The 111,294-nt window shown below is 67.0% G+C and carries 114 protein-coding genes, 3 tRNA genes and 1 pseudogene (2 of these 118 only partly in view); 64 read left to right on the forward strand and 54 right to left on the reverse strand.

Annotated features, from left to right (window positions below):
- Positions 1-508 carry the 5' portion of a LabA-like NYN domain-containing protein gene (locus tag J2S75_RS01205; protein WP_370874065.1) on the reverse strand. The gene continues 110 nt to the left of window position 1, outside the view, so the window shows 508 of its 618 coding nt (coding positions 1-508); the start codon lies at positions 506-508; the stop codon falls past the left edge of the window.
- Positions 509-753: 245 nt separating this feature from the next.
- On the opposite strand from J2S75_RS01205, the gene rpoZ reads away from it, so the two are divergent.
- From rpoZ to parC, 11 genes are all read left to right on the forward strand, one after another.
- Positions 754-1,140 (forward strand): DNA-directed RNA polymerase subunit omega, encoded by a 387-nt coding sequence (rpoZ, locus tag J2S75_RS01210; RefSeq protein WP_244376720.1) that lies wholly within the window; start codon positions 754-756, stop codon positions 1,138-1,140.
- Between the two features lie 168 nt (positions 1,141-1,308).
- Positions 1,309-3,510, forward strand: coding sequence for a RelA/SpoT family protein (locus tag J2S75_RS01215; RefSeq protein ID WP_307017429.1), 2,202 nt, complete (start codon positions 1,309-1,311; stop codon positions 3,508-3,510).
- A gap of 66 nt (positions 3,511-3,576) precedes the next feature.
- Positions 3,577-3,765, forward strand: coding sequence for a CsbD family protein (locus tag J2S75_RS01220; RefSeq protein WP_307017431.1), 189 nt, complete (start codon positions 3,577-3,579; stop codon positions 3,763-3,765).
- A gap of 78 nt (positions 3,766-3,843) precedes the next feature.
- Positions 3,844-4,437 carry an orotate phosphoribosyltransferase gene (pyrE, locus tag J2S75_RS01225; RefSeq protein ID WP_307017432.1) on the forward strand — a complete coding sequence of 198 codons (594 nt, stop codon included), beginning with the start codon at positions 3,844-3,846 and terminating at the stop codon, positions 4,435-4,437.
- Positions 4,434-5,210 carry a pyridoxine 5'-phosphate synthase gene (locus J2S75_RS01230; protein ID WP_307017434.1) on the forward strand — a complete coding sequence of 259 codons (777 nt, stop codon included), beginning with the start codon at positions 4,434-4,436 and terminating at the stop codon, positions 5,208-5,210. The genes pyrE and J2S75_RS01230 overlap by 4 nt, the downstream gene beginning before the upstream one ends.
- Positions 5,211-5,223: 13 nt before the next feature.
- Positions 5,224-5,634, forward strand: a complete 411-nt coding sequence (gene acpS, locus J2S75_RS01235; RefSeq protein ID WP_307017436.1) for a holo-ACP synthase — start codon at positions 5,224-5,226, stop codon at positions 5,632-5,634.
- A gap of 133 nt (positions 5,635-5,767) precedes the next feature.
- Positions 5,768-6,523: a signal peptidase I gene (gene lepB, locus J2S75_RS01240; protein ID WP_244376714.1), complete on the forward strand. Its 756-nt coding sequence runs from the start codon at positions 5,768-5,770 to the stop codon at positions 6,521-6,523.
- Positions 6,520-7,239 carry a ribonuclease III gene (rnc, locus tag J2S75_RS01245; RefSeq protein ID WP_370874078.1) on the forward strand — a complete coding sequence of 240 codons (720 nt, stop codon included), beginning with the start codon at positions 6,520-6,522 and terminating at the stop codon, positions 7,237-7,239. The genes lepB and rnc overlap by 4 nt, the downstream gene beginning before the upstream one ends.
- Positions 7,236-8,171 carry a GTPase Era gene (gene era, locus J2S75_RS01250; protein ID WP_307017440.1) on the forward strand — a complete coding sequence of 312 codons (936 nt, stop codon included), beginning with the start codon at positions 7,236-7,238 and terminating at the stop codon, positions 8,169-8,171. Before rnc ends, era begins: the two co-directional genes overlap by 4 nt.
- Positions 8,172-8,180: 9 nt before the next feature.
- On the forward strand, positions 8,181-8,909 hold the full coding sequence (gene recO / locus J2S75_RS01255) for a DNA repair protein RecO (RefSeq protein WP_307017442.1): 729 nt from the start codon (positions 8,181-8,183) through the stop codon (positions 8,907-8,909).
- 57 nt (positions 8,910-8,966) lie between these two features.
- On the forward strand, positions 8,967-11,201 hold the full coding sequence (gene parC, locus J2S75_RS01260) for a DNA topoisomerase IV subunit A (RefSeq protein WP_307017445.1): 2,235 nt from the start codon (positions 8,967-8,969) through the stop codon (positions 11,199-11,201).
- 103 nt (positions 11,202-11,304) lie between these two features.
- On the opposite strand, the gene J2S75_RS01265 is transcribed toward parC, so the two are convergent.
- The 6 genes from J2S75_RS01265 to hemB all read right to left on the reverse strand — a co-directional run bounded on the left by J2S75_RS01265 (position 11,305) and on the right by hemB (position 18,530).
- A complete protein-coding gene (locus J2S75_RS01265) occupies positions 11,305-13,323 on the reverse strand; it encodes a PhoX family protein (protein WP_307017447.1) in 2,019 nt (672 codons plus the stop codon).
- A 125-nt stretch (positions 13,324-13,448) separates the two neighbouring features.
- On the reverse strand, positions 13,449-14,198 hold the full coding sequence (locus J2S75_RS01270; protein ID WP_307017449.1) for an arginyltransferase: 750 nt from the start codon (positions 14,196-14,198) through the stop codon (positions 13,449-13,451).
- An 83-nt stretch (positions 14,199-14,281) separates the two neighbouring features.
- Positions 14,282-14,797 (reverse strand): RDD family protein, encoded by a 516-nt coding sequence (locus J2S75_RS01275; protein ID WP_307017451.1) that lies wholly within the window; start codon positions 14,795-14,797, stop codon positions 14,282-14,284.
- Between the two features lie 75 nt (positions 14,798-14,872).
- Positions 14,873-16,099 carry a threonine ammonia-lyase gene (locus tag J2S75_RS01280; protein ID WP_307017453.1) on the reverse strand — a complete coding sequence of 409 codons (1,227 nt, stop codon included), beginning with the start codon at positions 16,097-16,099 and terminating at the stop codon, positions 14,873-14,875.
- A gap of 8 nt (positions 16,100-16,107) precedes the next feature.
- Positions 16,108-17,448, reverse strand: coding sequence for a branched-chain amino acid ABC transporter permease (locus J2S75_RS01285; protein ID WP_307017455.1), 1,341 nt, complete (start codon positions 17,446-17,448; stop codon positions 16,108-16,110).
- A 20-nt stretch (positions 17,449-17,468) separates the two neighbouring features.
- The gene (gene hemB / locus J2S75_RS01290; protein ID WP_244376704.1) at positions 17,469-18,530 is read right to left on the reverse strand and encodes a porphobilinogen synthase; all 1,062 of its coding nucleotides are present in this window, start codon (positions 18,528-18,530) and stop codon (positions 17,469-17,471) included.
- 249 nt (positions 18,531-18,779) lie between these two features.
- Between hemB and J2S75_RS01295 the strand changes: the two genes are divergently transcribed.
- From J2S75_RS01295 to ldtR, 3 genes are all read left to right on the forward strand, one after another.
- Complete coding sequence (locus J2S75_RS01295; protein WP_307017458.1) at positions 18,780-19,841, forward strand: enoyl-CoA hydratase/isomerase family protein; 1,062 nt, start codon at positions 18,780-18,782, stop codon at positions 19,839-19,841.
- A gap of 25 nt (positions 19,842-19,866) precedes the next feature.
- Complete coding sequence (locus J2S75_RS01300; protein WP_244376701.1) at positions 19,867-20,298, forward strand: DUF6163 family protein; 432 nt, start codon at positions 19,867-19,869, stop codon at positions 20,296-20,298.
- Between the two features lie 142 nt (positions 20,299-20,440).
- Positions 20,441-20,962, forward strand: coding sequence for a transcriptional regulator LdtR (gene ldtR / locus J2S75_RS01305; protein WP_244376700.1), 522 nt, complete (start codon positions 20,441-20,443; stop codon positions 20,960-20,962).
- A 15-nt stretch (positions 20,963-20,977) separates the two neighbouring features.
- On the opposite strand, the gene J2S75_RS01310 is transcribed toward ldtR, so the two are convergent.
- Complete coding sequence (locus J2S75_RS01310; RefSeq protein WP_307017460.1) at positions 20,978-22,009, reverse strand: histone deacetylase family protein; 1,032 nt, start codon at positions 22,007-22,009, stop codon at positions 20,978-20,980.
- 239 nt (positions 22,010-22,248) lie between these two features.
- Here J2S75_RS01310 and glyA point away from each other — a divergent pair, with 239 nt between their 5' ends.
- From glyA to J2S75_RS01355, 9 genes are all read left to right on the forward strand, one after another.
- Positions 22,249-23,556 (forward strand): serine hydroxymethyltransferase, encoded by a 1,308-nt coding sequence (gene glyA, locus J2S75_RS01315; protein WP_244376698.1) that lies wholly within the window; start codon positions 22,249-22,251, stop codon positions 23,554-23,556.
- Positions 23,557-23,565: 9 nt separating this feature from the next.
- Entirely contained in the window at positions 23,566-24,084 is a 519-nt protein-coding gene (gene nrdR, locus J2S75_RS01320; RefSeq protein WP_307017463.1) for a transcriptional regulator NrdR, read from the forward strand.
- A gap of 31 nt (positions 24,085-24,115) precedes the next feature.
- Positions 24,116-25,228 (forward strand): bifunctional diaminohydroxyphosphoribosylaminopyrimidine deaminase/5-amino-6-(5-phosphoribosylamino)uracil reductase RibD, encoded by a 1,113-nt coding sequence (ribD, locus tag J2S75_RS01325; protein ID WP_370874066.1) that lies wholly within the window; start codon positions 24,116-24,118, stop codon positions 25,226-25,228.
- A 1-nt stretch (position 25,229) separates the two neighbouring features.
- Complete coding sequence (locus tag J2S75_RS01330; RefSeq protein ID WP_307017466.1) at positions 25,230-25,820, forward strand: riboflavin synthase; 591 nt, start codon at positions 25,230-25,232, stop codon at positions 25,818-25,820.
- 42 nt (positions 25,821-25,862) lie between these two features.
- A complete protein-coding gene (gene ribH / locus J2S75_RS01335; RefSeq protein WP_307017468.1) occupies positions 25,863-26,357 on the forward strand; it encodes a 6,7-dimethyl-8-ribityllumazine synthase in 495 nt (164 codons plus the stop codon).
- A gap of 5 nt (positions 26,358-26,362) precedes the next feature.
- Entirely contained in the window at positions 26,363-26,857 is a 495-nt protein-coding gene (gene nusB, locus J2S75_RS01340) for a transcription antitermination factor NusB (protein ID WP_307017470.1), read from the forward strand.
- An 11-nt stretch (positions 26,858-26,868) separates the two neighbouring features.
- A complete protein-coding gene (gene thiL, locus J2S75_RS01345; protein WP_307017472.1) occupies positions 26,869-27,879 on the forward strand; it encodes a thiamine-phosphate kinase in 1,011 nt (336 codons plus the stop codon).
- 108 nt (positions 27,880-27,987) lie between these two features.
- Positions 27,988-28,752, forward strand: a complete 765-nt coding sequence (locus J2S75_RS01350; RefSeq protein ID WP_307017475.1) for an ABC transporter substrate-binding protein — start codon at positions 27,988-27,990, stop codon at positions 28,750-28,752.
- Positions 28,753-28,826: 74 nt separating this feature from the next.
- Positions 28,827-30,068 carry an NAD(P)/FAD-dependent oxidoreductase gene (locus tag J2S75_RS01355; RefSeq protein ID WP_307017477.1) on the forward strand — a complete coding sequence of 414 codons (1,242 nt, stop codon included), beginning with the start codon at positions 28,827-28,829 and terminating at the stop codon, positions 30,066-30,068.
- Positions 30,069-30,086: 18 nt separating this feature from the next.
- Here the strand turns inward: J2S75_RS01355 and J2S75_RS01360 are convergent, their stop codons facing one another.
- A complete protein-coding gene (locus J2S75_RS01360; RefSeq protein WP_307017479.1) occupies positions 30,087-30,623 on the reverse strand; it encodes an outer membrane protein assembly factor BamE in 537 nt (178 codons plus the stop codon).
- Positions 30,624-30,829: 206 nt separating this feature from the next.
- On the opposite strand from J2S75_RS01360, the gene J2S75_RS01365 reads away from it, so the two are divergent.
- From J2S75_RS01365 to J2S75_RS01390, 6 genes and pseudogenes are all read left to right on the forward strand, one after another.
- Complete coding sequence (locus tag J2S75_RS01365) at positions 30,830-31,393, forward strand: ubiquinol-cytochrome C chaperone family protein (RefSeq protein WP_307017481.1); 564 nt, start codon at positions 30,830-30,832, stop codon at positions 31,391-31,393.
- On the forward strand, positions 31,390-31,929 hold the full coding sequence (locus J2S75_RS01370) for a YceD family protein (RefSeq protein ID WP_307017483.1): 540 nt from the start codon (positions 31,390-31,392) through the stop codon (positions 31,927-31,929). The genes J2S75_RS01365 and J2S75_RS01370 overlap by 4 nt, the downstream gene beginning before the upstream one ends.
- A 121-nt stretch (positions 31,930-32,050) precedes the next feature.
- A complete protein-coding gene (plsX, locus tag J2S75_RS01375) occupies positions 32,051-33,130 on the forward strand; it encodes a phosphate acyltransferase PlsX (RefSeq protein ID WP_307017485.1) in 1,080 nt (359 codons plus the stop codon).
- Positions 33,127-34,098, forward strand: coding sequence for a beta-ketoacyl-ACP synthase III (locus J2S75_RS01380; RefSeq protein WP_307017487.1), 972 nt, complete (start codon positions 33,127-33,129; stop codon positions 34,096-34,098). Before plsX ends, J2S75_RS01380 begins: the two co-directional genes overlap by 4 nt.
- A gap of 98 nt (positions 34,099-34,196) precedes the next feature.
- Complete coding sequence (locus J2S75_RS01385) at positions 34,197-34,502, forward strand: integration host factor subunit alpha (RefSeq protein WP_244376685.1); 306 nt, start codon at positions 34,197-34,199, stop codon at positions 34,500-34,502.
- A pseudogene (locus J2S75_RS01390) lies at positions 34,499-34,778 on the forward strand (MerR family transcriptional regulator); the annotation flags it as partial. The gene J2S75_RS01385 and the pseudogene J2S75_RS01390, both read left to right, overlap by 4 nt.
- A 728-nt stretch (positions 34,779-35,506) precedes the next feature.
- Here J2S75_RS01390 and J2S75_RS01395 read toward each other — a convergent pair.
- Positions 35,507-35,881, reverse strand: a complete 375-nt coding sequence (locus tag J2S75_RS01395; RefSeq protein ID WP_244450897.1) for a septal ring lytic transglycosylase RlpA family protein — start codon at positions 35,879-35,881, stop codon at positions 35,507-35,509.
- A gap of 390 nt (positions 35,882-36,271) precedes the next feature.
- Here J2S75_RS01395 and amaB point away from each other — a divergent pair, with 390 nt between their 5' ends.
- A complete protein-coding gene (amaB, locus tag J2S75_RS01400; RefSeq protein ID WP_307017488.1) occupies positions 36,272-37,813 on the forward strand; it encodes an L-piperidine-6-carboxylate dehydrogenase in 1,542 nt (513 codons plus the stop codon).
- Here the strand turns inward: amaB and J2S75_RS01405 are convergent.
- Positions 37,786-38,454, reverse strand: a complete 669-nt coding sequence (locus J2S75_RS01405) for a nitroreductase family protein (protein ID WP_307017490.1) — start codon at positions 38,452-38,454, stop codon at positions 37,786-37,788. The two genes, amaB and J2S75_RS01405, sit on opposite strands and share 28 nt — an antisense overlap.
- 132 nt (positions 38,455-38,586) lie before the next feature.
- Between J2S75_RS01405 and J2S75_RS01410 the strand changes: the two genes are divergently transcribed.
- Positions 38,587-38,664: transfer RNA gene (locus J2S75_RS01410), tRNA-Pro, on the forward strand.
- A gap of 216 nt (positions 38,665-38,880) precedes the next feature.
- Here J2S75_RS01410 and J2S75_RS01415 read toward each other — a convergent pair.
- From J2S75_RS01415 to J2S75_RS01500, 18 genes are all read right to left on the reverse strand, one after another.
- Complete coding sequence (locus tag J2S75_RS01415; RefSeq protein ID WP_307017492.1) at positions 38,881-39,111, reverse strand: hypothetical protein; 231 nt, start codon at positions 39,109-39,111, stop codon at positions 38,881-38,883.
- Between the two features lie 145 nt (positions 39,112-39,256).
- On the reverse strand, positions 39,257-41,641 hold the full coding sequence (locus J2S75_RS01420; RefSeq protein WP_307017494.1) for a phage tail tape measure protein: 2,385 nt from the start codon (positions 41,639-41,641) through the stop codon (positions 39,257-39,259).
- Between the two features lie 138 nt (positions 41,642-41,779).
- Positions 41,780-42,055, reverse strand: a complete 276-nt coding sequence (locus tag J2S75_RS01425; protein WP_307017496.1) for a phage tail assembly protein — start codon at positions 42,053-42,055, stop codon at positions 41,780-41,782.
- A gap of 4 nt (positions 42,056-42,059) precedes the next feature.
- On the reverse strand, positions 42,060-43,817 hold the full coding sequence (locus tag J2S75_RS01430) for a phage terminase large subunit family protein (RefSeq protein WP_307017498.1): 1,758 nt from the start codon (positions 43,815-43,817) through the stop codon (positions 42,060-42,062).
- A complete protein-coding gene (locus J2S75_RS01435) occupies positions 43,801-44,259 on the reverse strand; it encodes a hypothetical protein (protein ID WP_307017500.1) in 459 nt (152 codons plus the stop codon). The genes J2S75_RS01430 and J2S75_RS01435 overlap by 17 nt, the downstream gene beginning before the upstream one ends.
- Before the next feature lie 91 nt (positions 44,260-44,350).
- On the reverse strand, positions 44,351-44,734 hold the full coding sequence (locus J2S75_RS01440; RefSeq protein ID WP_307017502.1) for a hypothetical protein: 384 nt from the start codon (positions 44,732-44,734) through the stop codon (positions 44,351-44,353).
- Positions 44,735-44,737: 3 nt separating this feature from the next.
- Positions 44,738-45,298, reverse strand: coding sequence for a hypothetical protein (locus J2S75_RS01445; RefSeq protein ID WP_307017504.1), 561 nt, complete (start codon positions 45,296-45,298; stop codon positions 44,738-44,740).
- Between the two features lie 46 nt (positions 45,299-45,344).
- The gene (locus J2S75_RS01450; RefSeq protein ID WP_307017506.1) at positions 45,345-45,677 is read right to left on the reverse strand and encodes a DUF2190 family protein; all 333 of its coding nucleotides are present in this window, start codon (positions 45,675-45,677) and stop codon (positions 45,345-45,347) included.
- Entirely contained in the window at positions 45,674-45,892 is a 219-nt protein-coding gene (locus tag J2S75_RS01455; RefSeq protein WP_307017508.1) for a phage head-tail joining protein, read from the reverse strand. The genes J2S75_RS01450 and J2S75_RS01455 overlap by 4 nt, the downstream gene beginning before the upstream one ends.
- Complete coding sequence (locus J2S75_RS01460) at positions 45,892-47,676, reverse strand: prohead protease/major capsid protein fusion protein (RefSeq protein ID WP_307017510.1); 1,785 nt, start codon at positions 47,674-47,676, stop codon at positions 45,892-45,894. Before J2S75_RS01460 ends, J2S75_RS01455 begins: the two co-directional genes overlap by 1 nt.
- Positions 47,673-48,989 carry a phage portal protein gene (locus J2S75_RS01465; protein ID WP_307017513.1) on the reverse strand — a complete coding sequence of 439 codons (1,317 nt, stop codon included), beginning with the start codon at positions 48,987-48,989 and terminating at the stop codon, positions 47,673-47,675. The genes J2S75_RS01460 and J2S75_RS01465 overlap by 4 nt, the downstream gene beginning before the upstream one ends.
- A complete protein-coding gene (locus J2S75_RS01470) occupies positions 48,980-49,429 on the reverse strand; it encodes a hypothetical protein (RefSeq protein WP_307017515.1) in 450 nt (149 codons plus the stop codon). Before J2S75_RS01470 ends, J2S75_RS01465 begins: the two co-directional genes overlap by 10 nt.
- A gap of 116 nt (positions 49,430-49,545) precedes the next feature.
- Positions 49,546-49,779 carry a hypothetical protein gene (locus J2S75_RS01475; RefSeq protein WP_307017517.1) on the reverse strand — a complete coding sequence of 78 codons (234 nt, stop codon included), beginning with the start codon at positions 49,777-49,779 and terminating at the stop codon, positions 49,546-49,548.
- 14 nt (positions 49,780-49,793) lie between these two features.
- Positions 49,794-50,933 carry an AAA family ATPase gene (locus J2S75_RS01480; RefSeq protein WP_307017518.1) on the reverse strand — a complete coding sequence of 380 codons (1,140 nt, stop codon included), beginning with the start codon at positions 50,931-50,933 and terminating at the stop codon, positions 49,794-49,796.
- Between the two features lie 299 nt (positions 50,934-51,232).
- Positions 51,233-51,421, reverse strand: coding sequence for a hypothetical protein (locus J2S75_RS01485; protein WP_307017520.1), 189 nt, complete (start codon positions 51,419-51,421; stop codon positions 51,233-51,235).
- Positions 51,422-51,431: 10 nt separating this feature from the next.
- On the reverse strand, positions 51,432-51,677 hold the full coding sequence (locus J2S75_RS01490; protein WP_307017521.1) for a helix-turn-helix transcriptional regulator: 246 nt from the start codon (positions 51,675-51,677) through the stop codon (positions 51,432-51,434).
- 70 nt (positions 51,678-51,747) lie between these two features.
- A complete protein-coding gene (locus J2S75_RS01495) occupies positions 51,748-52,419 on the reverse strand; it encodes a hypothetical protein (RefSeq protein WP_307017523.1) in 672 nt (223 codons plus the stop codon).
- The gene (locus tag J2S75_RS01500) at positions 52,416-53,753 is read right to left on the reverse strand and encodes a tyrosine-type recombinase/integrase (protein ID WP_307017525.1); all 1,338 of its coding nucleotides are present in this window, start codon (positions 53,751-53,753) and stop codon (positions 52,416-52,418) included. Before J2S75_RS01500 ends, J2S75_RS01495 begins: the two co-directional genes overlap by 4 nt.
- Positions 53,754-54,087: 334 nt before the next feature.
- On the opposite strand from J2S75_RS01500, the gene J2S75_RS01505 reads away from it, so the two are divergent.
- Positions 54,088-55,536 carry a tyrosine-protein kinase family protein gene (locus J2S75_RS01505; protein ID WP_307017526.1) on the forward strand — a complete coding sequence of 483 codons (1,449 nt, stop codon included), beginning with the start codon at positions 54,088-54,090 and terminating at the stop codon, positions 55,534-55,536.
- A 9-nt stretch (positions 55,537-55,545) separates the two neighbouring features.
- Here the strand turns inward: J2S75_RS01505 and J2S75_RS01510 are convergent, their stop codons facing one another.
- Positions 55,546-55,788, reverse strand: a complete 243-nt coding sequence (locus J2S75_RS01510; protein WP_307017528.1) for a DUF2842 domain-containing protein — start codon at positions 55,786-55,788, stop codon at positions 55,546-55,548.
- Positions 55,789-55,941: 153 nt separating this feature from the next.
- Here J2S75_RS01510 and J2S75_RS01515 point away from each other — a divergent pair, with 153 nt between their 5' ends.
- Positions 55,942-57,030 carry a COX15/CtaA family protein gene (locus tag J2S75_RS01515; protein WP_307017530.1) on the forward strand — a complete coding sequence of 363 codons (1,089 nt, stop codon included), beginning with the start codon at positions 55,942-55,944 and terminating at the stop codon, positions 57,028-57,030.
- Between the two features lie 16 nt (positions 57,031-57,046).
- On the opposite strand, the gene J2S75_RS01520 is transcribed toward J2S75_RS01515, so the two are convergent.
- The 3 genes from J2S75_RS01520 to J2S75_RS01530 form a co-directional block, all read right to left on the reverse strand.
- Positions 57,047-57,748: a hypothetical protein gene (locus tag J2S75_RS01520; protein WP_307017531.1), complete on the reverse strand. Its 702-nt coding sequence runs from the start codon at positions 57,746-57,748 to the stop codon at positions 57,047-57,049.
- An 80-nt stretch (positions 57,749-57,828) separates the two neighbouring features.
- Positions 57,829-60,732 (reverse strand): excinuclease ABC subunit UvrA, encoded by a 2,904-nt coding sequence (uvrA, locus tag J2S75_RS01525; protein ID WP_307017533.1) that lies wholly within the window; start codon positions 60,730-60,732, stop codon positions 57,829-57,831.
- Positions 60,733-60,829: 97 nt separating this feature from the next.
- The gene (locus tag J2S75_RS01530) at positions 60,830-60,982 is read right to left on the reverse strand and encodes a hypothetical protein (RefSeq protein WP_307017535.1); all 153 of its coding nucleotides are present in this window, start codon (positions 60,980-60,982) and stop codon (positions 60,830-60,832) included.
- A gap of 273 nt (positions 60,983-61,255) precedes the next feature.
- Here J2S75_RS01530 and ssb point away from each other — a divergent pair, with 273 nt between their 5' ends.
- Positions 61,256-61,819: a single-stranded DNA-binding protein gene (gene ssb, locus J2S75_RS01535; RefSeq protein ID WP_307018469.1), complete on the forward strand. Its 564-nt coding sequence runs from the start codon at positions 61,256-61,258 to the stop codon at positions 61,817-61,819.
- A 148-nt stretch (positions 61,820-61,967) separates the two neighbouring features.
- Here the strand turns inward: ssb and J2S75_RS01540 are convergent, their stop codons facing one another.
- Positions 61,968-62,594, reverse strand: a complete 627-nt coding sequence (locus J2S75_RS01540; protein ID WP_307018471.1) for a MarC family protein — start codon at positions 62,592-62,594, stop codon at positions 61,968-61,970.
- A 276-nt stretch (positions 62,595-62,870) separates the two neighbouring features.
- Here J2S75_RS01540 and gyrA point away from each other — a divergent pair, with 276 nt between their 5' ends.
- The 7 genes from gyrA to tgt all read left to right on the forward strand — a co-directional run bounded on the left by gyrA (position 62,871) and on the right by tgt (position 70,812).
- Positions 62,871-65,654: a DNA gyrase subunit A gene (gene gyrA / locus J2S75_RS01545; protein ID WP_307017537.1), complete on the forward strand. Its 2,784-nt coding sequence runs from the start codon at positions 62,871-62,873 to the stop codon at positions 65,652-65,654.
- Positions 65,655-65,747: 93 nt separating this feature from the next.
- On the forward strand, positions 65,748-66,785 hold the full coding sequence (locus tag J2S75_RS01550) for an alpha/beta hydrolase family protein (RefSeq protein WP_307017539.1): 1,038 nt from the start codon (positions 65,748-65,750) through the stop codon (positions 66,783-66,785).
- A 109-nt stretch (positions 66,786-66,894) separates the two neighbouring features.
- Positions 66,895-67,395, forward strand: coding sequence for a pantetheine-phosphate adenylyltransferase (gene coaD, locus J2S75_RS01555; RefSeq protein WP_307018473.1), 501 nt, complete (start codon positions 66,895-66,897; stop codon positions 67,393-67,395).
- A gap of 41 nt (positions 67,396-67,436) precedes the next feature.
- Entirely contained in the window at positions 67,437-68,003 is a 567-nt protein-coding gene (locus J2S75_RS01560; protein ID WP_370874067.1) for a peptidylprolyl isomerase, read from the forward strand.
- Between the two features lie 31 nt (positions 68,004-68,034).
- Positions 68,035-68,493 (forward strand): peptidylprolyl isomerase, encoded by a 459-nt coding sequence (locus J2S75_RS01565; RefSeq protein WP_244376647.1) that lies wholly within the window; start codon positions 68,035-68,037, stop codon positions 68,491-68,493.
- 82 nt (positions 68,494-68,575) lie between these two features.
- A complete protein-coding gene (gene queA, locus J2S75_RS01570; protein WP_307017545.1) occupies positions 68,576-69,661 on the forward strand; it encodes a tRNA preQ1(34) S-adenosylmethionine ribosyltransferase-isomerase QueA in 1,086 nt (361 codons plus the stop codon).
- Entirely contained in the window at positions 69,658-70,812 is a 1,155-nt protein-coding gene (gene tgt / locus J2S75_RS01575; RefSeq protein WP_307017547.1) for a tRNA guanosine(34) transglycosylase Tgt, read from the forward strand. The genes queA and tgt overlap by 4 nt, the downstream gene beginning before the upstream one ends.
- A 140-nt stretch (positions 70,813-70,952) precedes the next feature.
- Here the strand turns inward: tgt and wrbA are convergent, their stop codons facing one another.
- Entirely contained in the window at positions 70,953-71,549 is a 597-nt protein-coding gene (wrbA, locus tag J2S75_RS01580) for an NAD(P)H:quinone oxidoreductase type IV (RefSeq protein WP_307017549.1), read from the reverse strand.
- Positions 71,550-71,772: 223 nt separating this feature from the next.
- Here wrbA and J2S75_RS01585 point away from each other — a divergent pair.
- A tRNA-Lys gene (locus J2S75_RS01585) sits at positions 71,773-71,849 on the forward strand.
- A gap of 46 nt (positions 71,850-71,895) precedes the next feature.
- Positions 71,896-72,381: a hypothetical protein gene (locus J2S75_RS01590; protein WP_307017551.1), complete on the forward strand. Its 486-nt coding sequence runs from the start codon at positions 71,896-71,898 to the stop codon at positions 72,379-72,381.
- 36 nt (positions 72,382-72,417) lie between these two features.
- Here J2S75_RS01590 and J2S75_RS01595 read toward each other — a convergent pair whose 3' ends face one another.
- Both J2S75_RS01595 and J2S75_RS01600 read right to left on the reverse strand, forming a co-directional pair.
- A complete protein-coding gene (locus tag J2S75_RS01595) occupies positions 72,418-73,056 on the reverse strand; it encodes a thioesterase domain-containing protein (RefSeq protein ID WP_307017553.1) in 639 nt (212 codons plus the stop codon).
- A 29-nt stretch (positions 73,057-73,085) separates the two neighbouring features.
- The gene (locus J2S75_RS01600; protein ID WP_307017555.1) at positions 73,086-73,385 is read right to left on the reverse strand and encodes a sulfurtransferase TusA family protein; all 300 of its coding nucleotides are present in this window, start codon (positions 73,383-73,385) and stop codon (positions 73,086-73,088) included.
- Between the two features lie 125 nt (positions 73,386-73,510).
- Between J2S75_RS01600 and mobB the strand changes: the two genes are divergently transcribed.
- A complete protein-coding gene (mobB, locus tag J2S75_RS01605; RefSeq protein ID WP_307018475.1) occupies positions 73,511-74,071 on the forward strand; it encodes a molybdopterin-guanine dinucleotide biosynthesis protein B in 561 nt (186 codons plus the stop codon).
- Here the strand turns inward: mobB and mobA are convergent.
- From mobA to recG, 3 genes are read right to left on the reverse strand one after another with little or no spacing between them, the layout of a single operon-like run.
- Complete coding sequence (gene mobA, locus J2S75_RS01610; protein ID WP_307017557.1) at positions 74,056-74,676, reverse strand: molybdenum cofactor guanylyltransferase MobA; 621 nt, start codon at positions 74,674-74,676, stop codon at positions 74,056-74,058. The genes mobB and mobA overlap by 16 nt on opposite strands.
- A complete protein-coding gene (locus tag J2S75_RS01615; protein WP_307017559.1) occupies positions 74,673-75,080 on the reverse strand; it encodes a YbaN family protein in 408 nt (135 codons plus the stop codon). Before J2S75_RS01615 ends, mobA begins: the two co-directional genes overlap by 4 nt.
- Positions 75,081-75,113: 33 nt before the next feature.
- Entirely contained in the window at positions 75,114-77,195 is a 2,082-nt protein-coding gene (gene recG, locus J2S75_RS01620; protein WP_307017561.1) for an ATP-dependent DNA helicase RecG, read from the reverse strand.
- A 161-nt stretch (positions 77,196-77,356) separates the two neighbouring features.
- Between recG and J2S75_RS01625 the strand changes: the two genes are divergently transcribed.
- The gene (locus J2S75_RS01625; RefSeq protein ID WP_307017562.1) at positions 77,357-77,653 is read left to right on the forward strand and encodes an FAD assembly factor SdhE; all 297 of its coding nucleotides are present in this window, start codon (positions 77,357-77,359) and stop codon (positions 77,651-77,653) included.
- Positions 77,650-81,162: a transcription-repair coupling factor gene (mfd, locus tag J2S75_RS01630; RefSeq protein WP_307017564.1), complete on the forward strand. Its 3,513-nt coding sequence runs from the start codon at positions 77,650-77,652 to the stop codon at positions 81,160-81,162. Before J2S75_RS01625 ends, mfd begins: the two co-directional genes overlap by 4 nt.
- A gap of 160 nt (positions 81,163-81,322) precedes the next feature.
- Here the strand turns inward: mfd and J2S75_RS01635 are convergent, their stop codons facing one another.
- A complete protein-coding gene (locus J2S75_RS01635) occupies positions 81,323-81,628 on the reverse strand; it encodes a hypothetical protein (protein ID WP_307017565.1) in 306 nt (101 codons plus the stop codon).
- 190 nt (positions 81,629-81,818) lie between these two features.
- On the reverse strand, positions 81,819-83,519 hold the full coding sequence (locus tag J2S75_RS01640) for an extracellular solute-binding protein (RefSeq protein WP_307018477.1): 1,701 nt from the start codon (positions 83,517-83,519) through the stop codon (positions 81,819-81,821).
- A 316-nt stretch (positions 83,520-83,835) separates the two neighbouring features.
- On the opposite strand from J2S75_RS01640, the gene J2S75_RS01645 reads away from it, so the two are divergent.
- Positions 83,836-84,588 (forward strand): invasion associated locus B family protein, encoded by a 753-nt coding sequence (locus J2S75_RS01645; protein WP_307017567.1) that lies wholly within the window; start codon positions 83,836-83,838, stop codon positions 84,586-84,588.
- An 81-nt stretch (positions 84,589-84,669) separates the two neighbouring features.
- Here the strand turns inward: J2S75_RS01645 and hspQ are convergent, their stop codons facing one another.
- The gene (gene hspQ, locus J2S75_RS01650; protein ID WP_307017569.1) at positions 84,670-84,999 is read right to left on the reverse strand and encodes a heat shock protein HspQ; all 330 of its coding nucleotides are present in this window, start codon (positions 84,997-84,999) and stop codon (positions 84,670-84,672) included.
- A 170-nt stretch (positions 85,000-85,169) separates the two neighbouring features.
- Between hspQ and J2S75_RS01655 the strand changes: the two genes are divergently transcribed.
- Complete coding sequence (locus J2S75_RS01655; protein ID WP_307017571.1) at positions 85,170-86,132, forward strand: AEC family transporter; 963 nt, start codon at positions 85,170-85,172, stop codon at positions 86,130-86,132.
- Positions 86,133-86,287: 155 nt separating this feature from the next.
- Here J2S75_RS01655 and J2S75_RS01660 read toward each other — a convergent pair whose 3' ends face one another.
- Positions 86,288-87,499: a UbiH/UbiF family hydroxylase gene (locus J2S75_RS01660; RefSeq protein ID WP_307017573.1), complete on the reverse strand. Its 1,212-nt coding sequence runs from the start codon at positions 87,497-87,499 to the stop codon at positions 86,288-86,290.
- A gap of 172 nt (positions 87,500-87,671) precedes the next feature.
- Here J2S75_RS01660 and J2S75_RS01665 point away from each other — a divergent pair, with 172 nt between their 5' ends.
- The 8 genes from J2S75_RS01665 (at position 87,672) to J2S75_RS01700 (ending at position 96,707) form a co-directional block, all read left to right on the forward strand.
- Entirely contained in the window at positions 87,672-88,403 is a 732-nt protein-coding gene (locus J2S75_RS01665; RefSeq protein WP_307017574.1) for a CDP-alcohol phosphatidyltransferase family protein, read from the forward strand.
- A gap of 44 nt (positions 88,404-88,447) precedes the next feature.
- Entirely contained in the window at positions 88,448-89,425 is a 978-nt protein-coding gene (locus tag J2S75_RS01670) for a quinone oxidoreductase family protein (RefSeq protein WP_307017576.1), read from the forward strand.
- 216 nt (positions 89,426-89,641) lie between these two features.
- Positions 89,642-91,207, forward strand: coding sequence for an ABC transporter ATP-binding protein (locus tag J2S75_RS01675; protein WP_307017578.1), 1,566 nt, complete (start codon positions 89,642-89,644; stop codon positions 91,205-91,207).
- Entirely contained in the window at positions 91,197-92,273 is a 1,077-nt protein-coding gene (locus J2S75_RS01680) for an ABC transporter permease (RefSeq protein WP_307017580.1), read from the forward strand. The genes J2S75_RS01675 and J2S75_RS01680 overlap by 11 nt, the downstream gene beginning before the upstream one ends.
- Entirely contained in the window at positions 92,266-93,189 is a 924-nt protein-coding gene (locus tag J2S75_RS01685) for an ABC transporter permease (RefSeq protein WP_307017582.1), read from the forward strand. The genes J2S75_RS01680 and J2S75_RS01685 overlap by 8 nt, the downstream gene beginning before the upstream one ends.
- A 102-nt stretch (positions 93,190-93,291) precedes the next feature.
- A complete protein-coding gene (locus J2S75_RS01690) occupies positions 93,292-94,374 on the forward strand; it encodes a BMP family ABC transporter substrate-binding protein (RefSeq protein ID WP_307017584.1) in 1,083 nt (360 codons plus the stop codon).
- 335 nt (positions 94,375-94,709) lie between these two features.
- Entirely contained in the window at positions 94,710-95,927 is a 1,218-nt protein-coding gene (locus J2S75_RS01695) for an ArgE/DapE family deacylase (protein WP_370874068.1), read from the forward strand.
- A gap of 15 nt (positions 95,928-95,942) precedes the next feature.
- Positions 95,943-96,707: a bestrophin-like domain gene (locus J2S75_RS01700; RefSeq protein WP_307017587.1), complete on the forward strand. Its 765-nt coding sequence runs from the start codon at positions 95,943-95,945 to the stop codon at positions 96,705-96,707.
- A gap of 24 nt (positions 96,708-96,731) precedes the next feature.
- Here J2S75_RS01700 and rimO read toward each other — a convergent pair whose 3' ends face one another.
- The 3 genes from rimO to J2S75_RS01715 form a co-directional block, all read right to left on the reverse strand.
- Complete coding sequence (gene rimO, locus J2S75_RS01705) at positions 96,732-98,093, reverse strand: 30S ribosomal protein S12 methylthiotransferase RimO (protein WP_307018479.1); 1,362 nt, start codon at positions 98,091-98,093, stop codon at positions 96,732-96,734.
- A gap of 125 nt (positions 98,094-98,218) precedes the next feature.
- The gene (gene hmuQ, locus J2S75_RS01710) at positions 98,219-98,548 is read right to left on the reverse strand and encodes a heme-degrading protein HmuQ (protein ID WP_307017589.1); all 330 of its coding nucleotides are present in this window, start codon (positions 98,546-98,548) and stop codon (positions 98,219-98,221) included.
- 150 nt (positions 98,549-98,698) lie between these two features.
- Positions 98,699-99,268 (reverse strand): hypothetical protein, encoded by a 570-nt coding sequence (locus tag J2S75_RS01715; RefSeq protein WP_307017591.1) that lies wholly within the window; start codon positions 99,266-99,268, stop codon positions 98,699-98,701.
- Between the two features lie 565 nt (positions 99,269-99,833).
- Here J2S75_RS01715 and J2S75_RS01720 point away from each other — a divergent pair.
- Both J2S75_RS01720 and J2S75_RS01725 read left to right on the forward strand, forming a co-directional pair.
- Complete coding sequence (locus J2S75_RS01720) at positions 99,834-100,109, forward strand: hypothetical protein (protein WP_244376620.1); 276 nt, start codon at positions 99,834-99,836, stop codon at positions 100,107-100,109.
- Positions 100,110-100,248: 139 nt separating this feature from the next.
- Positions 100,249-100,998 carry a hypothetical protein gene (locus J2S75_RS01725; RefSeq protein WP_307017594.1) on the forward strand — a complete coding sequence of 250 codons (750 nt, stop codon included), beginning with the start codon at positions 100,249-100,251 and terminating at the stop codon, positions 100,996-100,998.
- Positions 100,999-101,026: 28 nt separating this feature from the next.
- Here J2S75_RS01725 and J2S75_RS01730 read toward each other — a convergent pair whose 3' ends face one another.
- Positions 101,027-101,920: a LysR family transcriptional regulator gene (locus J2S75_RS01730; protein WP_307017596.1), complete on the reverse strand. Its 894-nt coding sequence runs from the start codon at positions 101,918-101,920 to the stop codon at positions 101,027-101,029.
- A 103-nt stretch (positions 101,921-102,023) separates the two neighbouring features.
- Between J2S75_RS01730 and J2S75_RS01735 the strand changes: the two genes are divergently transcribed.
- The 6 genes from J2S75_RS01735 to J2S75_RS01760 all read left to right on the forward strand — a co-directional run bounded on the left by J2S75_RS01735 (position 102,024) and on the right by J2S75_RS01760 (position 108,557).
- Positions 102,024-102,767 (forward strand): SDR family oxidoreductase, encoded by a 744-nt coding sequence (locus J2S75_RS01735; protein WP_307017598.1) that lies wholly within the window; start codon positions 102,024-102,026, stop codon positions 102,765-102,767.
- 92 nt (positions 102,768-102,859) lie between these two features.
- On the forward strand, positions 102,860-103,150 hold the full coding sequence (locus tag J2S75_RS01740) for an Atu4866 domain-containing protein (protein WP_307018481.1): 291 nt from the start codon (positions 102,860-102,862) through the stop codon (positions 103,148-103,150).
- A 356-nt stretch (positions 103,151-103,506) separates the two neighbouring features.
- Positions 103,507-103,596 (forward strand) — tRNA-Ser (locus J2S75_RS01745).
- Positions 103,597-103,757: 161 nt separating this feature from the next.
- Positions 103,758-104,999 (forward strand): tyrosine-type recombinase/integrase, encoded by a 1,242-nt coding sequence (locus J2S75_RS01750; protein WP_307017600.1) that lies wholly within the window; start codon positions 103,758-103,760, stop codon positions 104,997-104,999.
- A gap of 402 nt (positions 105,000-105,401) precedes the next feature.
- Positions 105,402-107,567 carry a KAP family P-loop NTPase fold protein gene (locus tag J2S75_RS01755; RefSeq protein ID WP_307017602.1) on the forward strand — a complete coding sequence of 722 codons (2,166 nt, stop codon included), beginning with the start codon at positions 105,402-105,404 and terminating at the stop codon, positions 107,565-107,567.
- A 21-nt stretch (positions 107,568-107,588) separates the two neighbouring features.
- The gene (locus J2S75_RS01760; protein WP_307017604.1) at positions 107,589-108,557 is read left to right on the forward strand and encodes a DUF2971 domain-containing protein; all 969 of its coding nucleotides are present in this window, start codon (positions 107,589-107,591) and stop codon (positions 108,555-108,557) included.
- 176 nt (positions 108,558-108,733) lie between these two features.
- Here J2S75_RS01760 and J2S75_RS01765 read toward each other — a convergent pair whose 3' ends face one another.
- The 6 genes from J2S75_RS01765 to J2S75_RS01785 all read right to left on the reverse strand — a co-directional run.
- On the reverse strand, positions 108,734-109,135 hold the full coding sequence (locus tag J2S75_RS01765) for a hypothetical protein (RefSeq protein ID WP_307017605.1): 402 nt from the start codon (positions 109,133-109,135) through the stop codon (positions 108,734-108,736).
- On the reverse strand, positions 109,132-109,434 hold the full coding sequence (gene lysC, locus J2S75_RS22535) for an Rz1-like lysis system protein LysC (RefSeq protein WP_442320023.1): 303 nt from the start codon (positions 109,432-109,434) through the stop codon (positions 109,132-109,134). Before lysC ends, J2S75_RS01765 begins: the two co-directional genes overlap by 4 nt.
- Positions 109,331-109,765, reverse strand: coding sequence for a hypothetical protein (locus J2S75_RS01770; protein ID WP_307017607.1), 435 nt, complete (start codon positions 109,763-109,765; stop codon positions 109,331-109,333). The genes lysC and J2S75_RS01770 overlap by 104 nt, the downstream gene beginning before the upstream one ends.
- Positions 109,762-110,058 (reverse strand): hypothetical protein, encoded by a 297-nt coding sequence (locus J2S75_RS01775; protein ID WP_307017610.1) that lies wholly within the window; start codon positions 110,056-110,058, stop codon positions 109,762-109,764. The genes J2S75_RS01770 and J2S75_RS01775 overlap by 4 nt, the downstream gene beginning before the upstream one ends.
- A complete protein-coding gene (locus J2S75_RS01780) occupies positions 110,058-110,858 on the reverse strand; it encodes a M15 family metallopeptidase (RefSeq protein WP_307017612.1) in 801 nt (266 codons plus the stop codon). The genes J2S75_RS01775 and J2S75_RS01780 overlap by 1 nt, the downstream gene beginning before the upstream one ends.
- Before the next feature lie 64 nt (positions 110,859-110,922).
- Positions 110,923-111,294, reverse strand: partial view of a phage late control D family protein gene (locus J2S75_RS01785; RefSeq protein ID WP_307017613.1) — the end only. The gene runs 735 nt beyond the window's last position; the window shows 372 of its 1,107 coding nt (coding positions 736-1,107); the start codon falls outside the window, past its right edge; the stop codon is at positions 110,923-110,925.

The raw sequence follows: 111,294 nt of genomic DNA on the forward strand, positions 1-111,294 counted from the left end.
TGGCCTGCAGGTCCACGAGGTCGAGGAACACGTCGGCCTGACGGCGCAACTCGTCGGCGATCATCGGCGGCTGGGTGTGGATGCTGGACACCACCGTCACCCGCACGCCCTTGCGCTGCACCGCCTCCACCAGCGAGCGGAAATCGCCGTCGCCGGAGAACAGGACGATATGATCGACATGGTCGGCGAGCTCCATGGCGGCGACGGCCAGCTCGATATCCATATTGCCGCGCACCCGGCGCCGGCCCTGGCTGTCGGTGAACTCTCGCGCCGGCTTGGTGACGACCGAGTAGCCATTATAGTCGAGCCAGTCGAGCAGCGGGCGGATCGAGGAATACTCCGTTTCCTCGACGAGCGTGGTGTAATAGAACGCGCGCAGAACATAGCCGCGCCCCTGAAACTCCTTCAAAAGCCGCTTGTAGTCGATATCGAAACCGAGAGACTTGGTGGCGGAGTACAGATTTGCCCCGTCAATGAAGAGGGCGATCTTTTCCATGCCGTTGACCATAATGAGAAAATACCCGGACTGATAAATGTGCGACGACCCACGCCGGCACGCGCCGATGCAGGAAACCGTCCACTCTATAGACATAACCGATTTATGGCGGCGGCGAGACGACGGCGGCGGTTGTCCGCCAATTTTGATCGCGGGAAGGTGAAGGCAGGCCGGTGCATGCGGGCCGGGAGCGCTTGCCCCTTCGGCCGGATTGGTTTAAGGACGCCGCTTCCCTTTCCCGTCAGGAGTGCCGAAGCATGGCTCGCGTCACCGTCGAGGACTGCATCGACAAGGTCGACAATCGCTTCGAGCTGGTCCTTCTTGCCGGCCATCGGGCGCGCGCCATCGCGTCCGGCGCGCCGATCACGGTTGACCGTGACAATGACAAGAACCCGGTCGTCGCCCTGCGCGAGATCGCCGACGAGACCGTCTCGCCGGAAGATCTGCGCGAGGAACTCATCCACTCGCTCCAGAAGTTCACCGAGGTGGACGAGCCGGAGCCCGAGACCGTTCCGATGATCGCCTCCCAGTCGTCGAGCGGCGACGATTCCGATGTCATGCTCGACCGCATGACCGAGGAAGAGCTGCTCGCCGGCCTGCAGGGGCTGGTGCCGCCGGAGCCGAGCGACGACGACGAAGGCTGATACAGCGTTCGGGCGATCGCCCTTGTCCCATCGTCCCGGCCCGGCCCTCCGCCGGGCCGTTTCTGTTTTGCCTGCCATTTCCGCGACATGCGGCTTGCGCTGGCCGGCCTTGCAGATGATATCTAGCAGAGCGGCCGCCCCGGCCGATCCTTCTCGCGAGTCCCTGTCATGATGCGGCAGTACGAGCTCGTCGAGCGCGTACGCCGGTACAATCCCAATACCGACGAAGCGCTGCTTGACCGCGCTTACGTCTATGCGATGCGCGCCCACGGCACGCAGAAGCGCGCCTCCGGCGATCCCTATTTTTCGCACCCGCTCGAAGTCGCCGCCATCCTGACCGACCTCAAGCTCGACGACGCCACCATCGTGGCGGCGCTGCTGCACGACACGATCGAGGATACCGACGCCACCCGCGACGAGATCGACAAGATCTTCGGCCACCAGATCGGCGCGCTGGTCGAGGGCCTGACCAAGATCAAGAAGCTCGACCTCGTGTCCAAGCAGGCGAAGCAGGCGGAGAATCTGCGCAAGTTGCTGCTCGCCATCGCCGACGATGTGCGGGTGCTGCTGGTCAAGCTCGCCGACCGCCTGCACAATATGCGCACGCTTAAATGGGTGCCGGAGGAAAAACGCTCCCGCGTCGCGCAGGAGACGCTGGACATCTATGCGCCGCTCGCAGGGCGGATGGGCATGCACGACATGCGCGAGGAGCTGGAGGACCTCTCCTTCCGCCAGCTCTCGCCCGAGGCCTATGATTCGATCCTCGGCCGGCTGCAGGCGCTTAAGGAAAGCAATGGCGAGCTCGTCGCCGCCATTGAACGCGAGCTTTCCGACGCCATCGCCCAGAAGGGCATCGGGGCGCTCGTCACCGGCCGGCAGAAGCGCCCGCACTCCATCTGGCGCAAGATGGAGCGCAAGTCGGTCGCCTTCGAGCAACTATCCGACATTTACGGCTTCCGCATCATCGTCGACACGGTGGAGGAGTGCTACGCGGCGCTCGGCGTGGTTCATACCAAGTGGCCGCTCGTGCCGGGGCGGTTCAAGGACTATGTCTCGACGCCGAAGCAGAACGATTACCGCTCCATTCACACCACCGTCGTCGGGCCCGGCCGCCAGCGTGTCGAGCTGCAGATCCGCACCCGGCAGATGCATGAGATCGCCGAATACGGCATCGCCGCGCACGCGCTCTACAAGGACACCGGCGGTTCGGATCCGCTGACGCGCGAATCCAGCGCCTATGCCTGGCTGCGCCGCACCATCGAATTGCTGGCGGAGGGGTCGAGCCCCGAAGAGTTCCTGGAGCACACCAAGCTCGAACTGTTCCACGACCAGGTGTTCTGCTTCACCCCCAAGGGGCGGCTGATCACCCTGCCGCGCCGGGCCACCCCGATCGACTTCGCCTATGCCGTGCATACTGGCGTCGGCGACCGGGCGGTGGGGGCGAAGATCAACGGCAAGATTTCGCCGCTGGTCTCCGAACTGCAGAATGGCGACGAGGTGGAGATCATCACCGCCGCCGGGCAGACGCCGCCGGCGGCGTGGGAATCCATCGTCGTCACCGGCAAGGCCCGCGCCGCGATCCGCCGCGCCACCCGCGCCGCCGTGCGGGCGCAATATGCCGGGCTCGGCAAGAAGATCGTCGAGCGCGCCATTGTGCGGGCCGGCAAGGTGTTTTCCGAGGAGAAGCTCGCCGCCTCGGTCGGCCGTCTCGCCCGCGCCTCGCTGGAGGATGTCTATGCCGCGGTCGGGCGCGGCGAGATGCGTTCCGACGACGTGGTCAAGGCGGTTCACCCGGAATGGACCGGCCCACGGCCCGAGGAACGCGCCGCGCTGAAGGGCGAGGGCTGGTTCGAGCTGGAAAAGGGCCAGAGCCTCAAATTCAAGATCCCCGGCATCGAGAGCGATCCCGATCCGCAGACCGCTATTCCCATTCGCGGCATCAACCGCGAATTGCCGGTCCGCTTCGCCCCCAATGGTGGCGCCGTTCCGGGCGACCGCATCGTCGGCATCCTCTCGCCGGGCGAGGGGATCACCATCTACCCCATCCAGTCGCCCGCGCTGCAGGATTTCGAGGAGGAGCCGGAGCGCTGGCTCGATGTGCGCTGGGATGTGGAGGAGGACGACCCGCAGCGCTTCCCGGTGCAGATCGTCGTCGTCGCCACCAACGAGCCGGGCTCGCTGGCGCAGATCGCCCAGGTAATCGGTGAGCGCGACGGCAATATCGAGAATCTGCGCATGTCCTCGCGCTCCGCCGATTTCACCCGGATGGTGATCGACATCGGTGTCTATGACCTGCGCCACCTCAACGGCATTCTCAGCGACCTGCGCGCCCGCCCTGTCGTGTCCAGTGTCGAACGGGTGAATGGGTGATAAGGAACCGTTAACCCTGATTGGCGTTTCCTCGGCAGTCCCATGACGCCACTGCAGGAGACACCGATGACCGAACAGATTCAGGCCAATGTCCGTATCGTGTCGGGTGCCGCCAAGGCGTTCTGGGGGCGGCTGGCCGGCGACGCGCACCGCGTCGCCAGCGCCCGGGTCGAGCAGCTTGCCGGCGAAGCCGCGCTGGCCTGTGCCAAAGCCCGCAGCCGCGCGGAACGCGAGGGCTCGGTCGCCCGCGCCTGAGACGTGACGGAAGGGTGACGCGGCGGTCCTTATGGGCTATCACGCGACCCGTTCCGTAACCTGCTCCGGGCTTTCGCGATGACACAAGACGAGGTGGTGGCCGAGTTCCGTGCGGCGGGTGCGCTGCTGGAAGGGCATTTCATTCTCTCCTCCGGCCTGCGCAGCCCGGTTTTCCTGCAGAAGATGTTCATCTTCCAGGATCCCGTGCGGACCGCCCGGCTGTGCAAGGCGCTGGCTGATAAGGCGCAGGCGGCGTTCGGCAAGATCGATTATGTGGTCTCGCCCGCCGTCGGCGGCATCGTCCCCGGCTATGAAACGGCCCGGCAGCTCGGCGCCATGGCGGTGTTTGTGGAACGCGAAGGCGGCACCTTCCAGCTGCGCCGCGGCTTCACCATTCCGCCCGAGGCCCGGGTGCTGATGGTGGAAGACATCATCACCACCGGCCTGTCCTCGCGCGAATGTCTCGCCGCGATTGCCGAACACACGTCCAATGTCGTCGGCGCCGCCTGCCTCATCGACCGTTCCAACGGCAAGGCCGATCTCGGCGTGCCGCTGGTGGCGCTGGCGAAGCTCGACATTCCCGCCTATCCCGCCGATGCGCTGCCGCCGGAACTGGCGGCGTTGCCGGCGGTGAAGCCGGGTTCGCGCGGCATTCAGGGGGTGAAGGCGTGACTGCCATCGTTCCCCCCATCCGCCTCGGCGTGAATGTCGACCACGTCGCCACCATCCGCAATGCGCGCGGCGGCGATCTGCCCGATCCCGTGCGCGCCGCCCAGCTGGCCTGCGCCGCCGGGGCCGACGGCATCACCGCCCATCTGCGCGAGGACCGCCGCCATATTCGCGACAGCGACATGCGGCGCCTGCGCGAGCAACTGACGGTGCCGCTGAATTTCGAGATGGCGGCGACCGACGAGATGGTCGCCATCGCCCTTGAGCAGCGCCCGCACGCCGCCTGCCTTGTGCCGGAGCGGCGCGAGGAGCGCACCACCGAAGGCGGGCTCGATGTCATCGGCGGCGGCATCGATCTCGCCCACAAGGTGGAACAGCTCGGCGCGGCCGGCATTCGCGTCTCGCTGTTCGTGGCGCCGGACGCCGAGCAGATCGCGCGCGCCGCCGATATCGGCGCCGCGGTGATCGAGCTTCACACCGGCGCCTGGTGCGAGTTTCTCGCCGCCGGCGAGACGGACAAAGCCGAGGCCGAACTGGCGCGGCTGATCGCGGCGGCGGGGCAGGGCAGCGCGCTGGGGCTGGAAATTCACGCCGGCCACGGGCTGGACTTCGCCACGGCGGAAGTGATGGCGGCCGTCGAGCCGATCCGCGAACTCAATATCGGCCATTTCCTCATCGGCGAATCCATCTTCGTCGGGCTGGAAGGAGCGGTGCGCCAGATGCGGGCGGCCATGGCGCGCGGGCGGGCCCGTATTGGGGCGCCGCAGGCGGCGTGAGGGAGAGCAGGGCGTGATCCTCGGCATCGGCTCCGACATCACCGACGTGCGGCGCGTGGCCGAAGTGCTCGAGCGGCACGGCGAACGCTTCCTCGACCGGGTGTTCACCCCGGTGGAGCGCGCCAAGTCCGATCGCCGCGCCCGCCGGGCCGAAAGCTACGCCAAGCGCTTCGCCGCCAAGGAGGCCTGCGCCAAGGCGCTCGGTACCGGGCTGGCGCAGGGCGTGTTCTGGAGGGATATGGGCGTGGTCAACCTGCCCTCCGGCCGGCCGACCATGAATCTCACCGGCGGGGCCAAGGCACGCCTCGACGCGATTACGCCCGCCGGCCATGAGGCGCGCATCGACCTGACCATTACCGATGACGGCCCGCTGGCGCAGGCCTTCGTCATCATCAGCGCGGTTCCGGTCGCCAGCGGCGGATAAGCGGCGCTGCCGACGCGTCACCTCGTGCGATCGTGAGCGGGCCGCGTTGCCGCCGCTGGATTGAGCGGCTATAGGAGCCGCACGGCCGCCTCGCGCGGCGCATGCCGTGCCGCTGAGCGCACCGGAAGGCAACATGACGTCCACCACCGAACCGAAGAAGCAGGAAGGCGGCCTCGGCGAAACCGTGAAGGTCATCCTTCAGGCGTTTCTGATCGCCCTGCTGATCCGCACCTTTCTGTTTCAGCCCTTCAACATCCCCTCCGGGTCGATGAAGGAGACGCTGCTGGTCGGCGATTATCTCTTCGTCTCCAAATACAGCTATGGCTACAGCCGCTTCTCCCTGCCGCTGTCGCCGCCGCTGTTCGACGGGCGCATTCTCGGCTCCACGCCCAATCGCGGCGATGTGGTGGTGTTCAAGCTGCCGCGCGACGAGAGCACGGATTACATCAAGCGGGTCATCGGCTTGCCCGGCGACGAGATCCAGATGATCGGCGGACTGCTGCACATCAATGGCGTGCCGGTGAAGCGCGAGGATGCCGGCTACTGGATGGACGACGAGGGCAATGGCCGGGTGGAGCGCGTGAAGCGCTGGACCGAGACGCTGCCCAATGGGGTGAGCTACTACACGCTCGATCTCGTCGAGAACGGGTTCTACGACAATACTGATGTCTACAAGGTGCCGCCCGGCCACTATTTCATGATGGGCGACAACCGCGACAATTCCACCGACAGCCGCGTTTTGAGCCAGGTCGGCTATGTGCCCTATGAGAACCTGATCGGCCGCGCGCAGGTCATTTTCTTCTCGGTGAAGGAAGGCGACGCGGCCTGGCAGTTCTGGAAGTGGCCGTGGACGGTGCGCTGGGACCGTCTCTTCACCTTCGTGCGATGACGCGCGGCAAGAACCGCGTCGCCGACGACGCCGGCCTCGACGCGCTCGAAGCGGCGCTCGGCCATGTCTTTGCAGACCGCGCGCATCTGCGGCTCGCGCTCACCCATATCAGCGCCGTCACCGGCGCCCAGGGTTCGAAGGCGCGGGTGCGCTCCTATCAGCGGCTCGAATTCCTCGGCGACCATGTGCTGGGGCTGATCGTCTCCGACATGCTCTACCGCGCCTTCCCGCAGGCGGAGGAAGGCGAGCTGTCGCGCCGCCTCGCCGATCTCGTCTGCGAGGAAGCCTGCGCCGAGGTGGCGCTCGCCATGGGGCTCGGCCCGCATCTGCGGCTCGGCGCCGGCGAGGATCGCTCCGGCGGGCGCGAGCGCCCCGCCATCCTCGCCGATGTGGTGGAGGCGGTGCTGGCGGCGGTCTATCTCGACGCCGGCTTTGCCGCCGCCGAGGCGATGGTGGAGCGCTTCTGGCGCGCCCGCCTCTCCACCCCCGGAAGCTCCGCCCGCGACCCCAAGACCGCCTTGCAGGAATGGGCGCAGGGCCGGGGCCTGCCGCCGCCGCATTACCGGCTGGTCGAGCGGTCCGGGCCCGACCATAATCCCGAATTCCGCATTGCCGTCGACGTGCCGGGCTTCGAGCCGGTCGAGGCGACCGGCTCCTCCAAGCAGAACGCTCAGAAGACCGCCGCTGCGGCGTTTCTCCAACGGGTCACACCATGAACGACACCATCGAAGAAACTCCCGAAGCCGCGGCCGAGACCACGCGCTGCGGCTTTGTCGCCCTCATCGGCACGCCCAATGCCGGCAAATCGACGCTGACCAATGCGTTGGTGGGCACCAAAGTATCCATCGTCTCGCACAAGGTGCAGACCACCCGCGCACTGGTGCGCGGCATCGCGATTGAGGGCGCGACGCAGATCGTGCTGGTGGACACGCCCGGCATCTTCGCGCCGAAGCGCCGGCTGGAAAAGGCGATGGTGCGCTCCGCCTGGAGCGGGGCGGGCGATGCCGACGCCGTGGTGCTGCTGATCGACGCCCGCGCCGGCCTGACCGAGGACGTGCAGGCGATCATTCGCGGTCTGGCCGATGTGAAGCGGCCGCGCGCGATCCTGCTCAACAAGATCGACCTGGTGAAGCGCGAGAGCCTGCTGGAGCTCGCCGCCAAGGTCGCCGAGCTCATCAGCTTCGACCGGCTGTTCATGGTTTCCGCGCTGGCCGGCGACGGGCTGAAGGAACTGCGCCAGTGGCTGGCGCAACTCTTGCCGCTCGGTCCGTGGCTCTACCCGGAAGACCAGATTTCCGACGCGCCGATGCGCTCGCTCGCGGCCGAGATCACGCGCGAGAAGCTGTTCCACCGGCTGCATGAGGAACTGCCCTACCGTTCCACCGTCGAGACCGACTCCTGGCAGGAGCGCAAGGACGGATCGGTGCGTATCGAACAGACCATCTTCGTCGAGCGCGAGAGCCAGCGGAAGATCGTGCTCGGCAAGTCCGGCGAGACCATCAAGGCCATCTCCATGGCCGCGCGCAAGGAACTGACCGAGATCGTCGAGGCGCCGGTGCATCTGTTCCTGTTCGTCAAGGTGCGCGAGAACTGGGCCGACGATCCCGCACGCTACCGTGAGATGGGGCTGGAATTCCCGCAGGAGTGAGGCCGCCCGATGGAGTGGTCCGACGAGGGCATCATTCTCGGCGTGCGGCGGCACGGCGAGGCCAATGCCATCGTCGAGTTGATGACCGCCGCCCATGGCCGGCATCTCGGCCTGGTGCGCGGCGGCGGGTCGCGGCGTCAGGCGGCCGCGCTGCAGCCGGGCAACGAGGTGCGGGCCAACTGGCACGCCCGGCTTGACGAGCATCTCGGAACCTTCGCGCTGGAAGTGACCGCCGCGCATGCGGGCAGGCTCATGGGTCGTGCTCATTCCGCCTTTGCGCTCAGCCACATCGGCAGTCTTGTTCGCCTGCTGCCCGAACGCGATCCGCACCCGGCGCTGCACGCCATGCTCGCCACCATGGTCGCCCATCTCGACCATCAGCGGCTCACCGGCATGATGATCGCCCGCTTCGAGCTGATCATGCTGGCCGAACTCGGCTTCGGTCTCGATCTGGAGCGCTGCGCCGCCACCGGCGGGCGCAACGACCTGCTCTATGTCTCGCCGAAATCCGGCCGCGCGGTGAGCCGCGACGCCGGCGCGCCCTGGCAGGCGCAGCTGTTCGCCTTGCCCTATTTCCTTATCGCCGAGGTCGCCGAGCCGCCGCTGCCGGAGGATGTGGAGGCGGCCTTCGCGCTCACCGGCCATTTCCTCGCCCGCCGGGTGTTCGACCCGCGCGGCCTGCCGCTGCCCGATGCCCGCGCCTCGCTGCTCGCGGCGTTGAAACGGCCCGGTGGATAGCTTTCCGGCCGCGCGTTCGCGTCTTGTTCCGCAGGGCGCTTCGCGCTAGCAAGGGGCATGGGTGAGCCACCGATTCCGACCGATGATGGCACGATCGAGCCGATCGGGCTGAAGGCGGCGCTTGAAGAGCGCTACCTCGCCTATGCGCTGTCGACCATCATGCACCGCGCCCTGCCGGATGCGCGCGACGGGCTGAAGCCCGTGCATCGCCGCATTCTCTACGGTATGCGCCTGTTGCGCCTCGACCCCGGCGGCGGCTTCCGCAAGAGCGCGAAGATCGTCGGCGACGTGATGGGCTCGTTCCACCCGCACGGCAATGCGGCGATCTACGACGCCATGGTGCGCCTCGCCCAGGACTTTTCCCAGCGCTACCCGCTGGTCGACGGGCAGGGCAATTTCGGCAATATCGACGGCGACAACGCCGCCGCCGAGCGCTACACCGAAGCCCGGCTGACCGAAGTGGCGCGGCTGATCCTCGACGGCATCGACGAGGACGCGGTCGATTTCCGCCCGAACTATGACGGCACGACGGAAGAACCCGTCGTCATGCCGGGCGCCTTCCCCAATCTGCTGGCCAATGGCTCAACCGGCATCGCGGTTGGCATGGCGACCTCGATCCCGCCGCACAACGCGGCCGAGCTGATCGACGCCAGCCTGCACCTGATCGAGAACCCGAACGCCACCACGGACGACCTGCTGAAATTCGTCCAGGGTCCTGACTTTCCTACGGGCGGGGTCATCATCGAATCGCCGTCCTCCATGGCCGACGCCTACGCCACCGGGCGCGGCGGCTTCCGGCTGCGGGCGCGCTGGGAGAAGGAAGAGACCGGGCGCGGCACCTATGTCGTCGTCGTCACCGAGATTCCCTATGGCGTGCCGAAATCGCGCCTGGTGGAGAAGATCGCCGACCTGCTGAACGAGAAGAAGCTGCCGCTTCTCGCCGATGTGCGCGACGAGAGCGCGGAAGATGTGCGCCTGGTGCTCGAGCCGCGCGCGCGGAATGTCGACGCCGAACTGCTGATGGAAAGCCTGTTCCGCGTCACCGAGCTGGAGACGCGCTTTCCGCTCAACATGAACGTGCTGGTCGGCGGGCAGGTGCCGAAGGTGGTGAGCCTCGTGGAGGCGCTGCGCGAATGGGTCGACCATCGCCGCGAGGTGCTGCTGCGCCGCTCGCGCCACCGCCTCGCGGAGATCGAGCACCGGCTGGAAGTGCTCGGCGGCTACCTCATCGCCTATCTCAACCTCGACGAGGTGATCCGCATCATCCGCGAGGAGGATGAGCCCAAGCCCGCGCTGATGGCCCGGTTCGAGCTGACCGATGTGCAGGCCGAGGCCATCCTCAACATGCGCCTGCGCAGCCTGCGCAAGCTCGAAGAATTCGAGATCCGCAAGGAACACGACGCCCTGTCCAAGGAGAAGGACGGGCTGGAGAAACTGCTCGGCTCGGAAGCGCGCCAGTGGAAGGCCGTTGCCGGCCAGCTCGCGGAGACGCGCAAGCGCTTCGCGCCCGACACCCCGCTCGGGCGCCGCCGCACCACCTTCGGTGAGGCGTCCGCCCACAAGGCGGATGCGGTGATCGAGGCGCTGGTGGAGCGCGAGCCGATCACCGTCGTGGTGTCGGAAAAGGGCTGGATCCGCGCGCTGAAGGGCCATGTGGCCGATCTCTCCTCGCTTGTCTTCAAGGGCGATGACCGGCTGAAAATCAGCTTCTTCACCGAGACGACAGCGAAGCTGCTGGTGTTCGCCACCAATGGCCGCTTCTACACGCTCGATGCGTCGAAGCTGCCGGGCGGGCGCGGCCATGGCGAGCCGCTACGGCTGTCCATCGAATTGGAGCAGGAGGCGGATATCCTCCACGTGCTGCCCTATCAGGGCGGGCGGCGCCTGCTGGTCGCTGCCAAGGAGGGGCGCGGCTTCCTCGTCTCCGAGGATGACTGCCTCGCCAATACCCGCAAGGGCAAGCAGGTGCTGGGCGTCGACGCGCAGGAGGCGGCCAAGGTCGTGGTGGCGACGGGCGACAGCGTCGCGGTCATCGGCGAGAACCGCAAGCTGCTGGTGTTCCCGCTCACCCAGATCCCGGAAATGACCCGTGGACGCGGCGTGCGGTTGCAGCGCTACAAGGACGGCGCGATGAGCGACGTGAAGGTCTTCGCCGCCGCCGATGGCCTCACCTGGACCGACACGTCCGGCCGCACCTGGACCGTGACCGACCTCACGGAATGGCGCGGCGAGCGCGCCGGAGCCGGCCGCCTGCCGCCCAAGGGTTTCCCGCGCAACAACAAGTTCGGCTGAGGCGGCGCGGGAGCGACACCCGTCGTCAAGCCGGTAAGAGGAAGTGCGGACAGCGCCCTCTCCCTGTGAGGGAGAGGGCTTAGGTCCAGCAGCAAGCCTCGGCTCACGAGCCGATGACGCCGCCATCCTTCTTGGTGATCACCACCACGGCCGGGCGCACAGGCATGTCGTTCTTGAAGTCCGGCCAGCGGGTGGAGAGGTCCTCGTAATAGGACGGCCGGCCGAACGGCGCCCAGTCGGTGCCGCCATCGCCGGGATGCTGCACGGCGACGAAGGCGGTGCGGTCATCCGGGGTGAAAAGCGGCCCGCACAGTTCCGCGCCCACCGGCACGCGGAAGAACAGCTTGGAGGTCGCGCGCGCACCGCCTTCCGTGTCTACCGCCCACAGACCATCCGTGCGGCCGGTGTCCTTGGGGCTGTTGCCATCGGTCGACACCCAGAGCCGGCCGGCGGAATCGACCGCGCAATTATCCGGCATGCCGAACCAGCCATTGCGGGTGGTGTCCGTGGAGAAGGAGGCCCCGACGGAGGCTACCGAGGGGTCGCCGCACTTCAGCAGCACTTCCCATTTGCCCTTGGTGGCGGCGAAGTCGCCATCCGCCTCGGCGATCTCGATGATATGGCCGAAGGCGTTCTTGGCGCGGGGATTGGCGGCGTCGACCTGCTCGTCCTTGCGGCGGGTATTGTTGGTCAGCATCACATAGACCTTGCCGTTGACGCCGTTCGGCTGGACGTCTTCGGGGCGGTCCATCTTGGTGGCGCCGAGCAGATCGGCGGCGCGGCGGGTCTCGATCAGCACATCGGCCTGGCTGGCGAAGCCGTTGGCGGCGGTCAGCGGGCCTTGCCCGAACACCAGCGGCATCCATTCCAGCGCGCCGTCGGCGTCGAACTTGGCGACATAGAGCGTGCCGGAATCCAGCAGGTCCATATTGGCGGCGCGGTCATTCGGGTTGAACGTGCCGGCGGTGACGAATTTGTAGACATAGTCGAAACGCTCATCGTCGCCGAGATAGAAAACGACGCGGCCATCCTTGGCGACGATGGACTCGGCGCCCTCATGCTTGAAGCGGCCGAGGGCGGTGCGCTTTTTCGGCACCGAATTGGGGTCGTTCACATCGACTTCGACAATCCAGCCGAAGCGGTTCGGCTCGTTCGGCTCCTTGGCAAGGTCGAAGCGGGGGTAGATGTTGCCCCACTCATAGGCGCCCTCCGGCACGCCGTAGCGCTTGTAATTGGCGGCCTCCTTGTGGCCCTCGGGCAGCTTGCCGAGGAAGTAGCCGTGGAAATTCTCCTCGGCCATCACATAGGTACCCCAGGGCGTGACGCCGCCGGCGCAATTGTTCAGCGTGCCGAGCACCTTGGTTCCGGTGGGGTCTTCCGCCGTCTTCAGCCGGTCGCTGCCGGCAGCGGGGCCGGTGACCTGCATCGGCGTGGTCGAGGTGATGCGGCGGTTCAGCTTGCCCTCGCGCACCACCTGCCATTTGCCGTCGACCTTGCGGATTTCGACGATGGTGCCGCCATGGGCCGCCATCTCGATATCGACGCGGGTCTTGTCCGCCGGCGCCACCTTCAGCTTGCCATCCGTGACGCTGACGATGCCGGGGAACATGAGGTGCTCATTGGTGTATTCGTGATTCACCACCAGCAGGCCATGCGCGGACGAGCCGCCGAGCGGGATGAAGCCGACATAATCGTTATTGTAACCGAACTGCCGGCGCTGGGCCTCGGCGGTCTGGTTCTTCGGGTCGAAGGCGGGGGAGTCGGGGAACAGCGGGTCGCCCCAGCGCAGCAGCACCTCGGCGTCATAGCCTTCGGCGACGTGATGGGTTTCATCGACGCCGGCCTCAACCTCGACGAAGCTGAAGGCCGAGCCATTGGCCGCGACGCCATCCGTGGCGGCCTGCGCCTTCTCGGCGGTCAGCAGGGCCGCCGGGCCGACAGTGGCGGCGATAGCGGAAACGGCGAGCGAGCCCTTCAAGAGCCCGCGACGGGAGAAGCGGAGCGAGATCAGCTCGCCCATGGTCGGGTTGAACGTCGGGTTGCTGCCCGCGCCATCGGCCTCTTCGAGCAGGCTGGTGCGGAAGGGGGATTCGTGTACGGGGTCGAGGGAGTTGTCGGTCATGGGGGGCTCCGGCAATCTGTCCCGCTCCGGATTGGAAGCGTTCCAGACAGCTAGTGCCGCTCCGTCACATCCCGATGACGCCGGTGCCGCATGGGCATCATTCTGTCATATGACGGCGCGGCGACCTACTCCTCTACCCGCAACCAGCCGGAGGGGGCGAGGCGCTCCTGCGGCAGGAAGCGGCGCTTGTAGCTCATCTTGTCCGACCCCTCGACCCAATAGCCGAGATAGACGTAAGGAAGCCCCATCGCCTTCGCCTTGGCGATGTGATCGAGGATCATATAGGTGCCGAGCGAACGGGTGATCTCTTCCGGGTCGTAGAAGGAATAGACCATGGACAGGCCATCCGCGAGCACGTCGGTCAGCGCCACGCCGTAGAGCGCGCCCTGGCCCCGCCCGCTGATCGCCGTGCCGGGCCCGTGGCGGCGATACTCGATCAGCCGGGTGCGGACATGGCTGTCCTCCACCATCATGGCGTAGTCCAGCACGGTCATGTCCGCCATGCCGCCATCCGAATGCCGGCTGTCGAGATAGCCGCGGAACAGCGAATATTGCTCGGCGGTGGGGATGGCGGCGCGGATGTCGCCGATGAGATCGGCATTGGCCTGACGCACGCGGCGAAAACTGCGGCTCTCGCGGAAATCATCGACGCAGACACGCACCGAGACGCAGGCGCGGCACTGCTCGCAGGCGGGGCGATAGGCGATGGACTGGCTGCGCCGGAAGCCGCCATGAGTCAGCACATCATTGAGCTGGGTGGCGCGCTCACCGACCAGATGCGTAAAGACCTTACGCTCCAGCCGGCCCGGCAGATAGGGGCAGGGCGAGGGAGCGGTCAGGTAGAACTGCGGTGTGTCGCGCGAATGTTCGGTCACGGCGGGTTCACATTGCGAAGGCGGCAAGGATCGCGCGACGCGGGCGCGACGTCAAAGCCTGGCTGCGCCCTTCAACGCGAATGTCAGCGATAGCCGCGCAATTCGCCGGCCCGTTCGTCATTATTGGTGACGACAGTGCCGATGATGAAGTCGTGCGCCAGCCGCTTGCGGCGGTTGAGCAGGCCGATGACGGTGACGAAGGGCGTGAACACGCTCACCGATACCCAGAACAGCACCAGGCTGACAACCGCCAGCATCGGGGTCATCGGCGCGCCGTGCCAGAGCCGCATCTCCAGGCCCATGGCCCGCATGCCGATGGTGGCCGAGCGCGGCCCGCCGAGGGTCAGCCCGACATAGACCAGCGCCCAGACCACATAGCCGGGCCCCAGCAGGCTGAACAGGAACCAGCCGAGGCCGAAAGTGAGGAAGCCGAAGACGAAAATCAGCAGCGCCGCCATGCCGACCGGCACGCAGATCAGCACCGTGTCGATGATGAAGGCAATGAAACGCCGAAACAGCACGTCCCGGAAATATTCCGGCTCGACGAGCGGATCGAAGGCATTGGGCCGCATCGCCCCGTCATCGCTGGTGTCGAACATGCCGGTTTCCTCCCGGAGCGTCAGGTGGGGGGCGTTCGCGGTGCAAGCAAGGGCACCGCGCCACGTCGCTCGCGGTCAGTTGGCGGACTGCCAGTCCACCCGCACCACATCCATGCCGTTCTCGATCAGCGCGCGGTACACCTCGTCGGCATGGGCGCGGTCGCGCGTTTCCACGGTCACGTCGAGCCGCGCGCCCTTGGCATGCACGTCGAGGAAATGGCGCTTGTGCTCCACTTCCAGGATGTTCGCCCCGAGGCCACCGAGCAGGCTGGCGATGATGCCGAGTTCGCCCGGCCGGTCGAGCATGGAGAAGCGGAAGGAAACGATGCGTTCCTCGCGCTCCAATTCGCGCATCATGATCGAGGCGACGATGCGCGGGTCGATATTGCCGCCCGACACCACCAGCCCGACCTTGCGGCCGCGATAGCGGTCGGGATCGGCGAGCAGGGCGGCGAGGCCGGCCGCGCCGGCGCCCTCGGCCAGCGTCTTCTGCTGGGTCAGGAACAGGTTCACCGCGCGCTCGATGGTCGGCTCGCCCACCAGTACCACGTCCGACACAAGCGCCGAGACGAGCTCGCGCGTCAGCGTGCCCGCCTGCTTCACCGCGATGCCTTCCGCCAGCGTCGCGCCCTCGCAGGGCAGCGACTGCTGGTGCAGCGCGTTCCACATGGAGGGATAGAGCCGGGTCTCGACGCCGACGATCTCGATGTCCGGCCGCATGTCGCGGGCAGCGACCGCCATACCGGAGATCATGCCGCCGCCGCCGACCGGCACGAGCAGCGAGTCGAGGTCCGGCGCGTCCTCCAGCATCTCGGCGGCGATCGAGCCCTGGCCCGCGATCACATGGCGGTCATCATAGGGGTGGACCCAGACCAGATGTTCGGACTGGGCGATGCGGTCCGCCTCTTCCGAGGCATCGCCGACGGATTCGCCATGCAGCACCACCCGCGCGCCATGCGCCTCGGTGGCCGCCACTTTCACGATAGGCGTGTGCTTAGGCATCACGATGGTGGCGCGGATGCCAAGGCGGGCGGCGTGATAGGCCACGGCCTGCGCATGGTTGCCGGCCGACATGGCGACGACGCCAGCGGCGCGCTCCTGTGGCGAAAGGCTGGCGAGCTTGGTCAGCGCGCCGCGCTCCTTGAAGCTCGCCGTCACCTGAAGGTTTTCGTATTTCACATAGACATGCGCGCCCGTAATCGCCGAAAGGCGCGGCGCCGGCAGGGTAGGCGTGCGCAGCACCGCGCCATCCAGCAACTTGCGTGCGGCGGCGACATCGGCGGGGGTTACGGGCAAAGTCATCGAACCACTCAGAATTCTCGCGGCGAAGGTGCCGCACGCTGGAGAAGGCCTCCCGGCCGCAGAATGAGAACGGCCACCAGAAGGGAATAGATCACCACGTCGCGATACGCGATATCGAAGGCGGACGACCACACGATTTCGACGCCGGCGACGAGAACGGCGCCCAGCAGGGCGCCCGGCACGGAGCCAATGCCGCCAATAATTGCCGAAATCAAGGCTTTGAGCGTCATTGACAGCCCGTCGCCGGGTGTAATCGTTCCATAGGCCACGACCATGGCCACTCCCGCAAGCCCGGCGCAGCCTCCCGCCAGCGCAAAAGTGGCGCCAACGAGCCGGGGAACGTGAATGCCGACCATCGCCGCCATCAGCGGATCGTCGGCATGGGCGCGCCAGGCACGTCCGTAGCCGGTGAAGCGGATGAGGCCGAGCAGCAGCGAAATGCCGCTGAGTGTCAGCCCGGCGGCGAGCAGTTGCGCCGGTGTCACGGTGGCGATGAAGCCGGCTTCGCCCGCCAGATAGATCGGCCGGTTGAACAGGGCCGGCAGCCAGTTCTCGCGCGCGGCGGACGTGAGGCGGAACAGCTCGGTGAGCACGATGGCCACCGCCAGCGTCGCAATCAGCACGGGCTGCGGCGAACGGGCGCGGGCGAGGATCGGCACGATCACAGTGCGTCCGATCACCCAGCTCAGAAGCGCCGCGCCGGCGACACCGGCGAGCAGCGCCGCCGTCAGCCCGGCCGGATCGATCCGGCCGAGGGCGCCCGCGAAGCTGAACGCGATCAGCATATAGACCCCGCCGGCCACGGCGATCTCGCCAAAGGCAAGGTTGATGCGGCCGAACAGCCCGTGCACCAGCGCGAAGCCAGACGCGATGAGCCCATAGACACCCATCATCACGATGCCGCCCAGCGCCTGCTGCAGCCAGTACGCCCCCTGCGGGTCGACGCGGAGAACCGGCCGCCCCCCGACCTCGTTCCGATTATCATCCAGCCACCAGCGCTTGAGGATGTAGAGCTTGACCTCGCCCAGCGGCCGGCCATCGGCGACCAGCGCAACCAGGTCGAAACGGCCGGCACCGGTTTGGGCGGCGAAGTGGCAGATGAGTTCATGCGGGGCGCTGCCGAGGGCGGAGCGGGTGCGGTAGCTGTAACGCAGCGCCGCCGGGTCGCTGCGCAGCGGCCCCAGCTGGGTCTCGGTGATGTCGGTGTCGTCGTCATGCAGGGCGACGGCCGCCGCACGGCACAGCCGGGCTTGATCCGCGTCGATCACCGAGCCGCAGCCCACCAGCAGCAGGGCGAGGCCGCACATCATCAGCGACAGCCGCAAGCAGCCCTGCGGGTGGCCGGCCATGGCGGCGGCGCCCGCCGCCGTCAGGCTTCGCGGGCGAGCTTTTCCGCCACGCGCGGGGCGAAATAGGTGAGGATGCCGTCGGCACCCGCGCGCTTGAACGCCATCAGGCTTTCCATCATCGCCTTCTCGCCGTCGAGCCAGCCATTGCGGGCGGCGGCCTCGATCATCGCGTACTCGCCCGACACCTGATAGGCGAAGGTCGGCAGGCCGAAGGTCTCCTTCAGCCGGTAGACAATGTCGAGATAGGGGAGGCCGGGCTTGACCATCAACATGTCCGCGCCTTCTTCGATGTCGAGCGCCGCCTCGCGCAGCGCCTCCATGCCGTTGGCGGGGTCCATCTGATAGGTGCGCTTGTCGCCCTTGAGGCAGCCGGTGGAACCGACCGCGTCGCGGAACGGCCCGTAGAAGGCGGAGGCGTATTTGGCGCTGTAGGCGAGGATCTGCGCGTCGTGATGGCCCTCGCCGTCGAGCGCCCGCCGGATGGCGCCGACGCGCCCGTCCATCATGTCCGAGGGGGCGATGACATCGGCGCCGGCTTCCGCCTGCACCAGTGCCTGCTCCACCAGCACGGCCACCGTCTCGTCATTGAGGATGCGGCCCTGCGTGTCGAGCAGACCGTCATGGCCATGGCTGGTGTAGGGGTCGAGCGCCACATCGGTGATGAGGCCGATCTCCGGCACGGCGTCCTTGATCGCCCGCAGGGTGCGGCAGACGAGATTGCCGGAGTTGAGCGCCTCGCGCCCGTCGGCCGTACGCAGCGCCGGGTCGGTGTAGGGGAACAGCGCCAGTGCCGGAATGCCGAGCCGCGCCGCCCGCTCCGCCTCGCGCACCGCTTCATCGACACTGAGTCGCTCGACGCCCGGCATGGAGCCGATGGCGGTACGCTCGCCATGCCCGTCCTTGACGAAGATCGGCCAGATGAGATCGGCGACGGTGAGCGTGTTCTCGCGCAGCAGCTGGCGCGCCCATTCGGATTTGCGATTGCGCCGGGGGCGCTGCAGCAGATCGAGCTTCGAGGAGGAATCCGGCCGGCCGGAGGGCTCGGGATGGACGGGGCGCGGACGGGCGAAGGGAATGGTCATGGACATGCTCGCGAAGACGCTCGGCGGTGAACCGGATCCCGCCGCGTCGCCTCCGGCGCGGCACTTTCGAATGGTTATAGCTCCATACGACGCCGCGCGCGACCTCTTCACCCGTGTGATTGCGTATAAGCCCGCCTTCGCATCGCGGGGCATGTTGACGCGGCAAGAGCGGTGAGGGACGTGCGGCTTTGCGGACGGCGCGGAAAAGCCTAAGTGGCAGGGTACGGAAAGCGGCGAGGCAGGATCGACGTGACGACGGATATCGGCATCAGCTTCGAGCAGCGCGGCGCCCTGGGCCTCGTTACGCTCGACCGTCCCCGGGCACTGAACGCGCTCGACCATCCCATGGTGCGCGCCATGGACGCGACGCTGCGCCGCTGGATCGACGATCCCACGATCGCCCATGTGGTACTGCGCTCGGCGCATGAGCGGGCCTTCTGCGTCGGCGGCGATGTGCGCGCCATGGCCGAGCTCGGCCGCACCGGCCGCAAGGAAGAGGCGCGGCAGTACTGGCGCGACGAATACGCGCTCGACTATCTCATCGCGCGCTATCCCAAACCCTTCGCGTCGCTGGTCGACGGTCTGTGCTTCGGTGGCGGATTCGGCCTTTCCGGCCATGGGCGCTACCGCGTGGCCGGCGAACGGCTCGGCTTCGCCATGCCGGAGGTCGCCATTGGCCTGTTCCCCGATGTCGGCGGCACCTTCGTTCTGCCGCGCCTGCCGGGCTGGAGCGGGACCTGGCTCGCCATGACCGGCGCGCGCATCGGCATGGCGGATGCGGTGGCGCTGGGTCTGTATACCCATCACATTCCCGTGGCGCGCTGGCCCGGGCTTATCGATGCGCTGGTGGCCGGAGAGGTGATGGAGACGGTCCTCGCCCGGGCGGCGGTGCGCCCGCCGGCGCCGGAACTCGCCAGCCTCTACCCGCATATCGACCGCATCTTCGCCGGCGGCTCGCTGGCGGCGATCGTCGTCGCCCTGGAGAAGGTGGGGGAAGGTGAGGGCGAGGCGGCAGACTTCGCCCGCCTCCAGCTGGAAACCATCCGCCGCGCCTCGCCCACCAGCGTGCACATCGCCTTCCAGCAGATGCAGCGCGGGCTCGGATCCGATCTCGCCGGCTGCCTCGGCCTCGAATTCCGGCTGGTGACGCGGCTGCTCGACCGTCCGGACTTCTTCGAGGGGGTGCGCGCGCTGCTGGTGGACAAGGACCAGAAGCCGCTCTGGCAGCCCGCCCGGCTGGAGGACATCGACCCCGCCGCCATCGCCGCGTTGTTCGATACGCCGCTCGACGACGAATTGCTGCTTGCCTGAGCGCGATTTGGAGTATGCAAGCGGAATGAGTTCGCCCTACGACCCCATCGACGCCACGCTCGGCCCGGCCGGCGCCCGCATGCCGCTCTGGCAGTCGCGTGTGATCCTCTATCTGCGCTGCCTCGCCGGCTTCCTCATGGTGAAGACCGTCTATAGCTGGACGCTGATCTGCGGCGTCTGGGACGGCGACATGAGCCGGTTCGAGATGATTTCCCTCGCTGCCAAGTCGGCGGTGATCTGGGCGGCGATCATGAACCCGGTGGCCGCCGTCGGCCTCTGGCTCGGCGCCTCCTGGGGGGTGGTGCTCTGGCTGGTGACGGCGATGGTGCAGATTCTGATCAACGCCTCCGCGCCCGAAGGCGTCGGCCGGCTGATGATCGTGGCCGCGCTGGAGACGATCCTCGTCGCCGGCTACGCCTTCCTCACCTACAAGGCCGCGCGCGAGAGCGAGCGCTGACGCTCGCTCTTTAGCTTTCGTTAACCCGTTGCGGTGACGAAGGATTCAGCCTTTCGCTTAAACCGATCTTAGCTCCGCCGCCGCGAGACTTGCCGCCTCACGAGAGGGAACAATCCCCAATTCTGAGGCCGGGGTACGAAAAATGCGCGCAGGTCAGGCGGCCAATGTCGTCAGCATCAACGAGGCCGGAGAGGAGCGTCGGGAATCGATCCGTCCGCTCTACCGGGAAGCCGTCACGCTGGTGGAACGCCTCCACCGCCGGCTGCTGGATGTGGTGAAGGACGAACTCGACCGGCGCGGGCGCGAGGACATCAACGCCGTGCAGGCGCTGCTCCTGTTCAACATCGGCGATTCCGAGCTCACCGCCGCCGAGCTGCGCACCCGCGGCTATTATCTCGGCGCCAATGTCTCCTACAATCTGAAGAAGCTGGTGGAGACCGGCTTTCTCGACCACCGCCGCTCGCGGGTGGACCGACGCGCGGTGCGCATCCGCCTCACCGAAAAGGGCGTGGAGGTCCGCGATATCGTCGAAGGTCTCCACGCCAAACATCTCGTCACAATCGAGCAGATTGGCGGCATCGGTCCGCAGGAGTTCCAGCAGCTCAACAAGGCGCTGAACCGGCTCGAGCGGTTCTGGACCGACCAGATCCTCTATCGGCTCTGATCGGCCCTTCACCGGCTAGCGCTGAAGGAAGCCTTCCAGCGTGTTGGCGACATTGACGCCAATGGCCTCGACGGCATAGCCGCCCTCCATCACGAACAGGGTCGGCCGGGCGAGGGCGGCGATGCGGGCGCCGATCTTCAGGTAATCCGGGCTGTCGAGGAGAAACTGCGAGATCGGGTCTTCCTTGTAGGTGTCGACGCCGAGCGACACGACGACCACATCCGCGCCGAAGGCCTCGATCCGCGCGCAGGCCGCGTCCAGCGCCGCACTCCAGCCGGTATAGTCCGTGCCCCAGGGCAGGGGGTAGTTGGCGTTGAAGCCCTCGCCGGCACCGGCGCCGGTCTCGTCGGCGAAACCGAGGAAATACGGAAATTCCTGCAGCGGGTCGGCGTGGATGTTGCACACCAGCACATCCGGGCGGTCATAGAAGATCGCCTGCGTGCCGTTGCCGTGATGGTAGTCGACATCGAGAATGGCGACCCGCGCCGCGCCACGGTCGCGGAAGCTCTGGGCCGCGACGGCGGCATTGTTGATGAAGCAATAGCCGCCCATCGTGCCGGCATGGGCGTGGTGGCCGGGCGGACGGCACAGGGAGAAGGCTGACTTCTCGCCACCGGCAACGAGATCGACACCGGTCAGGGCGATATCGGCGGCCGCCTGCACCGCGTCCCAGGTACCCGCCACCATGCAGCAGCCGGCGTCGAAGGAATAATGGCCGAGCTTGCCGTCGATGGTCTTCGGCACGATGTCGGTGCGCATGCCGGGCGCGCGCCAGAAGCTCGGCAGGGCCGGAAAGTCGCGCCCATCCGCCGTCCACAGCTTCCAGGCCTCACCGAGGAAGCGCACATAGTCCTCGTCATGCACCTTCATCAGCGGGTCGAGACCATGCGCCGCCGGCTCGATCAGCGTGCCGAAGGGCCGCTCGCCGATGGCGTTGAGAATCATCGCCACCCGCTCGGGCTTCTCGAAAGCCGGCACCACCCGGCCGTTCATCAGTTCGACATGGCCGGAATGGCCGAGATGGCGCGGCGAGTGAATGATCTTCATGGCAGGACCCGGATTCGCGGAAAGGTGAGGGCGCGACGATACGCGCCGGCCCCGCGCGCTGTCATCACCTGAGGGCGCCGGTGTCGCGCCCTTCCGCTGCGGCTGCCGCCTCGATGCAAGGCACCCCTGCGGCCGCGTGCTTTGAAAGATGGGGGTGCTGTGCTAAGCGACCCGCCTCGATTTCGCGGTCGGCACGCCGCCGGCCGGGAGGCATCGCCACCGCCCAGGGAGGCCGGTCTATGTCGTCCGAAGCTCACGCTTCTTCCGCTGAATTCACCAACCGCTTCTTCTCGGCACCGCTGTCGGAGACCGATCCGGAGCTCGCCGGCGCCATCACCGCCGAGCTCGGTCGCCAGCGCGACGAGATCGAGCTCATCGCGTCCGAGAACATCGTCTCGCGCGCCGTGCTCGAAGCGCAGGGCTCCGTGCTCACCAACAAATATGCCGAGGGCTATCCCGGGCGCCGCTATTATGGCGGTTGTCAGTATGTCGACGTGGCCGAGCAGCTCGCCATCGACCGCGCCAAGAAGCTGTTCGGCGCCGGTTTCGCCAATGTGCAGCCGCATTCCGGCGCGCAGGCCAACACGGCGGTGTTCTTCGCGCTGATGCAGCCGGGCGACGCCTTCCTCGGCCTCAACCTCGCCGCCGGCGGTCACCTGACCCATGGCGCGCCGGTCAGCCTGTCGGGCAAGTGGTTCAAGCCCATCCCCTATAATGTGCGTCGCGACGACCAGCGCATCGACTATGAAGAGGTCGCCAAGCTCGCCGACGAGCACAAGCCGAAGGTGCTGATCGCCGGCGGCTCGGCCTATCCCCGCCATATCGACTTCGCGAAGATGCGCGAGATCGCCGATTCGGTCGGCGCCTATCTCATGGTTGACATGGCCCATTTCGCGGGTCTGGTGGCGGGCGGGGTTCACCCGAACCCGGTGCCGCACGCCCATGTGGTGACCACCACCACCCACAAGACCCTGCGCGGCCCGCGCGGCGGCATGATCCTCACCAATGACGAGGACCTGGCGAAGAAGTTCAACTCCGCCATCTTCCCCGGCATCCAGGGTGGCCCGCTGATGCATGTCATCGCAGCGAAGGCGGTGGCCTTCGGCGAGGCGCTGCAGCCGGAGTTCAAGGTCTACGCGAAGAACGTGGTCGAGAACGCGAAGGCTCTGGCGGAAAACCTCAAGGGCCACGGCTTCGAGATCGTCTCCGGCGGCACCGACACGCACCTCATGCTGGTCGATCTTCGCCCGAAGAAGCTCACCGGCAAGGTGTCGGAAATCGCGCTCGGCCGCGCGCACATCACCACCAACAAGAACGGCATCCCGTTCGATCCCGAGAAGCCGTTCGTCACGTCAGGCATCCGCCTCGGCACCCCGGCGGGCACGACGCGCGGCTTCGGTGTGGCCGAGTTCCAGCAGGTTGGCGACATGATTGCCGAAGTGCTCGACGTGCTCTCGCAGAAGGGCGTCGACGAGGATAGCCTCGTGGAGGCGGCGGTACGGGGCAAGGTGGCCGATCTGCTCGCCCGCTATCCGCTCTACAGCTGAGGCCCAACGATGCGCTGTCCTTATTGCGGAAGCCTCGACACCCAGGTCAAGGATTCCCGTCCTACCGAGGACAGCGCCGCCATCAGGCGCCGCCGCATCTGCCCGGATTGCGGCGGCCGCTTCACCACTTTCGAGCGCGTGCAGCTGCGGGAACTCACCGTGCTGAAGCGCTCCGGCCGCCGCGTGCCGTTCGACCGCGACAAGCTTGCCCGCTCCATCGAGGTGGCGCTGAGGAAGCGCCCGGTCGAGCCGGAGCGGGTGGAGCGGCTGGTCTCCGGGCTCGTCCGCCGGCTGGAGAGCATGGGCGAGAGCGAGATCACTTCCGAGATGATCGGCGAGCGGGTGATGGAGAGCCTCAAGCAGCTCGACGACGTCGCCTATGTCCGCTTCGCCTCCGTCTACCGCAATTTCCGCGAGGCCAAGGATTTCGAGACGCTGCTCGGCGAGCTGGAGCCGCGTCTCGTGGAAGGCGGTGCGAGCGACGATCTGGCCGCCCGGCGCCCGCGCGACCCCGGACTCGACGATTGATGCCCGGGCTTCGAGTTCGCTTCTCCGCGCCATGACCGCATCCGCCACGGACGACTCCCTGATGGCGGCCGCGCTCAGCATCGGCCGGCGCGAGCGTGGACATACCTGGCCCAATCCGGCGGTCGGTGCGCTTGTCGTGCGTGAAGCCCCGCGCGGCCCTATCGTGCTTGGCCGGGGCTGGACCTCGCTCGGCGGACGCCCCCATGCCGAGCCGCAGGCGCTTGCGCAGGCCGGGGAGGGCGCGCGCGGCGCCACGCTCTATGTCACGCTGGAACCCTGCTCGCATCATGGCGGTACGCCGCCCTGTGTCGATGCGGTGCGCGCGGCGGGTATCGCCCGCGTGGTCGCAGCGGTGCAGGATCCCGATTTCCGCGTCGCCGGCCGGGGCTTCTCCATCCTGCGCGAGGCGGGACTCAGGGTCGATGTCGGCACCGGGGCGGTGCAGGCGCTGATCGACCATGCCGGCCATATCCGCCGCGTCACCGAGGGGCGCCCGCACATCATGCTGAAGATGGCGGTGTCCGCCGATGGCAAGGTGGGGCTCTCCGGGCGTCGGCCGGTGGCGATCACCGGCCCGCTTGTGCGCGATCGCGTCCACATGCTGCGCGCCACCCATGACGCAGTGCTCACTGGCATCGGTACGGTGCTGGCGGACGATCCGCTGCTCACCTGCCGCCTGCCGGGCATGACGCACCGTTCGCCGCTGCGCATTGTGCTCGACGCCGATCTGCGGCTCTCTCCCACCAGCGCGCTGGCGCGCAGCCTCGATGTCGCCCCCCTCTGGGTCATTGCCGCAGAAGACGCCCCGGCCGCGCCCGAGGCGATGCTGGGGGCGATGGGCATCGAGGTGATGCGGGTGCGACGCCGGCCCGAGGGCGGGCTTGCGCTCGATGAGGTTTTGAAGCTGCTGGCTCTGCGCGGTCTCACGCGGATCATGGTCGAGGCGGGGCCGCGCATCGCCGCCTCTTTCGTCGCCGCCGGATTGGTGGATGAGGTGAACCTGTTCGAGGCTCCGTCCTTTCTCGGGGCCGAGGCGCTGGACGCGCTGGAGGGACTGCCGCTTTCCGCGCTCGATGACTATCTCTGCACGGTGGATGAGGAACAGCAGGGCGGTGACCGCCTGCGCATCATGAGGCGTCGCTAGAATGTTCACGGGCATCGTCACCGACATCGGAACCCTGCGTGCGGTCGAGCCCCGGCACGACGTGCGGCGGCTGACCATCGCCACCCGCTACGATACCGCCAGTATCGACCTCGGCGCCTCCATCGCCTGTTCCGGCGTCTGCCTCACCGTGGTGGCGCTGCAGCCCGACGCCTTCGAGGTCGAGGCGGCGCCGGAGACGCTCGCCGTCACCACGGCAAGCGACTGGAGCGTCGGCGGGCGGCTCAATCTCGAACGCGCGCTGAAGATCGGCGACGAATTGGGCGGCCATATCGTGCAGGGCCATGTCGACGGCGTCGCTGAGGTCGTGGCACGCGAGGACCTGGGCGAAACGACACGCTTCACCTTCGACGCACCGGCCGCGCTGGCGCCCTTCATCGCCGTCAAGGGCTCGGTGACGCTCGACGGCACGTCGCTGACGGTGAACACGGTGGATGGCACCCGCTTCTCCTGCCTGCTCATTCCGCACACGCTGGCGCACACCACCTGGGACGCGGTGCAGGCGGGGAGCCGTGTCAATATCGAAGTCGACATGATGGCCCGTTACGCCGCGCGGCTTGCGGAGTTCCGTTGACGCCTGTACGTCGTCGGCTCTGTCAGCTCATGAGGTAACACCATGGCGAGCCCCCGCCCGCCGCGCGCATCCAATGCCGCCGAAACCGTTCAGCTGTTCGGTGAACGCATTCTTATCGTCGAAGCGCGCTTCTATGACGATATCGCCGACGAGCTTCTGGCCGGCGCGCTGGCCGCCATCAAGGCCGCCGGCGCGCATGCCGATGTGATCTCCATGCCCGGCGCGCTGGAAATCCCGGTCGCGGCGGCCATCGCGCTCGATGCGGCCGCGGCCTCCGGCAAGCCCTATGACGCCGTCGTGGCGCTCGGCTGCGTGGTGCGCGGGGAGACTTACCATTTCGAGATCGTCGCCGGTGAGTCGTCGCGGGCGCTGATGGACCTTGCTGTCGCTCGCAAGCTGCCGCTCGGCAATGGTATTCTCACCGTCGAGAATGACGAGCAGGCGTGGGTCCGGGCCCGCGTGTCGGACGGCAACAAGGGCGGCGGCGCGGCCGAAGCGGCGCTGGCGCTGCTCCGACTCAAACGCCGGGTCGGGTGAGCACCATGACCGCCGACGACAAGCCGAGCACCAAAGCCGCCGGGCACAAGCCGGTGCGCAAGAGCGCCGCCCGCCTCAATGCCGTTCAGGCGCTGTATCAGATGGATCTGGCGGCGACGCCGCTGTCGGAAATCCTCGCCCAGTTCGAGAGTCACTGGATCGGACAGGAGATCGAGGGCGACGAGATCGCCAGCGCCGATCTCAACCTGTTCCGCGACATCGTCAGCGGCGTGGTGCGCGAGCAGAGGAGCGTCGATACGCTGCTCGACGCCGCGCTGGTGCATGGCTGGCCGCTCAAGCGTATCGAGGCTGTCCTGCGCGCCACGCTTCGGGCCGGGACCTATGAACTTTCCGAGCGGCCGGACGTTCCTGCCCGTGTGGTCATCGCCGAATATGTGAATGTTGCCGGCGCCTTCCTCGATCGCGAGGAGACCGGCATGGTGAACGCGGTGCTCGATGGCATAGCGCGGGAGAAGCGGCCGGCTGATTTCACCGGCTAGAGGGGTGGGCGATGGTTGAGGGATCAAGCGCGGCGAAGCCGTCCGGCGAAGAGGCGCTGATCGCTCGTCTGTTCACCCCCATCGCCACCCATCCCGGCGCGCTTGGCCTCAAGGACGATGCCGCCCTCCTCGCGGTTCCGCCCGGCCATGAGCTGGTGCTGACCAAGGATGCGCTGGTGGCCGGCATCCACTTCTTTGCCGATGATCCGCCGGAAGCCGTCGCCCGCAAGGCGATGCGGGTCAACCTCTCCGACCTCGCCGCCAAGGGCGCCCGCCCGCTGGGCGTGATGCTTGCCTTCGCCATTCCGCCCGACATGGATGCCGCCGCGCTCGACGCCTTCGCCGCCGGCATCGGGGCCGATGCCGCGCTTTTCGAGGCGCCGCTGCTGGGCGGCGACACCGTGCGCACGCCGGGTCCGTTCACGGTGTCGATCACCGCCATCGGTGCTGTGCCGAGCGGCACGATGGTGCGCCGCACCGGCGCCCGACCGGGGCAGGCCATCGTCGTCAGCGGCACCATCGGCGATGCCGCGCTCGGCCTCGCCCTGCGGCTGGCTCCCGGACGGCCGGGCTTTGCGGCACTGACCGATGAAGAGGCAGGGTTCCTGCGCGAACGCTATCTGCTGCCGCGCCCGCGCCTGCCGCTCAGCCGTGCGCTGCGCGAACATGCCAGCGCCGCCATGGATGTCTCCGACGGGCTGGTCGGGGACCTCGCCAAGATGCTGGAGGCCTCCGGCGTGGGGGGCGAGATCGAGACGGCGCGCGCGCCACTCAGCCCCGCCGGGCGACGCGCGGTCGAAGCGGAGCCGGCGCTGCTGGAAGTCGCACTGACGGGTGGCGACGATTACGAAATCCTCGCTGTCGTGCCGTATGAGGCATTGAGCCGGTTCCAGACGGTGGCCACCACGGCGGGGATCGGCGTCGCGGTGATCGGACAGACGCGGGAGGGGCAGGGCCTCACCGTGCGCAATGGTGAAGGACAGCCGGTCTGCTTCGCGCAAGGCAGCTTCAGCCATTTCTGACAAGCCCTGCCAAAGAGTGGGGAGTTCTCCGATTGCCTGTGACCCGGCATCGACCTAGCCTCGCAGCCAGACGCCGGAATACCCGGCGCTGGTTACGGGAACAGCCACATGAAAATCGCCAGGATTCTACTCGCGGCCGCCGCTCTTGCCATTGGCGCCGGCGCCGCGCAGGCTGAGATGAAGAAGGTACGCATCGGCACTGAGGGCGCCTACCCGCCCTTCAATTCGGTCGACTCGGCCGGCAAGCTCGTCGGCTTCGACATCGAGATCGGCGAGGCGCTGTGCGCCAAGATGAAGGTCGAGTGCACCTTCGTGGCGCAGGATTGGGATGGCATCATCCCCGCGCTGCTCGCCAAAAAATACGACATCATCCTCGCCTCGATGTCGATTACCGACGAGCGCAAGGAGAAGGTGTCCTTCACCATTCCGTATTACCTGACGCCGGGCAGCTTCATCGCCCCCAAGGACACCAAGATCACCGACATCGCACCTGCGGCGCTGAAGGGGAAGACCATCGGCGCGCAGTCCTCGACCACCGGCGCGACCTATCTTGAGGACAAGTACAAGGATTCCGAGATCAAGCTCTACCCGACGCAGGACGAGGCAAATGCCGACCTCGCCGCCGGGCGCCTTGACGCCGTGCTGGCCGACAAGTTCGTGCTGTACGAATGGCTGGAAAAGTCCGCGGACGGGAAGTGCTGCAAGTTCGTCGGCCCCGACCTCAAGGACGTGAATCCGCAGGGCACCGGCATCGCTGTGCGCAAGGAAGACAACGAACTGCGCGAGGCGCTGAACAAGGCGATCCAGGAGATCAACGCGGACGGCACCTTCGCCAAGATCAACGCCAAGTACTTCCCGTTCCCGATCAACTGACCGACGCTCGGGCGGCGTTCCGCGCCGCCCGACACCCCCTAATCGACGGCTTCCCATCCTCGCGCAGGTTCACCATGAAGACCGACACCATCGTGCTCGGCGCCGGCATCGTCGGCACCAGCGTCGCCCATCACCTGGCGCAGCGGGGACGCTCCGTCGTGCTGGTCGACCGACGCGGTCCCGGCGAGGAGACCTCCTATGGCAATGCCGGCCTCGTGGAGCGGGCGTCGATCTATCCCGTCGCCTTTCCACGCAAGGTCTCGGCGCTTCTCGATGTCGCGCTGGGACGCAATCCGGCGGCGAACTACCATTGGGACGCATTGCTGCGCCTCGCGCCCTGGATGTTCGCCTACTGGCGCGCATCGTCGCCCGCGCGCCTGCTCGACTATGCCCGCCACATGGAGACATTGCTCGCCTTCACGGTGGATGAGCATGACCGCCTGGCGCGCGCCGCTGGCGCCACCCATTTCTTCCGCGACGGCGGCTGGCTGAAGCTCTACCGCACCGCTGCCGGCCTCGATGTGGAACGCAGCGAGTTTCCGCTCGCCCGCTCTTATGGGCTCAGCGCCCGCGAGGTCAGCGTCGATGAGGCGCTCACGATGGAGCCCTCGCTGCGGCCGGTGTTCACCGGCGCGGTGATCTGGTCCGACCCGCATTCGGTATCCAGCCCCGGCGGGGTCACCCAGGCCTATGCCGCGCATTTCGCCGAACTCGGCGGCGAGGTGCGCCGGGGCGATGCGCGCACGCTGGCGCGGCTCGGTTCCGGCTGGATGGTGACGACGGAGGAGGGGCCGGTCGAGGCGCCGGAGGTAGTGGTGGCGCTCGGCCCCTGGGCCATGGACGTGTTGCGCCCCTTCGGCCTGCGCCTGCCGCTTGAGGTCAAGCGCGGCTACCACATGCACTATCACACCGAAGGCAATGCGGCGCTCTCGCGCCCCGTGCTGGACGAGGAGGGCGGCTACGTCATCACCCCGATGGTCGGCGGCATCCGCCTGACCACGGGCGTTGAGTTCGCCCGCCGCGACGCGCTGAAGAGCCCGGTGCAGCTGGACAAGACGGAGGTGCTGGCGCGCGGGCTGTTTCCGCTCGGTGCGCGCGCCGAGCCGGAGCCCTGGATGGGAAGTCGCCCGGCCTTCCCGGACATGCTGCCGGTCATCGGGCCTGCGCCGGGGCAGAACGGCATGTGGCTTGCCATCGGCCACCAGCATCTCGGCTTCACGCTGGGGCCGGTCACCGGCCGCCTGCTCGCGGAGATGATGAGCGGGGACGTGCCGTGCACCGACCCCGCACCGTTTTCCGCCGACCGCTTCCGCTGATCCGGCGCCGCGCCCGGGTCAAATGCCCGGGCGGAAATTGGTGGCGTTGAAGATCTGGCCCACCAGCGAGACCTCAGACCCGCCCGTCGGCGTGGTGCGGCTGATGAAGTCGAACACCTTGCCGTCCTTCAGGCCATAATCGGCGATCCGGGTGACGCGCTTGTCCTTCGGATCGAAATAGACGGCGATCACCCGCTGGTCGACGATCTCGGGCCGAAGGAACATGACCTTCTTGGCCTTTTGCGAGATATAATAGAACACCTCGCCGTCGACGGTGGCGATGGTGGAGGGGGTGCCGAGCACGAGCAGCACCTGTTCCTGGCTGGAGCCTATCGGGACCTGCTGCAGCGCCTCCGGAGCGATGACGTAACCGCGCTGGCGTTCCTGCACGAAGCCCGTGGGCGTGCGCGGCAGGCCCATATTGGCAGTCGCCATGGGCATGTCGCCGGAACAGGCGGTGAGGCCGACCACTCCCACGCCCGCCACCGCTATCGACGCCCAGGTCGCCATCCGGGTGCCGGGAGCCTTGTTCCGCGTCGCGCGCGTCGATGCCATCCACTCAACTCCGAAGCTCGTGCCGCCTCCGCCGGAAAGCGTTGCGGCAGGGGCAGAAAGCACAGGGCGGGTCCCTGATGCAACCATCGAGGCCGCCACCGTCCCTGGCGCCGTCGCGACGTGCCACCGGGGTTGCCAGCGCCGGCCGCCCGCGCTACCTCGCCAGCCGGGCCGTGCCGGGCATGGCAATGAGGCAGGAGCCGTCGATGATTCTGCGTTTCTTCCGCCGGAATGACGGAAGCGAGACCATTCAGCGGCTCTATGGCGCGATCGTGGCGCATTCGCGCCAGCCCGTATTTTACACCGATTACGCCGTGCCCGACACCATTGAGGGCCGGTTCGAGATGATCCTCGTCCATGCCTTCCTGCTGTTTCATCGTCTCAAGAGCGAGGACGAGGCGCGCCGCGGCCTGGGCCAAGGCGTGTTTGACGCCTTCTGCACCGACATGGACGCCAATCTCCGGGAGATGGGGGTGGGCGACCTCACCGTGCCGAAGAAGATGAAAAAGGTGGCTGAGGCGTTCTATGGCCGCATCGCCGCCTACGAGCCGCCGGTCGAGGCGGGCGACGTCGGCGCGCTCGCCGAAGCGGTGCTGCGCAATGTCCACGGCTCCCACACGGCGCATGCAGATGAGGCGCGCGCCTTCGCGCACTATATGATAGGGGCGGCGGCCGCATTGCGGGCGGTGCCTTTCGCCCGCTTCGCCGCCGGCGACTTCCCGCTGGCCCCGCCGGCCGCTCTCGGCTCCACGGAGACAGACCCGTCATGACCGACGCTTCGCCGCTTTCCAAACCAGTCCTCGTCGCCAGCCTGCCGGAAGACGGGCTGACCCTGAAGCTTGCCCCGGACGCTGCCACGCGGGCGGCGCTGGCCAAGGACCTCGGTATCCCCGGCATTCCCGCGCTGACGGCCGACGTGACGCTCACGCCCGGCCGCGGCGGCACGGTTCATGTCACCGGTCGGGTGGATGCGGTGGTCACCCAGACCTGCGTGGTGACGCTGGAGGATTTCGACAGCAAGGTCTCCGAGCCGATCGACCTGCGCTTCGCCCCGCCGGAGAAGCTGCCGGAAATTCGTCCGGGCGCCGAGATCGACGTGTCCGAGCTCGACCTGCCGGACCCGCTGGTCGACGGCACCATCGACGCCGGGGCGGTGGCGGCGGAGTTTCTGGCCCTCGGGCTCGATCCCTATCCGCGCAAGCCGGAGGCGCAGTTTGAAGGCCCCGCCGAGCCCGGACCGGCGGAAGCCTCGCCCTTTGCGGCGCTGGCCAAATTGCGCGGGCGCAGCGGAGGCGATGCCGATTAAGCCGGGGCAGGGCGGGGAAATGCAACGTCGCTATTGTCAGGACGGCTCAACTCGGGCATGCCGTCAGCGCGGCGCTGGCGCCGCACCGCCTTCCACCCGACCAATGAGACCCCGCCGCTAGATGTCTTCGCCCGTTCGAATAGCGCTCGACGTCATGGGCGGCGACCATGGACCGGAAGTGGTCCTCCCCGGCGCCGAGATCGCGCTTACCCGCCATCCCGACATCGCCTTCCTGCTCTATGGCGACGCCTCCCGCATCAACGAATTGCTCAAGACGCGCCCGAAGCTGGCGGCGGCCAGCACGGTGGTGCACACGGATGTCGTTGTGCGGATGGACGACAAGCCGAGCCAGGCGCTGCGCCAGGGCCGCCGCGTCTCGTCCATGTGGCGCGCCATTGACGCGGTGCGGATGAAGGAGGCCGATTGCGCCGTCTCCGCCGGCAATACCGGCGCGCTGATGGCGATGGCCAAGGTCAACCTGAAGATGATGGCCGGCATCAGCCGCCCCGCCATTGCCTGCCTGTGGCCGACCATGCGCGGGGAAAGCGTGGTGCTGGATGTCGGCGCTTCCATCGGAGCGACGGCGCAGCACCTCGTCGACATGGCCGTCATGGGTGCGGCCATGGCACGAATCGTCTTCGACATCGAGCGCCCGACCGTCGGCCTGCTGAATGTCGGCGTCGAGGAGATCAAGGGCGTCGAGGAGGTCAAGGACGCGGCCGGCGCGCTGCGCGCGGCCGACCATCCGGGCCTCGCCTATCACGGCTTCATCGAGGGCGACGATATCGGGCGCGGCAGTGTCGACGTGGTCGTCACCGAGGGCTTCTCCGGCAATATCGCGCTCAAGACCGCCGAGGGCACGGCCAAGCAGGTGTCGGAGTTCCTACGCGGCGCGATCAGCCGCAGCTTCATGGCCAAGATCGGTTATCTGCTGGCACGCGGGGCGTTCCGCGCGCTGCGCGAAAAGCTCGATCCGCGCAAGTCGAATGGCGGCGTGTTCCTCGGCCTCAACGGCGTCGTGATCAAGAGCCATGGTGGCACCGATGCCGAGGGCTTCGCCTCGGCCGTCGATATCGGCTACGACATGGTCCGCTACCAGCTTCTCTCCCGTATTGAAGCGGGAATGAATGATCGTCCGCAGGTCAGCCATGCCGGCGCTGCGGATGCCTCCGTCTCTGACGAGCTACAGGTTCCATCGTGAGTGCAATCCGTTCCGTCGTGCGTGGTGTCGGCTCCTATCTGCCGGCCCGCTGTCTGACCAATGCCGACCTCGCGCAGATGGTCGACACTTCCGATGAATGGATCGTCCAGCGCACGGGCATCCGCACGCGGCACATCGCGGCGGAAGGCGAGGTGACCTCTGATCTCGCCATCCACGCCGCGCGCGCCGCGCTGGCCGACGCGGGGCTGACACCGGACGACATCGACCTCATCGTCCTCGCCACCTCGACGCCCGATAACACCTTCCCGGCCACGGCCGTCAGCGTGCAGGCGGGTCTCGGCATCACCCATGGCGCGGCCTTCGATCTCCAGGCCGTTTGCTCGGGCTTTGTCTTCGCGCTCGCGACCGCCGACAACTTCCTCAAAACCGGCGCCTATCGCCGCTGCCTGGTCATCGGCGCGGAGACCTTCTCGCGCATCCTCGATTGGTCGGACCGCACCACCTGTGTGCTGTTCGGCGACGGCGCCGGCGCGCTGGTGCTGGAGGCGGTGCGGGACGAGGAGGAGGGCCGCGGTGTCCTGACCTCGCATCTGCGCTCGGACGGCCGTCACAAGAACAAGCTCTATGTCGATGGCGGCGTGTCCTCCACCCGCAGCGTCGGCTTCCTGCGCATGGAAGGCCGCGAAGTGTTCCGCCACGCCGTCGGAATGATTACCGACGTGATCGTCGATGCCTTCGAGGCGACGGGTGAATCGGCGGACACGATCGACTGGTTCGTTCCGCATCAGGCGAACCGCCGCATCATCGACGCCAGCGCCGTCAAGCTCGGCATCGCCCCGGAAAAGGTCGTCATCACCGTCGACCAGCATGGCAACACCTCGGCCGCGTCCATCCCCCTGGCGCTGGCCGCCGCACACGCCGATGGGCGCATCAAGCGCGGCGATCTGGTGCTGCTGGAAGCCATGGGAGGCGGCTTCACCTGGGCGTCGGCGCTTGTGCGCTGGTAATCCGCGCCACAGGCGCGAAGCGCCGTTGACCGGCACGGGCGACGGCGCCTAGTTTGGCGTTCAGAAACAACGGCACCGACGGGACAGGGAATACGGCAATGGCAGGTCGCACCATCACGCGCGCCGATCTGTGCGAGGCGGTTTATCAGCGGGTCGGACTTTCACGGACGGAGTCGGCGGCGCTCGTCGAAACCGTGCTGTCCGAAATCGCTGATTGCGTTGCGCGCGGCGAGACGGTGAAGCTCTCTTCCTTCGGCTCCTTCGTGGTCCGCCAGAAGGGCGAGCGCATCGGCCGTAACCCCAAGACCGGCGAGGAAGTGCCGATCGCCCCGCGCCGCGTCATGGTGTTCAAGCCCTCCAACATCCTCAAGCAGCAGATCAATCGGGCCTCGCCTGAGTCGTGAGCGCGCGACAGGACCAGCCGGGGGCGGAGAAGGGGCCTGACGCCTTCCGCACGATCAGCGAGGTCGCCGAAGACCTCGATCTCCCCCAGCATGTCCTGCGTTTCTGGGAAACACGCTTCCCGCAAATCCGCCCGCTCAAGCGCGGCGGCGGCCGGCGCTATTACCGCCCGGACGACGTGGAGCTGTTGCGCGGCATCCGCCACCTTCTCTATGGGGAAGGCTACACGATCCGCGGCGTCCAGCGTATCCTGAAGGAGGAGGGTCCGCGCTACGTGCAGGCTCTCGCGCGCGAGGTCGATGGGGAAGAAGGGGCGCTCCCCGAGCCGGGGCGGCTGGAAGAGCGGGAGGCGCCGCCGCCGTCGAAGGCCGCATTTTCCCATGATGAGCCGTCGACGTACCCGACGCCGCCCGGCGCCGATACGGACGGCGGCACCGATGGTGGCTTGCTCGATCTTCTGCCCGGGCGCCCATTCGGGCCCACCGAGGATGTCTCGTCGCGCCGCACGCGGCGTCGGCCGGAGAGCGAGCCCGCCCCATTCGACCTGCCGCTGCTTGCCGATCTCGAACCGCCACCGCGCACCGTGCGCCCCGTTCCGTTCGTGAGCGGGGATCCCTCGCCTTTCAGCCCCCGTCAGGGCAACCGCGCGGACGATACGCCGAACCCCGAGTCGCACCTGCCGCAGGAACGTGCGGCGCCAGAGCCGATGCCGGGCGAGGCGCGGCCGTCCTTTCCGTTCCGCCCCATGGGAGCCGGTCCGGCGACGCTGGCGGAGGACGAGGTGAATTTCGTCCGCGAGCGGGTGCGCCCGGTCACGCCACTTGCCCAGCGCGAGCCGGCGGGCAGCGTCCATGTCGGTGCGATAGCCCCGACGACCCTGCGTGGCGAGGACCTAAGGCGGCTCGAAGCCGTGCTGCATGAATTGCAGGATTGTCAGCGACTGCTGGACGCCGCGCGGGACCGGGACAACTGAACGCACGTCCCGGTCCGCGATCGGCCTCTCTTTTCAGTCAACCACGGCGATATCGACCTTGGCCACGCCACGGCTGCGGAAGCCGAGTTGATCGGCGACGGCGGTCGACACGTCGATAATGCGCCCCCTTACGAAGGGGCCGCGGTCGTTGATCCGCACCACGACCGACCGGCCATTGGCCTTGTTGGTGACGCGAACCCGGGTGTTGAAGGGCAGGCTGCGATGCGCCGCCGTCATGGCCTTGGCGCTGTGCCGCTCCCCATTGGCGGTGCGACCGCCATAGCCGTAATAGGACGCCATGCCGGACGTCGCGGTGATGTTCGTCTTCTTTGAACTTGCAAGGGCAGCATTGCCGCCGGCGAGAAAGATGATCCCCGTCGCGAACGCCGCGCCGGCGACCCGTCCCATTCCCCAAGCCGTCAATACCTTCGTCCTTCTCCTGTTGGCGAGAAGGCGATGCATGAAAAGGAATTGTGGCGGGGGCATCACGACAATGTGGCTATAACGCGCAGCAGCGAAGCATGTCGTTGTTTGCATCATAATAAAGCGTGCCAGAAGAGCAACGCTCCATTTGACCTTTTCCCAGATTAGATCCCAGTCCAGCCGGGCCATCGAGCGATCTCTAGCCTGTCCGCCAACATGTTGAATTCAGGTGGCAATCGCTATTTGTGGGGCGGCGCCGAGCTCATCTGGGGCCGGCATCGGACGGCGCCGTCATCCGAAAGCCATGATGGATTTTGGGACCCGCGCGGTGCTATTGAGCGGGCGGGCTGCGGCCATTTGTCGAGGAGCGTGAGAATGGCGACGAACGAAGCTGGCGCGATGAAGCCGGTCGCGGAAGAGGTGGTCGGTCTTCTGCAGGGTCTGGGCGTTTCTGAGACGCATTGGCGCGCTGGCACACGGGCTGTCCACTCGCCGATAACGGGTGAGACCGTCGCTCATGTCGCCGAAGCGAGCCCTGCCGAGGCGGACGCCGCGGTGGAGCGTTCGGTCGCCGCGTTCGAAGCGTGGCGCACCGTACCGGCGCCGCGACGGGGCGAACTCGTCCGCCTGCTCGGCGAGGAGTTGCGCGCCCACAAGACCGAGCTCGGCCGTCTGGTGACGCTGGAAGCCGGAAAGATCCTCTCCGAAGGCCTCGGCGAGGTGCAGGAGATGATCGACATCTGCGACTTCGCCGTCGGCCTCTCTCGCCAGCTCTACGGCCTCACCATCGCCTCCGAGCGCCCCGGCCATCGCATGATGGAAACCTGGCACCCGGTGGGGCCGGTGGCCATCATCACCGCCTTCAATTTCCCGGTCGCCGTCTGGTCGTGGAACGCCGCCCTGGCGCTGGTCTGCGGCAACAGCGTGCTGTGGAAGCCGTCGGAAAAGACGCCGCTCACCGCGCTCGCCGTGCAGGCGCTGTTCGAGCGGGCCGTGCGCGCCTTCGGCGCGGCGCCGGAAGGCCTGTCGCAACTGCTGATCGGCGGCGCCGAGATCGGTGCGGCACTGACCGACGACGCTCGCATTCCTGTCGTCTCCGCCACCGGCTCGACGCGCATGGGCCGCATCGTTGGCGAACGGGTGGCGCGCCGCTTCGGGCGCTCGATTCTCGAACTCGGCGGCAACAATGCCGCCATCGTCTGCCCCTCGGCGGATCTCGACCTCGCTCTGCGCGGCATTGCCTTCGCCGCCATGGGCACGGCGGGCCAGCGCTGCACCACGCTGCGCCGCCTCATCGTGCATGAGAGCGTGTACGACACGCTGGTGCCCCGCCTCGCCAAGGCCTATGGCTCGGTCGGCATCGGCGACCCGCGCGAGGTGGGGACATTGATCGGCCCGCTGATCGATAAGGCCGCCTTCGAGGCGATGCAGACCGCCCTCGACGCCGCCCGTGCGGCCGGCGGGCGCGTGCATGGCGGCGAGCGCTTGCAGGTCGGCGGGCATGCGGACGCCTTTTATGTCCGCCCTGCGCTGGTGGAGCTCGACGAGCAGATCGACATCGTCAAGCACGAGACCTTCGCGCCGATCCTGTACGTGCTGCGCTGCACCGGCCTGCCGGAAGCGATCAAGCTGCACAATGGCGTGCCGCAGGGCCTGTCCTCGTCGATCTTCACCAATGATCTGCGCGAGGCGGAGACTTTCCTCTCGGCGGAAGGTTCGGATTGCGGCATCGCCAACGTCAATATCGGTCCCTCGGGCGCGGAAATCGGCGGCGCCTTCGGTGGCGAAAAGGAGACCGGCGGCGGACGCGAGTCCGGTTCGGACGCCTGGAAGGCCTATATGCGGCGGGCCACCAACACCATCAACTACTCGCGCGCCCTGCCGCTGGCTCAGGGCGTGTCGTTCGACATCGACTGATCCGGCGTCCAGTAGGACACCACGTCATCGAGGGCCGGTCGCGGCCGGTCCTCGGTGATGCGCGCCGGCCGTCCGATATGGATGAAGCCGGCGACGCGTTCGCCAGACCCCACGCCGAGCAGCGCGGCGGCTCCGGGGTCGCGTCCGGGCCATTTCAGCAGCCATTGCGTGGCAAAGCCCATCGCCGCCGCACCCACGGTGAGCGCCATGCCCGCCGCGCCGGCCGAGAGTATCTGGTTCCACTCCGGCACCTTGGCGGACGGGTCGGGTCGGCTGACCAGCACCACCGTCACCGGCGCGCGCCGCAGATATTGCGTCCACATATCGGCCTTGGCGGGTGGCACTTCGGGATTCTGCTGCGCATAAAGCGCGTCGAGCCGTTGCCCGAGCGCGCCCCGCGCCTCGCCGGCGAGCACGATGAAACGCCACGGGCAGAGCCGCCCATGGTCCGGAACGCGGCTGGCGAGGGCGAGCAGGCGCCGCAGTTCGTCCTCCGTCGGCCCCGGCTCCACCAGTCCGCGCAGCGGTGACGAACGACGGCTTTCGAGCCGCTCCAGCATCTCCGGGCTGGCGGGCACGTCCAGAGGCGCGGCGGGTACCGCGTCGGCAGGCAGGGCGTGCGCATGGGCTGGGTGATTCATCCGTCCGCATCCTTGAGGAGAGGCGGCTATCCTAGCGCGCGACGCGGCCGGCGTCGTCTCTCTCGTCCACAGGGCACGGGCCGGCTTGCATAAGGGACGGCAAATGGCTAGACAGACGGCGCCTCACGGCGTCGGAGCGTAGCGCAGCCTGGTTAGCGCACTAGTCTGGGGGACTAGGGGTCGGAGGTTCAAATCCTCTCGCTCCGACCATTTTTAAGAGATAGATCAATAAGTTAGGTAGGCCGCCCCAGGGCGGCCTTCTTGCTTTTGGTAGTCAGGGGACGCGCCGGGGACACAAATTCATCCGGTGATCGGCGCAGAAAAAGAGCCCGCCGCGTTTCCGCGCGGCGGGCCAAGTTGCTGATGACGGTGCGAAGCTCTCGCTCGGCGCCAGGGCCTGCGACACCCCTCCGGGATTGATTGCCCTCAAGAGGCAGGGCCGGCACCGATCCGAGTGATGGCCGCGCTCCCCCCGCGCTCCTCTGGCCTCGCCTCAACGATCCGTGCCAGGAGTTCGTCGCGTTCTTCTATGAGGCGCTCGAGGTCGTCTTTCGCCCTCTCAAGCTCAAGCTCAAGGTGAGTGCGCAACTCAACGGCAACACCGTAGCGGCTGAATAGGTCAGTCAGAGCATCGTTAATCGAAAGGCATGAATTCATTTTCGCCTCCTTGCTTTGCGAGGTCGATACTAGGCAATAATGCTTGATTGTAGGAAGTTGTATTTACTTGTTGGTCGGTTGTTTGTTTACAATGGGTACGAGGACTGATTTCCAATGCTTTGCATGCTTGCCCTCTAACAAGCTCTCACGCTGGATCGAGTCCATAGTCTCCAAACAAGCCGCGCGCCGCCTCTTGGGAAAGGCGCTCGAGGCGTGCCATGACCTTCTCGACGATCTCGTCGGCGTTCCCTCCGGCGATGTGGAACACGGGCGCTAGCGTGACAGGCGCGCTTGCGTCGCGGCCGGGCGATTGAGTGGCACCTGCGGGACTGGAACGGTTGGAGTTGCCCGACCGAGCGCCCAACGCGTCGTTGGAAATAATCTCGCCGGACTGCCTCGGGGTGAAAATCTCCGGGCCTTCCTCGCCGACGATATAGGCGCCGCCCGCACGCACCGGGCCCCCGTGCGCCCGCGCTCCGTCGATTGCGGGGGCAGGGACAGGGGCCGGAGCCGTGCCGCCGCTCGGGGCATAGGAAGCAGCGCCGGACGCGGAAGACGGCCCGGCCGGGCTCGCTGCGTTGCCCATGCCGAAGAAGTTTCCTAGGGCCTGGGCTCCGGCCCGTGCCCATTCGACAACCGAGCGGATCGCGCCCGCAACACGATCGATGCCGGCAATCAACGATGCGACGCCACCGCCGGCAATCGCCCCGAGCGTCTCGCCCCATGCTCGCCACTTGGCGCCGGTCTCGTCAATCGGCCCAAGGAGGCCCGTGACCTTGTCCCATATCGCGGAGACCGCGGAGGCGAAGCCCTCCACAACAGGACGCGCCGGGCCAAGCGCTGCCATGAAGGCGCTTCCGAAGCTGGCGAACATCTCGCCAAGGCCCGACCAATTTTCATAGATAAAGACACCGGCCGCGCCGATTGCGGCAATGATGGCGCCGACACCAGAGCCGATGAAGGCGACGCGCAGGGCGGTGCCGAGACTGCGCACTGCAACGGCGGCGAGGTTCATGGGGTTGACCATGGCCAAGACGGACGAGCCGAGCACCGACAGGGCGGTGCCGATGCCGCCGATGCGGGCGGCGAGGGCAAACCCAAGCATTGCCGAGCGAGCGCCAGTCAGTGCGGCACGGAAGGGAGCGAGCGCCAGCGTAGCGACTGCGGCGGCAGCGCCAAGGCCACGGACTCCGACCAGCGCGGCGGCGAGCGCTCCGCCGCGCAACGTGGCAGCGGCAAAGGCGGCGGCAATCGAAGCAACGCGGAAGGCGACAAGGGCGGCTGTAGTCCCGACAACGGCGGCGGTGAGGCGGGGATATTGCGCCGCCATCTCGGCGAGCCGGTCCACGAACGGCGCCAGCGACTCGGTGATGCTGGAAAGGGCGGGTAGCAGCGCGCTCCCGATCGAGATGGATAAGCGCTCGATCTGGTTTCGAAAGAGCTGAAGCGCGTTCGCGGTGGTCTTTGACCGAGCCTCATATTCCCGGCTCGCCGATCCGGCGTACTGCGTCTCGTCCGCGACGATACCGAGCGACTGGCGCAGTAGGTCAAGATTGGTGAGGAGCGGCCCGAGCGCGCGCGCTTCATCTCCGAACAACTGCGAGACGATCGAAGCCCGCTGATGCGCGGGTAGCTTCGCTATGCGATCCATAACCTTGAGCGTGGTGCCGCTCGCGTCCTTCTGCATGGCCTTGGACACGGCCACGGCGTCCAGGCCAAGGGCCTTGAACGCGCTGCGCTGCGCCTTGGTCGCGGCGGCTCCCTTTGTGAGAGCCCGTCCCATGTTGTTGAAGGAGGTCGCGGCAACTTCGGGAGCGGCGCCCGCGCTGATCATGGCGGAGCCGAACGCTGCGGCCTGCTCCGCCGCAAATCCGAACATCTTCGCCTGCGCACCGACGCGCGTGGTGAAGTCGAGAACGTCGGATGCGCTCGAGGCCTGCCGGTTCGACAGCTCGTTCATCGCATCGGCCAGGCGGAACGTCTCATCGGTGGTGTAGCCGAGCCCGGTGCGCAGCTTCGCCATCGCGTCGCCAGCCGCGCCCGCCGAAATATCGAACGCTACGCCGATCTTGGCGGCGCCCTCGGTGAACTTGACGAGTTCGGCACCCGCGATGCCGGCCTGTCCGGCGGCGGCTGCGATTTCTGCCAGGCCAGTGACGGCGACAGGGAGCCGGGCCGAAAGGTCCAAAAGGTCCTTTTTGAATGCGGCGAGGCCGGCCGCTCCGTCAAAGTCGACAACTTTGGTTACATCGGCCATGGCGCTCTCAAAGGCCATGGCCGACTGGATCGGAGCGGCGAGGGCGCGCTGAAGCGCCCATGCCGTTGCGGTGGCCTCCACCATGCGGCCGCGCAATACGTCGAGGTGGCGGCTATTTGCCTCGAGAGAGGCCGACAGGCGCCCCGCCATGGTCCCGTCGACAAGCTTTGCAGCCGTGCCGATGCCGCGGATCGAGGCGGCGGCTTTGCGGGCCGGAACCGTTACCTTGTCGATCAGCGAGACAATAAGGGAAGCGGTCTCAGAACGGGCCATGGGAGGGCCTCCTTAGTCACATGGCCCGCACCTTGGCGATGCGGGCGGCCTGGGCGTGCCAGGCCAGGAAATCGCTCCATCTCTCGCGCCGAAGCGTATCGAGTGGGAGGTGAAGTAGGTGCATGATGTCCGCCGCGATCAGGCGCCAATGGCGCCATTCGCGGGACCGGCCAAAAAAGGCGCCATCGCCCCCGAGATGGTGGCGAGGTCGGAGGCGCGGACCTTGCGCAGGGCACCCTCTGGCCACCCCGTGTCTACCGCGAGCATGGCGACAGTCGCGCCAAGCTCGGTTGCGCCTTCCGCCTTGGCCTTCTCATAGGCTTCGATGCCGCCGACAGTCGGCTCATCGATGTCGATCGACGAGAAGGTCTTGCCGTCGAACTCGACGGCGCGCTTAAGGGTAATCGTGGCCATGGTCTCATCTCCGGGGGAATGAAGGGGGAATGACGCGAGCCTGCCGCGGGGCGGCGGGAGCGCCACGCAGCTCGTCCTCGCGCTGATCGAAATTGAGGGGGACGCCTCGCCGGGCGGCGAAGGCGTAGACGAGGCAGTCGAGGGTCTCCGCTCGAGCGCCGGGGATGCGCTCGAAACGGCGGACAGGCTGGCCTTTGACGTACCGGACGACGCGGCGCTCGCTGGCGAGCTGGGCGAAATAGGCGGCATCCAGCCCGGCAGAAAAGCGAAGCTGGGCGCCGCGCTTCAGGCGATCGAACAGGGTCGCCTTGATGCCGTCGACACCGACAAGAAACAGGCGCCCACCCCTGACAGGTGATTTCGACATCTGGAAGGCTTGGCGGGGTCCAGAGACACCCTTGCCAGCCCAGATGCGGCGCGACAGGCGGGGGAAGCAGAACGAATAGACCTTCTCGGTGATGCCCCCGTCGCCGCTGTCGACCACGGCAGCGTCAATCTTCAAGCGGCCGCCGTGGGGATGCTTCCACGTCGAACGCAACATCTCGTCTAACTCGGTCCACGTGCTGTCATCCTGGGAGGAACCCCAGACAATGGCATGGTCAAGCACCAGGGCGGCGTCGTCGCGGGCCCAACCGACAAAGGTGCATTCCAGGCGGTCGTCCTGCACATCGACGCCGACCGTGATGGCAAGCACCTCGGCAGGGATGGCGTTTAGGCTGAACGGCTCGACGCGGCTCGCCAGTGCGCTCTCGTCAACGGCGTCCGCCGCCTCGCGCCAGCCTTCGGCTAGGATCGTATTCGCGAACACCCGAAGGAGGTCCGCGTCGTCCTTCGCTGCAAGGAATTCCGCGGCGAGCTTGCCCCAAGAAGCGTTAGGCAGGAGGGAGACAAGGGCGTTGAGCCGGAAGCCAGCATGGCCCTGCACCTCGGGCGCCGTCGCTCGCCAGCCGCCGGCCGCGACCATTGCCGACTTTCCCCGCTCTTCGATCACGCAACCATTCGCCGGACAGACGGCGTGCGCTTTCTCGGGTGCGCCTTCGGGCCACTGGATATGGCACCAGAGGAGTTCGAAACGATGACCGCAATGCGGGCACGGCACCTCATAAACACGCTTGTCGCTCTCTCCGTAGGAGCGCAGCACGTTTGAGGTGCCCTCATCGGTCGGCGTTGAGCCGATGATGATCTTGCGGTTGGGGAACGAGAGCGTGCGCTTTTCCGCGAGCGCGATCGGCGACCCCTCGGCGCCCGGCAGCATGGCGTCGGCTTCATCCACCAGAAGGACGCGCACGTTGTGTCGACGCAGGTTCCTCGGCGACTTGGCCGCGACCAGCTTCAAGGAACCGCCGGGGAAGCGGCGCGACAGGAGGGTGTTGCGGTCTCCGTCCGGAGAGAGAAGGCCGGCAAGCGCGGCGCTGGCGTCGAAAATGGGCTCGAGGTCAGACACCATGTAGTCACGCGCGTCGCTCTCGGTTGGCAGAAGCGCGAGGATCGGAGCGGGCTCGTTCGTGACAAACGATGCCAGGGCGGCGGAAATCAGGGTGGTAAAGCCGAGGCGCACCGATTTGACGAGCGTCACCCGCTCGACGCTCGGGTCTGTCATGGCGTCGGCGATGCTGCGCTGGAAGGGGTAGAGCCGCACCGGGCCCGGAAGTGCGGACACGTCCGGCGGCAGGACGACGCTTTTCTCGATCCACTCCGACAGCGGCAGGCGCGGCGGCGGGACGAGTGCGGCGCGGGCGCGGCGTTCAAGAAGAGGAAGCATCGGCGGCACCTTGAAGCGCGTCGCGCACCTCAGCCTCGATCGCGGCAGCGTCCGCCGGGGTCAAATGACCGATCCGGGACCGGACACGGGAGGGGACCGCGAGCATCCGGGCACGAACGTCGCGAAGGATGCCGGTCCACACGCGCTCAACATCTGCCGCGGGCACCAGCTCGCGGCGCGTCTTCGCGTTCTGAAGTTCGACCTTCTCGGCGCGGGCTTCCGCCTCGCGGCGCCGTGCGGCCGTCGTGGCGTCGTCGCCACCACGCAGGGCGGCACTGTCACGGAGATGGGTGCAGTAGGCCCGAACGGCATCCCGGAGGATGTAGCGACCCTTCCGGGCCTTCGGGATCACTGCCGCCTTCACGAGGTCATAGGCGCGCCGCTCCGATAGACCGAGCGTGTCGGCGAGCACGGCAATGGTCACTTCATCGTCGGACTGCACTGCTGAACCCCACAAAAATCGTGTGGAATGAGGGATATTTCGGGGGCGGCGCACCCGCGGCTTAGGCCCCTCGGGAAGGACCCGCCAACGTTCACGGCTTCCTCGCACCCCGGCAGCGACACAGGACGCGACCCATTCCGTCCGGCTCGGTGACGGCGACAAGGAAGGTGCGGCCGTCCCTTTCCAATGCGACGATGATGTCGCCCTGACGGGGCAAGATCGGAAGCGCCGATGTGGCGAAGCTCACATGCACCGTTTCGCTGGGGACAGTGGTCGGGTGCGCCGCGGCACGTTCGGTAGTCGGCAGGACTGGGTTCAGTTCAATAACGGCGGTGGTCTCGAACGCGGTGCGGTCCGGGTCCGGGCCGCCATGCGAGAACTCTCCGCTCTTGCGCTGCGGCTCAACGCGGACGCGCTCGCCGAACTCCCGGTCGACGGCGCCAGAGGCAAGTGCTTCGAACCGAGCGAACCGCATCGTCTACCTTCCGACCGTAAGCCGGCGCTTGATCTCGGCGACAAGGCGGGCCGGCAGATTGGCAACGACTGTGTGCCAGATGGCGATCGGTGCGCCATCTTCTCTGGTCATCTCGCGGGGGATATTCGGGCCCCACAATTTGACGATTGGCAGGCGGGCCTTGCCCTTGCGGCGGTACACCTGACCGCCAAGCGCCGGGGCCTCAACACGGGCGCCGGGAGCGCCGCCCTTCATGAAGGCGCCGGGGAATACGCGGCGCACCTTCCAGGGCGAAGCACTGACGCCCTTGCGCACCTCGCGCGCACCGAAGACGGCAAGCGGGAGAAATTCGTCTGTCGCCTCGATGCGATATGAGAGGCCACGGGAGGAAGCGGACTTGCTCCGCACCACCGCAGCGACACGACCATAAGGGGCGCCCGTCGCTCCGGCGATCGAACGGCGGATCGCGGTGCGCTCCTTCGACATTTCGCGATTGAGCGACTGCGCCAGGAGACGACCATCTGCGCCTTCAACCTGATCGGCCAGGCGACCAACCTCTGTGATGCGTTCGATTTTTACCTTCATGGCCACCTCCGAAGGGGAAGCCCCCGCCGTAGCGGGGGATGATCGATCAGAACGAGCCGTTGAGGCGGACGAGGCCGGTGGCGCTGGGGTTCGCAGCTTGCTCGACGGCCACCCCGATCAGGCTGTTGCCGCTGGCGGTGGTGGTGGCGACCTTGTTGGCCGCGTCCCAATAGACCTTGGCGCCGATGGTCCACGCCTGGGCACTGGTCTTCTTCAGCTCGAAGGTACCGATGAGGGCGATGTTGACGGTCGCCCCTTCCGCAGCGTCGCCGGAGGCGATGCCGAACAGCGAGCCAACAACCACACCCTCCCCAGAGAGAACGCCACCGGCTGGCGCCGGCACGGGAATGTTGTTGCCGTGGTGGCGAAAATTCTTCATGTCCAGTTCCTGTTCTTCATGACTTCGTGCACGCGGATGCGCGGCCTGCCCTCGGTAGACGCAATCTGTGCTTCAAGATCGCGGAGAGCGGCGAGCATGTTCGCGGTGGTCTGATAGGTGATCTCTCGATCTCGAAAGACGACCTTCAGCGCTCCACTCGAAATAGCCCGGCGCAACTCCTCGCGCTGCTGATAGAGGTCCTCAAGCGCGCTCATCACGAACCGGGGTTCTTGTAGAGACCGCGGAAGTCGATCACGCCGCATCCGAAGTCGAGACCGGCGGCGACCTTGACGGCGCGGGTGTCGAAGTCGATCTCGGTGCGGATTTCCGGTCCATTGGCGTTCCCCACGTAGCCGAACACGACCGAGGGCGCCGTGGCCGGATCGACGGCGACGTACCATTCGGTACCGGCAATGTTGGCGTCGACGACAACCTCGAGGAGGCCACCCCACGGGTTCACGTCGGTTGCCTTGCTCGGCGTGATGGCGGTGACGACCTGACGGGCCGCCTTCTCGTTGTCGGGGCCAACGATCAGGAAGCGGGGCGCAAGGTTGAGCGACACCCCGTCGAGACCCTTCTGCTTGCGGATCGCGGCAATGGCGGCATGGAGATAATCGTTGATCCCGGAGCCGGAGGCGGCAAGATTTCCATGGTTGGCATGGAAGAGCGCCACGCCATCCGAGAGCGCCGCATTCGCCGCCAGCAGGCCGTAGACGCGGGCGTTCTCGTCCGAAGCGGCGCGGATGGCGATCATCGAAGAGAAATCGGCCAGTGCGCTCAGGTCATCGTTGAGCAGGGCCTGCCGGCCGATGGCGATGCCGGCGTCGAGCTGCTTCGCCTTCACCTTCTCGCGGTTCTCGGAGATGGTGCCGAACTTCACGCCGCCGTTCTCGACAGTGTCGGTGAACTTCGGGAAGTCGCCGACCCGCAGGAAAGAGTGGTCGCGGAAATCTGCGAACGGCCGCTGCGCCGACCAGCGTCGATAGGTGGGCTCGGCGGCGGCGTAGTTTGCGAGGAGCGACTTGTTCGCTGCATCGGCGAGAAGGAGGGGGAAGTCGCTGGTGCTGTGGGCGCCGACAGCCCGCTCGATCAGGGCGCCACGGTCGCGCAGGTTGATGCGCTCGCCGCGGGCCTGGGCGAGGTCGCCAACCATCCCGAGGAGGTCAAGGGCGCGGAACTCGGCGGCACGACCCTCGAGCTTTACGCGGTTCGGCGCCATGCGGTGGGCGAGAGCGTCGCCCATGGCGGAACGGATCGCCGCCGGGTCCGCGTGATCCTGCCCGACCGAGGCCCGCGCGGTCTGGATCGGCGCAGGGCTGCGGGCCTGCATGGCGGCGAAGGCGGCGCTACGGGCTGCGTCCGCGCTGGCGCCGGCATCGATCTGGCCATCGACCCACGCCTGATCGAGGCCAGCGAGGGCGCCAACGGCGCGGATTTCAGCGTTGATTGCAGCTCGGGCGGAAAGATCGTTCACGTTCTGTTCGTCGTTGTGTTCGGGCATCGGGGCCTCACTTCGGATTGCTGCGTTCGGGTCGGCCGGAATAGGGACGAGGCTGACTTCCGCCAGTTCCCACTTGGTTGCCGTCACACGGCGCCGGCCGGCCGCGTCGGTTTTCTCCTCACGCGCCAGGACGCGGTACCCGATAGAGGTCCCCCTGACATGACCATCGGCGATGTCTTGGGCGATCGCGGAAACATCCTCCCGGCGGGAGAGGGTGAGGGTTGCTTCGATGGTCGTGCCGCGCGCGGTGATGTCCTTCGCGCTTCCGAGCACGTCGGCGAGGCCGCTGCGGCGGTGGTTGTCGAGGAGCGGCACGCTACCAGAGGCGGGAAGCACCATGCCGCCGTGGTCGAGAATTTCGATGTAGGCGCCGCGGGCGTCGTACCGCTCAACCTCGGCTCCGGCCGCTATGACGGCCTGCATGGTGCGGGTTTCTGGATCGAAGGTCGTCGCCCCAGCCGACGCCAGAGGAGCGAAGCGCGTCACAAGATCGTTCACGTTTTGTTCTCCTTCGGAATGAAGGTGTCGGCTGCAAGCTCCGCATCCAGCTCGGCGATGTCCCGACCGCGCTTCGCGACCAATTCGGCGCGGCTCGTGAGGCCGGCAGTGAGGGCAGCGATGTCCGCTTCAACGTCCTTCGCTGGATCGATCGGGAGCCAAGCCGACCAGGCGATGATCGGCTCAAGGGAGCCGGCAACGTTCGGGGCGATACGGCCGTGCAACGCTTCGATCGTGAGCCAACGGCGCCAAAGCGGTCGAACGATCTGGGCTTCGACCAAGGTCCGGCGCAGCACATCGACGCGCTTTCGAAACTCGCCGAAGCCGGCGCGCATGCTGCTGTAGTTCACCGCCGACAGGTCGGCCGTTACCAGTTCGTATGGCAGGCCAACGCCCGAGGCGACGGAACGAAGCATTTCGCGACGGAGGGCGTCCGCGCCAGTGAAAGCAGGCGGATCGGAGAATCTCACGTCTACGCCGGGCGGCAATTCCACGAGGGCGCCAGGGCTTAAGCCCGATGCCGGCGAAATGTCATCGCCGGGCTGACCGGTCGCGTTGACGAGCACCCCACCGAACAGGGACGCGGTCTGCGCAAGCGCGAGCGCGCTGTCGTCCAACTCGGCGAGCTGATCGAGCTTCGTTGCCACGGGCGCCAGCCAGGAGAGCCCGCGCACCTGTCCGGGATGGTCGCGACGAAACGCATGCAGCACGTCCGCTGCGTCGACGGGCTGCGCCGTGAGCGCATAGGCCGCCGGCATCGCGTCGGAGGCTGGCCTGATCCAGAAGCGAGTCGGCCGGCCTCTGGCATCCATTTGGATGCCGGCGACGATATTGCCACCCGTGACGGGCCGCGTCATGGTCGCGTCGACTTGCTCGGGCGCGATGCTCCGCAGCACCAATTCGCCGGCTTCGTCGGCTTCCATCACCAAGAAGGCCTCGCCGGCGGCGACGATGCCACGCGCGGCCCGCGTTAGGATGCCGGCGAAGTCGTCGCGACCTTCGGCGTCGGCACGGTCCCACCAGCGCGACCAGGCGTCCGAAACATGTCGGCGCAGCGCAGCGTCGGCGGTTCGCGGAACGATCGAGGGCCCGTCCGAGGCGAGATTGGTTGCCCAGTGGGCCACGATCGCGGCGGCGGTCGCATCGTTCATCGCGAGCCAGGCGGCTCTCTCGGCGGCGAGCTGGCGGCGGGTTGTGATTTCTCGGGCCGGCGATCGCAGCACCTTGCCACGGCTCCACCGCTGACCCGAGCCGCCCGCCTCGATCGAGCGGAAGGCGTGCGCTGCGGCGCGCATGCGATCGATCAAGCCCATGCGGCCACCTCGTTGCGAAGCCTCACGACGCGCTCAACATCCCCGAAGACACTGTCGAGGCTGATCACATGCGCGGCGGACTGGCCGCGCTGAAAGAGGTCGGCAAGATCTTCAGCCGACACAATCCGAACGCGAAAATCACCGGGAGCCTTCACGCCGCACTGGTGGTGGATGTCAAAGACATCCGCCACGAAAAAATGCTTGCCGGCGGGTGGATCAATTCGAGGGATATCCTGACCAATCGCAGGGTCAAGTCCGACATCTTGCAGACGCAGCAGAACGACCAGCCTCGCGATGTCGTTATCGGTCCAGTCGCGACCGCGTCCGGGAAGGTTGCTGGTGCGGTCCATCGGCTCAAAATGCCCCGAGGCGATGAGACTGTGCACTCGGCCCGCTGGTATCGCGAGAGCTTCAGCGATAACGGGCGCTGTAATCTTCATGTCATCACCCGTTGTTTGGGTTACTGAATGTTATATATCACACTTTTCTAATAATGCAAGATATACCCGACTTAGTTCTATATCTGGCTGTCCATTGTACCTGTTCTATTCATCAATCAATGGGTCGGAACCAGTACAATCGTCTCGACGTGCTCCACCAAGACACGGAGATGCGTTTCCGTCGCGTCATCGACGATGATGATGTCGACGACTGCCAGCGGTTCGGGCGCTGCCACGTATTCGGCCGGCTCCGGCGCGGAAGGCGCCTCATAGGCCGTGCGCAGGGCCTCGCGTTCAGCGATGATGCGGCGCGCGGCATCGGCTGCGATCTGGGTGGCGGTTTTGGTCATGGCGGTTCCTTTGGTTAGAGCGCATCTGGCAACTTCAGCATCGGGACGGAAGGGACAAGACGGGACACCCCCCCTAAAGGGGGGGGGATGTCCCTGTCCCCTGTCCCCCTGTCCGTCGCCGCCTTGCTCGGAGGGGACATAAGCGGGACATGTCCCGAAGTGTCCCGCACTGTCCCGTGTCCCGCTTCGATCAGCCCGCTATCAGCCAATGCCCTGATAGAGCGCTGGAAAGCCTTCTTCTTGGCAGCGGTAGATCGCTCTCCGAACGCGACATAAGCCGATGCTCGAATGTCCCCGTCGTGATGCGGGCCGGGTCCAGCGGCCCGGATGATCTCAAGGACAAGGGACATGTCCTTGCTCAGACGAATGTCCCGCCTGTCCCCCTGATGAGTTCCGCTCTCGGCAGCTTCGCATATGCGGGAGACGATGAGAGTTTCGACGGTCTCTCCGGCGATCAGTCGGCTTGCCGGCTCAAAATCCACGGTCACGACGCTACCGGCGCGGCCGTTCCGCATCTTCTCGACGGTGGCGACTGAGGCAGCTCCCCGCGCCTCCAGCCGGATCGCAGCGTCGGCACGGTCGCGGATGACCTGCGAGCCGCGTTCCCGGCGAGGGTCGCCCTTGCCAGGGTGGTGCAGCACAAGAGCGGAGCATTTGAGTTCGCGGGCGATGCGATGCATCGCCCCTGCCACGGCGCCCGCCGTGCTGTCGTCATTCAGACTCAAGCCGTCGACCGAGGCCGCCAGCGTATCGAGCACGACCAGCGCTACGGGAAGCTCACGGACCTCCGCGACCATGCGCACAGAGGCGATGACAGCATCGGCGAAACGCGGCTGGTCCGCCCGGCAAGGCGGGGCCATGACGCCGACCGGCAGGGTATCCGGCAGGCCAAGGCCATGGACCGCGACCGCGACGCGATCCTCGACGCCGCCGACATCCTCGGCGGCGATGATGACGACTAGGCCGTGAGAAGTCGGGTAGGGGCCAAAGGGAAGCCCCGCCGCAACCCGCACAGCGATGCCGACCGAGGTGAAGGTCTTCCGGGCACCCGTCTCGCCAAACAGGACGGTCAGACCGCTAGGGATCAGGCCCGGCACGGCGCCACTTATGCGACTAGACGGCCTTGCCACCACATCCATGGGGAAGCGGATCAATGGGCCTCCTCCACTTTAGCGCCATCCGCTATAAAGTCGATAGCGCACAGGTTCCGAGGTTCTGCCACGTATTCATACCCATTCACGTCAATGTTTTCCGAACTATATTGCCGGAGTGAAGCGTATGTGCTATGTACTGTGTCGCACAGGCATGCATACCCTCTGAGGGCCGACCCGTTACCCGCGGGCCGGCCCTTTTCATTTCGGCAATGTGCTGATGGTGGAGCGGCGACATCCTGATGCGGAAGGCCATTTGCTGGGGCGGATAGGTGTGCCCGAGGCGATCTCGTGCGGATCGGCTAGATGGACAGCCGGAGCCGGGACGCGCGAGCCCGCTCGCGCGCGGCATCGTCGAGCACTTGGAGAATTGCCAGCACGCGCTCGTCCGCGTCGAGGCGCGGATTGCGCCGCAAGGCATCGATGCGGGTCAGTGCGAGGTCAGTAAGGGTAGCCAGCGCGGTGGCGAGACTTGTCGAAGCTTCGTTCATCACCGCCACCTCACGCCGCGCCGCGCGTCGCGTCGCGCTGCTGGATCAGCTTTTCAATCCACTCCTCGATCTCGTGCTCAACCCAACGGGGCGAACGCGAACCAGTGCTAACCGGCTTGGGAAAGCGGCCTTCGAGTATCGCGCCGCGCACCCACCAACGGGAACGGCCGGTTCGGTCGCAGACATCGTGAAGTGAGAGAAGGCGGGCAGGGCGGGCTTCGGGGATGAGGGCAAGGCGACGGGGAGAAGCAGACATTTCGGAGCACCTCGTTTTGGTTGGGTGCTCCGAAGATTGTCCATACGCAGCGGCTGTTCAAAAATGGGCGTCAAGTTTTTCTTTGAGCAGGAACGCGCCCATTGGGCAGTCTGCGGGTGATTGTGGTCTTACCGGCAAGATGCGTCACCACCGTGGTTTCGCCGTCGAGTAGGTGTTTTCTTTCCTCCTGCCAGTCCCGGATAATCTTCCCCAGCGTGGCTTTTTTCGGAGCGTCATTGCCCATCAGGGCGGGCAGCGCGAGGCATAGGAACCGGACGCAAGCGCCGCCCTCATTGTTGCTATTGACGGTGCGTGTGACCTTGCCGCCCGCCAGAACCCAGGCAGCCAGAACGGCACGGTACAGCTGCAAACGCGGCACATCTGTGGTTTTCGCCCACTTTCCGAGCAGGACACGCTCAAGCGGATCGTCGGCTTTCACCTTTGCCACGGATGCCTTCCCGCTGGCGCGATCTAACAGCGCTCTGACGGCTGAGTGGCTTTCATCATCATCGGGGAGGGCCTCCAGAAGCGTACGGGCGCTGACCTCGACCGCCGCCCACCGTTTGGCTTCCTTCGCCCATGGGGCACGCATCGCCTCAGCCGCGCGATAACTTTCACCTGCCGCCTCAAGCAGAAAACGCAGGGACCCCAGCTGGGTCTTGTCCGGCACCTCAGTGCCGATCTGATCCCAAACATCGTCCGTGATCAGCGCGCCGTCCCGCTTGGTCCATACCGTGGTCATTTCGCACTCCGAACGCGAGAAGCTGATCGTGCCTGCGACATAGTGAAGACATTCGAACCCGCATCCTGCGGCGCCGCCATCGGCGGGGGATCGATGATCGTTAGTACGTGCGCCGCCCATGCAGCCAGGGCCGCGCGCTTCTCAGGGAGCCTGTCATATCGATCGTAATGGGCCTCGGTGATGTCGCCCTCCGCGTGATTGACCACGGATTTCACAGTTTCCCGACCGATGCCGAGTGACATCATGCCGGTGATCGCGGTGCGGCGAAAGTCGTGCGGCGTAGGCTCATGAGCCTTCAAGCTGGAGATAATCGCCTCATTCCCGTCGCGCGGCTCAAGGCCGCGCAGCAGGCGCTTCATAGCGCGGGCGACGGAGTGACGGTCGAATGCCGCCGCCTCGTTGCGATGCGAGGCAAAGATTGCGGGAGATGGTTTCTCGGGATCGTGAAGCGCGAGCGCCGCGTTGATGACTGCTAGGACAGGTTCGGTCAGTGGCACGACGTGCCTCCGCCCGTTCTTCACCCTCTCGGGGGGCAACTCCCAACGCGCGAGGGTAGGGCGGTCGAGATTGGTTAACTCGGATCGGGTCATACCGAGGACTTCGCCGGGGCGCTGGCCTGTCAGAAGAAGCGCCTTAAGAGCGAGCCCCATCGCCCCGTCCAACCCGTCGAGAGCCGGCCAAAGCAACGCAATTTCCTGATCGGTCAGCACGCGGTCGCGCGCCTTTTCCTCTTTCGTGGGCCGGGGGATGCGTTGCATCGGGGTGGCATCGAGGATTTCCTCGTTGACGGCCCAACCGAACATCGTGCTCAGGATCGTGCGGGTTCGGTTAGCCGCGATCGGTGCGGCATCGGCGCGGTCGCGCAGGAAGGTGATCACGTCGGCGCGCTCGATGTCCTTCGCCTTCCGAGGCCCCCAGGCCTTTCTCACCGCGCTCAGATATGAGCGAACTGTCGCCGCTGATTTCGGCGTGTTCTTCGTGACGTGCTCGGCGAGGTACTTGTCCAGCAGGGCATCGACCGACATCGCGGCCTGCTCCCGCGCCTTTGCCTTGCGAACCTCCTTTCGAGGATTGGTGCCCTTTGACACCGTCACGCGCTGTTCGCCCGCCATGCGGCGGGCATCGGCGAGCGCGATAGAGGGGTACTTGCCAAGCGTCAGGCGTTCCACTTTGCCTGTCAGCTTATCGCGATAGCGAAATGCGAAGGTCTTCACCCCTGCCGTCGTGACCCGCAGGGTCAGGCCGGGGCACCGCAAGTCCGTCACCTCAAGGCGACCAGAAGCTGGAGGATCGACCGCCCGAATGTAGGCGTCCGTGAGCGCGACGGAAGGCATGAAAATGACCCCTAGACGATGACCCCTAGTCCGATAAGCGGGGGCACGCCGGGGGCACAAAACCCCTCTCCACCCCACACCTTGTGCCCCCAGAAAACACCCGCTTGCGCTCACAAGTCAATGATATTATTGGAGTACGTGGGTGACGGCGGTTGCCTATTTTTAGTCTGGGGGACTAGGGGTCGGAGGTTCAAATCCTCTCGCTCCGACCATTTTCACCGGCACCCCCAATAGCCGGTGACACTTCCCGACAAGTCGAGACGCTTTAACACGGTGGAAACCATGGCGGTGCCTAATAGGCCCCATGATCGACCCCCGCGAAAGCACTCCGCCGATGGCTGCAGGCACCGTCTCCGAGACGGCTGCGCCGGATTCCGGGAATCGGTCGGCACACACACGCCGGTTCCTGCGCGGGCTCATTCTGCCGGCCCTTGCCGCCCTCGCTATGGCCGGTGTTGCCGGCGAGATCACCGCGCCACGCTACGAGTCCCGTGCCCGGTTGTGGATCGACGGGCGCGACGCTGGGGCAGGGCGGGACAGCGTGAAGGTCCTCGCTTCGCGCGACTTTGCGCGCCAGGCGATTGAGACGCACCGCCTGACCGCACGTCTCGCCGCTCCCGCCGCCAGCGGCGCCGGAGTGCTGTCGGGTACCGCCCTGCAACTGGCGGGCTTCGCTCTGCCGGCCGACGCGGCGCCGCTTTCGCGCGAGTCTCTCGCCCTGCGCAGCCTGGAACGCGGGCTGGAGGTGCGGCAGATCGGCGGCGGGCAGGTCGCGATCGATGTCGTCTCGCCCGACCCGCAGCTCTCGGCGGATGTGGCCAATGCCCTTGCCGCGACCTATGTCGAGCTGCGCCAGACGCGCGGCGTCCATGCGGCGGAGCCGGAGGGCCCCGCGCCCGTGTCTGCCCGAATCATCGCCAATGCCGCACCGGCGACGGCCGCGCGCTGGCCGACACCGCTCCTCTCCAGCCTTCTTGCGGGTATAGGCACGTTCGTGCTGGTGTTCGGCCTGCAAAGCTGGCTGCGGCGGCGCCAGGGTGCGCCCGGCCACGAATATGGCGCGATACCGCTGCCGGAAACGACACCGCGCCCCCGCCAGCACCTTCCCTGGATCGGCGCACACTCCGGCGAGCCGACGAGTTCGGCCGAACTGACCAGCCCGCTGCGGCTGCTGTCGCGCGAGCGCGAACAGGCCGACCTCGCCCGGCTGATCGAATTGCGCGGATCCGCGGCGCGCCTTGTCACGGTGACCGGCGGCCGTGCCGACGAATCCATCGCGCGCTGCGCGCTTGCGCTCGGCCGTTCGCTCGCCGGGACAGAGCAGCGCGTGGTGGTGGTGTGCCTCGACGTTGCCTCGCCAACCCTCGACGGCCTGACCGCCGATCCGCGTGCGCCGGGGCTGACAGACCTGCTGTCGGGTGTCTGCGGCTTTTCCGATGCCATTCACCGTGAAAGCGCCTCGCGCTGCCACGTCATCCCGCCCGGGCGCGGGGCGCGCGAGGCTGACGGCCTGGTCACCGCCGACCGGCTACCGCTGATCCTGACCGCGCTGAAGCAGACCTATGATCACGTTATTGTGGCCGCGCCGCCTCTGGGCGGCATGGCGGGCGCGGAGCGTCTCGCCTCTCTGAGCCCGACCAACATTCTCGTCACCCAGCCGGGCGGGATGGCCACCGACGCGGTTCAGGCCTTCGATGCACTCGCGTCTCTCGGCTTCGGCGAGATCGCGATGGTGACCTTTACGCCGGAGGCGGAGCCGCGCGCCTTGTCCCGCGCCGCCTGACCCTACTGTTCAAAGCGTTTCCGAGCGTCGGTCGTGCCGCTGCATCCAGCGGATCAGCAGTCCCGCCGGGACGATCCAGCCAATGCCCAGCACCACATAGGCGACGAATTGCCCAAGGGCCGGCAGGGTGGTGACGCGCCCCTGCGCCAGCGCCATCGCCGCCAGCGCCCAACCCAGCACCAGAAACACCAGCAGCACGGTGCCGACGAATTTGCGCGAGCGAGCGGAAAGGCCGGGACGAGGGGCGGACATGGGCGGCTCCGGTCTGGACGGTCGGGCGCGAGACAATGAGTCCCGTTGCGCGCGGGCAGCGGCCTCTATATCGCTCGCGACGCCCGGGCGGAAGCGGCCCGGCGCGGGGTGGCCGATGGGGCAGGCGGCCGCCAATGCAGGGAGCGCCCGCTTATGGTTCAGGATCACGTCGCCACCGACGTCCCCCGTCACCTCGCCGTGCCACGCGCCAGCGAACCTTCCGCCGGCGACCGTCTGCGGCCGGTGCGGATCTGGCTCTATTTCGTGGCGGCGCTGGTGGTGCTGATGGTCGTGGTCGGCGGCGCCACACGGCTGACCGAGTCGGGCCTTTCCATTACCGAATGGAAGCCGGTGACCGGCACGCTGCCGCCGCTGAGTGACGCGGCGTGGCAGGCGGAGTTCGACAAATACCGGCAGATTCCGCAATACCAGCAGATCAACCGGGGCATGAGCCTCGCCGAGTTCAAGTACATTTTCTGGTGGGAATGGGGCCATCGCCTGCTCGGCCGCGTCATCGGCTTCGCCTTCCTGCTGCCCTTCATGTTCTTCCTCTGGCGCGGCGTCATCGACCGGCCGCTGCGCTGGAAGCTCGCCGGCCTGTTCGTGCTTGGCGGCCTTCAGGGCGCGGTCGGCTGGTGGATGGTGGCATCCGGCCTGGTCAACCGCGTCGATGTCAGCCAGTACCGGCTGGCGACGCATCTCACCCTCGCCTGCATCATTCTCGCCGCCATCGTCGCGGTCGCGACCCAGCTCAAGCCCGCCCGGGAGAGGCGCGCGTCGCCGGACTGGCTGCGCGGCTATGCGCGCATCCTGTTCGGGGTGGTGGTGCTGCAGATCTTCCTCGGCGGCCTCGTTGCCGGCCTCGACGCCGGTCTGACCTACACCACCTGGCCGCTGATGGACGGGCACCTCGTGCCGCCGCTGGAAAACCTGTTCGTGCAACAGCCGGCGTGGCGGAACCTGTTCGAGAATGTTCTCACCGTGCAGTTCAACCACCGCCTCGTCGCCTATGTGCTGCTGGCGCTGGCCCTCGGCCACTGGCTGAGCGCGCGGCGGATCGGCGGCGCGGTGCGTCAGCGGGCGACGCTGATCCTGCTGCTGGTCTGCGCCCAGGCCGCCCTCGGCATCCTGACCCTGATCCATCAGGTGCCGATCGACATCGCGTTGGCCCACCAGTTCGGCGCCACGCTGGTGCTGATCGCAGTGACGGTAAATCTGGTGCGGCTGCGGCAGGGGGCCTAGGTCTCTATGATATGGATCAAGGAACTATACGTGCCTGAAGATCGGTGATTTGCGTACTACGGCGCCCGCCGAGGGCCCATAAGAAATCATTGGCGGGGGTCGGTGCCCGATCTGCAGAAATAGAAATAGTAGTGGCGGGCCCAGTAATCGGGAGGCGTACACCAGCCACTATCACACCTACAGTATCCACGGGAACCCGAATATCTTTAACTCCAATTGCTGGCGTTGTTACGACGATTTCATCTGAACATTTCGTTCCGTCGCTGCTGTCTGCTTTCAGAAAGCAAATGTTGACTGGGATGTTTGTCGCGGCTGCATTTCCGAGAACGATCGAGATATTGCCATCGGTCTCCATCGGCTTGGATGGTGAATTTGGCTGAAGATCTTTTGAGTCCTGGGCGTGAGCGGCCGTAGAGATCAACTGCTCAAAGTAAGATGTTCTGGCAGGCACCGGCTGATAGCGGGCATCCTGCGCTCCGGTGATCGCATTGGAAATTAACGCTGGCGCCGCTATACCCGCGAAAAGCGCTCCGCGGAGATTCTGCTCTCCCAGAGCGAGCGCGATTCCACCGCCTAATATCGCATAAAGACCAATGGCTATGTAAAAACCAGGGAGCGGAAGGTCTGCAGCAGGATTGGCGACCAATGTGGAGGCGAGCTTCATTAACGTTGGGCACACACCCCCAAAGGCGCCAAAGAAGATAATTGGGTAAGCCATGGGCGCCTCACTGGTTGCATATGGCAATTTAGCAACCATTGAGTTCGGTTCGTCAAGTCGACATATTAGGCTTAACCCCTCTACTCTGCCGCGTTGCGCGGCTTCAGGGGTCGGCGGGCGAGAACTTCCGCGAGGAAGCGGCCGGTATGGCTGCGTTCGGCCTTGGCGATCACTTCCGGCGGCCCGGCCGCCACGATCTCGCCGCCGCCATCGCCGCCTTCCGGGCCGAGGTCGATGACCCAGTCGGCGGTCTTGATGACTTCGAGATTGTGCTCGATCACGACAACCGTGTTGCCCTGCTCGACCAGCTCATGCAGCACTTCCAGCAGCTTCGCCACGTCGTGGAAATGCAGGCCGGTGGTCGGCTCGTCGAGGATGTACAGGGTGCGCCCGGTGGCGCGCTTCGAGAGCTCCTTGGAGAGCTTCACCCGCTGCGCCTCACCGCCCGACAGGGTATTGGCCTGCTGACCGACATGGATATAGCCGAGCCCGACACGGGCGAGCGTTTCCAGCTTGTCGCGCACCGCGGGCACCGCCTTGAAGAACTCCGCGCCTTCGTCGACGGTCATGTCGAGCACGTCGGCGATGGACTTGTTCTTGAAGGTGACTTCCAGCGTCTCGCGGTTGTAGCGCTTGCCCTTGCAGACATCGCAGGTGACGTAGACATCCGGCAGGAAGTGCATCTCGATCTTGATGACGCCGTCACCCTGACACGCCTCGCAGCGCCCACCCTTGACGTTGAACGAGAACCGGCCCGGCCCATAGCCGCGCGCCTTGGCTTCCGGCAGGCCGGAGAACCATTCGCGGATCGGGGTGAAGGCACCGGTATAAGTCGCCGGGTTCGAGCGCGGGGTGCGGCCGATCGGCGACTGGTCGATGTCGATGACCTTGTCGAGGTGCTCCAGCCCTTCCAGCCCGTCATGCGGGGCCGGTGGCTCGGAGGCGCCGTTCAGCCGCCGCGCCACCGCCTTGTACAGCGTGTCGATCAGCAGGGTTGATTTGCCGCCGCCCGAAACGCCGGTGACCGCCGTAAACAAGCCGAGCGGGATCGACGCGGTGACGTTCTTCAGATTGTTGCCGCGTGCATTCACCACCCTCAGCATGCGCTTGGGGTTCGGCTTGCGGCGCTTGGGCACCGGCACGGCCAACTCGCCGGTGAGGTATTTCCCGGTGAGCGAATTCGGGTTGGCGAGGAGTTCCTGCGGCGTGCCCTGCGCCACGATGCGCCCGCCATGCACGCCAGCGCCGGGGCCGACATCGACCACGTAATCGGCGGCGAGGATCGCGTCTTCGTCATGCTCGACGACGATGACCGTATTGCCGAGATCACGCAGCCGCCGCAGCGTGCCGAGCAGGCGCTCATTGTCGCGCTGGTGCAGGCCGATGGACGGCTCGTCCAGCACATAGAGCACGCCGGTGAGGCCCGAACCGATCTGCGAGGCGAGACGGATGCGCTGGCTCTCGCCGCCGGACAGCGTGCCGGAGGCGCGGGCGAGGGTGAGATAATCCAGCCCGACATCGAGCAGGAAGGCGAGACGCTCGCGAATCTCCTTGAGAATGCGCGCGGCGATCTCGTTCTGCTTGTCGCTGAGCTGGCCGGGGAGGGTGGCGAACCATTCCAGCGCATGGCGCACGGAAAGCTCCGCCGCCGCGCCGATATGCCGGCCGGCGATCTTCACCGCCAAGGCTTCGGGCTTCAGCCGGTAGCCGTGGCAGGAGGCGCAGGGCACGGCCGAGAAATACTTGCCGATCTCCTCGCGCGCCCAGTCGCTTTCGGTCTCGCGCCAGCGCCGTTCCAGATTGGTGACGATGCCCTCGAAGGTCTTCAGCGTCTCATAGGCGCGCATGCCGTCATTATAGACGAAGCGGATGGTCTCAGCCTTCGAGCCGTGCAGAATGACGTTGCGTACATTCTCCGGCAGCTCCGCCCAGGGGGTCGTGAGCTTGACGCCGTAATGACGGGCGATCGCTTCCAGCGTCTGGCCGTAATAGGGAGAGGTCGATTTCGCCCACGGCGCGATGGCGCCCTGCTTCAGCGAGCGCGCCGCATCCGGGACGATGAGGTTCGGGTCGGTCTTACTCTCATGGCCCAACCCATCGCAGGTGGGGCAGGCGCCGAATGGATTGTTGAAGGAGAACAGCCGCGGTTCGATCTCGGCGATGGTGAAGCCGGAAACTGGGCACGCAAATTTTTCCGAGAACACGATGCGGCGGGCGTCGCCGCTCTCTTCCTTCTCGTCGGCGAACTCGATCACCGCGATGCCGTCGGCCAGGCCGAGCGCCGTCTCGAACGAATCCGCCAGCCGGCTGGCGATGTCCGGCCGCACGACAAGGCGGTCCACCACCACGTCGATATCATGCTTGAACTTCTTGTCGAGCGACGGCGCATCGGCGATCTCATGGAATTCGCCGTCGATCTTTACCCGCTGGAACCCCTTTTTCTGGAATTCGGCCAGTTCCTTGCGATACTCGCCCTTGCGACCGCGCACCACGGGCGCGAGCAGATAAAGCCGCGTCTTGTCCGGCAGGGCGAGCACCCGATCGACCATCTGGCTGACGGTCTGGCTTTCGATCGGCAGTCCGGTGGCCGGCGAATAGGGCACGCCCACGCGCGCCCAGAGCAGGCGCATATAGTCATAGATCTCGGTGACGGTGCCGACCGTCGAGCGCGGATTTTTCGAGGTGGTCTTCTGCTCGATGGAAATGGCCGGCGAGAGGCCGTCGATCTGGTCCACATCCGGTTTCTGCATCATCTCCAGAAACTGGCGCGCATAGGCCGAGAGGCTCTCGACATAGCGGCGCTGACCCTCGGCATAGATGGTGTCGAAAGCCAGAGACGACTTGCCCGACCCGGACAGGCCGGTGAACACCACCAGGCTGTCGCGCGGGATTTCGAGATCGACATTTTTGAGGTTGTGCTCGCGCGCGCCCCGGATCGCAATCGTGCGGGCATCGCGGCGCGGGAGGTCCACGCGGTCCTTCATTCCGAACTCTTCTCGCCGGTTTCTACGGGCAGCTACGCCGAACAACAGATTTTGCAGGGCGGCGCTTTACGGCGACGAGGCCCGCCCGGCGAAGGGATCAGCCCCCGACGCCGTGCACCGCTGCCAGACCCGCCGCGACAGCAAGTGCGCCGGCTACGGCCAGAAAGGCGCGGCGGATCAACGCCTGGCGGGCCTCTTCGGCACGGAAGGCGATGGCACGGGCGCGCGGGCGATGGCGCATCTGGGTCATGATGGGGACAGGCTCCCTTTTAGAACACAGGGTAAACATAGTCCGGCGCGCGCGCTTCGCAATGTCGACTCAGCACTCTTGCGGCAGCTTAGACACAATGCTAGGAACAGAACAAGAACAATGTTCCTGGGCGATGTTCCGCGGCGCCGTTTGGGCGCAAAGCGGTGGACAAGCACGGGGCCGAGGCGCGCGGCCGGGCGCCGGCTGGTCTACTATGCGTTCCCTTTCACGAGCGCGCGCCAGAGCGGGCGTCCGGCAGTTTCGGAGGACAAGATGGCGGGCAGCGTCAACAAGGTGATCCTGATCGGCAATCTCGGCCGCGACCCCGAAGTGCGGACGTTCCAGAATGGCGGGCGTGTGTGCAATCTGCGCATCGCGACCTCGGAAACGTGGCGCGACAAGGCCTCAGGCGAGCGCAAGGAGCGCACCGAGTGGCACAGCGTGGTGATTTTCAACGAGAACCTGCTGCGGGTTGCGGAGCAGTATCTGCGCAAGGGTTCCAAGGTCTATATTGAAGGCCAGATCGAGACCCGCAAGGCCACCGACCAGAATGGCGGCGAGCGCTATTTCACCGAAATCGTGCTGCGGCCGTTCCGGGGCGAACTCACCATTCTCGACAGCCGCGGCGGTGGGACCGAAGGCGGCGGCGGAGACGATTACAGCGCCGGGAGCAGCGATTTCGGTTCGGGCGGCAGCTATGGTGGCGGTTCGGGTGGCGGGCGTTCCTTTGGTGGCGAGCGTCGCCCGGCACCCGCGAGCGGATCGGGCGGCGGCAAGTTTGGCGGTGGGCCCGCTGGTGGCTCCGGCGGCGATCTCGACGACGAAATTCCGTTCTGAGGCAGGGCCACCGCGCTGACGCCGGGCAAAGCGGCTCACCCTTCAGCGTTCACGGCGATTGGCGCGGACGGAATTGCCGTCTCGCGGCTTGTGGAGGCCGGCGGGGTCGACGCCAGGGTGCGAGGCTGTGCCCGAGGCCCGGCCGGCTTCAGGTGAGGAACGACGCCCGGATACCGTCGATCACGAACTGCACCGCTAGCGCGGTCAGCACCACGCCCAGCAGGCGCGAAAGAATGGCATTGCCGGTGATGCCGAGCAGCCTGTCCATCCGACGGGCCGCGAGGAAGACGGCGAGGCAGCTTGCGATCACAAGCGCGGTGATGGCGAACAGTGCCACCAGCCGTGCCGGGTCGCCATGCGCCTCACCGGCCAGCAGCAGCATGGCGGTGATGGCGCCGGGCCCGGCCATTAGCGGGATGGCGAGCGGGAACACGGCAAGGGTGCGCAGCAGTTTTTCCCGTTGCGCGACCTCCGATGCGTCGAATTTGCGCTCGGTCCGCCGCCCGAACACCATCTCGAAAGAGATCGCGAACAGCAGCAGCCCGCCGGCGATGCGGAAGGCGGGCAGGGTGATGCCCAGCGCGGCCAGAAGCGGGGCGCCGACAAGGCCGAACGTGACCAGTATCGCCAGCGCGATGGCGGCCGAACGAAACGCCACCAGCCGACGCTCCGCCGCCGTCAGGTCCGGTGTCACCGCCAGGAACAGCGGCGCGAGGCCGATCGGGTCGATCACCACCGCCATGGTCACGATGGCCGAGAACATATAGTCGATCACGTCGCCACCTTCCGCCTTCAATCACGGCGCCCCCGCCAACGGTAGCATTCTATAAGATCGTCCCCGCGCGGGCCTGCCAAGGCCTCTCAGAGGACACCGCTCGGCCGGGCGCGGCGCCACGGTTTGAACACCTTCGCGCGGGGCTGTGGAATTGGGGCTGTAAGCCTTTGGCAAGTCACGTGTTTTGGCGTCGGTGAAAAAGCGGTCGCACTGGCATTTCCGGGCGGAATGGTCTAAACAGGCACACACGTTCCGCAACCACGGAAAGACGATTCCTTGTCCGATTCCGACACGTTCAACCCGGAGGGCGGCGGCCCTTCGGATATCCGGCCCGTCTCGATCACCGAGGAGCTGTCCCGCAGCTATCTCGACTATGCGATGAGCGTCATCGTCTCGCGCGCGCTTCCCGATGTGCGCGACGGTCTGAAGCCGGTGCATCGCCGCATTCTGTTCTCCATGCGCGAGAACAACTACACGCCCGAGCGCCCCTACAATAAATCCGCGCGCGTGACGGGCGACACGATGGGTAAGTACCATCCGCACGGCAACCAGGCGATTTATGACGCGCTGGTGCGTCTGGCGCAGGATTTCTCCATGCGCCTGCCCCTGATCGACGGCCAGGGCAATTTCGGTTCCGTTGATGGCGACCCGCCGGCGGCCGAGCGCTACACCGAGGTGCGCCTCGCCAAGCCGGCGATGAACCTGCTGGACGATCTCGACAAGGACACGGTCGATTTCCAGGACAATTACGACGGCCGCGAGCAGGAGCCGACCGTCCTGCCGGCCCGCTTCCCCAATCTTCTGGTCAACGGCGCCGGCGGCATCGCGGTCGGCATGGCGACCAACATCCCCCCGCATAATCTCGGCGAGGTTGTGGATGCGTGCGTCGCGCTGATCGACGATCCCTCGCTCGATGTGGAGCGGTTGCTCGACTATATTCAGGGTCCGGACTTCCCGACGGGCGCGCTCATTCTCGGACGCAGCGGCATAAGGCAAGCCTATCTCACCGGTCGCGGCTCCATCGTCATGCGGTCGCGCGCGACGATCGAGGAAATCCGCAAGGACCGTGACGCCATCATCGTCACCGAAATTCCCTATCAGGTGAACAAGGCGACGATGATCGAGCGCATCGCCGAGCTGGTGCGCGAGAAACGGCTGGAGGGCATCGCCGAAATTCGCGATGAATCCTCCCGCGAAGGCATGCGGGTGGTGTTCGAGGTCAAGCGCGACGCCCAGGCGGATGTCGTGCTGAACAATCTCTACCGCATGACCGCGCTGCAGACGTCCTTCGGCGCCAATATGGTGGCGCTGAACGGCGGCAAGCCGGCGTTGATGAACCTGCTTGACCTGCTGACCGCCTTCGTCGCCTTCCGCGAGGACGTGGTGAGCCGGCGGACCAAGTTCCTGCTGCGCAAGGCCCGCGACCGTGCACATGTGCTGGTCGGCCTCGCCATCGCCGTCGCCAATATCGACGAGATCATCCATACGATCCGCACCTCGCCCGATCCCGCGTCGGCCCGCGAAGCACTGATGACGCGGCATTGGCCGGCGATGGATGTCGCCCCGCTGATCGCGCTGATCGACGATCCCCGCCACCGTCTCGCCGAGGACGGCACCTACCGCCTCTCCGCCGAACAGGCGCGCGCCATTCTCGATCTGCGCCTGCAGCGCCTCACCGCGCTGGGTCGGGACGAGGTGGCGGACGAACTCGATAAGATCGCGGTGGAGATCCGGGAGTATCTCGACATCCTCGCCAGCCGCGAGCGTATCCGCGGCATCGTCAAGGACGAGTTGCTGGCCGTGAAGGCGGAATTCGGCACGCCGCGCAAGACCGAGATCACCGAAGCCGAGGGCGATTTCGAGGACGAAGATCTGATCGCCCGCGAGGACATGGTCGTCACGGTTTCCCATGCCGGCTATGTCAAGCGTGTGCCGCTGTCGACCTATCGCGCGCAGCGGCGCGGCGGCAAGGGCCGCTCGGCGATGCAGACCAAGGACGAAGATTTCGTCACCCGTCTCTTCGTCGCCTCGACCCATGCGCCTGTACTGTTCTTCTCGTCAAAGGGGCAGGTTTACAAGCTGAAGGTCTGGCGCCTGCCGATGTCGGCGCCGCAGTCGCGCGGCAAGGCGCTGGTGAACATTCTGCCGCTCACCGAAGGCGAGCGCATCACCTCGATCATGGCTCTGCCGGACGAGGAGGCGTGGAGCCGGCTTCAGATCATGTTCGCGACCAATTCCGGCACGGTGCGGCGCAATGAGCTGTCCGACTTCACCAATGTGAACCGCAACGGCAAGATTGCGATGAAGCTGGAAGTCGGCGAGTCCATCGCTGGCGTGCAGCTCTGCACCGAGGCCGACGACGTGCTGCTGACCAGCGCCAACGGCCAGTGCATCCGCTTTCCCGTCACCGAGGTTCGTGTCTTCAAGGGACGCGATTCCATGGGCGTGCGCGGCATCCAGCTGGACGAGGGTGATCGGCTCATTTCCATGGCCATCATTCGCCATGTCGAGGCGACGGCGGAAGAGCGTGCCGCCTATATCAAGCTCGCCAACGCCATCCGCCGCAGCCAGAACGGCGTGGAGGCCAATGGCGAGGAGGGCGAGATCGTTGAGGCCGAGATCGTCGAGCCAGACGCGGAAGAAGCGGGCGCCGGGCCGGCGGATATCGACCAGGCGCGCTACGTCGCCATGGGTGCGGCCGAGCAGTTCATTCTAACCCTCTCGGAGAATGGCTACGGCAAGCGCACCTCGTCCTACGAGTACCGGACCACGCGGCGTGGCGGTAAGGGCATCGTCGCCATGGCGGTCAATGACCGCAACGGCCCGCTGGTTGCCTCCTTCCCGGTGGAGGATGCCGACCAGATCATGCTGGTCACCGATGGCGGTCAGCTCATCCGCTGCCCGGTGAACGGCATTCGCACCGTGGGGCGTGGCAGCCAAGGCGTGATCGTGTTCGACACGGCCGAGGACGAGAAGGTCGTCTCGGTCGAGCGTGTCACCGAGGAAGAGGGCGACGAGGCGCTGGGCGGCGAGGCGGCGGGCGAAGACGTGACGGCCTGAGCCAAATGCCATGATGACAACACGGAACGGCGCCAGAAGGCGCCGTTCCTGTCTTTATTCCTCGCATCGTGCCCTTCACGAGTGTCATCGCCAATGCGACTCCTTTTCCTCCTTCTCGCGCTTGCCCTCGTGGCGACCGGCGGTGGAGCCGCGCGCGCCGACGGCGTCGGCTTTCGGCGGCTGAGCCTCACCGACATGCCGGAGCGCCCGCTGGAGGCGGCGGTCTGGTATCCGACATCGGCATCGGGCCCGCAGACGTTGATCGGCGACAATGCCGCCTTGGTGGGCGAATCCGTCATCGTCAACGCAGCCCCGGCAGCCGGCCGCCACCGTCTTGTGGTGCTCTCGCATGGCTTTGGCGGCAATTTCGGCAATCAGGCGTGGCTGGCGGTGGTGCTCGCGCGGCACGGCTATGTCGTCGCGGCGGTCAATCATCCCGGCACCACCAGCCGAAACCTCAAGCCCGATACCGGCGCACGACTGTGGGAACGGCCGCGCGATCTGTCCCGGCTGATCGACAAGATCACCCGCGATCCCGCCTTCGGCGCGGACGCCGACAAGGTTGGCGTCGTCGGCCATTCTCTCGGTGGGTGGACGGCGGTGGCGCTGGCCGGCGGACGTTTCGATCCGGCCCGTTTCACGGCGGACTGCGACGTTCATGCCCAGCTCGCGGCCTGCGAGATATTTGGCCGGCTTGAGGCGGGAAGCACGCCCGAGGCGCGCGCGCGGCTGGCCGGTGATCTCGCCGACCGACGGGTCGGCGCGGCGGTCGCGCTCGATCTCGGCCTGGCGCGCGGCTTCACGCCGGAAAGCCTCGCCGGCCTGAAGGTGCCCGTGCTGGTGATGTCGGCAGGCGAGGGCGACGCGCAGGTGCCCGCGGCCCTGGAGTCGCGCTATCTCGCCGCGCATCTGCCTTTCGGCTTGGAACGCTATATCGCCTTGGCCGGCGCGACGCATTTCACCTTCCTGCCCTTGTGCAAGCCGGGGGCGGTCGCGTTGCTGGAGGCGGAAAAGCGCGGCGACGGCCCGATCTGCCATAACGGCACCGCTGCGGAGGGGCGCGCTGCTCTCCACGCGCAGGCGGCCGACGCCGTACTGCACTTTCTGGATAGCGAACTCGGTGCGCCCTGACCGTAGGCGACACCGCGACCGGCGGGCGGGGTCGGAAGCGCCGCGGCTTGCGTCCGAGCCGCGAGACCGCTAAACCCTTGCCGCGCACGAGAGGCCCAAGATGAGCGCCATGCGCACCGCCTTCTATCCCGGCTCCTTCGACCCGCCGACCAACGGCCATGTCGAAGTCGCGCGTGCCGCCGCGCGGCTGGTGGACCGGCTGGTGGTGGGCGTTGGCATCCATCCCGGCAAGACGCCACTCTTCGCGCCGGCCGAGAGGCTGGAGATGTTGAGCGAGGTGTTCGCGCCCATCGCCCGCGAGGAGGGCGCCCGGCTCGACTGCGTCACCTTCGATAATCTGGTGGTCGATGCCGCCGAGGCCCATGGCGCGAGCCTGCTCATCCGCGGCCTGCGCGACGGCACCGATCTCGACTATGAAATGCAGATGGCCGGAATGAACGCGACGCTGAAGCCCAGCGTGCAGACCGTTTTCCTGCCGGCCTCCCCCATTGCCCGCCCCATCACCGCCACGCTGGTGCGGCAGATCGCGGCTATGGGCGGGGATGTTTCCGCCTTTGTGCCCGGTCCCGTTCTCGTCCGCCTGCGCGGTCGGTTCGGGCGCGGGGCCTAGCAACGGGCGGTCTTCGCCATCGCTCAACGGAGTTCATGCCCATGATCCGACGCCTTCTCGCTGCCTTCTCCGTCGCCTGCGCGCTGGCCGTGGTCGCCGCCGCTCCGGCCTCGGCACAGGCGCCCAAGCTGCCGCCGAATGTCGACCCGCAGAACGCCATCATCATGCAGACCACCAAGGGCCCGGTGATCTTCGTACTGCGCCCCGACATCGCCCCCCAGCACGCCGAGCGCATCAAGACGCTGGCGCGCGAGGGCTACTATGACAACGTGCCGTTCCATCGCGTCATCGAAGGCTTCATGGCGCAGACGGGCGATGGCCAGTATGGCAACGGCACCGGCGGCTCGCGCTATCCGAACCTTCCGGCCGAGTTCTCCAACGTGCCCTTCAAGCGCGGCACGGTCGGCATGGCACGCGCCTCCAGCCCGAACAGTGCCAACTCGCAGTTCTTCATCACCTTCGGCGATGCGTCCTTCCTCAACGGCCAGTACACCGTGGTCGGCCAGGTCGTGTCCGGCATGGAGAACGTCGACAAGCTCAAGCGCGGCGAGCCGGTGCAGAACCCCGACAAGATCATCTCGATGAAGGTGGCTGCGGACGTCAAGTGACGCCGCCAACCTTCCAATAAAGGAGAGACCAATGACCGACACCGCTGAAACCACGCTGCTGCTCGAAACGACGCAGGGGCCGGTCAAGATCCGCTTCCGCCCGGACCTCGCGCCCGGCCATGTCGCGCGTATCAGCGAGCTCGCCAAGCAGGGCTTCTACGACGGCGTGGTCTTCCACCGCGTCATTGACGGCTTCATGGCCCAGACCGGCGATCCCACCGGCACAGGCCGCGGCGGCTCGGGCAAGAATCTGAAGGCTGAATTCAACAAGGGACGCCATGTGCGCGGCACCGCCTCCATGGCCCGCGCCCAGCACCCGGATTCCGCCGACAGCCAGTTCTTCATCTGCTTCGCCGATGCCGGCTTCCTCGATGGCCAGTACACCGTGTGGGGCGAGGTGATCGAAGGCATGGAGAATGTCGACAAGATCAAGCGCGGCGAGCCGGTGCAGAACCCGGACAAGATCGTCAAGGCGACCGTTTCCGCCTGATCACCGCGACGTTGAGGCATGATGCTGTCCCGGATGCGCGTGAGCGCGTCCGGGATCGCCTTTTGTAAGAGCCGGGCCTTCCATGCGTGTCGACCTGTTCGATTTCGATCTGCCACCCGAGTGCATCGCGCTCCGGCCAGTCTCGCCGCGCGATGCGGCGCGGCTGCTCGTTGTGCGCGCCGGTGCGGACCCGGAACTGACCGACGCGCAGGTGCGTGATCTGCCGGAACTGCTGTCACCCGGCGACGCGCTGGTCGTCAACGATACGCGCGTGCTGCCGGCACGGCTCGACGGCATCCGCCGCCGTGCCACCTCGCAGGGCGAAGGGGTGCAGGTCGAAGCCATGCTGCATAAGCGGCTCGGCCCGGACAGCTGGCTTGCGCTGGCCCGTCCCGGCAAGCGGCTGGCGCCCGGCGACACGATCGAATTCGCCTCTCCCGAGGGTGAAGCCACGCTCGCCGCGCGCATCGAGGCGAAAGGCGAGGGGGGTGAGGTCACGCTGCGCTTCGCGGCCGCCGGTCCGGCGCTCGATGCCGCCATCGCCGCCATCGGCCATATCCCGCTGCCGCCCTATATTGCCGCCAAGCGTGCCGACGATGCGCGGGACCGGGCCGATTACCAGACCATGTTCGCCGCGCATGAGGGTTCGGTCGCGGCGCCGACAGCAGGGCTGCACTTCACCCCCGAGTTGATCGAGCGGCTGGCCGCGCGGGGCGTTGAGACCCATCGCGTCACCCTGCATGTCGGCGCCGGGACCTTTCTCCCTGTCAAGGCCGACGACACGGCTGACCATCGGATGCATGCCGAATGGGGCGAGGTTTCTCCCGAAACCGCGGCCGCGCTGAACGCGCTGCGGGCGCGAGGCGGCAAGGTCGTCACCGTCGGCACCACGGCCACCCGCCTGATCGAGAGCGCCGCCTCGCAAGAGGGACTTCTCCGCGCCTGGCGCGGTGAAACGGATATCTTCATCACCCCCGGCACGCACTTCCGCTTCATCGACGGCATGCTGACCAATTTCCACCTGCCGCGTTCGACGCTGGTCATGCTGGTGGCGGCGTTCATCGGTCATGAGACCCAGAAGCGCGCCTATGCCCACGCCATCGCCAGCGGCTACCGCTTCTATTCCTATGGCGATGCCTGCCTTTTGCTGCCACAAGCCCGGCCATGAACAGTTCCGATCATTCCCTGCCGACCGATTTTCATTATCGCCTGCACGCGACCGATGGCGCCGCCCGGCTCGGCGAGGTGGTGACGCCGCGCGGCGTGGTGCGCACGCCCGCCTTCATGCCGGTGGGGACCGCCGGTACCGTGAAGGGTATGTATCCTGGGCAGGTGCGCGAGCTCGGTGCCGACATCCTGCTCGGCAATACCTATCACCTGATGCTGCGCCCCGGCGCCGAACGCGTGGACCGGCTCGGCGGGCTGCATCAGATGATGCGCTGGCCGCATCCTATCCTCACCGATTCCGGCGGCTTCCAGGTCATGTCGCTGGCAGGCCTGCGGAAGATGAGCGAGAAGGGCGTCACCTTCCGCTCGCATATCGACGGCGCCTATCACGAGCTGACGCCCGAGCGTTCCATCGAAATCCAGGGGCTGCTGGGTGCCGATATCCAGATGCAGCTGGATGAGTGCGTGCGCCTTCCGGCACCGAAGGATGAGATTGCCCGCGCCCTGCGCCTGTCGCTGCGCTGGGCGGAGCGCTCGAAGAGGGCGTTCGAGGCGCAACCGAAAGGCCGCGCGCTGTTCGGCATCGTGCAGGGCGGCGACGACACGGAGTTGCGGATCGAATCGGCGCGGGGCCTCATCGACATCGACTTCCCCGGCTATTCCATCGGTGGTCTTGCGGTCGGCGAGCCACAGGACGTGATGCTGGCGATGCTAGAGGTGGTGACGCCCATCCTGCCGGCGGAAAAGCCGCGCTATCTCATGGGCGTCGGCACGCCGGACGACATCATCGAAAGCGTGGCGCGCGGCGTCGACATGTTCGATTGCGTGATGCCGACCCGCGCCGGTCGGCACGCGCAGGCCTTCACCCGTTTCGGCAAGATCAACCTGAAGAACGCCCGCCACGCCGAGGACCCTCGCCCGCTCGACGAGGAAAGCGACTGCCCGGCGGCGCGTGACTATTCGCGCGCCTATTTGCATCACCTCGTGCGCTGCGACGAGATGCTGGGCTCCATGCTGCTCACCTGGGTGAACCTCGCCTATTACCAGAGCCTGATGGCCGGCATCCGCGCTGCCATCGCCGAAGGACGCTTCGACGCGTTCAAGGCCGAGGTGAAGGAGCGGTGGGCCCGCGGCGATATTCCGGCGCGCTGACGGCACTCAGCGATCAGCACAGGCGACCGGAACGTGCTCAGCCAACAGGCGAGGGCCCCGATGGGATTCCGAAGAGTCACCCCGGCACAAAGTCTTGGCTAGGCCGGGATGACTTGGCTGCAAGCGCTCGATGACCGTGATCAGGCCAGCTTGGCTGCGATGGTGGCAACGTGCTTGCCCTGAAAACGGGCGCCGGCCAGTTCGACTTCGGAAGGCTGACGCGAACCATCGCCATTGGCGATCGTCGACGCGCCGTAGGGTGAGCCGCCCTTGATCTCGTCAACACCCATCTGGCCCTGGAAGGCGTAGGGCAGCCCGACGACCACCATGCCATGGTGCAGCAGGGTCGGCACGAAGCCGAGAATGGTCGATTCCTGTCCACCGTGCTGGGTGGCGGAGGAGGTGAACACCGAGCCGACCTTGCCCACGAGCGCGCCGGTGAACCACAGCCCGCCGGTCTGGTCGATAAAGCTGCGCATCTGCGAGGCGACCGTGCCGAAGCGGGTCGGGGCGCCGAAGATGATGGCGTCGTAGTCCTTCAGTTCGTCCACCGTGGCGACCGGCGCCTTCTGGTCGAGCTTGAAGTGGTTCTGCCGGGCGATCTCCTCCGGCACCGTCTCCGGCACCCGCTTCACAACCGCCTCGGCGCCCGCCTCACGAACGCCTTCGGCAACGGCTTCCGCCATCGTCTCGATATGACCGTAGGTCGAATAATACAGCACCAGAACTTTGGCCATGTGTCTGCTCCTTGCCCCAGGGAGGGCCGGTGGCCCACCCGAATGTCATGCCTGCAAGCTAATGGCGCCAAAGCCGCACCGGAAGCGGCATGATCGACGTGGTGTTCTTGCGCGCGTGCAATATGAAACATTTGGCACCCCCATCAGGCTCTTGATAGGTGGGGCCGCGACGCGCCGTCCGCTTGCCTTCGCGGTGCGAAACCCTTAATCCCCCTTTTCGTGGGGGCCCGTAGCTCAGCTGGTTAGAGCGCGTGACTTTTAATCATGAGGTCCTGGGTTCGAGTCCCAGCGGGCTCACCACGCGCAAAGGCATATTCTGGAAGCCGTTTCCGTAGCAGGAGTTGAGATGTCCTACGCACCGTTTCTCCCGGCCTCGGTTTTCGCTCTTGCCCTGGTGGCGGCGCAGCCGGCTCTCGCGGCTAGCGCCTTCGAGTGCCCGAAGAGCACGCTCGAAGCCGCGCAGGCGGCGACGATCAAGTCCGTGCTGCCCTCGGGCGATGGGCTCGACAAGCCGGAGGCGCTGGATGCGGCGGTGGATGGTCTGCGCGCCGCCGGCTTTTCGTCCGGCCTGATCATCGACGGCGTCATTTCGGCCTATTGCCCTGCCGTGGCTGCGAAATCCGGCCTTTCCGACGCCCAGAAGACACAAGCTGTGGCGAGCTTCGCCTCGCGGGTCGTGCGCACCGTCTATTCGCTCGACAGCGCCGACGCGGTGATTCTCGACGTTCCCTTCCCGCCGGAAATCCTCAGCGCCATCAACACCAAGGCTGCGGCGGCGAAGATCTCGCCGGATGCCTTCGTGCGCCAGGCGGTCGACGCCGCTCTCAAGTAAGCCCTTGCGCCGGCTCTCTTTTCGGGAGCCGGCGATCTAGTTTCCGGTCAGGCTTTCCAGCCGCGCGATGACGGTCTGGTGGAACTGGTCCATCGAGTCGATGCTCGTATGGTCGATGCCCGGCTGGCCGGAAAGGTCAATGTTTTCAAGGTCCCCGGTATAGCCCGGCGACGCCTCGACCGGCTCGCCGAAGCCGTCGGCGGCCCAGAAATTGATCAGAATCGCGACATTCTCCGGCACCGGAGCGGGGTCGGTGGCGTCGAACGTCACCGCGAGATCGACCGAAATCCCCTGAGACTGCAACGCGTTAGCGACATTTATGACAGCGTTGGCGCCCAGCGAATGGCCGATGAGAATCGTCGGTCCCTCATGGCCCTCGACCTCCCGCCGCTCGATCAGCGCGATCACCTGCTGCGCCTCGTCCCAGCCATAGAGCTCGGCATGGTAGCCCTGCGCCACCAATTCCTGCGCCAGCGCGTCAAGTCCTTGCGAGAACACGCCAAACAGCCCGCGCAGGAGATAGACGTGGGTGTCGGCGCGCGGCGGCAGCGGCGCGGCGGCGCTCTGGCCGTGATGCGGCGCCTGCGCCGAATTGGCGTGACCGGTGAGTGCGGTGAGGTGGACAGTGAGGCCGACGAGGCCGGTGAGCGTGAACAGGCGGCGCGTCAGCTTCATGGGCAATCTCCGGGGCGGAACCAGCGCCGCTAGATAGCCGTCCCTCCGGCGGGATGACCATCCCCCTCGCGCTCCGCCGGCGTCTCCCGCTTGCGAATCTGAAAGCTCAGGATGTCACCCTGCCGCTCCTGCGCCACCAGCTCATGGCCGTCCTGGCGCACGAGATGGGGAATGTCGATGGCGGCCATCGGGTCGGTACATTCCACGACGATCACGGCCCCCACTTGCACGCGGGCCAGCGCCCGGCGCGTGTGCAGCGCCGGCAGCGGGCATTTCAACCCTTTGAGGTCGAGCCGGAGCGGGGGCTCATCGGGAATGCGGGCAGCCATGGCGCGCGGGTTACGCCGGGACGGCGCGGGAGGCAAGCGCTTCCGCCGCCGGCGGCCCGGCGCAAGCGTGATCGGCCTAAGCTCCTTGGCGACTTGACGCCGGACCCGCGAGGGCCGAAGTGCTTTTGGCGAGGTGCGGGGAGGCGAGCATGCGGCTGATCGGATTCGCGGGTTGGAGCGGGGCGGGCAAGACGACGCTGCTGGCGCGGCTCATTCCCGTACTGGTCGGGCGCGGACACCGCGTCTCCACGGTGAAGCACGCGCACCATAATTTCGATGTCGACAAGCCGGGCAAGGATTCGCACACCCACCGCACCGTGGGCGCGAGCGAGGTGCTGATTTCCTCGGCCAATCGCTGGGCGCTGATGCATGAGTTGCGCGGCGCGCCGGAGCCCGACCTGCCGGAACTCGTCGCCCGCCTCTCGCCGGTCGATCTCGTGCTGGTGGAAGGCTTCAAGCAAGACCACCATCCCAAGATCGAGGTCCATCGCGCCGAACTCGGCAAGAAGCTGCTTTATCCCGACGATCCGTTCATCGTCGGCGTCGCCTCCGACCGGGCGGTGCCGGGCTGCCCGCGCCCTGTGATCGCCCTCGACGATATCGAGGCCATTGCCGATTTCGCCGACCAGCACGCCGCGCCGGTCGATTCCATCGCCTGGCGCCCGGCAGCTCACAGCGCGGGATAGGCGGCGAGCAGGCGCTCGGCGGCGAGAAGGTCGTCGGGCGTGTTGAGGTTGAGGAACGGGTCGAGGGGCGTTGCTGGCCATTCCACCGGCACGGCGCCCATGCCACGCACCCAGCGCATCACCCGCCGCTCGTCCTCCTCCACCAGCAGGCGGCGCAGCAGGACGCGCGCCGCCACCGGCCACAGCCCGACCACCGGGTGCTCGCGGCCACCGGAGACGGCATAGGCCGCCCCCGCTTCCCCGGCGGCCGCCGCCAGACGGGCAACGAGATCGCGGGGCAGGAACGGGCAGTCGCTCGGCACGGTGAGCAGGTGGCGCGCCCCCGGCAGATCGCGCGCGACATGGTCGAGGCCGGCGAGAAGGCCGGCGAGCGGGCCGGGATGACCGGGCAGGGTGTCCGCCACCACAGGCAGGTCGAGCCCGAAGCGCGCCGCCGGACCATTGGCATTGAGCAGCAGCGGCGATACCTGCGGCGCGAGCCGGGCGGCGATGCGCGCCAGCACCGTTTCGCCGCCCAGCCGCTTCAGCCCCTTGTCGCCGCCGCCCATGCGGCGCGACAGTCCGCCGGCGAGGATCAGCCCGGCGGGTCGCGCCGCTTCGCTCATGCGGTCGGCCGGGTGAGCAGATAGGCGCTGGTGCCGATGAAAATAGCGGCGATGATTGCCAGCACCGGCACGGAAAGGCCGATCACGACAAGCAGCACGAAGCTGCCGGCCATGCTGCCGGTGGCGACAAGCTGCGCCCAGCGCGGCACCACCCCATTCGCCCGCCACGCCACGACGGAGGGGCCGAGGCGCGGATGGGTGAGCAGCCAGCGCTCGAAACGCGGCGAGGACCGGGTGAACAGCCAGGCGGCGAGGATGAGAAACACCGTGCCGGGCATGACCGGGGTGACGAGCCCGACGATGCCCAGCCCGACGCAGACCCAGGCGAGGGCGAACATCGCCCAGCGCAGGGGCGCCGTGAGGGAGGAGCTTTTTCGTTCCGGGCCGGTCATCGCGCCGTGCATCACCGCATCGCCTTGTTCGCCGCGCCCCCGCGTTTAGCCCGCGCTCAGCAGCTTCACCGCCACGTCACGCTCGAACACATGTAGCAACAGCCGCAGGACCGCGCCACGCGGGCCCCGAAGATCAGAATCGTTCTTGACGATCTCCAGCGCCTCGGCCCGCGCCGCGACGAGAAGATCGCCATGCACGTCGAGCCGCGCCAGCTTGAAGCCGGGAAAGCCGCTCTGCCGCGTGCCGAGAACGTCGCCCTCGCCGCGCAGCTTCAGATCCTGCTCGGCGAGGAAGAAGCCGTCCTCGGAGGAGCGCAGTGCCTCCAGCCGCTGGCGGGCGATCTCCCCCAGCGGGCGGCGGTAGAGCAGCACGCAGGTGGAAGCTTCCGAACCGCGCCCGACCCGGCCGCGCAGCTGATGAAGCTGCGCGAGGCCGAAACGTTCCGCATGTTCGATCACGATGATGCTGGCCTCGGGCACATCGACGCCGACCTCGACCACGGTGGTGGCGACGAGAAGCTGCGTCTCCCCAGCGGCGAAAGCGGCCATGGCGGCGTCCTTCTCCGCCCCCTTCATCTTGCCATGGACGAGGCCGACACGGGCGCCAAAATGCGCCGCGAGATCGGCAAAGCGCGCCTCGGCGGCGGCGAGGTCGGAGGTCTCCGATTCCTCCACCAGCGGGCAGATCCAGTAGGCGCGGCGTCCTTCCGCCAGCGCGCGGCCCAGCCGGGCGACGATCTCGTCGATACGGTCGGAAGGAATGGCGCGGGTGTCGATGGGCTGGCGGCCGGCCGGCTTCTCCCGCAATTCGCTGGAATCCATGTCGCCGAAATAGGTCAGCACCAGCGTGCGCGGGATCGGCGTCGCGGTCATGACCAGCACATCCACCGCCTCGCCCTTGGCGGCGAGCGCGAGGCGCTGATGCACGCCGAAGCGGTGCTGCTCGTCGACGATGGCCAGCGCCAGGTCGTGGAAATCCACTCCCTCCTGAAACAGCGCATGGGTGCCGATGACGAGATCGATCTCGCCGGCCCCGAGCCGGGCCAGAAGCTCCGCCCGTCCTCGCCCCTTCTCCCGCCCGGTGAGCAGGGCGACGCGAAGGCCCGCCGCTTCCGCCAGCGGGGCGATGGTCTTCATGTGCTGGCGGGCGAGGATTTCGGTCGGCGCCATCAGCGCCGCCTGCCGGCCGGCCTCGATCACCGTCGCGGCCGCCAGCAGCGCCACCACGGTCTTGCCGGAGCCGACATCGCCCTGCAGCAGGCGCAGCATACGGTCCTCTGACCCGAGATCGGCGCGGATGGCCTTCAGCGCCTCGGTCTGCGATCCCGTGAGGGAAAAGGGCAGGGCACTGAGAATGCGCGCCGAGAGCCGCCCATCCCCCACGCTCCGCCGCCCGGCCTGCTTCACCGTGCTGGCGCGCAGCAAGGCGAGGGCGAGCTGGCCGGCGAGCAGTTCGTCATAGGCGAGTCGCTGCCAGGCGGGGCCCTGCGGGCTCGCATCCAGCGTCTCGCGCGGCTGGTGCAGCTTGCGCAGCGCGTCGAGAAAGCCGATGCCGGGCGGCGTGGCCCGCCATTCCGGCAGCTCCGGCACCTGGTTGAGCGCGGCCTCGACGGCGCGGCGCAGATGACCCTGGCCCAGCCCCTCGACGAGGGGATAGAGCGGCTCGATCGGCGGCAGCTTCGCGAGGCCGGCGGCGTCCACCACCCGGTCGGGGTGAACCATCTGCGCCATGCCGTCGTAGAGCGTGACGGTGCCCGACACCCAGCGCGTCTCGCCCACGGGCAGCAGCCGCTCCATCCAGCTGCGCTCGGCCTTGAAGAAGGCCAGCGTCAGGTCGCCGGTGGCGTCGTGGCCATAGACACGGTAGGGGGCGCGGGAGCCGCGCGGGGTGGGGACATGGCGGTCGACATGGATTTCCACCGTCACCACCGTGTCGGGCACGATTTCCGCCAGAGTCGGGCGGGCGCGGCGGTCGATGGTGGAGGCGGGCAGGTGCAGCAGGAGATCGAGCACGCGCGCGCCTTCCTCCCGCCCGAGCAGGCGGTTGAAGGGCCGGGCAAGCTTCGGGCCGATGCCGGGAAGGCCGGTGATTTCGGCGAAATAGGGATTGAGAAGGTCGGGCCGCATGATGGGCGGAAGGTGGACGATGGCGGGCCGGTGCGCAATCGCTTCTCCGGCGTTCTATCAGCCATGCCGACAAGCCACCTGACAGCGGGCGCCGCCCGCGCTAGAACCGGCGCCTCTTGCGCGCGGCCGCGCTGGCGTCACCGCGAAACCGAGACCTGGACATGACCGGAACCACGCGCTCCAGCGCGGGCCTTGATGCCCGCCGCCGCCGCATCCTCTACCGCTCCTGGCATCGCGGCACCCGCGAGATGGACCTGCTGATGGGCCGTTTCGCCGATGCCTGCATCGGCGAACTGAGCGAGGAGGAGGTGGAAGATTTCGAGAGACTGATCGAGGTCGAGGATCCCGATCTGTTCGGCTGGCTCGGCAGCGGCGTGCCGTCGCCGGATTTCGACACCCCCGTCTTTCACCGCTTCCGCCAGTTCCATTTGTCGGGCGAGGGCCTGCCGCCGATATGAAGACCGCTTTCGCCACCCTGACCTCGAAGCTCGCCTCCGGCCGCACGCTGACCCTCGCCAATGTGCCGGGCGGGATGGAGGGCCTCGTCGTCGCCGATCTCGCCCGCGCGCTGGCGGCGCAGGACACCGCGCCCTGGCCGACGCTGATGGTGATCTGCCGCGACAGCGAGCGCATGGCGGAGCTGGAGCGGGCGCTCGGCTTCTTCGCGCCGGGGGTGGAGGTGCTGCCCTTCCCGGCCTGGGACTGCCTGCCCTATGACCGCGCCTCGCCCAACAGCGCCATCATCGCCCGCCGCATGACCACGCTGGCGCGGCTCGCGCGGGTGAAGGGCCGCGAGGCCGGCACCATCCTGCTCACCACGGTCAACGCCGCGCTGCAGCGCGTGCCGAGCCGCGCGCTGATCGCCACCCAGTCCTTCTCCGCCGCGCCGGGCAACGCGCTCTCGCTCGACGAGGTGGTGGGCTGGGCGGAGATCAACGGCTTCCAGCGCACCTCCACCGTGCGCGACACCGGCGAATATGCGGTGCGCGGCGGCATTGTCGACCTGTTCCCGCCCGGCCTGCCGGCGCCGGTGCGGCTCGACTTCTTCGGCGACACGCTGGAATCGATCCGTTCCTTCGACCCCGAAACCCAGCGCACCGCCATGCAGATGCGGGCGCTCGATCTGGTGCCGATGAGCGAGGTGCAGCTCACCAGCGAGACGATGAAGCGCTTCCGCATGGCCTATGTTGCCGCCTTCGGCGCGGCGCAGCGCGGCGACATGCTCTATGAGGCGGTGAGCGAGGGCCGGCGCTATCCCGGCATGGAACACTGGCTGCCGCTGTTCCATGAGGGGCTGGACACGCTGTTCGACTACGCCCCCGACGCGCCTATCGTCATGGAGGCGCAGGACGACGAGGCCGCCGCCTCGCGGCTCGACCAGATCGCCGATTATTACGACGCCCGCCGCCACGGCATGGAGCATGGCGGCGGCGCGCCCTACAAGCCGCTGCCGCCGGACGCGCTCTATCTCACCGCCGAGGAGTGGAAGGCCCGGCGCGAGGCGGCGAAGAACGTCGCTCTGTCCGCCTATGCGCTCCCCGAATCCAAGGACGTGATCGACCTCGACGGCCGCCCCGCGCGCTCTTTCGCGCCGGAACGGGCGGACCCCGAGGCTTCGCTGTTCGAGGTGGCGGCCGCCTATCTGCGCGACCTTGCCAAACATAAGCGCACCATCCTCGCCGCCTGGTCGGACGGCTCGCGCGACCGGCTCGCCACCGTGCTCGCCGATCACGGCCTCAAGGGCACGCAGACGGTCGGCTCGCGCGATGCGGCGGAAGCGCTGCCCAAGGGCACCATTGCGCTCGCCGTGCTCGGCATCGAAAGCGGTTTCGAGACGGACAGCCTCGCCGTCATCGGCGAGCAGGACATTCTCGGCGACCGGCTGGTGCGCCCCAAGCGCAAGGCGCGCCGGCCGCAGGACGTGATCGCGGAGCTCGGCGCGCTCACCGCCGGCGATCTCGTCGTGCATGTCGACCACGGCATCGGCCGCTTCATCGGGCTGAAGACCATCGAGGCGATGGGCGCGCCGCACGACTGTCTCGAAATCCACTATGCGGAAGGCTCCAAGCTGTTCCTGCCGGTGGAAAACCTCGAACTTCTGTCGCGCTACGGCTCGGAGGACACCGAGGCGCAGCTCGACCGGCTGGGCGGCGGCGGCTGGCAGGCGCGCAAGGCGCGGATGAAGAGCCGCATCCGCGAGATGGCGGCCGAGCTGATCAAGGTGGCGGCGCAGCGCCAGACCCAGGAAGCGCCGCGCCTCGTGCCGGCGGCGGGGCTCTATGACGAGTTCCGCGCCCGCTTCCCCTATGAGGAGACCGAGGACCAGGAGGCCGCCATCGAGGCGGTGTTCGACGATCTCGGCTCCGGCCATCCGATGGACCGGCTGGTGTGCGGCGATGTCGGCTTCGGCAAGACGGAAGTTGCCCTGCGCGCCGCCTTCGCCGTGGCGCTGAACGGCAAGCAGGTGGCGGTGGTGGTGCCGACCACGCTGCTCGCCCGCCAGCATTTCAAGACCTTCTCCGAGCGCTTCAAGGGGCTGCCCGTCGTGGTGCGGCAGGCCTCGCGGCTGGTGACCGGCAAGGAGCTTTCCGACACCAAGAAGGGGCTCGCCGACGGCACGGTGGACATCGTGGTCGGCACGCATGCGCTGCTGGGCAAGACGATCTCCTTCCGCGATCTCGGCCTTGTCATCGTCGATGAGGAGCAGCATTTCGGCGTCGGCCACAAGGAGCGGCTGAAGCAGATGCGCGCCGAGGTGCATGTGCTGACCCTCACCGCCACGCCTATACCGCGCACGCTGCAACTGGCCATGACCGGGGTGCGCGAACTCTCCATCATCGCCTCGCCGCCGGTGGACCGGCTGGCGGTGCGCAGCTTCGTCACCCCGTTCGATCCCTTGATCGTGCGCGAGGCGCTGCTGCGCGAGCGCTATCGCGGCGGGCAGAGCTTCTATGTCTGCCCGCGCATCGAGGACCTCGCCGAGGTGAAGGACTTCCTCGACAAGAGCGTGCCGGAGGTGAAGGTCGCGGTGGCGCATGGCCAGATGGCGGCGACGCAGCTCGAAGAGATCATGTCCGCCTTCTATGACGGGCAGTTCGACGTGCTGCTCTCCACCACCATCGTCGAATCCGGCCTCGACATCCCCACCGCCAACACGCTGATCATTCACCGCGCCGACATGTTCGGCCTCGCCCAGCTCTACCAGCTGCGCGGGCGCGTCGGCCGCTCCAAGACGCGGGCCTATGCCATCTTCACCCTGCCCGCGGAAAAGCAGGTGACGGCGCAGGCGGATCGCCGGCTGAAAGTGCTACAGTCGCTCGACACGCTGGGGGCGGGCTTCCAGCTCGCCAGCCACGACCTCGACATTCGCGGCGCCGGCAATCTGCTCGGCGACGAGCAGTCCGGCCATATCAAGGAGGTCGGCTACGAGCTGTATCAGGAGATGCTGGAGGAGGCGATCGCCAACCTCAAGGCCGGCATCACCGCGCCGGCGGCGGACAAGTGGTCGCCCACAATCTCCATCGGCACGCCGGTGCTGATCCCCGAGGACTATGTGACCGACCTGCATGTCCGCCTCAGCCTCTATCGCCGGCTCGCCGACATGGAGACCGACGCCGAGATCGAATCCATGGGCGCGGAAATGGTCGACCGCTTCGGCACGCTCCCCGAAGAGGTGGAACAGCTGCTCAAGCTAGTGGCGATCAAGGCGCTGTGCCGCCGCGCCAATGTGGAGAAGGTGGATGCCGGCCCGCGCGGCATGGTGCTGACCTTCCGTGACGGACGCTTCCCCAACCCAGCCGGCTTCATCACCTATGTCGGCAAGCCGCATGTGGTGGCGAAGATGCGCCCGGACGGCAAGGTGGTGTTCTCGGAGGACTGGCCGAGCGCCAATGCGCGGCTGAAGGGCAGCGCCGGTATATTGAAGGAACTGGCGAAGATCGCGGAGCAGGGGGCGAAGGCGGCGTGACGGCCAGGTTGCGGCGGACCGTCATCCCGGAAGGGCCGGAGGCCCTATCCGGGATCGCAGCGGCATTCTGGACGACGATCCCGGCTCTACGCCTGCGGCTGCGGCCGGGATGACAAGCCGCGCCGGACGATGACGCGGAAATGCCTTTCAGTCCGGCGACTTATTCCAGCGGGCTCTCATAGGCGCCGTCGGTGTCGGGCATCACATCGGCATCGACATCCGAGCCCGGACCGCTGAAATTCTCATAATTGCCGCCGGCCTGGTCCATATAGTCCTGGCTCTTGCCGGAGCCCGGCTTGTCCGGCAGCGGGCCGTAATCGAGATAATTCGGGTCGTTGATCGGCGGAATGGTGATCTCCAGCCCGCCCTTCGCCGGCTGGTTCGGATGCACCTCGATCGGCTGCTGTGCTCCGGCGGACAGGGTGCCCGCCACGAGCAGGGCGGCGGAGAGGACGGCGTAACGCATGGACATGGCTCCAGCACTTCATTCCTTCGCGGTCGAACCGGCCCAAGCCGGCTCGCCGCGCGCATTCCGCCCCTAAGGAACAGGTGACGGCCCGGCTGTCCAGCGCTTCATGCGCCGGGCGACGCGGAATTGACCCTGGGAAAGCGGGCGGCGGCCGGGTTCCCCACTTGCTGGCCGCCATCCATGGCCGCTAGCCCTTGGCCTGCCACCAGCTTTCCGCCAGTGTGCCCTGCAAGGCCAGCGTCTGCGGCCGTTCCACCTTGCGCCAGCGCGCCACCCACTGGCCCGGCGTGTAGAACAGCGGCACGGAGAACTGCGCGGAAATCAGCACCCGGTCGAGCGCGCGCACGGCGGAGACGAAATCCTCCTTGCCCTGCGCCGCCAGCAGCGCCTCGATCATCGCGTCCGCCGCCTTACTCCTCAGCCCCATGAAGTTGCGTGTGCCGGGCGTGTCGGCGGCGGCGGAGCCGAAATAGAACGCCTGCTCATTGCCGGGGGAGAGCGACTGGTCCCAGATATAGGGCACCATGTCGTAGTCGTAAGTCTGCTTGCGGGCCTCGAACTGCACATTGTCGACGAGGCGGATGTCGAGCCGCACCCCGGCGCGGCGCAGCATGTTCTGATAGGCGAGCGCCAGCCGCTCCTGATCCTTGGAGCCGACCAGCAACTCCGGGGCGAAGGGCTGGCCGGTGGCACGGTTGCTGAGGGTGCCACCCTTCAGCTCCCAGCCGGCGGCGGCGAACAGATCGAGCGCCTCGCGCAGCCTTGTGCGGTCGCGGCCGGTGCCGTCCGAGCGCGGCGCCTGCCAGGTACCGTCCATGACCGCGGGGAGCACCGCGTCGGCATAGGGGGCGAGCAGCGCCCGCTCACGCGCATCGGCCGGGCGGCCGAGCGAGGAGAGCTCGGAATCGTCATAGAAGCTGCCATTGCGGCGGTAGAGGCCGAAATAGAGGTTCTGATTCGCCCATTCGAAGTCGAACAGCGCCACCATGGCCTGACGCACCCGCAGATCCGAAAACAGCGGGCGGCGCATGTTGAAGATCAGCGCCGAATAGGGCTTGGGCGTGCCGGTGGCGATTTCCTCGGTGACGATCCGCCCGTCGCGCGCGGCGGGGAAATCATAGCCGGTCTTCCAGCGGCCGGGATCGGTCTCGAAGCGAATGTCGTAGAGGCCGCGCTTGAAGGCTTCAAACTGCGCATTCACATCGCGGTAGAAGTCATAGCGCAGGCTGTCGAAATTGAAATTGCCGCGATTGACCGGCAGCTCCGCGCCCCAATAGGCGGGGGCGCGGGTGAGCACCACGCTCTCGCCCGGCTTCACCTCGCTGGCGACATAGGGGCCGCTGCCGAGCGGGGCCTTGAAGCTGGTCTGCTCGAAGGTCTCGGAATCGGTGGCGTGGCGGGCGAGCACCGGCATCAGCGCCAGAATCAGCGGCAATTCGCGGTCGACCACGGCGAAGGTGAAGCGGATGGCGAGCGGACCGGTGATTTCCGCCTTCGCCACCTTGCCGTAATAGGTGCGGTGGTTCGGCCGCCCCTTCGCGCGCAGCAGCTCGTAGGAGAACAGCACGTCGTCGGCCGTCACCGGCCTGCCGTCGGAGAAGCGGGCGCGCGGGTCGATCTCGAAGGCGACATAGGAGCGGGCGGCGTCGGTTTCCACGCTGCGGGCGAGCAGGCCGTAGCAGGTGAAGGCCTCGTCCGGGCTGCGCGCCATCAGGCTTTCGACGATGTTCCAGCGCACGAAGGGCGGGGCCGTGCCACGCACGATGAACGGGTTCAGGCTGTCGAACGCGCCGACCGCGCCCTGCACCAGCCGCCCGCCCTTCGGCGCGTCGGGATTGACGCTGCGGTAATGAGCGAAGCCGGGCGGGTAGAGCGGGTCGCCATGCATGGCGAGGCCGTGCCGGGGGCCCGAGGGCGCGGCGCTCTCCTGCGCGCGGGCCGGCAGCGCATAGGGGTAGCCCAAGGCCGCGCCGCCGGCGATTAAGACGTTGCGCGCAAAGGCCCGCCGGGTGATACCGCTCACGCATCGGCTCCTGTTCGAGATTCGGGGCATATTCGCCCCCCACATCTAGCATGAACGGGACACCGATATGTCCCGGGGTCACTCTGTCGCCTCAATTGCGCTTGAGACAGCCCCACGATCGCGTTATGGCGGCGAGGCGTCCGCTGTTGTCTCTACCCGGTTCGCTCGACAGGAACTCGACATGATCCACCGCTCCACTCTCGCGCGCAGCCTGGCTGGCGCCGCCCTGGCGCTGGCTTTTGCCAGCGGCGCCGCGCTCGCCCAGACGGCGCCGGCCAAGCCGGCCGCCAAGCAGCCGGCCGCTCCCGCCGCCCAGCCCGCCGCGCCGGCCAATGGCCAGCAGGCTGGCGCGCAGCAGATCCCGGCGATTCCGATTCCGTGGATGAAGCGCTGCCGGCAGGAGCCGTCGATCAACAAGGAGGTCTGCGAAATGGAGCAGACCATCATCACCGACACCGGGCAGTTCCTCGTCCGCTTCGGCGTGTTCGAGGTGCAGGACGACCCGAAGAAGGCGTTCACCGTCGCCTTCCCGACCGGCCTGCTGCTGCGCAACGGCTTCCGCGTCGCCCTCGCCAACGAGCAGCCGATCCTCGGCACCTTCGTGATGTGCGACGAGCGCTTCTGCCGCGGCGACATCCAGGTCGACCAGGGTTTCATCGACCGCATGAAGAAGGCCCCGGGCCTGACGCTGCAGGTCGCCAATGCGGTCGGCCGGCTGATCTCCTACCCGATCGGCCTCGGCGATTTCGCCAAGGTCTATGACGGCCCGCAGACCGACCCGAAGGTGTTCGAGGCGCAGATCACCAAGATCCAGGAGCAGGTGAAGGCGCGCCAGGATCAGCTCAAGGCCGAGGCCGACCAGCGCGAACAGCAGACCAAGGCCGGCCTGGAAAAGCTCGGCGCCGAAAAGCTGAAGACCGCGCCGGCCCAGTAAGGCCCGCGTTCATTCCGATACAGAAACGCCCGGCGATGAGCCGGGCGTTTTCGTTTGGGGCAGGGGCGCAAGAGGCGACAACTATTGCAGCCTGTCGCTGCGCACGCGCCAGCCGCCATCGCCATCGGCCGCCAGCATCTCCGGCAGCTGCGGGTGGCGCAGCGGCTCGCCCGTGGTGTCGAGTTCCAGATTCTGCTCCGAGACATAGGCGACGTATTCCGTCTCCGCGTTCTCCGCCAGCAGGTGATAGAAGGGCTGGTCCTTGGTCGGGCGGATATGTTCGGGGATCGATTCCCACCACTCGTCGGTGTTGGAGAATTCGGGGTCCACGTCGAACACCACGCCCCGGAACGGGTAGTGCCTGTGCCGCACGACCTCGCCGATCCGGTATTTGGCGTTGCGCTCTTTCATCCTGGACCCGTCCGCCATACTGAAATGTCCGCCACAAGGGTGGCGCCCCCGTAGCGGGCGAGGCCGGCGCCTGTCAACGCCGCTCATGCAACCGCCATGCCTGACCCCGCCCGCCGCGGGCACGCCACGTCGCCATTGACCGGGGCGCGGCGAGCCGGTAGCGAGCGCTTATGGACGAGGTCCTCGCGCTCGCGCTTCCCTTCTTCGGCGTCATCTTCCTGGGGCTGGGATGCGGCCGGCTGGCGCGCATCCCGGAAAGCGGCCTCGCCTGGCTGAGCTTCTTCATCATCTATGTCGCCCTGCCGGCCCTGTTCTATTCGCTGGTGGCGCGCACGCCGTTTCACGAACTGACCAATGGCCGCTTCATCCTCGCCACCACGGCAACGACGGCGGTGTGCTTCACCCTGTCGCTGCTGGTGGGGCTCTGGCTGCGGCGCGGCAATTTGCCGGAAGCCTCCATCGCCGCCATCGTCGGCTCCTACTCCAATGTCGGCTATATGGGGCCGGGGCTGACGCTGGGCGCACTCGGCGCTGCCGCCTCGGTGCCGACGGCGCTGATCTTCGTCTTCGACAGCCTGTTCTTCTTCACCATCGTGCCGGTGCTGATGGCGGTCGGCGGCCGCGACCGGCGCGGGCTCGGCCACACGCTGCTCCTCGTGGTGCGCCGCGTGGTCACCCACCCCTTCAATGTCGCGACCTTCCTCGGCGTGCTCTCGGCCTATGCCGAATTCCATCCGCCCGCCGCGATGGAAAAGACCATGGAGTTCCTGCGCAACGCCGCCGCGCCCTGCGCGCTGTTCACGCTCGGCGTCTCGGTGGCGCTGCGTCCGATGGGCAAGATGCAGAGCGAGGTGCCGTGGCTGCTGGCCATCAAGCTCGTCATCCACCCGGCGCTGGTCTGGCTGGTGCTGAGCCTCGTCGGCGGGTTCGATCCGGTGTGGATCGCCACCGCCGTGCTGATGGCGAGCCTGCCGCCGGCGCTGAACGCCTTCATCATGGCCAAGCAGTACGACACCTATGTCGCCGGCGCGTCGGGGGGCGTGCTGGTCGGCACCGTGGTCTCGGTGGCGACCGTCACCGCCATGCTCTACGCCCTGCAGCACGACATGCTGCCGCACGGCCTGCTGCAATAGCCTAGAGGGCGATCTACCGATCGGCTTGCGCTGCAAGCGGATCGGCGCGTGCGCTAGATCATTTCACCGTTTAACGGAAACAGCGAAATGATCTAATTCTTTGTTTTGTCGCGTTGTCTTCACGCGAACCGATATCCACTTCGCTCGAAAACGCTCTAAAGCGGCGCCCCCGCCAGCAGGCGCGGCACGTCGCTGGTCGGCCCCACCCCTTCGCGCATCACCAGCCGCCGCAGCCCCGGCGAGCGGCCGAGCATATAGAGGCCGAGCCCCCTCAGGCCGGCGACGGGGAGAAGATCGGTGAGCAGCGAGCGGTTGAACAGGTCGATGGCGAATCCGCGCGCGGCGACATCGCGGCGGCGGCGGCGCTCATAGGCCTCCGTCACCTCGGCCCCGCCGATGTCGCGCCCGGCGCGCACCGCGTCGCTGGCGATCTCGGCGAGGGTGGCGGCGTCGCGCACGCCGAGATTGAGCCCCTGCGCGCCAATGGGGGGAATGATGTGGGCGGCTTCGCCAATCAACGCGATGCGGCCGCGGGCGAAATGCGTCGCGGTGCGCTGGCTGAGCGGAAAACCGCCGCGCGGCGAATCAAGCCGCATCGTCCCGAGCAGCGAATGCGCCTTGCGTTCCATCTCGCGGGCGAAGTCCGCGTCGTCGAGCGCGGCCAGCGCTTCCGCCTCCGCCGCCGAGACGACGCAGACGACGCTGGAACGATTCCCGGGCAGGGGCACGAGGGTGAACGGGCCGGTGCGGGTGTGAAATTCGGTGGAAATGTCGCGATGCGGACGGCTATGGGCCAGGGTGGCGGTGACGGCGACCTGGGGATAGGCCCGTGTCGTCACCTCGATGCCGGCCGCCCGCCGGCAGGGGGAGTTGCGCCCATCCGCCGCCGCCACGAGCGCGGCGTCGACCTGTTCGCCGCTGTCGAGTTCCAGCGTCGCATGGGTGGCGCTTTCCCTGACGCCGGTGACGCCGGCCACAAGCCGCGTGATGCCGGAGGTCGCCGCCACGGTAGCGTCGAGCGCGGCGAGCAGCGCCTCGTTCTCGACATTCCAGGCGAAACCGTCGAGCCCCAGTTCGCCGGCGCGGAACTCGACTTCGGGGGCGCGGATCAGCCGGCCGGTATCGTCCACCAGCCGCATCACCCGCAGCGGCGAGGCGTTGGGGCGCAGGCGCGGCCACACGCCGAGCGATTCCAGCGCCTTCACCGAGCCGTCCATCAGCGCCGTGGCGCGGGGATCGACCGCGCGGGGCGGGGCGATGAGCGTGACGGGCATGCCGCCCGCCGCCAGCGCCAGCGCGGCGATGAGGCCGCTGGCGCCGCCGCCGACCACCGCCGCCCGCTGTCCTGTGTGCAGTTCGGATGACATGTGAACCTCCATGTGCATCACCGGGACTATAAGCCGGACCTGTAGTGTGGGATAAGCAGCCCGGCGTGGTCTGGCAATGCGGATCGCGGCGGGCGCATGTTATATGTCAGATGTTGAAGAGGCAGGCGGCGACCCCACGGGTCGCACGGTCGGGGGAGGAGAGCCGGTGGCGATGACAACCAAGTCGCTCAGTGCGGGGCCGGCCGGACGACGCACGCTTGCTTTCGCCGTCCACATCTTCACCGCCTCCGGGGCGGTGTGTGGCCTTATGGCGCTGATGGCGGCGGTGGAAGGCCATTGGGCGATCATGTTCGCCTGGCTCGGCATCGCGCTGTTCGTCGACGGCATTGACGGCACCATGGCGCGGCGGGCGAAGGTGGGCGAGGTGCTGCCGCGCTGGTCCGGCGACACGCTCGACCTCGTGGTCGACTACCTCACCTATTGCCTCGTGCCGGCCTTCGCGGTGGCGAGCGGAGGGCTGATGCCGTTCTGGCTGGCGGTGGCGGCGAGCGCCACCATCCTGCTCACCAGCGCGCTCTATTTCGCCGACACCTCGATGAAGACCGACGACCTGTATTTCCAGGGCTTTCCGGCGGTGTGGAACGTCGTGGTGTTCTATTTCTTCCTGGTGCCGCTGAACCCGTTCGTGATCGCCGGCATCATCGCGCTGCTGGCGGTGCTGACCTTCCTGCCGATCAAGTTCGTGCATCCCTTCCGCGTCGTGCGGCTGCGGCTCGTCACCCTCGCGCTGCTGGCGCTGTGGGCGGTGCTGGCGGTGATCGCGGTGCTTGAGGACATGCGGCCGGATGTGTGGGTGACGGTGGGGCTGTGCGCCTGCGCGGTCTATTTCGCGCTGTTCGGGGTGATTCCGGTGCGCAAGCGCGCCGCCGGCCCGCACGCCTGAGCGCCGGCGGCCTTCCCCCTTTCCCTTCGCGTCAGGAGAGCACGATGGTCGTGGCGATTCGCATCCATGAAACCGGTGGACCCGAGGTCCTGCGGCTGGAAGAAGTAACGCTCGGCACGCCGGGGCCGGGCGAGGTGCGCCTGCGCCACACCGCCATCGGGCTCAATTTCATCGACACCTATTTCCGCAGCGGGCTCTACCCGGCGCCGGGCGGCCTGCCCTTCACGCCGGGTAACGAGGCGGCCGGCATCGTGCTGCAGGTCGGCGAGGGGGTGAGCGGGTTCAAGCCGGGCGACCGCGTCGCCTATGGCTCGGCGCTCGGCGCCTATTGCAGCGAGCGCATCATGTCCGCCGCGCCGCTGGTGAAGCTGCCCGAGTCGATCGCCGACGAGACCGCCGCGGCGATGATGCTCAAGGGCATGACGGCGCGCTATCTGCTGCGGCAGACGCATAAGGTGAAGGCCGGCGACACGCTGCTCGTGCATGCGGCGGCGGGCGGCGTCGGGCAGATCCTGTGCCAGTGGGCGACGCATCTCGGCGCCACCGTCATCGCCACGGTGGGCTCGGCGGCGAAGGCGGAGATCGCCCGCGAATGCGGCGCCGCCTATGTCATCAATTACAGCGAGGAGGATTTCGTCGCGCGGGTGAAGGACATCACCGAAGGCGCGCTGTGCGATGTCGTCTATGACGGGGTGGGGCAGGCGACCTACCCGGCCTCGCTCGACTGCATCAAGCCGCGCGGCCTGTTCGCCAGCTTCGGCAACGCCTCCGGCGCGATCAGCAATTTCAGCCTGCTGGCCCTGTCGCAGAAAGGCTCGCTCTACGCGACGCGGCCGACGCTGTTCACCCACATCTCCACCCGGGAGGACCTGCTCGCCAATGCCGCCGACCTGTTCGAGGTGGTGTCGTCCGGCGTGGTGAAGATCCCGGTGAACCAGCGCTACCCGCTGGCCGAGGCCGCCGATGCGCATCGCGACCTTGAGGCGCGGCGCACCACCGGGTCGACCGTGCTGCTGCCGTGACGGTATCCCAATCCGTCAGACTGACGCAAAACGCGCCAGTTTTTGAAATTTTCGGACCAGACTTTAGGCTTGCCCCGCGTGTCCGCCATGCCATGCTGCCGGCTCGTAACCCCTACAGCGTGCTGCGCATGACACTTTCACGCCGCCCCGTTGCCCCGACTTCACGCCCGCGCGGTGCCCGGCACCGCGGCTGCAGCCGCTAGAGCGGGGGTGGGGATGGGGGAGGCGCCGCACCAGCCGGAATCGCTGCTCGAAGCGGTGGAGCTCACCAAGCGCTTCGGCGCGCTGGTGGCCAATGACCGCGTGAGCCTCGCCATCCGCGCCGGCGAGACGCATGCACTTCTCGGCGAGAACGGCGCCGGCAAATCCACGCTGGTGAAGATGATGTGCGGCCTGCTGCAGGCCGATTCGGGCGAGCTGCTCTATGAGGGCACGCCGATCGTCTTCCCCGACCCGGCAAGCTCCCGCGCCAAGGGCGTCGGCGTCGTGTTCCAGCATTTCGCGCTGTTCGACGCGATGACCGTGGTGGAGAACGTTGCGCTCGGGCTGCCCGGCCACCAGCCGCTTTCCGTGCTCGCCGCCCGCATCGACGACTGCGTGCGCCGCTACGGCCTTGCCGTCGAGCCCTATCGCCGCGTCGGCGAACTCTCCGTCGGCGAGCGCCAGCGGGTGGAGATCGTCCGCTGCCTGCTCGGCGACCCGCGCGTGCTGATCCTCGACGAGCCGACCTCGGTGCTCACACCGGACGAATCGGAGAACCTGTTCCGCACCGTCGATGTGCTCACCGGCGAGGGCCGGGCGGTACTGTTCATCAGCCACAAGCTGGACGAGGTGCGCCGGCTCTGCCACCGCGCCACCGTGCTGCGCGGCGGCAAGTTCATCGCCGAGGTCGATCCCAAGCGCGAATCCTCCGCCAGCCTCGCCCGGCTGATGGTGGGGGCGGAAGTGCCGCGCACGCCGCGCGTGACGACGCACGCGCTGGGCGAACCGCGCCTTCTCGTGCGCCACCTCAACCTTCCCGGCGACGGGTCGCGCGGCTCGGCGCTGCACGACATCAATATCGAGGTGCGCGCCGGCGAGATCGTCGGCATCGCCGGTGTGGCGGGCAATGGCCAGACGGCGCTGTTCAACGTGCTCTCGGGCGAAACCCTGGTCGAGGACCAGGAGAGCATCGTCATCGACAAGGTCGCCGCCGGCGGGCTCGGCCCCACGGAGCGCCGGGCGCTCGGCGCCGGCTTCGTGCCGGAGGAGCGGCTGGGCCATGCCGCCGCCCCCGATATGCGCCTGTCCGACAATGTGCTGCTGACGACCCATGGCGACGGCGAGATCGTCACGGCGGATGTCATTCGCCGCACCACCCTGTTCGGCCGCTTCCAGAAGATCGTGAAGGGCTTCGACGTGCGCTTCGGCGGCAAGGACCCGAAGGCGCGGCGGCTTTCCGGTGGCAATCTGCAGAAATTCGTCATCGGCCGCGAAGTGCTGCGCAACCCGGTCCTCATCGTCGTCGACCAGCCGACCTGGGGTGTGGATGCCGCTGCCGCCGGCTTCATCCGCACCACGCTGCGCGAGCGCGCGGCGCAGGGCTGCGCCGTGCTGGTGGTGAGCCAGGACCTCGACGAGCTGCTGGAATTCACCGACCGCATCGCCGTGATGAGCGAGGGGCGCCTCACCGCGCCCGTGCCGGTGGAAGAAACCTCGCGCGAGGCGATCGGCCTCGCCATGGGCGGCGCCCATGGCGCGCATGACAGCGACGCGGAGGGGGAGGGCCACCATGCCGCTTAGGCTCGAACGGCAGGAGAACATCTCTCCCCTGCGCCACGCGCTGGCGCCGCTGGTGGCGCTCCTCGTCACGCTGGTGGTCGGGGCTTTCATGTTCGTCGTGCTCGGCCACGATCCGGTGCGCGCCTTCGCCATCTATTTCATCGACCCGCTGGGCGATCCCTACACGCTGCAGGAACTGGTGGTGAAAGCCGCCCCGCTGCTGCTGATCGGCGTCGGCCTCGCCTTCTGCTACCGCGCCAATCGCTGGAACATCGGCGCTGAGGGCCAGTATGTCGCCGGCGCCGTGCTCGGCTCCTGGCTGGCGCTGGCGACCCATGGCACCGAGGCGGGGGGCTGGGTGCTGCCGGCCATGCTGGTGCTCGGCGCCATTGGCGGGGCGCTGTGGGGGCTGATCCCCGCCTTTCTGCGCGTGCGCTTCGGCTCCAGCGAAATCCTCACCAGCCTGATGCTGGTCTATGTCGCGCAGCTCGGGCTCGATTATCTCGTGCGCGGCCCCTGGCGCGACCCGCAGGGCTTCAACTTCCCGCAAAGCGTGACCTTCGACGACGTGGCGCTGATGCCGCTGCTGATGGGCGAGGGGCGGCTGCATGCCGGCATCGTCATCGCGCTGCTGGCGGTGATCGTGGCCACCTTCGTGCTCGGGCGCACTCTGGTGGGCTTTTCCATCGAACTCGCCGGCTCGGCGCCGCGCGCCGCCGCCTTCGCCGGCTTCGACGAGAAGCGCGTGACCTATGGCGTGTTCGCGGTTTCCGGCGCGCTGGCGGGACTGGCCGGCATCATCGAGGTGGCCGGACCCATCGGCCAGCTGCAGCCGACCATCTCGCCCGGCTACGGCTTCACCGCCATCATCGCCGCCATGCTCGGCCGGCTGCACCCGGTGGGCATTCTCATCGCCAGTCTCGTGCTCGCCTTGACCTATATTGGCGGCGAGGCGGCGCAGATCAGCATGCGCCTGCCCTTCGACGTGACCCGGGTTTTTCAGGGCACGCTGCTGATCGCCATTCTCGCGGCCGATGTGCTGGTGCGCTACCGCATCCGCCGGGTGGAGGGAGCGACCCATGCTTGACGCGGCGATCCTCGGCGCGGTGTTCGCCAGCATCGTGGCGGCGGCGACGACGCTGCTCATCGCCTCGCTCGGCGAACTGGTGGCGGAACGCGCCGGCACGCTCAATCTCGGCGTCGAGGGCATGATGATCGTCGGTGCCGCGGTCGGCTACGCCACCGCCTATGGATCGGGCAGCCTGCTGCTCGGCACGCTGGCGGCGGTGCTGGCGGGGGTGCTGCTCTCTCTTGTCTTCGCTGGCCTCGCCATCTGGCTGGCCACCAACCAGGTCGCCTCCGGCCTTGCCACCACCATTCTCGGCCTCGGCGTCGCCGGGCTGATCGGCTCCAATTTCGTCGGTACACGGCTCGACGGCGCGCCCGAACTGGTGATCCCCGGCCTGACCGACCTGCCGATCATCGGCGAGGCGGTGTTCGGGCAGAATGCCTATGTCTACGCCTCGCTGGTTCTGCTCGCCGCCGTCACCTACACGCTGGCGCGCACCCGCATCGGCCTCGTGCTGCGGGCGGTAGGCGAGAACCACGCGGCGGCACATGCGCTCGGCCATCCCGTGCGCGGCATCCGCACGCTGGCGGTGATGTTCGGCGGCGCCTGCGCCGGGCTGGCCGGGGCGCATCTGTCCCTCGCCTATACGCCATTCTGGGCCAGCGACATGACCGCCGGGCGCGGCTGGATCGCGCTGGCGCTGGTGGTATTCTCCGCCTGGCGGCCGCTCTGGCTGCTCGGCGGCGCCTATCTCTTCGGCGCGGTCTCGATCTTGCAGCTGCATGCGCAGGGGTTCGGGCTGGGCATTCCCTCGCAGCTGCTGTCGTCGCTGCCTTACCTCGCGACGATCGCGGCGCTGGTGGTGATCTCGGCGCTGAAGCACGGGCAGGGGGCGCCGGCCTCGCTGGGCGTGCCCTTCGTGCCGGACCGCTGACGACGACCACAGACCCGGCCGCGCCACGCGGCCTCCCGGCGCGCGAGGCGGTCGCGCGTGCCGGTGATCCCTCCGGCCGCGACTGACGGAGCGGAGACGTTCATGCGCAAGATTCTCTCCATGGCGGTGGCCATCGCCTCGGGCCTCGCCCTCGCCGGGGCGGCGGCACCGGCCAAGGCGGCGGAGAAGCTGAAGGCGGCCTGGGTCTATGTCGGACCGGTCGGTGATTTCGGCTGGTCCTACCAGCACGACCAGGGCCGGCTCGCGGTCGAGAAGAAGTTCGGCGACAAGGTGGAGACCACCTTCGTCGAAAACGTCTCCGAAGGCCCCGACGCCGAGCGCGTGATCGAGCAGCTGGCCCGCGCCGGCAACAAGATCATCTTCACCACCTCCTTCGGCTTCATGGAGCCGACGCTGAAGGTCGCCAAGCGCCATCCCAACGTCTATTTCGAGCACGCCACCGGCTTCAAGCGGGCCAAGAACGTCTCGACCTACAACGCCAAGTTCCATGAGGGCCGCTATGTCCTCGGCCAGATCGCGGCCAAGATGTCGAAGACCGGCACGGTCGGCTACATCGCCTCCTTCCCGATCCCGGAAGTGATCTCCGGCATCAATTCGCTGATGCTCGGCGCGCAGTCGGTCAATCCCGACATGAAGATCAAGATCGTCTGGGTGAATTCCTGGTTCGACCCGGCCAAGGAAGCCGACGCCGCCAAGGCGCTGATCGACCAGGGCGCGGACGTCATTTCCCAGCACACCGACAGCCCGGCCGCCATGCAGGCCGCGGAGTCGCGCGGCGCCAAGGCGTTCGGCCAGGCCTCGGACATGATCAAGTTCGGCCCGAACGCCCAGCTCACCGCCATCGTCGACGACTGGGCGCCCTATTATATCGAGCGCGTGCAGGCCGCCCTCGACGGCACCTGGACCTCCACCGACACCTGGGGCGGCATGAAGGATGGCGAGGTGGTGATGGCCCCCTACACCAACATGCCCGACGACGTGAAAAAGATGGCCGAGGCCACCCAGGCCGCCATCACCTCCGGCGCGCTGCACCCCTTCAAGGGCCCGATCCTCAACCAGAAGGGCGAGGTCGTCGTGAAGGAGGGCGAAGTGCTGGCCGACAAGGACATCCTGTCGATGAACTGGTACGTGAAGGGCATCGACGACACCGTGCCGGGCAAGTAACCCCGCCCTTCTTAGGGCGGACCTGTTGGCGGCGCGGCCCCGGTCGTGCCGCCGCAATTGCCAAAGCCGGCCGTCTATGCGATGGCGCGGGCGGGAGACGCGTTCCCGTCTGGCTGGAGGCGCTGTGGCAATCCGATGACGATGACCGTGGACAGCACCTGTTCCGGTGTCGCGGCGATGGCCGCGCGGCCCGCATGCGGCGGCGCCTTATCTTCTCCCCCGCTTTTTCCCGATCTTCGCGCCGCCGCGCCCGGACGCTATGCTGTGGCGCCGGCGCTCCTTCAGCGCGCGGAATCAAAGGCCCCCGGCGGTGGCGGCCCAGGCGGAGCGGTGATGTGAGCATGTCTGGCGACGATGACGGGCTCGCCCGCGAGGTCGACTTCCTCAAGGCGCTGGTGCGCGTTCCCAGCGACAACCCGCCCGGCGACTGCGCCCCGCATGCGGAAGTGGCGGCGCGGCTGCTGGAAGAACTCGGCTTCACCGTCGAACGCCACGCGGTGCCGGAGCCGTTCGTCCGCGCGCATGGCATGAAATCCGTGGTCAACCTCATCGTCCGCGAGCGCTTCGGCAGCGGCAGCGGCCCGGTGATCGCGCTCAACGCCCATGGCGATGTGGTGCCGCCGGGCGAGGGCTGGACCTACGACCCCTATAGCGCCGTCGAGAAGGGCGGGGCGATCTATGGGCGCGGGGCGGCGGTGTCGAAATCCGACTTCGCGACCTATGCCTTCGCGCTGCTGGCGCTGAAACAGCGGCCGGAGGGGCTGGACGGCACGGTCGAGCTGCATTTCACCTATGACGAGGAGGCCGGCGGCTTTGTCGGGCCGCAATGGCTGCTGGGGCAGGGGATCAGCGCGCCCGACCTCGCCATCTCCGCCGGCTTCTCCTATGCCGTTGTCGTCGCGCATAATGGCTGCCTGCATATGGAGATCGTCGTGCGCGGCCGGCAGGCGCATGCGGCGATGCCGGAAACCGGCGCCGACGCGCTGGAAGCCGCGACCGCCATTCTCGGTGCGATCTATGCCGAGCGCCGGCGGCTCAGCAGCCGCATCAGCGCCACGCCGGGCATCGGCTCGCCAAAAATCACGGTCGGCCTCATTTCCGGCGGCATCAACACCAATGTGGTGCCCGACCGCATCGTGCTGCGCGTCGACCGCCGGCTGACGCCGGAAGAGAATGGCGAGAGCGTCGAGGCGGAGCTGCATGCGCTGGTGGAGGGCGCGGTGGCGGGGCAGGCGGGGATCGAGATCGAATGCCGCCGCCTCATCCTCGCCGAGCCGCTGCGCACCCTGCCGGGCACGGAGCGATTGGTGGAGACGATCCAGCGCCACGCGGCGCAGGTGCTGGGCGAAACCCCGCCCGCCACCGCCGTGCCGCTCTACACCGATGCCCGCCACTACACGGCGGCGGGCGTGCCGACCGTGCTCTACGGTGCCGGGCCGCGCTCCATTCTGGAGGCCAACGCCCATGCCGCCGACGAGCATGTGCGCATCCGCGACCTGAAGGCAGCGACGCAGGTGATCGAAGCCGCGCTGCGCGACCTTTTGAAACCCTGAGGCGGAGACGCGAACGTGACGTGGACCCGCCTGTTCGTCAGCGAGTATTTCCCGCTATTCGTGGCTTTCGTCGCCATCGTGCCGCTGCTGGCGGGATGGGCCTGCTACCGCGTGGCGATGCACCCGCGTCTCGTCGCGGTGTTCGTGCCGCGCGACCTGCAGACCTCCTATCTCGGCGCGCTCACTTTGCCTTTCGCGCTGTTCCTCGCCTTCATGGTGAGCGACATCTGGAACCGCGAGACGCTCTACGCCAAGACCGTGCTGCAGGAAGTGCAGAAGCTCGACGCCATGCTCGACGTGGCGCGCGTGTGCGGTCCGGTCTGCGCACCGATCGACGAGGCGGTGGGCGTCTATGCCCGCGCGCTCGCGCGCTATGAATGGGACGAGGGGTGGGTGCGCCCGCAAGCCGAGGTCTCAGCCACCTTCGAGGCGCTGGTCGACGCCATCGGCCGGGCGGAGGCGGATTCCGCCATTCCGACCTATATCCGCTCGGTGCTGCTGACCGGGCAGATCGAACTGCGCCGGCTGCGCACGGATCGCTACTTCATCCTGCATGCCGATCTGGCGCCGCATCGCTGGATCGTGGTGATGGTGCTGGGCCTGCTGTCGCTGGTCGGGCTGGCGGCGCTGCATGTGGGCAAGCCCTATCAGCTCATTCTCGGCCTCTCGACCTTCGCCATCGCCTTCTCGATGACGCTCGCCTACACGGTGGTGCTGGCCTGGCCGACGGTGGACGAGAGCATCATCCCGTCCGAACAGCTGCGCCGGGTGCTGGAATAGCGCCGCCCGGCGCCGCGCGGGCGGTCAGTACCCGACCGCCGTGCCGTGCAGGTCATAGGCGTCGGCGCGCTCGATCTTGACGGTGACGATCTCGCCGACGCGCAGCGGACGGCGGGCGGCGACATGCACCACGCCGTCGATTTCCGGCGCGTCCGCCTTGGAGCGGCCGATGGCGACGGTGGGGCCGACGCTGTCGATGATGACCTGCTGGCGGGTGCCGACCTTGCGCTTGAGGCGGCGGGCGCTGACGCGCTGCTGCACCTCCATGAAGCGCTTCCAGCGCTCCTCCTTCACCTCGTCCGGCACCATGTCGGCGCCAAGCGCATTGGCGGGGGCGCCGTCCACCGGCTCATATTTGAAGCAGCCGACCCGGTCGAGTTCCGCCTCTTCGAGGAAGGCGATGAGTTCCTCGAACTCCGCCTCGGTCTCGCCGGGGAAACCGACGATGAAGGTCGAGCGCAAAGTGAGGTCCGGGCAGGCGGCGCGCCAGGCCTGGACGCGGGCGAGCGTCTTCTCGTTCGAGGCCGGGCGCTTCATCCGCTTGAGCACGGTCGGGGAGGCGTGCTGGAAGGGGATGTCGAGATAGGGAAGGATGACGCCCTCCGCCATCAGGCCGATCACCTCGTCGACATGGGGGTAGGGGTAGACATAGTGCATGCGCACCCAGGCGCCGAGGCCGCCGAGCTCGCGCGCCAGATCGAAGAAGCGGGCGCGGACTTCACGGTCCTTCCAGGTGCTCGGCGCGTAGCGCAGATCGACACCATAGGCCGAGGTGTCCTGCGAGATGACGAGGAGTTCCTTCACCCCGGCATTCACCAGCCGCTCCGCCTCGCGCAGCACATCGGCCGCCGGCCGGCTGACGAGATCGCCGCGGAGCTTGGGGATGATGCAGAAGGTGCAACGGTTGCTGCAGCCCTCGGAAATCTTGAGATAGGCGTAATGGCGCGGGGTGAGCTTGATGCCCTGCGGCGGCACCAGATCGACGAAGGGATCGTGCTGCGGCGGCACCGCCTGATGCACGGCCGCCAGCACGCTTTCATATTGCTGCGGGCCGGTGACGGCGAGCACGCCGGGATGCACGTCGCGAATCTGCTCGGGCTCGGCGCCCATGCAGCCGGTGACGATGACCTTGCCGTTTTCCTTCAGCGCGTCACCGATGGCGGCGAGGCTTTCGGCCTTGGCGCTGTCGAGAAAGCCGCAGGTGTTGACGATGACGAGATCGGCGCCCTCGTGATGGCGCGACAGCTCATAGCCTTCCGAGCGCAGGCTGGTGATGATCCGTTCGCTGTCGACCAGCGCCTTCGGGCAGCCGAGCGAAACGAAGGAGATGCGCGGCGCCTCACCGCGCGCGGGGGAGAGGGCGTCGGGGGACGCGATGTCGGCCATGATCGTGGGGGTACCCGGCATTTCAGGATCGCGAGGCGTTACGGCACGCCGCCCGATCCGTCAACTGCGCCGAGCGCGGCCCCGCCATGCCGAGCTCCCTCTCACACGCGGCCCCGACGCGGATCTCAGGCCGCCTGGTCTTCCACCGACTGGGCGAGCACGCTCTCGAACAGCTCGACCTCGGGATGGCCGAGATAAAGCGGCTTGTTGGCGCCGGCGCTGCCATGGGCCTTGCGGAAGGCTTCCGAGCGCGTCCACGCCTCGAAATCCGCCCGCGACGCCCATTCCGAATGCGAGGCATAGAGTGTGTGGTCGTCCTTGGTGGGACCGCGCAGCAGGTGGAACGACTTGAAGCCCGGCACGGTGCGCAGATGGCTGTCGCGCTCGCGCCAGACGGTTTCGAAATCGGCTTCCGAGCCGAGCTTCACCTTGAATCGGTTCATTGCGAGGAACATGGCGCTCTCCTGTGTTTGACCCGGCAGCGCAGACTTAACCCATTGCAACGCCAAGGTCGATGCGGCGCAGGGCGGCACGTGCCGCGCGCAAAAAGAAGGGCGGCTCGCGCCGCCCGCCAATATCCGGGAGAGACACATCCGGAACTGGGCTTACTTCAGCTTGTCGACATCGATGCCGAAGGTGACGGCGCCGATGGCCACATCCTTGTCGGAGATGGTCACGCTGACCTGGGCGATCTTCTTGCCGTCCTCTTCCTCGACCTTGTCGACGAAGATGGTGCCGGGGCCGACCGCATAGGTCTTCTGCCACTTCGCCTCATCGGCCTGCCAGAGGTCCGAGGTGCCGTCGGTCTGCCCGACATTGAGGCCGCGATTATCCATCACGAACGCCTCGGTGATGACGCCACCGGACGCGTTCCTCTTCTCGATGAGGAACTCGGACAGCTTGTTCTTGCGGACCGGATCGACCACTGCGGGGTCCTTGGCGACCCACGCCTTGTCGAGGGCGATGATGTCTTCCTGCATCAGGCGCTTATGCGCCTTGTTCGAGTCGATGACGGCGGTGATCACCACCGGGTCGCTGAGCCAGGGGACGATCTTCTCCTGCACATAGGCCGTCGCCGGCTTCACATGCGCCGCCTGTTCCTGCGCGAAGGCGGGGGCGACGGCAAAAAGGCTCGTCGCCGCAGCGAGGGCGACGAAGGTGCTGCGGATCTTCATTGGCGTTTCCTCCTCAGGACGGTCTTCTGCCGTCCGTACGCAGCGTAGCATGATGTATCGGCGGGCGCGCAAGAGGTATTCGACGCTGCACGGCAGCATTAATAATGCCATTAATTCGCACGAGCGAAATATTTCAGTGGCGAATAGTATAGTTTTTACTTATGCGGCCAGGATGGCAACAGTTCGGCCCGGCGCGGCACCGGAAAAGCGCCGCGCGCCATCAACAGAAGGTCGCGACAGCTGACCAAGGGGAGCAAGCACGCTGGCGACGCTTTTCTATTGGCTCGCACGCCTCCGGTACCTGCGCACTAACCATGAGCCATCGTCTGGAATGCCGCATTACATGTACGATGTTCCGTATTCTTCATGGGGGACATCACCTTTTCACGCAAAAGTGTGAATGCGCTTCCGCCCCAATTGGCGCGATTCGCCACGGTCGTGCCCGGATACTTCTTGACTGCGTCATTTGGGTGCCAAGATCGTCAGCCTAGGATGTGCCTGCCCGTCGAGGGTCACGGCCCCACCTCCGACGGGTTTCACAAAAGGCCGAAAACGGGAGGTTCACATGACCAACATTGTTGAAGGCCCCGCCTTTCGCCCCGAACCGCTGCACCTGCTCATCGGTCAGGAGGACCTGACCGTCGCCTCGCTGGACGAGGCCATCGGATTCATCCGTTCGCTGCGTCACGACCGGCTCGGCCGTTTCGCCGAAATGCTGCTCACCCAGCTGGAATCGGCCCGCCTGCCGCAGCAGAAGAGCGACGCCTGGGTCGCCTTCGCCACCTGGACTCAAGCCTGCCAGCTGCGCAACGACGCGCATCACTGGAGCCGGGCCGCGTAGGCGGCGGTAACCGATTGGCGCGCGGGAGGACCTATGCACTTCCCGCGCGTGGGCTTCCCGGCAAAGCGATGGCGGCTGCCGCGCGGTTGGGGTAAGCGTGACAGCGGGGGAAGATCGATCCGTTAGTCGAGCAACCGATTTGAAGCCTGTCACTGCCACCGTCGCCGCGCTCGCCGTCGGCGCTGCCCTCATCGCCCCGCCCGCCGCAACGGCCCAGACCAGCCGGCGCGCCGACCAACCGGAACCGGCCTCGCCGCCTGTCGTCCTGCTGCTGGACGGTCTCGGGGTCTATGTCGAGAACGACTATATCGGCGTCTCCGCCTTGACGCGGCCGCTGGCCCGGCAGGGCTTCCAGACCCGAACCGATTCGCATCTGATGATGAAATCCAGGGGCGTGGTGCCCGATGTCATCATCGGCCATTCCATGGGCGGGGAGAGCGCCCTGCGCTACGCCAGCGAGTTGGCGCGCGCCGGCTACAAGCCGCCGCTGGTCATCACCATCGACGCCGCGCCGGCCCCGCCGGCCTGCACCGTGCCGCGCTGCATCAACATTGCCGGCCCCGGCTTCGCCAATGTGCGCGGCGCCCGCAACATCAGCGCCTGGGACGCCGGCGCCCGCTTCGTCAACCACGCCCAGCTGCCGACCCACGCCGCCGTGCAGGAGCTGATCCTGAGGGAGACCGGCGCCTTCATGGCAGCCTGGAAGGCGGGTCAGCCCAAGGTCGCGCGCAGCGGCGCCAAACCGGCCGCGCGGCAGAACGGGGCGGAAGCCGCCGCTTCCGCCGAGCCTTCTCCGCCGCCGGCAACGCCGAAAATGTGGACCATGCCGGGCTGGACCGTGCCCGACTGGGCGACACCGGGCGGAGCCGGCACCCGCCAGGGCGGCTGAACGGCGCGAGGGCCGGGCCGGGAGGACGTCAGCCCTTGCTGTAGCGCAGATGGTCGATCAGCGCCCGCAGCTTCGGCGCGAGATTGCGCCGGCTCGGATAGTAGAGATAGAACCCCGCAAAGGGTGGGCAATACGCTTCAAGAAGCGGCACCAGCTCGCCCCGGGCGATGGAGGGCCGGAACGTCTCCTCCAGGCCGAAGGTGAGGCCGGCCCCGGCCAAGGCGAGCTTGATCATCAGCGCCATGTCGTTGGTGGTGATCTCCGGCGCCACGGCGACGGTGAAATCCCGGCCATCTTCCGTGAACTCCCAGCGATAGGGCGCCTTCTGCGGCGCCGGCCGCCAGCCGATGCAGCGGAAGCCGGCGAGATCGCGCGGGTGCGCCGGCGCACCTTCACGCGCGAGATAGGCCGGCGCGGCGACCACGATCTGCCGCTGTTCGGCGGAAACCGGCACGGCGATCATGTCCTGCTCGATCACCTCGCCGAGCCGCACACCGGCGTCGAACCCCTCGGCGACGATGTCGAACTCCTCATCCGTTACCGTCACGTCGAGCTGCACCGCGGGATGGGCGGCAGCAAATCCCGCCAGCAGCGGGCCGGCGAGAAAGCGCTCGGCAATGGAGGAGACGGCGAGGCGGAGCTGGCCACGCGGCGCGCCGGCGTGATCGCCCGTGCTCTCAATCGCCGCCTCGATCTCCGCCAGCGCCGGGGCCAGCGCGGCATGCAGCCGCTCGCCGGCCTCGGTGAGGCTGACGCTACGCGTGGTGCGGCGCACCAGCGCGAGGCCCATCGCCGCCTCCAGCCGGCCGATGGTCTGGCTGACCGCCGAGCGGGTGACGCCGAGACGGTCGGCGGCGGCGCGGAAGCTACGCTGCTGTGCCACCAGCGCGAACACGGCGAGGGCATTGAGATCCATCGGCATTGGTAAGGCAAGCTTTCCTCTGTGTCGCCCAATGAGCGGCTACCGGCGACAATGCCCTCTCTCTACCTTCCTGCCAACGCCAAACGCACGGAAGGATTGTGAAATGGCTCTGGACAAGACGGCTCTCGACAAGGTGGTGCTCATCACCGGCGCCTCCAGCGGCATCGGTGCCGGCATCGCCCGCGAACTCGGCCGCGCCGGCGCCCGCCTCGCGCTGGGCGCGCGCCGCACCGACCGGCTCGACGCATTGGCCGGCGAGATCGCCGCAGCGGCCGGCGCCGAGGTGATGGCCCGCCGGCTCGACGTGACCGACCGCGCCGATGTCGCCGCCTTTGCCGAGGCGGCGCGGGCGCGCTTCGGCCAGGTCGACGTGCTCATCAACAATGCCGGCATCATGCCGCTCTCGCTCATGGCCTCGCTGAAGGTGGAGGAGTGGGACCGCATGGTCGATGTGAACATCAAGGGCGTGCTCAACGGCATCGCGGCCGTGCTGCCGGAGATGACCGCGCGCGGCGCCGGCCACATCGTCAACATCGCCTCCATCGGCGCGCTGTCGGTGGTGCCGACAGCGGCGGTCTATTGCGCCACCAAATTCGCCGTGCGCGCGATTTCGGAGGGGCTGCGGCAGGAGAACCGGCAGCTGCGCGTCACCTGCCTCCATCCCGGCGTGGTGGAGAGCGAACTCGCCGACGCCATCACCGATCCCGCCGCCGCCGAGGCGATGAAGGGCTACCGTGCCATCGCCCTGACGCCGGACGCCATCGGCCGCGCGGTGCGCTTCGCCCTCGAACAGCCGGATGATGTCGATGTGAGCGAGATCGTCATCCGCCCCACCGCGAGCGCGTGAGTGCGGCCATGGCCCGCGCCCTCCGCCTGCTGACACGCCGCGCCGCCGGGAGTGCGGCGCTCCTCCTTGCCCTTGCCGGAGCCGTTGCCGCCATGCCCCAGCCCACGCTCGCACCGCCCGCCGCTCCCCGGACCGCGCCCGACCGGGATCATCCCTATGTCGGGCTGTGGGTCACCACCGATCGCTATGTCAGGCACGAATTGCTACCCGATGGCCGCTATGACGAGGCGCGGGGCTCGCGCGAGAGCGCCTATAGCGGCCGCTACGAGGTGCGGGGGACGCAGATCGACTATTGGGACGACACCGGCTTCACCGCCGACGGCGTGTTCGTCGATGAAAACACGCTGCACCATGGCGGCATGGTGTTCCGCAGGGTTAGGTGAGCCGGGCCGGACCGGGCAGCTCCGCCCCGATGACGCGGGCGAGGGGAAGCGGCCGGGTCGGCGACGCACCCGCCACCCCTCCCGCCGCGACGATCCGGCGGTGGAACGGCTTGACGAGCAGGCACCGGCTGGGGCATGGCTCGCCGGCGATCCTGCCCGGCATGCCGGGCACCCGAACCCGACACCTGACGGGCGGCTTGCCGGCGTAGCTTTCTCCGGGCGAAGCTCTCTCCTCGCGAGTCTGCCTCCTGGCGAGGCTGCGTCATCGGGACGGATGGAACCCGGTGCCGGTCCGGTCCCGGGTAGGGGAAAAGGATCGCCGATGATGTCCGCCGCAATGGGCGATGTCGTCACGGGGAAGGGTGGCCGAGTGGTTTAAGGCAGCGGTCTTGAAAACCGCCGTGGGTGCAAGCCCACCGTGGGTTCGAATCCCACCCCTTCCGCCAACAACACAATACAACAACTATGCAGCGCCTGGATTAACCAAACACGCCAATATGCAACAGGTTTACAACTTTTATCGGTTGTAGTCGCGTTGCATCGCCTTGAAGACCCCTCGGTGGGGTTTTATCCTGCCCCCGACATCACCAAAAAGCGGGGGTTGGGCGTGTCGCTCACCGACATGGAAATTCGCCGCGCCAAGCCGCGCGACAAGACCTTCAAGCTGACCGATTCCGGCGGGCTCTACCTCGCTATCTCGCCGACAGGTGGCCGGCAGTGGCGCTGGAAATTCCGCCATGGCGGCCAAGAGCGCGCCCTCTCGTTGGGCGCTTACCCCCAGGTCGGTTTGGCCGAGGCACGTCGCCAACGCGACATTGCGCGCGACCACCTGAAGGCTGGCAAAGATCCATCCCTTGAGAAGAAGCGCCAGGTCGAGCGGCGCCTCAACAGCACCTTTGAGCACATCGCAGGCGAATGGTTCGAAAGCCGAAAGGCCGGATGGGTGCCGAAGCACGCGAGCGACGTTCGCAAGAGCTTGGAACGCGATATCTTCCCGGAATTCGGCCAGATCGCCATGACGGACATCAGACCACGGGATGTGCTGGAGGCGCTACGGCGCGTAGAGGTCCGCGGTGCCGTTGAGACGGCGCACCGCCTGCGACAACGGATCGAGGAGATATTCGCCTACGCTATGGGAATGGGCCTCGCGGAGGACAACCCGGCCGTGGTGGTGGCGAGAGCGTTGAGGCCCGTCCGCAAGGGGCGCCAGCCGGCCGTTGTCACCCTAGACGAGGCGAGGGGCGTACTGCGCGATGCCGAGGCGCTCCCCGGGCACCCGACAACAAAGCTGGCTTTGCGGCTCCTTGCCCTGACAACGGTGCGCCCGGGCACGATCATCTCGACCCCATGGGACGAGCTGCTGCCGACCTTGGAGGGGGATCAGCCGGTATGGCGTATCCCTGCGGCGCGGATGAAGCTGAAGGTGCAGTACAAGCTCGACGACAGCCGCGACCATCTGGTGCCGCTGTCGCGGCAGGCCGTCGACCTCATAAGAGCACTGCACGCCCTGAACCATCGCTCGCCGTTCGCGTTCCCGAACGTCCGCTTCCACCACCGGCACATGAGCGAGAACGCGATCGGCTACCTGCTCAACCGGGCCGGCTTCCATCAGCGGCACGTGCCCCACGGCTGGCGCGCGACATTCTCGACGATCATGAATGAGCGCTACCCCGGCGACCGGCACGTCATCGAGGCAATCCTCGCGCATGTGCCCGAGAACAAGGTCGCCGCCGCCTATAACCGCGCGCTCTATCTCGATCGGCGGCGGGAGCTTCTGCAGGAGTGGGCGGACATGCTGCTGGAAGGGCAGGCCGGACTTGCCGACATCGTGAAGCTGCCCCGCCGTTGACACGCCGCGGGGGTGCGGGCTTCGATTGGCGATGGTTTACAGCGGATCGACCATCGGCGCGAAGCTCGAGGGTGGGTTTTCCCTCTGGGCGCAGTGCTACCGTGACGGATGCCGGCATATGGCCGAGCTCGACCTGCAAATGCTCGTCGAGCGGCTTGGCCCCGAACACAGCACGCTTCGCAAGGATCTCTGCCCGAAGCTGCGCTGCAGCGGATGCGGCGGAAAGGATGTGGGGATTTGGTCCGCTGGTGGGGGACGCAGCCCATGTGGGGCGCCCTATGGCGGTACTGAACTTCAGAGCTCTGCAAACGCGAAAAGGACCCCGCTGCCTCCGGAAGGAAGCAGCGGGGCCTAGATAACTGAGGCGCTTCCAATCCCGCACGTACTGACTAAATTACCTTCATGACGATTGAAGTCGATTACGGCGACCTGCCGATTAGCAAGCCCGAGCAGGACAAGTTCGGCATCGACGGCTTCGTTCGATCGCTCGCCCGCTCCGTCACAAACATGCGTTCGCCAAGCGGGGTGGTCATAGCGCTCAACGGCCAGTGGGGATCGGGCAAGAGCAGCGCAATGAACCTGCTCAAGCACCACCTGTTGGATGCGACGACCGCTGGGGAAATTGAGCTCGTCGACTTCAATCCGTGGTGGTTCCGCGGCGAGGAGGCCCTCGTGCTCGCGTTCTTCCGCGAGCTCTACTCTGCTACCAAGCCGAGCCTGAGCGAGAAAGCCGGGAAACTGCTGCCAAAGCTCGGGGCGCGTCTTCTCAACGCAGGCGGGGCCGTGGCTCCCATCGCGGACGCGGTGGGCGCACCCGGCACCGGCGCGATCGCGTCGGGCGTGATGGGTTGGCTCAGCAGCATGATCGAGGACGGCGAAAGCGTCGAGAAGCTGCACCGGCAGCTGTCCGAGGCGCTCGCCGGGCAGTCGAAGCGCTTCGTGGTGCTGATCGACGATATCGACCGCCTCGCGCCAGACGAGGCGCTCGCGATGTTCAGGATGGTCAAGTCCGTCGGCCGGCTGCCCAACGTCATCTACGTTCTTTCCTTCGACCGAGAGCTCGCCGAGCGCGTAGTCGCCGAGCGCTTCCCGTCTGAGGGCCCGCACTATCTTGAAAAAATTGTCCAGGCAGCCTTCGAGCTGCCGGCGCCGCTTGAGGAGGATGTGCAGCGAATCCTGATCGAGCATATCGACGCGCTGGTGGGCGGGATCGAGAAGCATCGACAGCTCAACGTGATGAACATGTTCCATGCCGCCGTCGCGCCGGAAATCAGGACCCCTCGCGACGCCGCGCGCTACATCAACGCTCTTACGATCACCTGGCCTGCCGTCGATGGCGAGGTGGACCTGGGCGACTTCATCGCTATCGAGGCATTCCGGCTGTTCCAACCATCGATCTACCGTGCCGTCCGCGACAACCGGGCGCTTGTCTGCGAGGCGACCCGCGACCATTTTGAGCGCGACAAGGGCGCCGAACGTCTGGACGCAGTGCTCCTTTCGAAGATCTCGGAGAAACAGCGTTACCGCGATGCGCTCGTGCGTTTGTTCCCTGGACTGGATTCGATCTGGGGCAACACGATCCACCATGGATCAGGATCGGAGAAGGATCGGCGCATTGCCTCAACACGCCACTTCCAGACTTATTTCAGGATGTCAATCGATACCGACACGGTCTCGCGAAAGGACTTGGGCAGGATCCTCGCCAACCCTGCGGACTCGGCGGCAATCAGCTTTATTCTAATGGATGCGCTGAGCCAGCAGCGTCGAGACGGAACGACGCGCACTGCAGTTTGGCTGGAGGCGCTCGATGCGCACGCGGAGGAGATTCCGATCGACGCGGCCGAGCCTTTCCTGCGCGGCGTCTTCGCCGTCGCCGACGACATCAACGTCGACAGCGACCGCGCCCGAGGCTTTTCGTTCGGCGACAATCACCTGCGCATCCATTGGCTCTTGCGCAGTCTAATGCGCGGTCGGACTACGCTCCGGGAACGATCGGCCATCCTGCTTTCAGCAGCACATGCAGCTCAGCTGGGCTGGCTGGGCAATCTCACCGGCTCGGCATTCGACGACTATCATCCAGGCGAGGGCAAGAGCCGTGAACCCGACGACAAGTGCTTGCTGACCGAGGCGGACACTGAGACCGCCCGCGCTCTATTCCTCGATCGGATCAGGGCGGCAGCACTTGATGGCTCACTGATGGACGTCCCCCAGTTATTGCGGACGCTCTACCTTTGGCTGCAATTTCTCGACGACGATGCGGAGATTCGCGAATGGATCGCGCTCAGAATTGAAGAAGACACCTCGCTGGTGAGGCTCGCCAGCGCGTTCACAACGCAATCTTGGAGCCAGAGCTCGAACGATCTTGTCGCAATCAGGTCAGACAGAGCGTTCGTAGCGGACCTGGACAAGTTTATGGACCCCGATCGCTTCCGTTCGAACCTCACCGGCCTGCTCGCTCGATTGGAGGTGGGGTCTGACGACTATCGGACGGTCGATCGCTTCCTCAAAGCCTGGATGTACCGGGATGAGCATGGTGATCGGTGGGCCGGTCAAGGCGATGGGCTGTAGTGTCGAGGTCAAGACTCCCAGATGATTATCGATTCCAACTACATGGCGCTTGCCAACGTCGTGTTCGGTTATGCGCTCTCCCGCATGGCTGAACTCGGGAAGAAGGATCTCAAGCTCGCTCACTACACCAGTGCCGAGAACGCGCTGAACATAATCAACGGCGACACCGTGTGGCTTCGGAACGCGGGAGTGATGAACGACCATAGCGAGATCGAACATGGTCGCGACATACTCCAGGCCGCCCTAGACCTGCCGATGCTGGGCGGGCGCCTCTATGCGCTTCTCGATCAGGCTCACTTCGGCCTTGCCCAACGCATCGGCGATCATGTGAAGCGGCAACGCAAGCAGGCGCGTGAGCAAATTTTCATGGCATCACTGTGCGAGACTGCGGCTAATGATAGGCTCGGTCGCCTATCGATGTGGCGCGCCTACGGCGGTACGACATCCGGGGCCGCACTAGTGTTCAACGGCGACGTCTTCGCTAGTGCCGAGCTTCCGCTGCAGTCGTTCGCGAGCCCGGTGCTTTACGGCGACATCGATGAGTTTGCGCAGGAGTTTGAGACGCTTATCAATCGGCTGGACCAAGCGCCAGCCTTGCTCAGTAACGTGACTGCCGACATGGCATTCCGCGCTGTCAGCTCGGCCCTCGACTTCGCGATTCTGTCGGTCAAGCACAGGGGCTTCGAGGAGGAACGCGAGTGGCGCGTCATCCACCGTCCGTTTGACCAAGCGTCTCAACATGTCGTCAAGACGGTCGCGTCGATCGGCGGGACGCCCCAGCTCATCTACCAGATGCCGCTGGTGAGCCGGCCGGGTATGAACATATCGGGTCTGACGCTCGACCGGTTGCTGCATCGCGTGATTATCGGGCCGTCGCTTCATCCTGAAACAACGTGGCGAGCATTGGTCGAATCTTTGCGGGCTAAAGGCGTAACAAGCCCTGAGGCTCGTGTCGTGATAAGTGACATACCCTTGCGCCAGAGGGGCTAATTATTGCCGTCCGCTGTTGGCGCCCGAACCGAGCGTCAGTCATTATTTTGACGGGTCGCGTTCCAACTCCTGTGCCCAGAAGCACCTAGTCCTCTCCCGGCCCCATGCCGGACGTTGAGCCAAGCCTGTGGGAGGAACCCCGCGGAGGGCGGCCATCCGCGCACCCGGCGCGGACCTCAGGAGCGGGTGAAGAACCCGCGGATGGCGGCGATCAGCTCGGCCCAATAGGTCGTGATCAGCCAGTAAACGCCGCCGACGACCATCCCCACGACCGTGGTGCCGAGCGCTATGGCCGCGCCGATCTTGTCCTGGAACAGCTTGAAGCCTTTGATCTTGTCGCTGTGGTCTTGGAGGGTGGTGGCGTGCTGCTGCACGGTCTCGGCGACAGGTTTGATGGTGTGTTTGATGTCGGTGATGTTGTCCTGAACGGTGCGTATCTCCAGACGCACCTCCCTCCGGAACTCCGCGCCCGTGCGCCGCTCAATCTCCTGATCGTCCTTCATGTTCTGCATGTCGGCCCGCAGCGCGCCCAGGCTCTCCATGATGCGCAAGAGCATCGGGTCGGAATCTGCGATCACGGCTCACCGCCCGGCGCGGCCAGCGCCGCATCTCGCTTGTCGTAGAACTCCACAAGCGCGGCTTTGTCCGCCCCGCACTCCACCAGCGCCACGCGGTCTTTCGCCCACGAGCGCTCGGTTTGCCCCTGCGTCTTGCCCCCCGGCGGGATCACCACCGGCGCCGCGCACGGCTGGCGGAGCGCGGCCGGCGCCGGCTCAAGGGTAGGGCGCAGGGACGGTCGGACGGATGCGGTTGAGCCGCTGCACGCTGTCAGCCCCGAGGCAAGCGCGGTCGCGATCACGATCTTTGTCGGCTTCATCGGCCATCCTCTCCAATTCCGCCCGAAGGTCGTCCCGCATTCTCAGGATGCCGGCTATGCGCACCTCGATCTCCTCGCGGACGCGCCGGTTCTCATTCGCCTGCCGTTCCCTCTCAGCCGCCTCAGCAGCCCGGTAGCTGGCGACAAGCTGGTCGTATCGCCCCGTCCAGAGCGCTTCCGCCGCGCCGTAACCCTCGGCGTAGGCGAGGTGCTCGCGCCAGGCGACGAAGCCCCAGGCGCCGCCTGCCGCTGCAAGCGCCACACCGCCCCAAACAAGCGCCGTCTTGAGGCCCAGCGCTGAGGCCGCCGTCTTGATGATCCCGAGGGTCATTGCCCGAAGCCCTCCGGTGGTTCGTCGGCCGGCGATGGTCGGCGGGGCGGGAATCGGGGGCCGCCACGCGACCGGAGCTCGGCGTCGCGCTGGTTCTTGTCGTCCCACGCGGCGCCGAAGATGTATGACCCGAGCGTGCCGCCGGCGACGAGCGAGAGGTTCGTGATGATGACGCGGTTCAGCTCGGTGTCCTCGCCGAAAATGGCGAGGTAGCCGATGAGTGCGCCGCAGTAGAGCATGACCGCCAAGACGTAAGCCCGGCGGATGCGCCAAGGCGCGGTGAAGCTATGCATCACAGCCTCGCCGCCTGAACGTGCATCCAGTCATAGTTCGCCGCCCGGCCGAGCGAGACCCAGCCCTCGGCCTCCCAGATCTTCCAGAAGGCCTCTGCGTCGGGGCGCGCCAGCCGGGCCCGATCCCGGCCCCATTTGAGCTGGTTCCGCTCCGGGTCGAAGTCGATAGCGATGCCCCACGCGTGCATGCTGTAGCTGCTGCCGCCGCGCATCTTGCGGACGTTCAGCGAGCCGCCGAACAGGTCCAGACCCAGATCCTGGATCTTCGCCATTCCATAATGGGCGAGGACGCGATCCAGCGCTCGGGCGGCGCTCGGCGCCACCTTCTCGTGCAACGAGATGCGCGTGATGGTCTGCGATGTGTGCCACGCCAGCGCCATGGGATAGGGCAGCGGAATGGTGACCTGCCGCGTGCCGACGGCGCCGTAGAAGGACGGGACATCGGACTGACGCGGCCATGCGCCAGCCGCGACGCCCTTCGCTGCCGGCGCGGAATCGCGCCATGTCTCCACGCTCGCATCGCCGCGCCGGCGCGCATCCCACACCTCAAGCGCATACTGCGTCTGGGGGCCGGACAGGCCATCGATCTTGCCGGCATCGATGCCGTTCAGCTTCAGCACCGCCTGCTTCGCTGCCAGCTCCTTGCGTGCCGGCGGCCAAGCCGTGAAGCCGGCCGAGCCGGCCTCGACCAGCAAGGCGTTGATGGCGGTCTCGGTCTTGGTCCCCCATTCGCCGTCGGTGGCAAGCGGGGGCTTCCAGCCGCGCGCATTGAGCGCGGTCTGCAGGTCACGCAGATCCATGATGGGCTCCGGAAATGAAAGGGCCGCCCACAGGGGCGGCCAGGCAGCGGGATGTCGGGTCGGGTTACACCGGGCCGGCGGCGCGTCCGGTGGAGGTCGGCGAGGTGCTGGCGGTGCTTGGAGAACTGGGTGTAGCGCTACCCGTCCGGCTATCCTTCCCGACTTCCGAGGAGGGCTTTTTGACCTCGCATGTCACGACGTAGCCGCCGCGCTTGGTGAGGTTGTGCTCGACCCCGTCGATTACATACGTGCCGTCAATGCCGGGCCGCGTTCCAGATAACAACAGCGGCGCTTCGGGTTTTGCGAACGCTGTGCCGAGTATGAGGACAGAGCCCTCACCTCCGTTTCGTTCGGCACGGCTTTTCAGCGAGGCCGCGCGCGCATCGGCGGTCTTCTCTGAACTCGAAGTGAAGCGATCGGTGAAAATGGGCCCACT

Source organism: Ancylobacter polymorphus (genome assembly GCF_030813495.1).
GTDB lineage: Bacteria > Pseudomonadota > Alphaproteobacteria > Rhizobiales > Xanthobacteraceae > Ancylobacter > Ancylobacter polymorphus.

Excerpts from the sequence above, each read along its gene's own strand:
- J2S75_RS01780 (WP_307017612.1), bottom strand. The coding sequence starts at position 110,858 with ATGGATCTGCGTGACCTGCAGACCGCGCTCAATGCGCGCGGCTGGAAG.
- J2S75_RS01735 (WP_307017598.1), top strand. The coding sequence starts at position 102,024 with ATGGCTCTGGACAAGACGGCTCTCGACAAGGTGGTGCTCATCACCGGC.
- J2S75_RS01685 (WP_307017582.1), top strand. The coding sequence starts at position 92,266 with ATGCTTGACGCGGCGATCCTCGGCGCGGTGTTCGCCAGCATCGTGGCG.
- J2S75_RS01595 (WP_307017553.1), bottom strand. The coding sequence starts at position 73,056 with ATGAAGCTGACGCGCCGCCTGTTCACGCTCACCGGCCTCGTCGGCCTC.
- J2S75_RS01770 (WP_307017607.1), bottom strand. The coding sequence starts at position 109,765 with ATGACCCTCGGGATCATCAAGACGGCGGCCTCAGCGCTGGGCCTCAAG.
- J2S75_RS01495 (WP_307017523.1), bottom strand. The coding sequence starts at position 52,419 with ATGACCACGGTATGGACCAAGCGGGACGGCGCGCTGATCACGGACGAT.
- wrbA (WP_307017549.1), bottom strand. The coding sequence starts at position 71,549 with ATGGCCAAAGTTCTGGTGCTGTATTATTCGACCTACGGTCATATCGAG.
- J2S75_RS01440 (WP_307017502.1), bottom strand. The coding sequence starts at position 44,734 with ATGCGGTTCGCTCGGTTCGAAGCACTTGCCTCTGGCGCCGTCGACCGG.
- parC (WP_307017445.1), top strand. The coding sequence starts at position 8,967 with ATGGGTGAGCCACCGATTCCGACCGATGATGGCACGATCGAGCCGATC.
- J2S75_RS01655 (WP_307017571.1), top strand. The coding sequence starts at position 85,170 with ATGGACGAGGTCCTCGCGCTCGCGCTTCCCTTCTTCGGCGTCATCTTC.
- J2S75_RS01670 (WP_307017576.1), top strand. The coding sequence starts at position 88,448 with ATGGTCGTGGCGATTCGCATCCATGAAACCGGTGGACCCGAGGTCCTG.
- J2S75_RS01265 (WP_307017447.1), bottom strand. The coding sequence starts at position 13,323 with ATGACCGACAACTCCCTCGACCCCGTACACGAATCCCCCTTCCGCACC.
- rimO (WP_307018479.1), bottom strand. The coding sequence starts at position 98,093 with ATGGCCGACATCGCGTCCCCCGACGCCCTCTCCCCCGCGCGCGGTGAG.
- J2S75_RS01515 (WP_307017530.1), top strand. The coding sequence starts at position 55,942 with ATGGTTCAGGATCACGTCGCCACCGACGTCCCCCGTCACCTCGCCGTG.
- tgt (WP_307017547.1), top strand. The coding sequence starts at position 69,658 with ATGAACAGTTCCGATCATTCCCTGCCGACCGATTTTCATTATCGCCTG.
- J2S75_RS01220 (WP_307017431.1), top strand. The coding sequence starts at position 3,577 with ATGACCGAACAGATTCAGGCCAATGTCCGTATCGTGTCGGGTGCCGCC.
- J2S75_RS01760 (WP_307017604.1), top strand. The coding sequence starts at position 107,589 with ATGATTATCGATTCCAACTACATGGCGCTTGCCAACGTCGTGTTCGGT.
- recO (WP_307017442.1), top strand. The coding sequence starts at position 8,181 with ATGGAGTGGTCCGACGAGGGCATCATTCTCGGCGTGCGGCGGCACGGC.
- J2S75_RS01275 (WP_307017451.1), bottom strand. The coding sequence starts at position 14,797 with ATGTTCGACACCAGCGATGACGGGGCGATGCGGCCCAATGCCTTCGAT.
- J2S75_RS01560 (WP_370874067.1), top strand. The coding sequence starts at position 67,437 with ATGATCCGACGCCTTCTCGCTGCCTTCTCCGTCGCCTGCGCGCTGGCC.
- J2S75_RS01730 (WP_307017596.1), bottom strand. The coding sequence starts at position 101,920 with ATGCCGATGGATCTCAATGCCCTCGCCGTGTTCGCGCTGGTGGCACAG.
- J2S75_RS01645 (WP_307017567.1), top strand. The coding sequence starts at position 83,836 with ATGATCCACCGCTCCACTCTCGCGCGCAGCCTGGCTGGCGCCGCCCTG.
- J2S75_RS01485 (WP_307017520.1), bottom strand. The coding sequence starts at position 51,421 with ATGAACGAAGCTTCGACAAGTCTCGCCACCGCGCTGGCTACCCTTACT.
- queA (WP_307017545.1), top strand. The coding sequence starts at position 68,576 with ATGCGTGTCGACCTGTTCGATTTCGATCTGCCACCCGAGTGCATCGCG.
- J2S75_RS01755 (WP_307017602.1), top strand. The coding sequence starts at position 105,402 with ATGACGATTGAAGTCGATTACGGCGACCTGCCGATTAGCAAGCCCGAG.
- uvrA (WP_307017533.1), bottom strand. The coding sequence starts at position 60,732 with ATGAAGGACCGCGTGGACCTCCCGCGCCGCGATGCCCGCACGATTGCG.
- J2S75_RS01360 (WP_307017479.1), bottom strand. The coding sequence starts at position 30,623 with ATGGCATCGACGCGCGCGACGCGGAACAAGGCTCCCGGCACCCGGATG.
- J2S75_RS01505 (WP_307017526.1), top strand. The coding sequence starts at position 54,088 with ATGGCTGCAGGCACCGTCTCCGAGACGGCTGCGCCGGATTCCGGGAAT.
- hspQ (WP_307017569.1), bottom strand. The coding sequence starts at position 84,999 with ATGAAAGAGCGCAACGCCAAATACCGGATCGGCGAGGTCGTGCGGCAC.
- J2S75_RS01430 (WP_307017498.1), bottom strand. The coding sequence starts at position 43,817 with ATGCTTCCTCTTCTTGAACGCCGCGCCCGCGCCGCACTCGTCCCGCCG.
- J2S75_RS01720 (WP_244376620.1), top strand. The coding sequence starts at position 99,834 with ATGACCAACATTGTTGAAGGCCCCGCCTTTCGCCCCGAACCGCTGCAC.
- J2S75_RS01475 (WP_307017517.1), bottom strand. The coding sequence starts at position 49,779 with ATGACCAAAACCGCCACCCAGATCGCAGCCGATGCCGCGCGCCGCATC.
- ldtR (WP_244376700.1), top strand. The coding sequence starts at position 20,441 with ATGCGCGCAGGTCAGGCGGCCAATGTCGTCAGCATCAACGAGGCCGGA.
- nrdR (WP_307017463.1), top strand. The coding sequence starts at position 23,566 with ATGCGCTGTCCTTATTGCGGAAGCCTCGACACCCAGGTCAAGGATTCC.
- J2S75_RS01675 (WP_307017578.1), top strand. The coding sequence starts at position 89,642 with ATGGGGGAGGCGCCGCACCAGCCGGAATCGCTGCTCGAAGCGGTGGAG.
- pyrE (WP_307017432.1), top strand. The coding sequence starts at position 3,844 with ATGACACAAGACGAGGTGGTGGCCGAGTTCCGTGCGGCGGGTGCGCTG.
- J2S75_RS01310 (WP_307017460.1), bottom strand. The coding sequence starts at position 22,009 with ATGAAGATCATTCACTCGCCGCGCCATCTCGGCCATTCCGGCCATGTC.
- ssb (WP_307018469.1), top strand. The coding sequence starts at position 61,256 with ATGGCGGGCAGCGTCAACAAGGTGATCCTGATCGGCAATCTCGGCCGC.
- nusB (WP_307017470.1), top strand. The coding sequence starts at position 26,363 with ATGACCGCCGACGACAAGCCGAGCACCAAAGCCGCCGGGCACAAGCCG.
- J2S75_RS01215 (WP_307017429.1), top strand. The coding sequence starts at position 1,309 with ATGATGCGGCAGTACGAGCTCGTCGAGCGCGTACGCCGGTACAATCCC.
- J2S75_RS01420 (WP_307017494.1), bottom strand. The coding sequence starts at position 41,641 with ATGGCCCGTTCTGAGACCGCTTCCCTTATTGTCTCGCTGATCGACAAG.
- J2S75_RS01500 (WP_307017525.1), bottom strand. The coding sequence starts at position 53,753 with ATGCCTTCCGTCGCGCTCACGGACGCCTACATTCGGGCGGTCGATCCT.
- J2S75_RS01635 (WP_307017565.1), bottom strand. The coding sequence starts at position 81,628 with ATGCGTTACGCCGTCCTCTCCGCCGCCCTGCTCGTGGCGGGCACCCTG.
- lepB (WP_244376714.1), top strand. The coding sequence starts at position 5,768 with ATGACGTCCACCACCGAACCGAAGAAGCAGGAAGGCGGCCTCGGCGAA.
- J2S75_RS01300 (WP_244376701.1), top strand. The coding sequence starts at position 19,867 with ATGAGTTCGCCCTACGACCCCATCGACGCCACGCTCGGCCCGGCCGGC.
- J2S75_RS01350 (WP_307017475.1), top strand. The coding sequence starts at position 27,988 with ATGAAAATCGCCAGGATTCTACTCGCGGCCGCCGCTCTTGCCATTGGC.
- recG (WP_307017561.1), bottom strand. The coding sequence starts at position 77,195 with ATGCGGCCCGACCTTCTCAATCCCTATTTCGCCGAAATCACCGGCCTT.
- J2S75_RS01590 (WP_307017551.1), top strand. The coding sequence starts at position 71,896 with ATGTCCTACGCACCGTTTCTCCCGGCCTCGGTTTTCGCTCTTGCCCTG.
- ribH (WP_307017468.1), top strand. The coding sequence starts at position 25,863 with ATGGCGAGCCCCCGCCCGCCGCGCGCATCCAATGCCGCCGAAACCGTT.
- J2S75_RS01625 (WP_307017562.1), top strand. The coding sequence starts at position 77,357 with ATGACCGGAACCACGCGCTCCAGCGCGGGCCTTGATGCCCGCCGCCGC.
- J2S75_RS01285 (WP_307017455.1), bottom strand. The coding sequence starts at position 17,448 with ATGGCCGGCCACCCGCAGGGCTGCTTGCGGCTGTCGCTGATGATGTGC.
- J2S75_RS01470 (WP_307017515.1), bottom strand. The coding sequence starts at position 49,429 with ATGAAGATTACAGCGCCCGTTATCGCTGAAGCTCTCGCGATACCAGCG.
- thiL (WP_307017472.1), top strand. The coding sequence starts at position 26,869 with ATGGTTGAGGGATCAAGCGCGGCGAAGCCGTCCGGCGAAGAGGCGCTG.
- era (WP_307017440.1), top strand. The coding sequence starts at position 7,236 with ATGAACGACACCATCGAAGAAACTCCCGAAGCCGCGGCCGAGACCACG.
- hmuQ (WP_307017589.1), bottom strand. The coding sequence starts at position 98,548 with ATGTTCCTCGCAATGAACCGATTCAAGGTGAAGCTCGGCTCGGAAGCC.
- amaB (WP_307017488.1), top strand. The coding sequence starts at position 36,272 with ATGGCGACGAACGAAGCTGGCGCGATGAAGCCGGTCGCGGAAGAGGTG.
- J2S75_RS01690 (WP_307017584.1), top strand. The coding sequence starts at position 93,292 with ATGCGCAAGATTCTCTCCATGGCGGTGGCCATCGCCTCGGGCCTCGCC.
- mfd (WP_307017564.1), top strand. The coding sequence starts at position 77,650 with ATGAAGACCGCTTTCGCCACCCTGACCTCGAAGCTCGCCTCCGGCCGC.
- rnc (WP_370874078.1), top strand. The coding sequence starts at position 6,520 with ATGACGCGCGGCAAGAACCGCGTCGCCGACGACGCCGGCCTCGACGCG.
- J2S75_RS01370 (WP_307017483.1), top strand. The coding sequence starts at position 31,390 with ATGACCGACGCTTCGCCGCTTTCCAAACCAGTCCTCGTCGCCAGCCTG.
- J2S75_RS01405 (WP_307017490.1), bottom strand. The coding sequence starts at position 38,454 with ATGAATCACCCAGCCCATGCGCACGCCCTGCCTGCCGACGCGGTACCC.
- J2S75_RS01330 (WP_307017466.1), top strand. The coding sequence starts at position 25,230 with ATGTTCACGGGCATCGTCACCGACATCGGAACCCTGCGTGCGGTCGAG.
- mobA (WP_307017557.1), bottom strand. The coding sequence starts at position 74,676 with ATGAGCGAAGCGGCGCGACCCGCCGGGCTGATCCTCGCCGGCGGACTG.
- J2S75_RS01665 (WP_307017574.1), top strand. The coding sequence starts at position 87,672 with ATGACAACCAAGTCGCTCAGTGCGGGGCCGGCCGGACGACGCACGCTT.
- J2S75_RS01445 (WP_307017504.1), bottom strand. The coding sequence starts at position 45,298 with ATGAAGGTAAAAATCGAACGCATCACAGAGGTTGGTCGCCTGGCCGAT.
- J2S75_RS01530 (WP_307017535.1), bottom strand. The coding sequence starts at position 60,982 with ATGACCCAGATGCGCCATCGCCCGCGCGCCCGTGCCATCGCCTTCCGT.
- J2S75_RS01660 (WP_307017573.1), bottom strand. The coding sequence starts at position 87,499 with ATGTCATCCGAACTGCACACAGGACAGCGGGCGGCGGTGGTCGGCGGC.
- J2S75_RS01385 (WP_244376685.1), top strand. The coding sequence starts at position 34,197 with ATGGCAGGTCGCACCATCACGCGCGCCGATCTGTGCGAGGCGGTTTAT.
- J2S75_RS01365 (WP_307017481.1), top strand. The coding sequence starts at position 30,830 with ATGATTCTGCGTTTCTTCCGCCGGAATGACGGAAGCGAGACCATTCAG.
- glyA (WP_244376698.1), top strand. The coding sequence starts at position 22,249 with ATGTCGTCCGAAGCTCACGCTTCTTCCGCTGAATTCACCAACCGCTTC.
- J2S75_RS01680 (WP_307017580.1), top strand. The coding sequence starts at position 91,197 with ATGCCGCTTAGGCTCGAACGGCAGGAGAACATCTCTCCCCTGCGCCAC.
- J2S75_RS01280 (WP_307017453.1), bottom strand. The coding sequence starts at position 16,099 with ATGACTTTGCCCGTAACCCCCGCCGATGTCGCCGCCGCACGCAAGTTG.
- J2S75_RS01415 (WP_307017492.1), bottom strand. The coding sequence starts at position 39,111 with ATGAATTCATGCCTTTCGATTAACGATGCTCTGACTGACCTATTCAGC.
- J2S75_RS01565 (WP_244376647.1), top strand. The coding sequence starts at position 68,035 with ATGACCGACACCGCTGAAACCACGCTGCTGCTCGAAACGACGCAGGGG.
- lysC (WP_442320023.1), bottom strand. The coding sequence starts at position 109,434 with ATGAAGCCGACAAAGATCGTGATCGCGACCGCGCTTGCCTCGGGGCTG.
- J2S75_RS01520 (WP_307017531.1), bottom strand. The coding sequence starts at position 57,748 with ATGGCTTACCCAATTATCTTCTTTGGCGCCTTTGGGGGTGTGTGCCCA.
- coaD (WP_307018473.1), top strand. The coding sequence starts at position 66,895 with ATGCGCACCGCCTTCTATCCCGGCTCCTTCGACCCGCCGACCAACGGC.
- J2S75_RS01775 (WP_307017610.1), bottom strand. The coding sequence starts at position 110,058 with ATGCATAGCTTCACCGCGCCTTGGCGCATCCGCCGGGCTTACGTCTTG.
- J2S75_RS01490 (WP_307017521.1), bottom strand. The coding sequence starts at position 51,677 with ATGTCTGCTTCTCCCCGTCGCCTTGCCCTCATCCCCGAAGCCCGCCCT.
- J2S75_RS01740 (WP_307018481.1), top strand. The coding sequence starts at position 102,860 with ATGCCCCAGCCCACGCTCGCACCGCCCGCCGCTCCCCGGACCGCGCCC.
- J2S75_RS01395 (WP_244450897.1), bottom strand. The coding sequence starts at position 35,881 with ATGGGACGGGTCGCCGGCGCGGCGTTCGCGACGGGGATCATCTTTCTC.
- ribD (WP_370874066.1), top strand. The coding sequence starts at position 24,116 with ATGACCGCATCCGCCACGGACGACTCCCTGATGGCGGCCGCGCTCAGC.
- hemB (WP_244376704.1), bottom strand. The coding sequence starts at position 18,530 with ATGACCATTCCCTTCGCCCGTCCGCGCCCCGTCCATCCCGAGCCCTCC.
- J2S75_RS01355 (WP_307017477.1), top strand. The coding sequence starts at position 28,827 with ATGAAGACCGACACCATCGTGCTCGGCGCCGGCATCGTCGGCACCAGC.
- J2S75_RS01465 (WP_307017513.1), bottom strand. The coding sequence starts at position 48,989 with ATGGGCTTGATCGATCGCATGCGCGCCGCAGCGCACGCCTTCCGCTCG.
- J2S75_RS01510 (WP_307017528.1), bottom strand. The coding sequence starts at position 55,788 with ATGTCCGCCCCTCGTCCCGGCCTTTCCGCTCGCTCGCGCAAATTCGTC.
- J2S75_RS01455 (WP_307017508.1), bottom strand. The coding sequence starts at position 45,892 with ATGAGCGCGCTTGAGGACCTCTATCAGCAGCGCGAGGAGTTGCGCCGG.
- J2S75_RS01715 (WP_307017591.1), bottom strand. The coding sequence starts at position 99,268 with ATGAAGATCCGCAGCACCTTCGTCGCCCTCGCTGCGGCGACGAGCCTT.
- plsX (WP_307017485.1), top strand. The coding sequence starts at position 32,051 with ATGTCTTCGCCCGTTCGAATAGCGCTCGACGTCATGGGCGGCGACCAT.
- J2S75_RS01615 (WP_307017559.1), bottom strand. The coding sequence starts at position 75,080 with ATGCACGGCGCGATGACCGGCCCGGAACGAAAAAGCTCCTCCCTCACG.
- J2S75_RS01425 (WP_307017496.1), bottom strand. The coding sequence starts at position 42,055 with ATGGCCACGATTACCCTTAAGCGCGCCGTCGAGTTCGACGGCAAGACC.
- J2S75_RS01450 (WP_307017506.1), bottom strand. The coding sequence starts at position 45,677 with ATGAAGAATTTTCGCCACCACGGCAACAACATTCCCGTGCCGGCGCCA.
- rpoZ (WP_244376720.1), top strand. The coding sequence starts at position 754 with ATGGCTCGCGTCACCGTCGAGGACTGCATCGACAAGGTCGACAATCGC.
- J2S75_RS01600 (WP_307017555.1), bottom strand. The coding sequence starts at position 73,385 with ATGGCTGCCCGCATTCCCGATGAGCCCCCGCTCCGGCTCGACCTCAAA.
- J2S75_RS01550 (WP_307017539.1), top strand. The coding sequence starts at position 65,748 with ATGCGACTCCTTTTCCTCCTTCTCGCGCTTGCCCTCGTGGCGACCGGC.
- J2S75_RS01640 (WP_307018477.1), bottom strand. The coding sequence starts at position 83,519 with ATGCATGGCGACCCGCTCTACCCGCCCGGCTTCGCTCATTACCGCAGC.